The organism is Virgibacillus chiguensis (assembly GCF_900129865.1).
In the GTDB taxonomy this organism is placed as follows: Bacteria; Bacillota; Bacilli; order Bacillales; family Amphibacillaceae; genus Virgibacillus; species Virgibacillus chiguensis.
Genome location: NZ_FQXD01000011.1, coordinates 57,672 through 143,641, shown reverse-complemented (window position 1 = coordinate 143,641; position 85,970 = coordinate 57,672). Strand labels below are relative to the sequence as shown.

At 36.0% G+C, this 85,970-nt stretch carries 80 protein-coding genes and 1 other annotated feature; of the genes, 17 read left to right on the top strand and 63 right to left on the bottom strand.

Annotated features, from left to right (window positions below):
- On the bottom strand, positions 1-262 hold a 262-nt coding region (gene tnpA, locus BUB45_RS13180; RefSeq protein WP_139300120.1), incomplete at its 3' end, for an IS200/IS605 family transposase.
- A 338-nt stretch (positions 263-600) separates the two neighbouring features.
- Here tnpA and BUB45_RS13175 point away from each other — a divergent pair.
- Positions 601-1,035 (top strand): ImmA/IrrE family metallo-endopeptidase, encoded by a 435-nt coding sequence (locus BUB45_RS13175; protein ID WP_425303969.1) that lies wholly within the window; start codon positions 601-603, stop codon positions 1,033-1,035.
- Positions 1,036-1,177: 142 nt separating this feature from the next.
- Here the strand turns inward: BUB45_RS13175 and BUB45_RS13170 are convergent, their stop codons facing one another.
- The 3 genes from BUB45_RS13170 to BUB45_RS13160 are packed head-to-tail and all read right to left on the bottom strand — an operon-like array spanning position 1,178 to position 3,262.
- The gene (locus BUB45_RS13170) at positions 1,178-1,627 is read right to left on the bottom strand and encodes a hypothetical protein (protein ID WP_073010277.1); all 450 of its coding nucleotides are present in this window, start codon (positions 1,625-1,627) and stop codon (positions 1,178-1,180) included.
- 1 nt (position 1,628) lies between these two features.
- Positions 1,629-2,417, bottom strand: coding sequence for an SAR2788 family putative toxin (locus BUB45_RS13165; RefSeq protein WP_073010274.1), 789 nt, complete (start codon positions 2,415-2,417; stop codon positions 1,629-1,631).
- An 8-nt stretch (positions 2,418-2,425) separates the two neighbouring features.
- Positions 2,426-3,262, bottom strand: a complete 837-nt coding sequence (locus BUB45_RS13160) for a S8 family serine peptidase (RefSeq protein ID WP_139300161.1) — start codon at positions 3,260-3,262, stop codon at positions 2,426-2,428.
- 475 nt (positions 3,263-3,737) lie between these two features.
- On the opposite strand from BUB45_RS13160, the gene BUB45_RS13155 reads away from it, so the two are divergent.
- Positions 3,738-3,917, top strand: coding sequence for a hypothetical protein (locus BUB45_RS13155; protein WP_212590773.1), 180 nt, complete (start codon positions 3,738-3,740; stop codon positions 3,915-3,917).
- Between the two features lie 71 nt (positions 3,918-3,988).
- Here the strand turns inward: BUB45_RS13155 and BUB45_RS13150 are convergent, their stop codons facing one another.
- The 5 genes from BUB45_RS13150 to BUB45_RS13125 all read right to left on the bottom strand — a co-directional run bounded on the left by BUB45_RS13150 (position 3,989) and on the right by BUB45_RS13125 (position 8,629).
- Positions 3,989-4,159 carry a helix-turn-helix domain-containing protein gene (locus BUB45_RS13150; protein WP_073010265.1) on the bottom strand — a complete coding sequence of 57 codons (171 nt, stop codon included), beginning with the start codon at positions 4,157-4,159 and terminating at the stop codon, positions 3,989-3,991.
- Positions 4,160-4,595: 436 nt separating this feature from the next.
- Positions 4,596-5,036, bottom strand: coding sequence for an acyl-CoA thioesterase (locus tag BUB45_RS13140; RefSeq protein WP_073010239.1), 441 nt, complete (start codon positions 5,034-5,036; stop codon positions 4,596-4,598).
- Between the two features lie 417 nt (positions 5,037-5,453).
- Positions 5,454-6,218, bottom strand: coding sequence for a succinate dehydrogenase iron-sulfur subunit (gene sdhB / locus BUB45_RS13135; protein ID WP_073010236.1), 765 nt, complete (start codon positions 6,216-6,218; stop codon positions 5,454-5,456).
- Positions 6,219-6,220: 2 nt separating this feature from the next.
- The gene (gene sdhA, locus BUB45_RS13130; RefSeq protein WP_073010233.1) at positions 6,221-7,984 is read right to left on the bottom strand and encodes a succinate dehydrogenase flavoprotein subunit; all 1,764 of its coding nucleotides are present in this window, start codon (positions 7,982-7,984) and stop codon (positions 6,221-6,223) included.
- Between the two features lie 30 nt (positions 7,985-8,014).
- Positions 8,015-8,629 (bottom strand): succinate dehydrogenase cytochrome b558 subunit, encoded by a 615-nt coding sequence (locus tag BUB45_RS13125; RefSeq protein WP_258871584.1) that lies wholly within the window; start codon positions 8,627-8,629, stop codon positions 8,015-8,017.
- Between the two features lie 691 nt (positions 8,630-9,320).
- Between BUB45_RS13125 and BUB45_RS13120 the strand changes: the two genes are divergently transcribed.
- Positions 9,321-9,764, top strand: a complete 444-nt coding sequence (locus BUB45_RS13120) for a YslB family protein (RefSeq protein ID WP_073010228.1) — start codon at positions 9,321-9,323, stop codon at positions 9,762-9,764.
- 387 nt (positions 9,765-10,151) lie between these two features.
- On the opposite strand, the gene uvrC is transcribed toward BUB45_RS13120, so the two are convergent.
- The 12 genes from uvrC to zapA all read right to left on the bottom strand — a co-directional run bounded on the left by uvrC (position 10,152) and on the right by zapA (position 23,543).
- Complete coding sequence (gene uvrC, locus BUB45_RS13115; protein ID WP_073010225.1) at positions 10,152-11,942, bottom strand: excinuclease ABC subunit UvrC; 1,791 nt, start codon at positions 11,940-11,942, stop codon at positions 10,152-10,154.
- Positions 11,943-12,059: 117 nt separating this feature from the next.
- Positions 12,060-12,374: a thioredoxin gene (gene trxA / locus BUB45_RS13110; RefSeq protein WP_073010223.1), complete on the bottom strand. Its 315-nt coding sequence runs from the start codon at positions 12,372-12,374 to the stop codon at positions 12,060-12,062.
- 362 nt (positions 12,375-12,736) lie between these two features.
- Positions 12,737-13,723 carry an electron transfer flavoprotein subunit alpha/FixB family protein gene (locus BUB45_RS13105; RefSeq protein ID WP_073010220.1) on the bottom strand — a complete coding sequence of 329 codons (987 nt, stop codon included), beginning with the start codon at positions 13,721-13,723 and terminating at the stop codon, positions 12,737-12,739.
- Positions 13,724-13,749: 26 nt separating this feature from the next.
- Positions 13,750-14,523 carry an electron transfer flavoprotein subunit beta/FixA family protein gene (locus BUB45_RS13100; protein ID WP_073010217.1) on the bottom strand — a complete coding sequence of 258 codons (774 nt, stop codon included), beginning with the start codon at positions 14,521-14,523 and terminating at the stop codon, positions 13,750-13,752.
- A gap of 19 nt (positions 14,524-14,542) precedes the next feature.
- A complete protein-coding gene (locus BUB45_RS13095) occupies positions 14,543-15,319 on the bottom strand; it encodes an enoyl-CoA hydratase (protein ID WP_073010214.1) in 777 nt (258 codons plus the stop codon).
- A 29-nt stretch (positions 15,320-15,348) separates the two neighbouring features.
- Positions 15,349-15,933, bottom strand: a complete 585-nt coding sequence (locus BUB45_RS13090; protein ID WP_073010211.1) for a fatty acid metabolism transcriptional regulator FadR — start codon at positions 15,931-15,933, stop codon at positions 15,349-15,351.
- A 119-nt stretch (positions 15,934-16,052) separates the two neighbouring features.
- Positions 16,053-17,738 (bottom strand): long-chain-fatty-acid--CoA ligase, encoded by a 1,686-nt coding sequence (locus BUB45_RS13085; protein ID WP_073010208.1) that lies wholly within the window; start codon positions 17,736-17,738, stop codon positions 16,053-16,055.
- A gap of 320 nt (positions 17,739-18,058) precedes the next feature.
- The gene (locus BUB45_RS13080) at positions 18,059-18,469 is read right to left on the bottom strand and encodes a DUF350 domain-containing protein (RefSeq protein ID WP_371413732.1); all 411 of its coding nucleotides are present in this window, start codon (positions 18,467-18,469) and stop codon (positions 18,059-18,061) included.
- Positions 18,470-18,499: 30 nt separating this feature from the next.
- The gene (locus BUB45_RS13075) at positions 18,500-20,842 is read right to left on the bottom strand and encodes an endonuclease MutS2 (protein ID WP_073010311.1); all 2,343 of its coding nucleotides are present in this window, start codon (positions 20,840-20,842) and stop codon (positions 18,500-18,502) included.
- A gap of 121 nt (positions 20,843-20,963) precedes the next feature.
- The gene (gene polX, locus BUB45_RS13070) at positions 20,964-22,682 is read right to left on the bottom strand and encodes a DNA polymerase/3'-5' exonuclease PolX (protein WP_073010308.1); all 1,719 of its coding nucleotides are present in this window, start codon (positions 22,680-22,682) and stop codon (positions 20,964-20,966) included.
- A gap of 32 nt (positions 22,683-22,714) precedes the next feature.
- Positions 22,715-23,260, bottom strand: a complete 546-nt coding sequence (locus BUB45_RS13065; protein ID WP_073010202.1) for a CvpA family protein — start codon at positions 23,258-23,260, stop codon at positions 22,715-22,717.
- Between the two features lie 22 nt (positions 23,261-23,282).
- The gene (gene zapA / locus BUB45_RS13060) at positions 23,283-23,543 is read right to left on the bottom strand and encodes a cell division protein ZapA (protein WP_073010200.1); all 261 of its coding nucleotides are present in this window, start codon (positions 23,541-23,543) and stop codon (positions 23,283-23,285) included.
- Positions 23,544-23,808: 265 nt separating this feature from the next.
- Between zapA and rnhC the strand changes: the two genes are divergently transcribed.
- Positions 23,809-24,747, top strand: coding sequence for a ribonuclease HIII (rnhC, locus tag BUB45_RS13055; RefSeq protein WP_073010198.1), 939 nt, complete (start codon positions 23,809-23,811; stop codon positions 24,745-24,747).
- Positions 24,748-25,033: 286 nt separating this feature from the next.
- Here rnhC and pheT read toward each other — a convergent pair whose 3' ends face one another.
- The 3 genes from pheT to BUB45_RS13040 form a co-directional block, all read right to left on the bottom strand.
- Positions 25,034-27,463 (bottom strand): phenylalanine--tRNA ligase subunit beta, encoded by a 2,430-nt coding sequence (gene pheT / locus BUB45_RS13050; protein WP_073010195.1) that lies wholly within the window; start codon positions 27,461-27,463, stop codon positions 25,034-25,036.
- Positions 27,464-27,477: 14 nt separating this feature from the next.
- On the bottom strand, positions 27,478-28,512 hold the full coding sequence (pheS, locus tag BUB45_RS13045; RefSeq protein WP_073010193.1) for a phenylalanine--tRNA ligase subunit alpha: 1,035 nt from the start codon (positions 28,510-28,512) through the stop codon (positions 27,478-27,480).
- Between the two features lie 348 nt (positions 28,513-28,860).
- Positions 28,861-29,607, bottom strand: a complete 747-nt coding sequence (locus tag BUB45_RS13040) for a TrmH family RNA methyltransferase (protein ID WP_342068356.1) — start codon at positions 29,605-29,607, stop codon at positions 28,861-28,863.
- A 236-nt stretch (positions 29,608-29,843) separates the two neighbouring features.
- Here BUB45_RS13040 and sspI point away from each other — a divergent pair, with 236 nt between their 5' ends.
- From sspI to BUB45_RS13010, 6 genes are all read left to right on the top strand, one after another.
- Entirely contained in the window at positions 29,844-30,068 is a 225-nt protein-coding gene (sspI, locus tag BUB45_RS13035) for a small acid-soluble spore protein SspI (protein WP_073010190.1), read from the top strand.
- 514 nt (positions 30,069-30,582) lie between these two features.
- Complete coding sequence (locus BUB45_RS13030; RefSeq protein WP_073010187.1) at positions 30,583-32,157, top strand: DUF6583 family protein; 1,575 nt, start codon at positions 30,583-30,585, stop codon at positions 32,155-32,157.
- A 42-nt stretch (positions 32,158-32,199) separates the two neighbouring features.
- Positions 32,200-33,414 carry an ABC transporter permease gene (locus tag BUB45_RS13025; protein WP_212590772.1) on the top strand — a complete coding sequence of 405 codons (1,215 nt, stop codon included), beginning with the start codon at positions 32,200-32,202 and terminating at the stop codon, positions 33,412-33,414.
- The gene (locus BUB45_RS13020; RefSeq protein ID WP_073010182.1) at positions 33,411-34,541 is read left to right on the top strand and encodes an ABC transporter permease; all 1,131 of its coding nucleotides are present in this window, start codon (positions 33,411-33,413) and stop codon (positions 34,539-34,541) included. Before BUB45_RS13025 ends, BUB45_RS13020 begins: the two co-directional genes overlap by 4 nt.
- Complete coding sequence (locus BUB45_RS13015; RefSeq protein WP_073010178.1) at positions 34,534-35,220, top strand: ABC transporter ATP-binding protein; 687 nt, start codon at positions 34,534-34,536, stop codon at positions 35,218-35,220. Before BUB45_RS13020 ends, BUB45_RS13015 begins: the two co-directional genes overlap by 8 nt.
- Before the next feature lie 51 nt (positions 35,221-35,271).
- Positions 35,272-35,904, top strand: a complete 633-nt coding sequence (locus tag BUB45_RS13010) for a lytic transglycosylase domain-containing protein (protein ID WP_073010176.1) — start codon at positions 35,272-35,274, stop codon at positions 35,902-35,904.
- A gap of 156 nt (positions 35,905-36,060) precedes the next feature.
- Here the strand turns inward: BUB45_RS13010 and BUB45_RS13005 are convergent, their stop codons facing one another.
- Both BUB45_RS13005 and BUB45_RS13000 read right to left on the bottom strand, forming a co-directional pair.
- Positions 36,061-37,146, bottom strand: a complete 1,086-nt coding sequence (locus tag BUB45_RS13005; RefSeq protein WP_073010173.1) for a M42 family metallopeptidase — start codon at positions 37,144-37,146, stop codon at positions 36,061-36,063.
- Between the two features lie 196 nt (positions 37,147-37,342).
- Positions 37,343-37,828 carry a dUTP diphosphatase gene (locus tag BUB45_RS13000; RefSeq protein WP_073010170.1) on the bottom strand — a complete coding sequence of 162 codons (486 nt, stop codon included), beginning with the start codon at positions 37,826-37,828 and terminating at the stop codon, positions 37,343-37,345.
- Between the two features lie 120 nt (positions 37,829-37,948).
- Here BUB45_RS13000 and BUB45_RS12995 point away from each other — a divergent pair, with 120 nt between their 5' ends.
- On the top strand, positions 37,949-38,341 hold the full coding sequence (locus tag BUB45_RS12995) for a sigma-w pathway protein ysdB (protein WP_073010167.1): 393 nt from the start codon (positions 37,949-37,951) through the stop codon (positions 38,339-38,341).
- Between the two features lie 489 nt (positions 38,342-38,830).
- Here BUB45_RS12995 and BUB45_RS12990 read toward each other — a convergent pair whose 3' ends face one another.
- The 23 genes from BUB45_RS12990 to citZ all read right to left on the bottom strand — a co-directional run bounded on the left by BUB45_RS12990 (position 38,831) and on the right by citZ (position 63,354).
- On the bottom strand, positions 38,831-39,415 hold the full coding sequence (locus tag BUB45_RS12990) for a TVP38/TMEM64 family protein (protein WP_073010164.1): 585 nt from the start codon (positions 39,413-39,415) through the stop codon (positions 38,831-38,833).
- A gap of 120 nt (positions 39,416-39,535) precedes the next feature.
- Positions 39,536-39,817 carry a DUF1294 domain-containing protein gene (locus BUB45_RS12985; RefSeq protein WP_073010161.1) on the bottom strand — a complete coding sequence of 94 codons (282 nt, stop codon included), beginning with the start codon at positions 39,815-39,817 and terminating at the stop codon, positions 39,536-39,538.
- Between the two features lie 431 nt (positions 39,818-40,248).
- Positions 40,249-40,605 carry a 50S ribosomal protein L20 gene (gene rplT / locus BUB45_RS12980; RefSeq protein WP_073010158.1) on the bottom strand — a complete coding sequence of 119 codons (357 nt, stop codon included), beginning with the start codon at positions 40,603-40,605 and terminating at the stop codon, positions 40,249-40,251.
- Between the two features lie 61 nt (positions 40,606-40,666).
- On the bottom strand, positions 40,667-40,864 hold the full coding sequence (gene rpmI, locus BUB45_RS12975) for a 50S ribosomal protein L35 (RefSeq protein WP_073010155.1): 198 nt from the start codon (positions 40,862-40,864) through the stop codon (positions 40,667-40,669).
- Positions 40,865-40,898: 34 nt separating this feature from the next.
- Positions 40,899-41,402: a translation initiation factor IF-3 gene (infC, locus tag BUB45_RS12970; protein WP_116278245.1), complete on the bottom strand. Its 504-nt coding sequence runs from the start codon at positions 41,400-41,402 to the stop codon at positions 40,899-40,901.
- 132 nt (positions 41,403-41,534) lie between these two features.
- Positions 41,535-41,659: a sequence feature (ribosomal protein L20 leader region), on the bottom strand.
- A 93-nt stretch (positions 41,660-41,752) separates the two neighbouring features.
- Positions 41,753-42,511: an aminoglycoside phosphotransferase family protein gene (locus BUB45_RS12965; protein ID WP_139300160.1), complete on the bottom strand. Its 759-nt coding sequence runs from the start codon at positions 42,509-42,511 to the stop codon at positions 41,753-41,755.
- Positions 42,512-42,791: 280 nt separating this feature from the next.
- Entirely contained in the window at positions 42,792-44,738 is a 1,947-nt protein-coding gene (gene thrS, locus BUB45_RS12960) for a threonine--tRNA ligase (RefSeq protein WP_073010146.1), read from the bottom strand.
- Between the two features lie 321 nt (positions 44,739-45,059).
- Positions 45,060-45,914 carry a putative sporulation protein YtxC gene (ytxC, locus tag BUB45_RS12955; RefSeq protein ID WP_244527732.1) on the bottom strand — a complete coding sequence of 285 codons (855 nt, stop codon included), beginning with the start codon at positions 45,912-45,914 and terminating at the stop codon, positions 45,060-45,062.
- 384 nt (positions 45,915-46,298) lie between these two features.
- Entirely contained in the window at positions 46,299-47,225 is a 927-nt protein-coding gene (dnaI, locus tag BUB45_RS12950) for a primosomal protein DnaI (protein WP_073010141.1), read from the bottom strand.
- Positions 47,226-47,248: 23 nt separating this feature from the next.
- Positions 47,249-48,583 (bottom strand): replication initiation and membrane attachment family protein, encoded by a 1,335-nt coding sequence (locus BUB45_RS12945; RefSeq protein ID WP_073010302.1) that lies wholly within the window; start codon positions 48,581-48,583, stop codon positions 47,249-47,251.
- A 6-nt stretch (positions 48,584-48,589) separates the two neighbouring features.
- Positions 48,590-49,072, bottom strand: coding sequence for a transcriptional regulator NrdR (nrdR, locus tag BUB45_RS12940; protein WP_073010139.1), 483 nt, complete (start codon positions 49,070-49,072; stop codon positions 48,590-48,592).
- A 27-nt stretch (positions 49,073-49,099) separates the two neighbouring features.
- On the bottom strand, positions 49,100-49,492 hold the full coding sequence (locus BUB45_RS12935; protein WP_073010137.1) for a cytosolic protein: 393 nt from the start codon (positions 49,490-49,492) through the stop codon (positions 49,100-49,102).
- A gap of 382 nt (positions 49,493-49,874) precedes the next feature.
- Positions 49,875-50,246 carry an adenosylmethionine decarboxylase gene (gene speD, locus BUB45_RS12930; protein WP_073010135.1) on the bottom strand — a complete coding sequence of 124 codons (372 nt, stop codon included), beginning with the start codon at positions 50,244-50,246 and terminating at the stop codon, positions 49,875-49,877.
- A gap of 331 nt (positions 50,247-50,577) precedes the next feature.
- Positions 50,578-51,609, bottom strand: a complete 1,032-nt coding sequence (locus tag BUB45_RS12925) for a glyceraldehyde-3-phosphate dehydrogenase (protein ID WP_073010133.1) — start codon at positions 51,607-51,609, stop codon at positions 50,578-50,580.
- 484 nt (positions 51,610-52,093) lie between these two features.
- The gene (gene coaE / locus BUB45_RS12920) at positions 52,094-52,699 is read right to left on the bottom strand and encodes a dephospho-CoA kinase (protein WP_073010131.1); all 606 of its coding nucleotides are present in this window, start codon (positions 52,697-52,699) and stop codon (positions 52,094-52,096) included.
- Positions 52,700-52,703: 4 nt separating this feature from the next.
- Positions 52,704-53,537, bottom strand: a complete 834-nt coding sequence (gene mutM / locus BUB45_RS12915; protein ID WP_073010128.1) for a DNA-formamidopyrimidine glycosylase — start codon at positions 53,535-53,537, stop codon at positions 52,704-52,706.
- A 12-nt stretch (positions 53,538-53,549) separates the two neighbouring features.
- A complete protein-coding gene (gene polA, locus BUB45_RS12910) occupies positions 53,550-56,192 on the bottom strand; it encodes a DNA polymerase I (RefSeq protein WP_073010125.1) in 2,643 nt (880 codons plus the stop codon).
- A 255-nt stretch (positions 56,193-56,447) separates the two neighbouring features.
- Positions 56,448-57,833, bottom strand: a complete 1,386-nt coding sequence (gene pnpS / locus BUB45_RS12905) for a two-component system histidine kinase PnpS (RefSeq protein ID WP_073010122.1) — start codon at positions 57,831-57,833, stop codon at positions 56,448-56,450.
- Positions 57,833-58,525, bottom strand: coding sequence for a response regulator transcription factor (locus tag BUB45_RS12900; RefSeq protein WP_073010119.1), 693 nt, complete (start codon positions 58,523-58,525; stop codon positions 57,833-57,835). The genes pnpS and BUB45_RS12900 overlap by 1 nt, the downstream gene beginning before the upstream one ends.
- Before the next feature lie 193 nt (positions 58,526-58,718).
- Positions 58,719-59,204: a MaoC/PaaZ C-terminal domain-containing protein gene (locus tag BUB45_RS12895; protein ID WP_073010299.1), complete on the bottom strand. Its 486-nt coding sequence runs from the start codon at positions 59,202-59,204 to the stop codon at positions 58,719-58,721.
- 538 nt (positions 59,205-59,742) lie between these two features.
- Positions 59,743-60,681, bottom strand: a complete 939-nt coding sequence (gene mdh, locus BUB45_RS12890; RefSeq protein ID WP_073010117.1) for a malate dehydrogenase — start codon at positions 60,679-60,681, stop codon at positions 59,743-59,745.
- A gap of 130 nt (positions 60,682-60,811) precedes the next feature.
- Positions 60,812-62,083, bottom strand: a complete 1,272-nt coding sequence (gene icd / locus BUB45_RS12885) for an NADP-dependent isocitrate dehydrogenase (protein ID WP_073010113.1) — start codon at positions 62,081-62,083, stop codon at positions 60,812-60,814.
- A gap of 152 nt (positions 62,084-62,235) precedes the next feature.
- Entirely contained in the window at positions 62,236-63,354 is a 1,119-nt protein-coding gene (gene citZ, locus BUB45_RS12880; protein WP_073010110.1) for a citrate synthase, read from the bottom strand.
- Positions 63,355-63,928: 574 nt separating this feature from the next.
- Here citZ and ytvI point away from each other — a divergent pair.
- Positions 63,929-65,035: a sporulation integral membrane protein YtvI gene (gene ytvI / locus BUB45_RS12875; RefSeq protein WP_073010107.1), complete on the top strand. Its 1,107-nt coding sequence runs from the start codon at positions 63,929-63,931 to the stop codon at positions 65,033-65,035.
- A gap of 2 nt (positions 65,036-65,037) precedes the next feature.
- Here the strand turns inward: ytvI and BUB45_RS12870 are convergent, their stop codons facing one another.
- The 8 genes from BUB45_RS12870 to dnaE form a co-directional block, all read right to left on the bottom strand.
- On the bottom strand, positions 65,038-65,427 hold the full coding sequence (locus tag BUB45_RS12870) for an FxsA family protein (RefSeq protein WP_073010104.1): 390 nt from the start codon (positions 65,425-65,427) through the stop codon (positions 65,038-65,040).
- A 108-nt stretch (positions 65,428-65,535) separates the two neighbouring features.
- Entirely contained in the window at positions 65,536-67,296 is a 1,761-nt protein-coding gene (gene pyk, locus BUB45_RS12865; RefSeq protein ID WP_073010101.1) for a pyruvate kinase, read from the bottom strand.
- A gap of 37 nt (positions 67,297-67,333) precedes the next feature.
- The gene (gene pfkA / locus BUB45_RS12860; protein ID WP_073010098.1) at positions 67,334-68,293 is read right to left on the bottom strand and encodes a 6-phosphofructokinase; all 960 of its coding nucleotides are present in this window, start codon (positions 68,291-68,293) and stop codon (positions 67,334-67,336) included.
- Between the two features lie 634 nt (positions 68,294-68,927).
- Positions 68,928-69,884 (bottom strand): acetyl-CoA carboxylase carboxyl transferase subunit alpha, encoded by a 957-nt coding sequence (accA, locus tag BUB45_RS12855; RefSeq protein ID WP_073010095.1) that lies wholly within the window; start codon positions 69,882-69,884, stop codon positions 68,928-68,930.
- Entirely contained in the window at positions 69,881-70,741 is an 861-nt protein-coding gene (accD, locus tag BUB45_RS12850; RefSeq protein ID WP_073010093.1) for an acetyl-CoA carboxylase, carboxyltransferase subunit beta, read from the bottom strand. Before accD ends, accA begins: the two co-directional genes overlap by 4 nt.
- A 282-nt stretch (positions 70,742-71,023) precedes the next feature.
- Entirely contained in the window at positions 71,024-71,647 is a 624-nt protein-coding gene (locus BUB45_RS12845; RefSeq protein ID WP_084723669.1) for a FadR/GntR family transcriptional regulator, read from the bottom strand.
- 20 nt (positions 71,648-71,667) lie between these two features.
- Positions 71,668-72,906 (bottom strand): NADP-dependent malic enzyme, encoded by a 1,239-nt coding sequence (gene ystJ / locus BUB45_RS12840; protein ID WP_073010293.1) that lies wholly within the window; start codon positions 72,904-72,906, stop codon positions 71,668-71,670.
- 318 nt (positions 72,907-73,224) lie between these two features.
- Positions 73,225-76,581, bottom strand: coding sequence for a DNA polymerase III subunit alpha (gene dnaE, locus BUB45_RS12835; RefSeq protein WP_073010090.1), 3,357 nt, complete (start codon positions 76,579-76,581; stop codon positions 73,225-73,227).
- Positions 76,582-76,941: 360 nt separating this feature from the next.
- Between dnaE and ytrH the strand changes: the two genes are divergently transcribed.
- Both ytrH and ytrI read left to right on the top strand, forming a co-directional pair.
- Complete coding sequence (gene ytrH / locus BUB45_RS12830; protein ID WP_073010088.1) at positions 76,942-77,274, top strand: sporulation membrane protein YtrH; 333 nt, start codon at positions 76,942-76,944, stop codon at positions 77,272-77,274.
- The gene (gene ytrI / locus BUB45_RS12825; RefSeq protein ID WP_073010085.1) at positions 77,274-77,777 is read left to right on the top strand and encodes a sporulation membrane protein YtrI; all 504 of its coding nucleotides are present in this window, start codon (positions 77,274-77,276) and stop codon (positions 77,775-77,777) included. The genes ytrH and ytrI overlap by 1 nt, the downstream gene beginning before the upstream one ends.
- A gap of 123 nt (positions 77,778-77,900) precedes the next feature.
- Here ytrI and BUB45_RS12820 read toward each other — a convergent pair whose 3' ends face one another.
- The gene (locus BUB45_RS12820; RefSeq protein WP_073010082.1) at positions 77,901-78,080 is read right to left on the bottom strand and encodes a hypothetical protein; all 180 of its coding nucleotides are present in this window, start codon (positions 78,078-78,080) and stop codon (positions 77,901-77,903) included.
- A gap of 626 nt (positions 78,081-78,706) precedes the next feature.
- Between BUB45_RS12820 and BUB45_RS12815 the strand changes: the two genes are divergently transcribed.
- Entirely contained in the window at positions 78,707-78,904 is a 198-nt protein-coding gene (locus BUB45_RS12815; RefSeq protein WP_073010079.1) for a YtzJ family protein, read from the top strand.
- A gap of 160 nt (positions 78,905-79,064) precedes the next feature.
- Here the strand turns inward: BUB45_RS12815 and BUB45_RS12810 are convergent, their stop codons facing one another.
- Positions 79,065-80,012: a DHH family phosphoesterase gene (locus tag BUB45_RS12810; RefSeq protein WP_073010290.1), complete on the bottom strand. Its 948-nt coding sequence runs from the start codon at positions 80,010-80,012 to the stop codon at positions 79,065-79,067.
- A 149-nt stretch (positions 80,013-80,161) separates the two neighbouring features.
- Between BUB45_RS12810 and BUB45_RS12805 the strand changes: the two genes are divergently transcribed.
- Positions 80,162-80,458: a YtpI family protein gene (locus BUB45_RS12805; RefSeq protein ID WP_073010077.1), complete on the top strand. Its 297-nt coding sequence runs from the start codon at positions 80,162-80,164 to the stop codon at positions 80,456-80,458.
- Positions 80,459-80,726: 268 nt separating this feature from the next.
- On the opposite strand, the gene BUB45_RS12800 is transcribed toward BUB45_RS12805, so the two are convergent.
- The 4 genes from BUB45_RS12800 to BUB45_RS12785 all read right to left on the bottom strand — a co-directional run bounded on the left by BUB45_RS12800 (position 80,727) and on the right by BUB45_RS12785 (position 84,314).
- Positions 80,727-82,034, bottom strand: a complete 1,308-nt coding sequence (locus BUB45_RS12800; protein WP_073010074.1) for a DRTGG domain-containing protein — start codon at positions 82,032-82,034, stop codon at positions 80,727-80,729.
- 72 nt (positions 82,035-82,106) lie between these two features.
- A complete protein-coding gene (locus BUB45_RS12795; protein ID WP_073010071.1) occupies positions 82,107-82,337 on the bottom strand; it encodes a hypothetical protein in 231 nt (76 codons plus the stop codon).
- A 43-nt stretch (positions 82,338-82,380) separates the two neighbouring features.
- Positions 82,381-83,145 carry a prepilin peptidase gene (locus tag BUB45_RS12790; RefSeq protein WP_073010068.1) on the bottom strand — a complete coding sequence of 255 codons (765 nt, stop codon included), beginning with the start codon at positions 83,143-83,145 and terminating at the stop codon, positions 82,381-82,383.
- Between the two features lie 488 nt (positions 83,146-83,633).
- Positions 83,634-84,314, bottom strand: coding sequence for a metal-dependent hydrolase (locus tag BUB45_RS12785; RefSeq protein WP_073010065.1), 681 nt, complete (start codon positions 84,312-84,314; stop codon positions 83,634-83,636).
- Positions 84,315-84,666: 352 nt separating this feature from the next.
- On the opposite strand from BUB45_RS12785, the gene BUB45_RS12780 reads away from it, so the two are divergent.
- Complete coding sequence (locus BUB45_RS12780; RefSeq protein ID WP_073010062.1) at positions 84,667-85,764, top strand: M24 family metallopeptidase; 1,098 nt, start codon at positions 84,667-84,669, stop codon at positions 85,762-85,764.
- Positions 85,765-85,970: the final 206 nt, after the last annotated feature.

Here is an 85,970-nt window from a genome sequence, read left to right as displayed (position 1 = left end):
ATCTCGATGATCTTCCTTTTAGATACTGCAATATTTTACTTGGGGCAATACTTGGAGGACAAGATAATAATAAATGAATGTGGTCTTTCCCAACACTTCCTTGCAATATGGTAATTCCTCTGGCTTCACAACCTTGTCTTATCAAATCACGCACTCTCACCGCTATATGCCCGCCCAAAACCTTATATCTATACTTTGTCACCCATATGACATGATACTTAATATCATACACAGCATGACTATTTTTTCTATATCCTTCCATACTTTCACCTCTTCACTTAGTATGGACAAAAAAGATAAGGCTAAAAGCGGATACCGTCTAAAGACGGTGGAGTTAGACCACGCATTTGTAAATTAAATGCATTATACCAAATTTCCAGTTGCAGGAATATAGATAGGTATATTTATCTATTAAAACCTCCATCTTAGCAAAACTGGTCACCTCTTACCTTGATGCAAATAATAGAAATGCACTTAACCCATTTCTTTTAAATCTTCATGATGACCAAAAACGTAGCATCAGGCCTTTACTTTAAGAAACTGCCGCTATGTCGATATTATAAAAAAGGATGGCTACACTATGATGGGAGGATGGATCGATTGAGTTGGATAAAGGATATAGTAAATCAATTAATAAAAAAGTATCGTTCTAATAATCCATTTGAACTAGCAAACTTTAAAAATGTCCATGTTATCGAGTGGAATTTGCATGACGAAATCAAGGGGTTTTACAAATATGATAGAAAGAATCAATATATTTTTATTAATTCTAATTTAGATGACATAACTAAAAGATTTGTATGTGCTCATGAGCTCGGTCACTCTCAATTACATACAAGAGTAAATACCCCTTTCTTACGGAGTACCACTTACCTTCCAGTAAGTAAGATTGAAGTAGAAGCAAACACCTTTGCTGTAGAGCTTCTTCTGCCAGATGAGTGTCTCTATGAATATGTAAGCACAAACATTACCATTAAAGAAGTAACTGCAACTTACGGTATCCCTGAACAAATTTGTCATCTAAAAAATTTTTAAAGTTTGTATAGGTACTTAGAACTAAGTCTAAAGTATGAAATTAGTCAAAATAAGGTTTAACGTATACCCTGTACAGATATACAAAGAGATGGCACGTTGAATATATCATTTAAAAATGATGGCCATCTCTTCTTTATTACACTTATTTGTTATTCCTATTTTCACTCATAAATTCATTTGCTATTTCGTTGTTAGGATCTAATGTAAGGATCTTTTTAGCAACGTTGAATGCTTCCTTTTCGGATACTACAGTTTCAGGAACATCATGTAAAAACAGAAGGTTAGTTAAATAACCTACATCTTGTTGATTAGTTAATTCAACACAACGTTTTGCGTGATATAAAGCAGTGTAGTAAGCTCCATCAATATGACATAGTGGGTTAACTAGCATATCAAAAGCTATTCCATGAAGTTCCACTTTTTCATCTTCAATTATTAAACTCATAACAAAGGCATAATTGGTAATACTGGAGTTATGAAAAGCAATATCTGTTAATGTTGCATCAAGTTCTTCATAAGAAAGATTGCTAGAAATTTTTTTAGCCTCTTCCAGATTACCACTTAAAATAAGATCCTTTAACTTGTTAGTCAATTTATTTCACCCATCCATTACTAATATATATTTTTCCGTTAGCCCTTTTAAAAGTTACTGTCACAGTTCTTCCACTCATCTTCAATGTTTTTTTACGAACACTTTTATACGCACTCTCTTTACCATAACGCATTACATGCGACATTACTTTAGAGACATCGCTCCAATTGTTTCCTGTAACTTTACTCCAATTGTGTTTACTTGCGAGAATATGTTTTCTTTTATTTGCGCTTAGTTTACTTACAGAGCTGAGTACTTTACCATAACTTCTTGATGAAACAGCGTATTTTGCGGCTTTTTTACCATATTTTTTAATTGCATATTTAATTCCATATCTGGCTACTGCTGCGACAATAACTATAGGAAGAGCAGAAGCAGACATTTCAGTAGTGTCTATATCAATAATATCTTCAGTTTCAATATCAATAAAAGTAGCAACAAAATTATCTCCTTCTACATCATGTACAACTACATCATAATTTTGACTAACCAACTGCCCTTCTTCATTAATAACCTCACCTGACACATTGATATTCTCTGTCTCCCTATCCATATCAATTTCTACAAAAACTTCCGTTTCCCCCGCAATATGTTCAGTTTCAACTACCACTGTATCCTCTGTCTTTTCTACTACCTCTAACTCTAATCCGTTGTCTAGAGTTTCAGTTTCTATTGAATCTCCATTTATATATTCAGAATTTTCTTCAGCCTTAGCAATTTGAATACCAGAAAACAATTGCAAAAATAAAGTAGCTATTATTATTGTAATAAATCCTTTTTTCAATCGCATAGGTCACCTCATTTTATATTTTTTAATATGTTTATTTGGTTTTTATACTCGATTCCATCACTATCTTTTATAAATTTTAACAATTCCGTTTTTCCAACCTTTTTTTTGTTATTAATTGTATTCCTATATTCTATCAACCAACTAGAAAGTGCTCCAGTAACATACGCAGAAGAAAAAGAAGTTCCAGAGTATAATGAATAACCTCCCTGTGAATCTGTTGATAAAATATCCTTCCCAGGTGCAACGAAATCCGTACTACCCAAAGCAGAAGCATCTATGAGGTTTAAATCAGAGTCTATTGCATTTACTGATATCACATTTTCGTACTGAGCTGGGTAATCCATGTCAAGCCCATAGGTATTTCCAGCAGCTGCTACAACAATAATGCCTGCATCAGTCGCTGCTTTTATTATTGATTTAAGTTGCATGCTGTCTGATTGAAATCCTATACTTAAATTTATCATATCTACCCCTTGAGCAATTGACCATTGAATTCCTTTAGTAAGCTCTTCTATACTTCCGTTACCATTTTCGTCAAGAACTTTTACATCGTAAATATCAATACTTTGATTTAAACCGATAATTCCCTTATTGTTGTTATTTGCTGTGATAATACCCGCAATTGCTGTACCATGATTAAATACGTCATGAGTAATACTTTCATCAGTTACATTAAATTCTTTCACTATCTTACCCTCTAAATCTTCATGGCTTTTATTAATACCGCTATCTAATACTGCTATTTTAATATTTTGATCTTCTGTTTTTGTGACCACCCCCATTAGATCCTGTCCCCAAGGTGAAACTTGTCTATTTGACCATTGAAGTTTTTTTAGATCATCCATGTTATTGTAATAGTATAGAATTGACAAAATAGCGAGAACAATTATCAATACTATACCTGAGACAAGATATTTATACTTAATCTATTACTCCTCCTTTAACATTTTATGGTAACAATAGATATTATATAGTATATCTATGAAAAGTCCACATAATTTCAAATAATCATTATCCTCCTTTGAATGAAAGTATGTGAATCAGAAAAATGTTTGTTGCAGCAGAAGAAAAACAATCGATATAGAGTAAATTATTTAAGGAACGGTAATCAATGTTTGAAAGGACTTTCGATTAAGAAACGAATTATAGAGAAGGAGAAACTACCCTTTCTTTATGCTATTTTTTATTTATAATTGGCCTCTCAAAACCAAGGAGGTAAATTATAGTAAAACATTTCGTAAGCCCGAAATAAATACAGTAATGATAAAGAGTAGATGCATTATGTAAGTACAATTTGTGGGAAAGCTAAACATAGAAAAGATGACGAGGGAATTAATTGAACTTGATAATCACACAGTTCCTAAAATGATGGCTGAGCATAAAGAGTTAAAATTTGTAGAGTTAGAGCAGACTGATTTTACTGTTAAGCATTATGAGGATAAGGCAACAGAGTACAAGCTTCAAGAGATGGTATGTCAACACTTAACTAGACAAGTGTAACCTATCCACATTTATTTTATAACATCGAATGGATAATCGCACCTATAACACCATTATCCATTCGATTTCTTCTATTTGCAATTGGTATGCATAGCATTTGAAATATGGTTTCGGACAGTTTTTTCTGATATGAATAATTCCTGGGCAATTTCTTTTGTGGTTTTATCCTGAACTAATAGTTCAAATACTTCTTTTTCCCGTTTAGTTAATAATTGCTTCGGTTTATACTCGTTGTCCTTCAAATGGTAACCCCTCCTTGCTGTCAATAGAGCTGCAAAATGAAGGGAAATTATTTAGTCAATAATAGCTTATGTAAAAGCAATTAAACGGTGCGTACATTTATCAGGGGGGCCACAGAAATCTTGTAAACTAACCCCTTCACTTACCACCTTGCTCGTTGCTTGAAGTGGAAGTTTTTTAGGTAATCGCCACTTTTAGTAACTGACGAAAAGGAAAAGGCAAATGAAATAGCATCTAGGCTACCCTTGACACGCTGTGAGAAAAAGACTACTTCCCAAAACACGTTTAACTGTATATTTAGTAAAATATGGTTTTTTATTAACATGATTATTGCCACCACTTTATTCTCTAAATGTTTTGATTTGTAAAAAAAGAGCGGTTAAACGTTCTGCACAACTTGCAAGATCGTCTTCCTAATATAACGTATCCTATTTCTGTTTACTTTTGCGCCAAAGCTATTCTCATTGATTCTCCTAATGATATTGGCTTGCCTGTTTTTGCATGAATGTATACAAGTCGTCCTCTTCCAGTCAAAGCAATTTCTTGTTTATCATCTAAAACCATATAATGTATATCAACAGAAGATCTACCAACATGATGTGCTTTCACATACACTTGGATAGTTTGATCAAAGTACAGTTGCTTTAAAAAATCGCATTGTAAATCAGATACAACTGGTATTCCCTCTGTATTCGTATTCCCATCAAAAACACCTGCAGCTTTCAAAAATTCGATTCTTGCCTGCTCAAAATAAATAAACACAGTAGTATTGTTCATATGACCAAATAAATCTGTCTCAGAAAAACGAATCGTAACTGGTATAGAAAAAGAAAAAGTTTTACTCCACTCATTTAGATTGTCAATATAAGATATTCGCACATTTTCACCTCTTTAACAAATAATGTATGGGATCGGACAAATAAAAGCTTGTCACAGTCAATTCATTTAATCTACTACCTTGGCCGCAACATGCCGCTAGTTTGATTGCTGAAAATTAAACGTAACACGCATACAAACATTTAACTATAAAAAATAACTTCACGTAGTCTTAGAGATTATTCGTTGCGATAAACGCTGTCATTTTCCTTATACTAAAAACCTTCAAAATTACTACTTTCTACAGTTTATAATGTGAACAAAAACTTTTGTTGTACAAATTTAAATTTTAAAGCGTAGCTCTTAATCCACTTCTATTCAAAGGAAAATAATCATCATTCTAAAATTTCTCATAATTAATATTGAAAAACAGCCCTCAGCCTTCTTAGAGGCAGAGGGTCGTTAGTATAGCTAATTAAATTAATGTGCGTTGTCACTTCCAAAAAAGTTTTTAAACGCTTGGATATTTGTTGCTCGGTTCATGGCAGCAATAGAAGTAGTCAGTGGAATACCTTTAGGGCAAACTTGTACACAGTTTTGCGAGTTTCCACAACCATCTATACCTCCATCTTCCATCAACCCATTTAAACGTTCACTTGCATTCATTTCTCCAGTTGGATGTGCATTAAACAAACGAGCCTGCGAAATAGCTGCTGGACCAATGAAATTGGATTTATCATTAACATTTGGGCAAGCTTCTAGACAAACACCGCAAGTCATACATTTCGATAATTCATATGCCCATTGCCGTTTCTTTTCAGGCATACGTGGACCGGCTCCTAAATCATGCGTACCATCAATTGGAATCCATGCTTTCACCTGTTTTAACGCATCGAACATGCGGTTACGATCGATAATTAAATCGCGAACAACTGGAAATGTTGACATTGGTTCTAGTCGGATCGGCTGTTCAAGCTGATCTACAAGTGCTGCACAAGACTGTCTTGCTACCCCATTAATCACCATGGAACATGCACCACATACTTCCTCAAGACAGTTCATATCCCACTGAACTGGTGTTGTTTTCTCTCCATTTGCATTAACCGGATTTTGTCTAATTTCCATCAATGCAGAAATAACGTTCATATTTGGCTTATAAGGTATTTTAAACGTTTCTGTATAGGAGTTAGAATCAGGGCTGTCTTGTCGAGTTATAATAAAAGTAACTGTTTTATTATCAGCCATTCTTACTTACTCCCTTCACTTTTTTTCGTGTAGTCACGCTTACGAGGTTTAATTAATGAAATATCTACATCCTCATAAGAAAATTTAGGTGCTTTTTCTTCTGCGTCAAATTCTGCAATCGTTGTTTTCAACCACTCTTCATCATTTCGATCTGGGAATTCAGGTTTATAATGAGCACCACGGCTCTCATTCCGATTATAAGCGCCTTGTGTAATAACACGCGCTAAATGAAGCATGTTTTCCAACTGACGTGTAAACATAACACCTTGGTTGCTCCAACGAGAGGTATCATTAATATTAATGTTTTCAAAACGTTGCAGTAGTTCTTGAATCTTTTCATCTGTTTGCAATAATTTTTTATTATCACGCACTACGGTTACGTTATCAGTCATCCACTGACCAAGTTCCTTATGAAGCTGATAAGCATTTTCTTCGCCATCCATGTTCATTAATTTTTCAAAGTGGTCTTGTTCCACTTTTACATTCTCTTCAAATAAATGAGATGGCAAATCATCGACATGCTTCTCTAAACCTTCTATATATTCCATTGCCTTTGGACCAGCAACAGCTCCTCCATAAATAGCAGACAATAATGAATTAGCACCAAGACGGTTGGCACCATGCTGCGAATAATCACATTCTCCTGCAGCAAAAATACCAGGGATATTAGTCATTTGATTAATATCTACCCACAGTCCGCCCATGGAATAATGGACAGCAGGGAAGATTTTCATCGGCACTTTTCGAGGATCTTCGCCAACAAATTTCTCATATATCTCAATAATTCCGCCTAGTTTTATATCAAGCTCTTTTGGATCTTTATGTGATAGATCCAAATACACCATATTCTCGCCATTTATACCAAGTTTTTGGTTCACACATACGTCAAAAATTTCACGTGTGGCGATATCTCTTGGTACGAGGTTACCATAAGCTGGATATTTTTCCTCTAAGAAATACCAAGGTTCTCCATCTTTATATGTCCAAATTCTGCCCCCTTCACCACGGGCAGACTCACTCATTAATCGTAATTTATCATCACCAGGAATAGCTGTAGGATGAATTTGAATAAATTCTCCATTGGCATATTTTGCACCTTGCTGGTACAACTTACTTGCAGCAGATCCAGTATTAATCATAGAATTAGTAGATTTACCAAAGATAATTCCAGGACCACCAGTAGCAAAAATGGTTGCATCAGATGGAAATGCTTTTATCTCATGCGTTTTCACATTTTGAGCTACAATCCCTCTACCAACACCTTCTTCATCAATCACTGCCCGCGCAAATTCCCAGTTTTCATATTTTGTCACAAGACCTTCTACCTCATAACGACGAACTTGCTCATCCACCGCATAAAGTAATTGTTGTCCTGTTGTTGCTCCAGCATAAGCTGTTCTATGCATTTGCGTTCCACCAAAACGACGAAAATCTAGCAATCCTTCAGGTGTGCGGTTAAACATAACACCCATTCGATCAAACATATGAATAATTCCAGGCGCTGCATCACACATCGCTTTTACTTGCGGTTGGTTTGCTAAGAAATCTCCACCGTACACTGTATCATCAAAGTGAAGCCAAGGAGAATCCCCTTCTCCCTTAGTATTAACTGCACCATTTATTCCACCTTGAGCACATACAGAGTGAGAGCGCTTTACAGGAACAATGGAAAATAAATCAACACTTACTCCTGCTTCTGCTGCTTTTATTGTTGCCATTAAGCCAGCTAAACCTCCGCCAACTATGGCAATTTTCCGTTTACTCATAACTTGTCACCCACTCCCTGTTCCTTTGAATTAAATACCGTAAGCAAATGTAAGAATTGTTCTAACACCGACATAACTTAGTGCTAAGAAAACAATTACAGTTGCATATGTAACTACTTTTTGTGATTTAGGTGTTTGTGTAATACCCCAAGTCACACAGAAGCTCCATAATCCATTGGCAAAATGGAAAATAGTAGATAGGACACCAATCATATAGAACCAGAACATAAATGGATTGGAAAGAATCCCTTCCATTAGGCTATAGTCAGCTCCTTGTGATCCTAACTGTATTCTTGTCTCCCACACATGCCAAACAACAAAGACAAACGTAATAATACCCGTTATTCGCTGTAATAAGAACATCCAATTACGGAAAAAATTATATCTTTTCGTGTTGCTTCGTGCTACAAATACAATATATACCCCTAAAATAGCATGAAACAAAATTGGAATAAAAATAACCCCGAATTCCAATACGAGTCTAAATGGTAGACTGTGCATAAAATCGGCTGCTTTATTAAAATTCTCTTCTCCATAAACAGCAAAATGATTCACCACTAAATGTTGAACCAAAAAAAGACCTATTGGAATTACACCTAATAACGAGTGCACTCTTCTTGTTAGAAACTCACGATGCTCTGTCAATGTGTTCCCCCCCTTTAATTTGATCATTAATTAGTTTCATAGTGTTGTACATATTTAAAAGTTCAACTCTTAAAGGAAGTACGGCGAGTTGACATTGTACAATTGCGACATGTTTATTGTACTTCTAACTATTGCAAGCGTCAAGAAAACGGTACCTTTATTTCTATTTTTGCATGCGTTAAAAGTATTCCCATTACTTGTACTTTTTCAAAAAAATTATTTTAATGCATACACCTTGCCCATTTATATATTTTCTAGCATTTAGGAAGCATCTTAAGTATGATAAACTAGTAGAAGCTCAAAGATTTGTGACTTGCACGTACTAAAATTATTTAAGATAATATAACAAGCTACATACATATAGTAGTGAAATCAACGTAAATGATGGTCTTTAAAATTTGGAATGTAATTTATAAAGTACTACTACAAAAGGAAAATGTATTAGAAAAACTTGGCTTGTCGCCAATTTTTATGACGAAAGCTGTAGTTTTTCTTATTCTATAAACCTTACAAATTTTTATACTTTTTTATAGTATAAACTAAAAGTACGCTCTATAGCACTCGTCGTTCACTATTAAGAGCGAGTTGCAAACTTTAACTTTTAAAGTATTCATTATAAAGAAAAAATGTTCATTGTAGGAAGATGTTTATTTACCCTTACTTTAAGAGTATTCAGAGAGGATGACATGGAATGACAAACCAACAAACAACGGTTATATCCGTTCACGATTTAGAAGCATTACATACAGAAGGTGTCGGCTTTGATATTTTACGATATGTTAGTTTACCAGAATTACTAGGTGAAGAATCTCCAACCCTGTTATATTTCATGGGGAGAAAACTTGCCAGAAAGTTTGATATACAAACCGTAGATGATGTCATACATATTTTTACACTTTTAGGCTTCGGGCGATTAGAAGTTGTAAAAGATAAACGCAAATCAATGACCTTTCAATTGATGTCTGATGCAGTTGCGTCACGATTACAAGCTTCATTTTCTACCGATTTTCGTCTAGAAGCTGGTTTTTTAGCAGAAGCTCTACATATAATTGAAAACAGAGATTGCGAGTGCGTAGAAACGATTAATAAAAGAATTCATCAAGTTGAGTTTAAAGCCATGTTTTCGGTGGATTAATAGAAATAATTAAAACAAGTGTGCTCTTAACCCCCGATACTACAAATTTTTTACTAAACATTGTTATAGAAACATTTCGTTGGTGCAAAAGATCAAGAACCGACCGAGATTATTGATCTTTTAACCCCCTTTGGACAAGTGCCTTAAATATCCGCCAAGAACAAAGGCTCGGGGCGCCCGGTTAGCAACGTAGAGAGTAGAACGAATCAACGAAAGTTTTAGGAATTATGATGAGAAACGAACCGATGATGACTTAGCTTAAGGCAATGGAGTGAAGTCGCCTAGTTGCTGGGCGCTGGAGCCGGACGTGGCTAAAAACTTAGTTAGTTTATCAAGTTTTATAATTTCCTAGACCATAAAAAAGCAGTAGATTGCCAGATCATGGCGCTACTGCTTTTCTATGTTAGCTGCTTGAAAATGGGTAATAATATTTTCAGCGACATCACGTGGAATACCTAATCTTATCAGGTCGTCCATACTAGCTTGTTTTATTTCCGTGATTGTTTTAAAATGTGTTAGCAACAATCTTCTTCTTTTTTGACCAATACCTGAAATATTATCTAATTCAGATTGTACAACGTTTTTCCCACGTAATTGACGATGAAACGTAATGGCAAAACGATGCACTTCTTCCTGCACCCTTTGGACAAGATAAAATTCATTCGATTTGCGATCTAAATCTATAATTTGAGGTGGAAATCCATATAAAAGTTCACTTGTTTTATGACGATCATCTTTTGCTAAACCACATAAAGGAATGTCTAGCCCTAACTCATTTTCTAGCACATCCAATGCGGCACTCATTTGACCTTTTCCACCATCTACAATAATTAAACCTGGTAATGGAAGTTTATCTCTTAAAACTCTCGTGTAACGCCTTCTAATAACTTCTCTCATTGTTTCATAATCATCCGGTCGATCAACATTGCGGATTTTGTATTTACGATACTCATTCTTAGCTGGCTTACCGTCTATAAAAACAACCATCGCAGAAACTGGATCAGTCCCTTGAATGTTGGAATTATCAAATGCTTCTATTCGATGCGGTGTTTCAATATTTAGAATTTCTCCTAAGCGTTCTACAGCTACAATAGTTCTTTCTTCGTCTCGCTCCATAATAGAGAATTTCTCATTTAACGAAATTCGTGCATTTTCTTCCGCTAGCTTCACCAATTCTTTTTTTCTTCCACGGTATGGCGTATGCACATCTACCTCAAGTAAATCTTTCAATAGTTCTGTATTGGTACCAAGAGGAACAAGAATTTGTTTTGGCTTCGGATGGTTTTGATGGAGGTAAAAACGGCCAACATAACTAATAAATGTTTCTTCAGCTTCATCGAAAAAAGGAAAAACAGCTATATCTCGTTCAATCAACTTCCCTTGACGAATAAAAAATACTTGGATGCACATCCATCCTTTATCATAACTATATGCAAAAATATCCCTATCTGCCTGGTCGTTTAACGTCATTTTCTGTTGTTCCATGACAGATTCAATGTGATAAATTTGATCTCTTAATTCCTTCGCTCTTTCAAAATTCAACGCTTCACTCGCTTGCTGCATTTTCTTCGTTAAGTCTTTTTTTATTGCTTTATATCCACCATGTAAAAAAGATGATACATTTTGGACAATTGCTGCATATTCTTCTTTTGTCGGCGGATTGTTACTACAGGCGTAACATTGACCCATATGATAGTACAAGCAAGGGCGCCCAGGAAGGTTATTACATTTTCTAAGAGGGTAAAGTCGATCCAATAATTTTTTTGTTTCTCTCGCCGCGATAACATTGGGATAAGGACCAAAGTATTTGCCTTTGTCTTTCTTTATTTTCCTCGTAATTAGCAACCTTGGATGGCGTTCAGAAGTAATTTTTAAGTAAGGGTAAGACTTATCGTCTTTGAGCATAACATTATATTTAGGATCATATTTTTTAATTAAATTCATTTCTAAAATAAGTGCTTCTATCTCGGAAGAAGTTACAATATACTCAAAACTTTCAATCTCTTGCACTAAACGTTGCGTTTTTCGGTCATGTGCTCCAGTAAAGTAAGAACGCACCCGATTCTTTAATACTTTTGACTTTCCAACATAAATGACGCTTTCATATTTATCCTTCATCAAATAACAGCCTGGCTTTGCTGGTAAAACCGCTAGTTTATCTTTTATACTTTGGTTCATCTACATTCATTCCTTTAATAGACATGTTCTACCATGTAAGACTCTAGAAAATCCCTTGTCACTATTTAGCAACAAGGGATTCTTCATCTTCTATTCTAAAGAATAGTATACCATTTGTTAAGCATGTTTGTTAATTAAATCAACTAATGCTTCTTTTGGCTGAAAACCGATTACTTGGTCAACGACTTGACCATCTTTAAATAACAACAATGTTGGAATACTCATCACACCAAATTTACCTGCTGTTTCTTGGTTTTCGTCAACATCTAATTTTACAATCTGAACTTTTTCAGACATTTCACCATCAATTTCTTCCAATACTGGTGCAATCATTTTACATGGTCCACACCATGGCGCCCAAAAGTCTGCTAGCACTAAACCTTCTGCAGTCTCTTTGGCAAACGTCTGATCAGTAGCATTGATAATTGCCATTCTTTCATTCCTCCTTGACTTAGATAAAGCTTTCCCGCTTATTACGTTGAGTATATCATCGTTTAAATAAGCATCCTAATTATTTGCTTATGCATTGTTTATATCATTTCTAAAGCCTAAAAATCAATTCATATGTTTCCTTTCTATGTACACATACCTAATGATTGCTCCGAAAATCTCTCCCCCTCTTAAAAGTTGGACCCAACGGCAAGGCCCTACGGAGAAAAATGAACTATATTTTCAGAAAAAGATGTGTTTGCTTTGCCACAGCATGTGGAAAGCGATCAGTTCTTTGACTTCTATAGAGAGAGTTTCCGGAGCATTGGCTATCCTTATTTTAGTATCGTTAACACCTTTTTCTTCTAAGCCCCTGTTCCTACTTTTGCTTTCTTCACTTCCTCAATCAAAAGTGGAATAATGTCAAACAAATCTCCAACAATACCGTAGTCTGCTATATTAAAGATGGTCGCTTCTGGGTCTTTATTAATAGCTACAATTACTTTGGAATTTGACATACCTGCCAAATGTTGAATGGCACCAGAGATACCAACTGCAATGTATAAATCTGGCGTGACAACCTTCCCTGTTTGCCCAATTTGCAAGGAGTAATCACAATATTCCGCATCACAAGCACCTCGTGAAGCTCCTACTGCACCACCTAATACTTCGGCTAATTCATAAAGAGGTTTGAATCCTTCTTCACTTTTCACACCGCGACCACCAGCTACAATTACATTTGCTTCAGATAAATCAACACCCTCAGAAGCTTTTCTTATTACATCTTTAATAACCGTGCGAATATCAGCAATTTCAACTGCTTTATCAGTTACATCTCCCGATCTGGATGTATCTTTATCTAAGGCTGCAATATTATTAGGACGGATAGTAAAAAATGTTAAACCATCCGTAATAACTTTCTTCTCAAATGCTTTCCCAGAATAGATAGGACGGACAAATTGAACTTGATCATCAGCTATTTCAATGTCTACTGCATCTGAAATGAGCCCAGTATTTAGCTTACTTGCTAACTTTGGCGTAAGGTCCTTTCCTACGGATGTATGCCCCATCACAATTACTTGTGGGGCTTCTTCCTCAACAACAGCCATTACTGCTTGACAATAGCCTTCAGAGGTGTAATTTTGTAAGTTTTCGTGTGTAACTGTTATTACGCGGTCTGCTCCATAATGAATCATTTCTTCTCCTAATGAGGACAGTTCACCATTACCGCATACTACACCAACTACTTCACCATCAGCGTGAACCTTTTTTGCTGCTGCTATCGCTTCAAAAGAAACATTTCGTAATACACCATCTTTCACTTCTCCAATTACTACTATTTTTTCACTCAAGTTCATTACTCCTCTCTGTCTTAAAATTACAGTACTTTCGCTTCCGTTTTCAATAATGTAACAAGTTCTTTTACTTGCTCTTGCGGTTCACCTTTTAGTACCTTGCCAGCTTCCTTCTCCGGCGGTAAGAAGATATCTACTGTTTTCGTTTTCGCTTCTACGTCATCTTCATCTAAGTCTAAATCGTCTATTTCCAGTTCTTCTAATGGTTTCTTTTTTGCTTTCATTATTCCTGGAAGTGAAGGATATCTTGGTTCGTTTAGCCCTTGTTGGCAGGTCACCAATAGTGGCAAAGTTGTTTCTACTATTTCCACATCTCCTTCCACATCTTTTTCCACGGTAGCTGTATCTCCACTAACCTTTAAGTCTGTAATCGTTGTCACATATGGGATACCTAGTGCATCTGCAAGCCGCGGACCTACTTGCCCACTTGCTTCATCAATCGCTACATTCCCAGCAAGGATTAAGTCCGGTTCTTTATCCTCAAAAAACGCTTCCAAAATTTTTGCTGTTGTATATTGATCACCATCTTCTACATCATCTTCTGTATTTATTAACACTGCTTTATCTGCCCCCATTGCTAAAGCAGTGCGTAATTGTTTTTCTGAACCTTCATCTCCAATTGTTATAACGGTGACTTCACCTCCATGCTCATCCCGTTGTTTAATGGCTTCCTCGACGGCATACTCGTCGTATGGATTAATAATAAATTCAGCACCTTCATCTTCAATTTGCCCGTTTGATACGTTAATTTTTTCTTCTGTATCAAATGTTTTCTTGAGTAACACATAAATTTCCATCATTGCTCCTCCTTTTTGTTTAGTTATCCTGGAAGTTCGGTTTCCGTTTTTCAATGAAAGCTTGCACGCCTTCTTTCGCATCCTCAGATCCAAAAATTTCGCCAAATGCTTTTGCTTCTTCTGATACTCCTTCTGCAAATAAACTAGTCTTTGCATAAGGTATTAAACGCATGATTTGCTGAATAGTTAACTTGCTCTTAGAAACTATTTTTCCAGCTAACTGCTTTACTTCTTCGTCCAAAGCGTCTGCTTCCACTACTTTATTTGCCAAGCCATAAGAATATGCTTCTTCCCCATTGATTGGCTCTCCAGTCAATATCATTTCATACGCTTTAGCCGAACCAACAAAGTGCGGCAAACGTTGTGTACCAGCAAAACCTGGTATAATACCTAATGTTATTTCAGGTAAACCAAGTTTTGCCTCCTTCGTTACAATTCTCATATGGCAAGCCATAGCAAGCTCCAGTCCTCCGCCTAGAGCAGCGCCATGAATAGATGCAATAATCGGAATGTGGAACGTTTCCATGCGAGCAAACAAATCTTGCCCTCTTTTCGCCATAGATTCATAGTCAGATGCTTGCTGCAAAGCTGTAAATTCTTTTATGTCTGCTCCTGCTGAAAAGAACTTCCCTTCTCCTTTTAAAACAATCGCCTTTATACTTGGGTCTCCCTCTATCTTATTCAACACTGCTTCCAAATCCTTTAATAGAATACTAGATAGAGCGTTTGCTGGCGGACTTTGGATCGTTACATAAGCAATAGAATGATTCGCTTCCAAAAATAGTGTGTTCGTCAAACTTCATCCCCCTTTGTTTTATTGATCTACTACTTTGATTGAAGTCCTTCTGTTAATAATGTATGAACTTCCGTTGCTAAATCAACAAGATTGTACTTTCTATCTTTCATTACCCAATTTGTAACCGTTTCATCTAGTGTACCAAAAATCATCTGACGAACAAGTCGTAAATTCAAATTTTTTCGAAAAACTTTTTCTTCCATCCCTTCTGTAATAACGGTATCGATGACATTTAAATAAGGTTTTAACACATTATTGATTTGTAAACGCAAGGAAGGATTCGATTGCCTCAACTCCAACTGCGTAACAATAGCTAAATGGTGATCTTCACTTAACTGGCGAAAATGTAGCTTAATTAGTTCGTAAAGCTTTTCATTTGCGTTTTCCTTCTTCTGAATGGCATCTGTAATATGCGTAATAAATTGCCCCATTTTTTCTTCAAATACAGAGATTAATATATCTTCTTTGTTTTTAAAGTACAGATAAATCGTTCCATCTGCTACTCCTGCCTGTTTGGCAATTTTAGATACTTGAGAGGCATGGTAACCATTCTCTGCGATAACCTTTACTGCCGCCTCGATAATTTGATTGTATTTCGGTTTATTTTTCTTCATGATTCTCTCCTAAATTCGATACAATAATGAATGATTGTTCATTCATTATTGTATCTCTTTCTAAGAGAACTGTCAATGCCATTGCTTGTACAAAGCTAGATAAAAAAGAGCCAGAGAGCTCAATTTACTTGTAAATTTTCTTTTTCTTCATCAATAAGTTGTCTCCTTAGAATTTTACCAACCGCTGTTTTAGGAAGTTCTTCACGAAATTCATAAATGCGTGGTACTTTAAATGCTGCTAAGTGTTTTCGGCAATACGTATTAAGATCGTCTTCTGTTATTGTATAACCTGGCTTTAAAACTACATAAGCTTTTACTGTTTCCCCTCGATACGGGTCGGGAATACCAGCCACAACAGCTTCTTGAATCGCTTCATGCTCATATAACACTTCTTCTACTTCACGAGGATATATATTGTATCCACCAGCAATAATCATATCTTTTTTTCGATCTACAACATAAAAGTAGCCATCTTCTGTTTGGTATCCTAAATCACCCGTAAATAACCATCCGTCTTTTAGTACTTGGGCTGTTTCTTCAGGGTTGTTCCAATATCCTTTCATAATTTGCGGACCTTTAACAGCAATCTCTCCAATCTCTCCGAACGGCGCTTCTTCCATCGTTTCTTCATCAATTATTTTAGCATCTGTATCTGGCCACGGCACCCCAATACTACCATTTCTCCGTTCGTGCCAAACAAAATTTGCATGGGTAACAGGGGATGTTTCTGTTAAGCCATAACCTTCTACAAGTTTGCCACCTGTCACCTTTTCAAATTGTTCTTGAACCTCTGTAGGTAATGGTGCAGAACCACTTATACAAGCTTCAATCGATGATAAATTATACTGCTCTAATTTAGGATGATTTAATAAAGCCACATAAATTGTAGGTGCTCCTGGGAAAAGTGTTGGTTTATGCTTATCAATCGTTTTCAATACTTCTGTTGCATCAAATTTAGGTAACAAGATCATTTTAGCACCCATCATAATCGCATTATTCATAACTGCTGTCATTCCATAAACATGAAAAAACGGTAATACTCCTAATACGATTTCCTCACCAGGATTCGTTTTATAAATCCAGGCTTGGCACATTTGGACATTAGAAACTAAATTATGGTGAGTAAGCATCACTCCTTTTGGATTTCCAGTTGTTCCACCGGTATACTGCAATAAAGCCAAATCTTCTTTTGGATTAACGGCAACCTTTTCATAAGCAGACTGGGCGACATCCATCATATAATCCCATACATGTATATTGTCGGATTGTTCTACTTTGACAACCATATTGTACTGTTTCTTTTGTATATAAGGATAAATTAAGTTTTTAGGAAATGGCAAATAATCTTTGATGCTTGCTACAATAGTATGTTGGATATCTGTATTATTTTTTACATTTGTAACACGGGGGAGTAAGATATCTAGACATACAATAAAAGTCGCTCCAGAATCCTTCAGCTGATATTCCAACTCCCTTTCTTTATACAGTGGATTTGTTTGTACAACGATACCACCTGCCATTAAAGCCCCATAATACGTAATAACAGATTGTGGACAGTTTGGCAGCATGATAGCAATTCGATCTCCTTTTTCCATACCTAGTTGTTGTAAGTAGTTGGCCATTTTGGTTGCTTGATTATAAAGTTCTTCATACGTCAAATCCTTCCCCATAAAATGAAGCGCTTTCTTTTTAGGGAATGTTTCAGCACTTTCGAGTAAAAATCGATGGAGCGGCTTTTCATCATAGTGGAGTGATGTTTTTATTTCAGGTGGATAGTGCTGAAACCAAGTTTTCGTTTCTCCCATGTTTTTTCCTCCCTTTGCTTTATGCTTATTTACATTATACCGATTAATCGTTATTTTTTGAAATGTTATTTAATTATTTTTTAGAAAAACTTGATTACCGCCAAATCTTTATGGTGAAAACCTTGTTTGGCTAATACGATAAAACCTTTTCCTATTGAAAAAACTTGGCAAATATGCCAAGTTTAATGATACATTCATTATAAGCAAACAAATACTCAACGTTAGAGCAATAACCATATAATCCCTACAACAATAAATAAAATAGCTACAACAATTAATATCTTTGCTAAACGATCTAACACCATAGGTTTCTCCCCCTCTTACCCTATGCTAGCACCAATAACAAAAGCCAAACCTACTGAAATAATCATTGAAATAAATCCGACTGCTTTGTTGCCATTCCCTATCTCTTCATCGACTTTCAGTACTGGTGTCAAAAACTCAAACACAAAATAACTTAGTAATAACAAGATAAAACCGTATACACCCCAACCAATACTTTGAACCAATGTATCATTATGTTCAATAGAGTAACGAAAAATAATCGCAATACCAAATATCTTCCCGCCTGTTGCCATGGCTACTGCAAAATTTCCTTTTTTAATTTCTTCCCAATTTTTATATGACGTAACCATTTCTAAAATCGCTAAGAACACTAGCGTGCATAAGATCACCACACTGTATCTGGCTGCAGTTTGTACGACTACATTTTCCCAAAAGGCTACTCCCATTTCCATCCTATTCACCTCGAATACTCACTCTTATTTCAAATTAATGACCGTTATTCCACTACCGCCTTCTCCAGCTTCACCTGGCCTGGAGTCAACTATTCTCGGATGTTGTTGTACAAACTGCTGAACACCTTTTCGAAGCGCTCCAGTTCCCTTTCCATGTATAATGGAAACCCTTGGATAACCAGCAAGTAGCGCATCATCCACATACTTTTCTAATTTTAACAGCGCATCTTCTAACCTCTCTCCTCGAAGATCCAACTCTGTTTTCACATGGTAATTGCTTCCTTTAATAGTTGTAATTGGCTGCTCATACTTCTCTTTTGTTTTACTCATATAGTGTAAATCTTTTCGATTCACTTTCACTTTCATAATGCCAACTTGAACCAAATACTCATGATTGCTTATTCTTTCTAACACTGTCCCCTTCTGATTAATCGTAAGTAGTTTAATGTCATCACCAGGTTCTAGTACTTTTTCTTCTCGTTTTTTGGAGGGAGTAGAGGTGTCTTGTTTTGCCGATAGCTCCGGTTTAGCATCATCAAGCATTTTCTTAGCTTCAATCCATTCATGCTCTTTCCACTCGGCTTCACTGCGCATGTTGCGAATTTCTTGAACAATAAGCTCTGCCTCTTCCCGTGCTTTTTGAATGGCTTTATCAGCTTTCTCTTCAGCTTTCCGGTACAGTTTGTCTTTCTTCTCTTGCCATTCATGCCACATATTCTTTACATCTTCATAGAAGTTTTCTGCTTGTTGTAGCAAGTCATGAGCTTGCTCGTAATCTTTTTCTGCCTTTAATTGCGATTGTTCTAAAGAAGCAATCATATTTTCAACATTTTTGGAATCCATGCCAACGTAGGACTTTGCATGATTAATAATTGCTGCGGAAAGCCCTAAGCGCCGAGATATATCAAAGGCATTACTTCGTCCAGGTATGCCTAATAACAAACGATACGTAGGACGTAACGTCTCAATATCAAATTCTACAGAAGCATTTAAAACTTGACGTCGATTAAATCCGTAAGCTTTTAATTCTGGATAGTGCGTGGTTGCTATTACTCTAGCTTGTCTTTCAATCACTTCATCGAGGATTGCCATTGCTAAAGCTGCGCCTTCTTGAGGATCAGTACCAGCACCAAGCTCGTCAAACAATACAAGTGTTTTTTCATCAATATACTTTAAAATGTCTACAATTGTAGTCATATGTGATGAAAACGTACTTAAATTTTGCTCTATTGACTGCTCGTCACCAATATCTGCAAAAACATGAGAGAACACAGCAAGCTCGCATCCATCCAATGCCGGAATTTGCAAACCAGATTGAGCCATTAAACAACAGAGTCCGACCATTTTTAAGGTGACCGTTTTCCCCCCTGTATTCGGCCCTGTAATTACAATAGCTGTATAATCATTGCCTAACTCAATATCATTCGCAACAACGTCTTGTGAATCAATTAATGGATGTCTAGCTTGGTTCATTTTAATAAAACCGCGGTCATTCATTATTGGTTTCGTACCTTTTATTGCCTGACCGTATTTTGCACGGGCGAATATAACATCCATCTTTCCAAGTATATGAACATTATGCTCTAAAGCATTTACTTCTTCTGCAATCAAGTTGCTAAGTGAAACTAATATCCTGTCCATTTCTCTCTTTTCATTAACAAATGCTTCTTGTAATTGATTATTTATATCAACAACAGCTTTTGGCTCCATAAATAGCGTTTGACCTGAAGCGGATTGATCGTGAACAATTCCTCCGATAGCACTACGATATTCTTGCTTAACCGGGAGAACATAACGATCGTTTCGTATTGTGATGATGGCATCTGACAATTTGTTGCTATGTGTTTTCGTAAAGTTGCTTAATTTCTCTCTGACCCTACTTTCTAACGTACGAATGGAAGAACGTATTCCTCGTAACTTTTCAGAAGCACTATCTAGCATATGACCGTCATCATTAATACAACGATTGATCGCTTGTTCTAATTGTCTTAACGGACTAACTTCCTTTGCCATTCCACTAAGAATAGGAACATCCTCCTCTAATCGATCGACAAAGTCTTTTGCCATCCTTGCACCATATATAGTGCTAGAAACCTCAATACACTCGCCTGCAGATAGCACTCCTCCAATGGAAACGCGTTTTAAACTTGGACGTATATCAAAAATTCCTCCCAAAGGTAGCGTTTTATTTAATCTCTCTATATGCGTTGCCTCATCCGTTTCATCTTGCAAGCGAACCACTGTTTTCATATCTGTAGAAGGGTGCGCTTGCTGCAATGCTTGTTTTCCAATAGATGTTGCTGCATAGTTGGTTACTTGTTCAATAATTTTATCAAACTCGAGTACGCGTAACATGCGCTCGTTCATGTCAATAACTCCTTTTACAGGTTGTTCAAGATAAATAGGAGCTTCTTGATAACCTCTATTTTTGCTTTTCCGATCTTCGGGTTGTACACCATACACCGAAATATATCTATAAGAACGATCATTATTTATTTCGGTTAAAATAAGCAATCAGTTCTTGCGTAGACCACGTGTTCATAACCGTTTCTGGTTTAATCCATCCTTTTCTAGCGACGCCAACTCCATATGTCATATGCTCTAACATTTGGTAATTATGAGCATCCGTATTGATTGCTAATGTAACGCCTTTTTCTTGAGCTTCTCGAGCCCACTGATAAGATAAATCTAGACGATTTGGGTTTGCATTTATTTCTAATGCTGTATTTGTTTGTTTCGCTCTGTCAATTAAAGCACTAACATTAACTTGATAACCATCTCGCCTACCAATTAATCTACCTGTAGGGTGAGCAATAAGTGAAACGTAAGGATTTTCTAATGCTGCTTCTAATCGATACATCATTTTATCTTCGGGTTGGTTAAAACTCGAATGTATGGACGCAATAACAAAGTCAAGTTCACGCAGAAATTCATTGGAAAAATCAAGATTTCCATCAGGTAGTATATCCATTTCTACACCTGAAAAAATATGAATATCAGGATATTTTTCATTTAAACGTACTATTTCTTCATGCTGTTGACGTAATCGTTTTTCAGTTAATCCGTTAGCAACTTTTAAGAATTTAGAGTGATCTGTAATCGCGATAAATTGATACGACTTTTCCATCGCTCGTAAGACCATTTCTTCCAACGATTGTGCTCCATCACTCCACGTCGTATGCATGTGTAAGTCACCATTAATATCCGACAGCTCTAAAAGTGGATAAGGCGATTGAAATACCTCTGTTTCTCCAGTATTTTCCCTTAATTCAGGAGGAATATAGTGCAGCCCAAAATGATTAAAAAAAGCTTTTTCTGAATGAAAGATAAGAATTTCTCCCGTGTCTTCGACTTCTACACCATACTCGTTAATCTTTTCACCACGTGACTTTGCTATTTGACGCATAGCAACATTATGTTCTTTTGAGCCAGTAAAATGGTGTAGCGTAGAAGCAAATGCATCCTGCCGAACCATACGAAAATCCACATTTACATCATATACATCTTCCATGACAATAGATACTTTCGTTTCCCCTTTAGCAATTACGTTTTTCACCCCATCCATGGCTAATAAATGGTCTCTCACGATAGCTGGTTGTTCTGTTGCGATGATAAAGTCGATATCTTTGACAGTTTCTCTCATCCGCCGCAAGCTTCCTGCTCTTGAAAAACGATCGACTTCTTTTATTTGGTTCAAGTAGTCTTCCAATTTTTCAGCTAAAGGTAGCATTATCGCAATTGGTAAACGTTCTGGGCGTTTATTTGCATCTTCTAGTGCTATTAATATTTTTTCAACTGTTTTTTTTCCAAATCCCGCTAATCTTTCTACCCGCCCAGTTTCACAGGCTTCCTTTAATCCTTCAGCATCTGTAACACCTAATTCATGATAAAGTTTAGCAATTTTCTTACCACCAAGCCCTGGAAGCTGTAATAATGAGAGCAAACCTTTTGGAACTTGCTCTTCTAAATCTTGCAAGGTCTTAGATTGTCCTGTTTGTATGTACGCTTGAATAACAGCACTTGTTCCTTTGCCAATCCCGTTGATTTTAGAAAAATCATCGATTTCTTCTAAAGATCGATCATCTCTTTCCAACGCTTGTGCAGCTTTACGATAGGCGCTAATTTTAAAAGGGTTCTCTGCTTGTAATTCTAAATACGTCGCTATCGTTTCCATTAATTTTATAACATCTTTTTTGTTAATTTCCATCCTATTCACCAATCTCCCCCCAATAAAAACCATTATTTATTGGCTACATATGTGATCCAAAGCTCTTTAATTTCATTTGAGAAATAAGGAGTACGTTCAATAATAAATAACGCAACTGAAGAATCGTTTATCCATGTTTGTATTTGAGCAATTGGTATCAAAGCTGCAATATATAGGAAAATAAAAAGTAACAAATATGTTTCTACAAAGCCCAGAATGGCTCCTAATAATTTGTTTACAGAATGTAAAATCGGTAAAGAAGCAACAAAATCAAGCATAGAAGCTATAATTTGTAGAATGATTTTTACCGCTAGAAAAATAACCAAAAATGCAATAGCATTATAAAAACCCGCTTCAAGAGGCAAGTCTTGTAAAAACGTTGCCCACTTACCTTCTTCCTCTAAACCAGGATAAGGGATCCATAATTCCAGTTTAGGTCCTAACTCATCGTAATACAAAGCTGCTACAACAAAAGATGCTATAAACCCAATGAGATGGAATAGCTGTAAAATGAATCCTCTCTTTAACCCAATAAAAAAACCCATCACTAATAACAACAATAATAAAATAGTAACCATATGTTCTTGTTCCTCTTTCTAGTTAGTCTTCCTTTTTCTTCATAGAACCTAATAAAGAAGCATATTCTTCTTTTAATTTTAAATAATCATTCATCGTATTTACAGCAGTTAGTACAGCTAATCTTGTCGTATCGAGCTGCCTATTTGCTTCTTGGATTTCATTCATTTTTTGATCCACTAAACTGGCAACCAATTTAATATGATTTTGTGGCTCTGTTCCTATAATTGTATAGGTACGATTATGTATCTCTACCGTTGTTCGAGTTTTTTCCTCATTGGCCACGTTTAAATCCTCCCTGATAAAGAAAATTGTCCATCTTATCTTAACATGAAGTAGGTGATTAAGGAAACGATCAACTCCTTCACAACTGATTTTATCAATGGTTTGCGGAAATAGAAATTATCCTTTAGTATAAAAGAAAACTTCTATACAATAGTAGGTACTGTTATCTTTTACTTCGGCATATTTTGTATACACCCAACCCTTGAAGTGAGAGCTTACAGCATCTTATAAGCGAAATAATTTAAGATGAACTGGAGAGAATCAAATGTCACAACAAGTATATCAATTTTCTAATACAGTGATAGACAAAATGAAAGCTTATTATGCAAATTTTTTAATTACGCCACCCCAAGGCGCTTTGTTTCGAGCAAAAACAAACGAAGCGGTTATTACGGCATATAAATCAGGAAAAGTATTATTTCAGGGCGCTTCTCCAGAAAAAGCAGCTAGTCTATGGACAAAAGATGCTAAAACTGCCTCCACACAAGCTACTTATTCCAACAAAGCGAAAATAAATTCCTATACGCCGAGTCCCCAACTGTTTTCTAGTAATCATATCGGTAGTGATGAAGCAGGGACAGGGGACTATTTTGGCCCTATTACTGTGGCAGCAGTCTATTTGACGAAAGCCCAAATTAGTGAATTAAAAAGGTTGGGCGTAACGGACTCCAAAGCTTTGACAGATTTAAAGATCCGTCATCTAGCAAGGGATATCATCCAATTAAACATCCCATATGCCCTAATTGCTTTACGTAATGAAAAATATAATCAATTACAGAAAAAAGGATGGACACAAGGTAAAATGAAGACGATGCTCCATCATCATGCCATTCAACGCTTAATCAAAAAAATTGATCAAAGCCCATTAGATGGAATTCTTATTGACCAATTTTGTGAACCTGTTGTGTATAAAAAACATTTAGCCTCTGAAAAAGAAGTGCTATCACCGTCTACTTTTTTCATGACAAAAGCAGAGAGTTACTCTACCTCCGTTGCTGCAGCTTCTATCCTTGCAAGAACTAGTTTTCTAAAGCAAATGGATATATTATCAGAGCAAACAGGTATTACATTGCCAAAGGGAGCTTCTCAAAAAGTGGATCAAACGGCAGCTGTAATTATGAAAAAGTACGGAGAAAATCGCTTAACTCAAATCGCAAAGGTTCATTTTGCAAACACAAAAAAAGCACACGCTTACCTAAATTAGAAATCACGCTTTTCTCTGTAGCAAACTTAACGCTTTACACCAACAGTTGCCAAGAGTTAGCCCTTTTCTTAGACAATAAAGTTTAAGGTTTCATATTCTTGTATAACTTTGCTAAAAAATTTTTTATACATTTTGCTTGCTCTTTGGATTATAAGGGGTGCCTTGAATGTAAAAAGTTCCCACCTGTTTAGCAATTCATGCTTGAACAAGTGGGAATTCAAGTTATTAACAAAAGTATATTTCAGCTAACGAATTTTCTCACTATCCAGTAAGCTTTCCCTATTGCTTAAGATCGAATATATGCGTTAAACTTCTTCTTGACTGCTTCTATGATTTGTTCGTAAGACGCTTGAACCTCATCATCTGTTAATGTTTTCTCAGGATGCTGATATACTAAATGAAACGCTACAGACTTCTTGCCTGCTTCTAAATGCTCTCCTTCATAAACATCAAATATAGATACATGCTTCACAAGCGGTGCGCCAACATCCATAATGACTTGTTTTACTTCAGCTGCAAGCACAGTGTGATCAAGAACAAAAGCAATATCGCGTCCAATAGATGGATATTTAGGTATTTCCTCATAAGTAGGTTCGTTTTTATACGCCTCTAATAACCCTTCGACATCGACATCAAATACATATGTTTCTTTTAGATCAAATTGCTTTTGTAGGCGTGGGTGTAGTTGACCGATAAATCCAATTGTCTCGCCTTTTAAATGAAGAGATGCTGTTCTTCCAGGGTGCATGTCTTTATGCTTACAAGGCTTGAAAACAACTGCTACATTTAAGTAATTAAACAGTTTCTCTAAAATTCCTTTTACAACATAAAAATCAACTAGTTTATTTTCTTGTTGCCACGGATGATGAACCCAATTTCCTGTTACAGCGCCAGCTAATCGAAGTCTTTCTTCTGGTTGTTTTGTTAACGTGCTTTCTGCTGTCAAAAATGTTTTGCCAATTTCATAATAACCTAGATCAAATTCATTACGTGCTCTGTTGTGAGTTAAGATACGCAAAATCTCAGGTAAAAAACTTAGGCGCAAATATTTATGTTCTTCACTCATCGGTAAAGCTAATTCAATTGGAACATAATTTGCTTCTGTTAACTCAGGGCTAATTAACGTATTAGCGGCATTTTCACTAATTAACGTATATGTGCGACTCTCCATCAACCCTGATGCTTCCATAATGCCTTTTATTTTGCGAATTAATATTTGTCTTTCTGTAAGGCCTCCAGCTTGCCCAGCTCCAACTGGCAATGTGTATGGCAATTTATCATAGCCGTAAATACGCGCTATCTCTTCCAACATATCTTCAAAAATGCTAATGTCGCCTCTACGTGTTGGAATGTATACAAGATATTCTTGGCTTCTTTTTTCAAATTTAAATTGCAAGCGTTGCAAAGCATCTTCTACATCAGCAGGCTGTAATAATGTACCTAGACGTTTGTTAATTTCAGTTACATTCACTTTAACCTGTTTTTGCTCACGGTTTAATGCATCATATGCTACTACTCCTTTTGCAATAGTCGCATTGGCGTATTTTCCCATTAATTCGCACGCTCGAAGCCCTGCTTCTTTTACTCGATTTGGATCAACGCCTTTCGTAAATCGTGTACTTGAATCGCTATATAGACCCGTTGACTTCACTGCCTTCATTACCGTGCTAGAATCAAAATATGCTGCTTCAAGTAAAACATTTTTCGTTGTATCTGTGACTTCAGTCGATAAACCTCCCATTACTCCTGCTAGAGCAATCGGATCTTTCCCATCCGTGATAACTAAATGATCTTGTGATAATACGCGTTCTTGCTCATCCAATGTAACGAGTTTTTCATTGGTTTTAGCGTGGCGAACAACGATTTTTTTCTCCCCTAATTTATCATAATCAAACGCATGTAGGGGCTGGCCGTATTCCAGCAACACATAATTCGTTATATCCACCACGTTATTAATTGGGCGAATCCCAGCTGCTATTAAATAATTCCGCATCCATAATGGTGATTGTTCGATCTCTACATCACGAATAACAAAAGCACCATAATACGGATTAGCTTCTTTTGCTTCTACTTCAACAGCAATATAGTCTTTTGCCTCTTCCGTCCCCTCTTTTGGGTTTGGACTCGGCAGTTTTACCTCTCTGTTTAAAATAGCTCCTACTTCATACGCAACTCCTAACATAGATAGGCAGTCAGCGCGATTTGGAGTTAAATCAAATTCTAAAACAGCATCATTCAAGTTTAATAATGGCTCCACTGACTCACCAACTGTTACATCCTTAGGGAACACATAGATGCCATCAGCTACATCTTTTGGTACATATTTTTCTTCTATACCGAGTTCTTGTAGAGAACAAATCATTCCATTTGATTCAACCCCACGTAGTTTAACACGTTTAATTTTGAAATTATTTGGTAGGACAGCCCCTGGTTTGGCAACAGCCACTTTTTGCCCTTGTGCTACATTAGGAGCTCCACAAATAATTTGTAACGGCTCTTCCTCCCCAACATCTACTTGGCATAAGTTAAGCTTATCAGCGTTTGGGTGTTTCTCACAGGATACAACGTAGCCTACGACGACATGTTCGCTTTTCTCAGCTACATATTCAATGCCATCGACTTCAATTCCTGATTTTGTAATTTTACTAGCTAACTCTTCTGGACTTATATCTGTTATATCTACGTAATTTTTTAACCAATTTAATGATACTAACATGCAAACTTTCCTCCCTAAGCATTATGGTATTGCGTTAAAAACCGAATGTCATTCGTGTAAAACTGCCTTATATCCTTAATTCCATATTTCAACATCGCAATTCGTTCAGGTCCCATACCGAAGGCAAATCCGCTGTAAACCTTTGGATCATAACCAGCCATTGATAATACATTTGGATGTACCATACCCGCGCCTAAGATTTCAATCCATCCGGATCCTTTACAAATAGAGCAGCCTTTTCCTTCACATGCTTTACAAGAAATATCAATTTCCACAGATGGTTCTGTAAACGGAAAAAAACTTGGGCGAAAACGAATTTTTCGATCACTGCCATACATTTTTTTGGTGAAAACATCTAGTACACCTTTTAAATCACTCATTTTCACATCTTTATCTACATATAAACCTTCAATTTGTGTAAACTGATGGGAATGAGTGGCATCATCTGTATCACGGCGATAAACTTTTCCAGGAGATATCATTTTCACTGGCTTGTTACCACCATATTCAAGCATCGTACGTGCCTGTACAGGAGATGTTTGTGTACGCATTAATAACTCTTTTGTAATAAAAAAGGTGTCCTGCATTTCCCTTGCTGGATGATTTTTCGGTAAGTTTAATGCTTCAAAATTAAAATAATCCGTTTCTACCTCAGGCCCTTCTCTGATTTCAAAACCCATTCCAATAAATAAATCTTCAATTTCTTCAATTACTTTAGTTAATAAGTGCTGGCCACCGAGTCTCACTGGTCTGCCAGGAAGTGTTACATCTATCGTTTCTTTTTCTAATTGCTCTTCTAAAGCCATTTCTTCTAATTTCTCCAATTGCTCCTCAAGGCTTAAGGTTAATCGTTCACGCACTTTGTTAGCAAGTTCTCCAATAACCGGGCGCTCTTCTTTAGAAAGTTTCCCCATCCCTCGCAACACACTTGTGAGTGAACCTTTCTTACCTAAGTAGGTTACTTTAATATCTTGCAGTTCTTTCGTAGTCTTAGCTTGTAAGATCTTTTCCAAAGCTTCTTGTTCAATCATTTTTAACTGCTCTTTCATCTTCTTATTTCCTCCTTTATTCATTCTTACATAGCTTAAAAAGCAATATAAAAAGCCTCCTCCCAGCAAGGGACGAGGCATATTTTCGCGGTACCACCCTAGTTCATACAATGTTTCCAAAGTATCCACTTCATTCCGATAACGGGAATAACCCGGAATACCTTTACTCATTAAGAATGAGGTCCAAGTATCTGCTCCAGAGTGAAAGGATGAACTTTGCTACGATGAAATGTTTTCAGTCTATGACATTTCTCCCTGTATACGTAATAGAGGCAAATTCTCCGCTCCTTCAACGCTTTTGCTATTATGTTATATATATTATAGATAAACACAAGAAGGTTTGCAACATTATGAGCGTAAATAGTACATTAAAATTCCAGAAGCTACACTGACATTTAACGATTCAGCTTTCCCATAAATTGGTATAGTCACCCGTTTATCTGCTAACTCCATTATTTGTGTTCTTACACCGCTTCCTTCATTTCCTACAATAAGTCCTGTCTTCAGCTTTGGTTTTACTTCTGTATAATGGAACGCATCCTCTAAAGCCGTTACCCATATTTCAAAACCTGCTTTTTTAAGCGAAGCAATTTCCTCTTCTAACCTGGCTATCCTAATAGGAATATGGAACAAAGAACCTTGCGTAGCACGAATAACTTTATGATTAAAAGCATCTACTGTTCCTTCTCCTAGAATTACTTCTGAAAAACCTGCTGCATCTGCCGTACGAATTATCGTTCCAAGATTACCAGGATCTTGCACTGCATCGACGATAAGTACAGGGCTTTGCTTTATGGCAAATAATTCTCTCATAGACACTACAGCTGCAATTCCTTGTGGTGCATCCGTTTGAGATATGGTTGTAAAAATAGTATCTTTCACCACAGTAACTGGGATGTCGTTTACCCACGTAGGTAGAGATACACCTTCTTGAATAATTAACTCCTTCATCGTCCATCCACTTAGAAAGGCTTCTTCAACTATGTGAAAACCTTCAATGAGAAACGTATTTGTATTTTCTCGCCCTTTTCGAGTGTGTAACTTTTTCCAATTTTTCACTTTTGTATTTTTAACAGATGTAATTATTGATTCCATACGTATCACCCTCATTCACCTTACATAGTATACATATTTTATCCTTATTCGGTCAAACTAATTTTAGCGTGCAAAGGCTAAATTATTGTTGCCGATAATTTACCTATATGGTAGGAAATGCATTAGCACATCCTGTAGTCCTTCATTTATATTATATAATCTGCCCTAATCTACAGAAAACTTTAGCCGTGCAACGTAATTTCTTAAGCTTTTTAATTTGCAAAGGAGGAATTGTCTTGGATTTAAATTTACGCGAAGCAATACTTAGCAATATTGCTTCTAATGACCAATCCCAATTGGAAGCAACTATTGTTGATGCCGTCCAGAGTGGAGAAGAAAAAATGCTTCCTGGACTAGGTGTCTTATTCGAATTAATCTGGGAGAATGCAGAAGAACAAGATAAAGACCATATGTTAGAAGCTTTAGAACAAGGTGTAAAGCAAGCTACAACACAGTCCTAAACCTTAAGAGAGTAGCACTTGAAAAATTAGTCAAGTGCTACTCTTTTGCTTGCACTATAATAAGAAAAATTTGTTTATTGATAAGTCTGTTTTGTACTATAAACCAAAAAAATTTATACGGTTCTTATAGCGGCTCTGTATTAGAATTTTTTCTGTCATTTGTACTTCTTGTGCTATTATACATATTGTCTCGTATGCGCTCACGAGACAGAAACAATGACTACTAAATATCAGTCGAATTTGCCTAAATTTTTAAACACTAGGACTCAAATGGCATGAATAGTACAGTGAATTTACCATTTGCTCCACTAAATACATAGGTATTATTACCCTTTTTCACTTTAATTTTTGAATCACACACCTTATTTTAATTTTTCCCTACGTGGACAAGTATTGGCACAATTTGACTATATTTTTACAAAGTGATATAAACATAAACAGATACTTCATTGTCATTATTACAGGATTATGTAATACAATTAAATCGGAAGTATTTACAGAGAGGGGAAAAGTAATGGAGGAAACAAAGAAACGTAAGCTGTCACCCAAAACATTAATTGGTATTACTATAGGGGCAGTAATACTAATTGGCGGAACTGTTGCGGCTTATATTTTCGCAAATTTATCAGATAAGCAGAAATACTTTTTAGCAGAAAAAGAATCAATAGCGTTTATGAATGAGCAAATTGAACAACGATATGAATCAGAATTTGATTGGTTAGAAACTACTAGAGAAGAACCGACGGAAACAAATTATGAATTGTCAGCGGAATCCGATATTCCTATTATTCAAGGTGGTATGGGGGTAGATCCTGCTCAACTCATCAATAATTCTACTATTTCTTACACACATGCTGCTGATATAAAAAATAAAAAAATATCTGGAAATCTATCAGCGAATATTGGCGAAATGAAAGTGGATAACATTACTTTTCATTTAAATTCCAAACAATTTATGGTAGGTTTACCGTTTCTGGAACAATTCATCTCGTTAAAAGGTGAAAATGTTGGCAAACTATTGCAAGAAATCGACCCAGCTACTTTTACAGGCGAAGAAAAGGTTGATTTTAATACGTTATTTGAAGAAGCACTATCTGAAGATGATAAAGAATATATTCAAGAAGAATATGGCAAGTTTATTTATGACCAATTACCAGACGAAGCTTTTAAAACAGAAAGCGAAACGATTAAAGTCCATGATAAATCATTAGAAACAGACAAAATCACGATGCAATTAAGTGAAGAAAAAGTAAAAGAAATTTTAAGTAAAACCATAGAAAAATTACGAAAAGACGATAAAATGAAAGAGCTTTTCCGTCAATTTTTAGAAGAACAATTGATGGGGATGGCAGCCATGCCTGAAATAAAAAAAGAGATAGACCAAACAATGGAAGATTATGATACTTCTTTAGAAAAAGCAAAAGAAGATATAGATGGATTTCAAATTCCAAAAGGTTTAACATCTACCATTTGGGTGCACGATGATTTAATTGCCCAACGCGATTTTAATATTCAACTCGGTCAAAACAAAGAACGACTTACTACAATCGAGTTTAAAGGGACACAACTTCTCCAAGAAGAAAGGCAGCAATTTAATCTCGCTTTAAACGTTGATGACGCTATGGAAGGTGGTAAAGTAAGCCTCTCCGGTGATTTATCATGGAAAGATAAAAAAGCGGAGGATTCTCTGAAACTAGCGTTTGACGAACAAGCATTTACTTATGACGGCAAAGAAACGTTAAAAGATGGAAAACGCGATTTTGAACGTACGATTAATCTTCAAGATCCATATACAGGTGATACACAACTCATTTGGAACGGTACATCTAATTATGAAAAAGATCAAATGAACGAGGAACACAGCTTTGCTTTTACTGATCCAAATGTTGATCAAAATTTATTCTCACTTCATGCTAATGTTGAAGGAAAAACAGTAGACAGTGTAGATATTCCGAGTAAAGATAAAACTACAGAAATTGGAACAATGAATAAACAAGAACTTATGGAATTTTTCGAAACGGAAGTTACACCTAAATTCCAAGGTTGGATGGTAGAAATGCTATCAGCTACCGGAAACATGGAATTCTAACGATAAATACAAGAACGAACGGAAGTGCCCATTATGCATTTCATGAAAATAACATTATTGTTTATAACATATAATGCACTGCAATTAAAGAGGAAGTGGTATGCACTTCCTCTTGTTTTACTTCTCCCCATTTTTATCGTCGGCTTACTAGCGTATATTACCATAACATTTGTTACTCCAGATGAACAAAATCCTATACAAGTTGGACTAGTTGATTTAGATCAATCAAAGGAAACAAAGCTATTCATTAATATGTTGGATGAAACATCTGAACTTGGCAGCTTTATACATGTACATAAAATGAGTGAAACAGCAGCGAAACAAAAAATGGAGAATGATGAGATCAGCTCCTACATACTATTCCCAGAAAAATTCACGCATAATTTATATCAAGGAAATCCAGTTACTTTATCAATGATAGGCAACCCAAATCAACCTATTCAAAGCCAAATGGTTTATACAATAATGGAAAGTGTGACAACACATATAAGGGCGTCTCAAGCAAATGTGCTCACGTTAAATCGTTACGCCAAAAAACTCCCCTTAGATGAGCAAGAACGCAATGAGTTTGTCTTTGAACAATTTAAGAAGTTTGTGTTCTACACTTTAGGAAGAAAGCAGCTTATTCAAGAGGAGCAATTAATTAATCAGGCTACCGCCACCCCCGCTTCTTACTATAGTCTTGGTGGCTGGTTTATCATATTCACATCATGGTTACTACTTATATACACAGGATTACACCGTGACGTAACAGCAAAAATGGAACAAAGAATGATGCTCTACAATGTACGACCAATTCAACCGATATTTGCTAAACTAGCTGTAACTATGGGCTTCGTTTGTATGCTTGGTTTAGGTCTATTATTTGTACTTCATATATTATTAGGTTGGGATATTCAACTCGTAGACGCAGTGAGGATTATGCCTGTTATTATTTTATATAGCTTTTGCTTCTTATTAGCCATTTCTATCGTAGAAGCTTTCATTCGTTCTCATCGGATGCGACTCGTCGTACAAATTAGCCTTACTTTGGCAATTCTTTTATTAAGTGGCTCTATCATTCCAACGTTTTATTTGCCACTTTCATTTCAGCAAATGCTTCCCTTTACTTTTTCTTCGGAAGCATTCTACTGGCTACAAGAATTATTACTACATAAACGCTTGTATGTAGACTACATTCCATTGTTACTAATGACTGCCGTTGGTTTTTTTGTTCTTTCTAGTATTACCATTGGAAAGGAGCGCCTACATCGATGAAATCTATTATCCAAACCCGCTTCTTGCATTGGAAACATCATTTCTATTCCTTTGTTTTTTGGCTGTTTTTCCCTCTTGCTAGTGTGATTTTTCTTCATTATTTGCTAATAGACGTTCAGACAGAAAGCAAAGTCCCGGTAGGTCTTGTTGTAGAAGATCAAACAAACACCGCTTTTGAATTGGTAAAAGAATTGAAACAATCCTCTCTTCTTCGTATCTACGAGTTAGATGAAGACAAAGCGCTTCAACAATTGAAAAAACATGAATTGGATAGTGTATTTATTATTAAAGATGGGTATGAAGAAAAGATGCATAGAGGTAGTCGAAATCGGCTAATTACTAGTTATCAATCAGATTTATCGTTCGCTTATACTTCTGTTTCGGAAATGGTAGCCTCTTTCGTTCAAAAAAATACAGGACGAATTAAAACCGCTCATACTGTATTACAATTGGAGAAACAGTTGACCAACAGTCAGGAATGGACAAAAGATGAAATTATTACTACAAGTAAAGAGATCGAGACAAATCAGAATTTATTATCAACTCAATTTCAATATCGAGACCAAGTAAACAAAAGAGAAAAACAAGTATCATTATGGAACCCCTGGGGGATATGGATATTATTCGCAAGTTTGGCCACTTTCTTTCTTTTTGATTGGGTGATTAAAGAAAACAATGCGACCGTTAAACCACGATTTGTATTTATTCGGTTTTCTTTTAAGAAATATGCGTTACTCAATCTCACATTATATACATGTTTATTACTTTTCATAGATGTTATTACAATTTTTGTTTTTCACTATATTCTTGAGATACTAACCCATTTCTCACAAATTATTGCCATCGTCACCATAAGAATGATATTGAATGGTTTTGCTTTTTTATTCGCTTTTAAAATGAAACGTTTAGTTACGTATTATAGCCTATCTTTCATTATTACATTATTACTTGCTTTAACTAGCGGAGCAATTATCCCTATTGATCATCTAGTTAAGAACCTGCCAACTATATCTGTAATTCACCCGTTTATTCCATTTCTCGAAGGGGCATTACATAATATTTGGCTTTATATTGTAGGCTTACTAATTATTATTTGGTATGCAAGAAGGGAAGATACATATGCTTAACGTAGAACGTATATCTAAAACTTATAATAAACAGCCTATTTTCACTGATGTCTCCTTTTCCATACATCCTGGTGAAATTATCGGTTTGGTCGGTGAAAATGGGGCAGGGAAATCGACTTTATTACATGTATTAGCAACTTTACAGATGCCTACAACAGGGTCCATTCAATTATACGACTGGTACTACCAAAAACATCGTAAGCATGTACGACGCCATATCGGATTTGTACCGCAAGATATCGCTATATGGGATAATTTTACCGTTCGTGAAAATATGGTTTTTTTTGAAAAACTAGCATGGAAAAACAAATCCGAAAAAGGATTGAAAGAATTATGTCTTGATATGAATTTAGATCGTTGGCACGATAAAGTTCATACGCTGTCTGGAGGCATGAAACGAAAACTCAATCTAGCCATTAGCCTTATTCACGACCCGGCTCTGATTTTATTAGACGAACCGACAGTCGGAATAGATTTAAAATCAAAAAAGGAAATTGCTACTTACTTGCAAAAGTTAGCGCGTAATCAACAAAAAATGGTCCTTTACACTTCTCATGATATGGATGAAATCAAAGCTTTATGCTCCAAAGTTATTTGTATTGGTGAAGATCCTTTTTATAGGAATTTATTACAACATGCTGGCAAAAAAATTGTCCCGCTTAATAACTCATTCCCTTAATTATAAACTTATAGTAAAATAGTATATGACCGTTAGGAAGGAGAACACAGTATGGAAATAAGAGAGTTGCAAAAAATGATGCAGTATGAAGCGATGTCTATCCTTACATCTGGCTCAAATGGGTTTTCCAGTCATTCACCAATGATGGAACTTGCCTTTAAGCAGTTGTTGCAAGAACAGTTATCCAAAGCAAACACACTACAAGCTACTCATTCTTTACCACCTAAGAACCATAACCATACATATCCATTAAATAATACGTTAGCAACTTCGTATTCAAAGATGACAGCGACAAGTGATACAACTACTAAAGAGATAGATACGCTCATTCAGGATGCCGCAAAGAAGTACCAAGTAGACGAGCGTCTCATTCGCTCTGTTATCCAGACAGAATCCAATTTTAATCCGCTAGCTAAAAGTAGCGCCGGAGCTCAAGGTTTAATGCAATTAATGCCTGCCACCGCAAGAGGCTTAGGTGTAACAAATCCATATGACCCGCAGCAAAACATACAAGGCGGTGTCAAATATTTAAAGCAAATGATGGACAGATATAACGGTCATACAGAATTAGCTTTGGCTGCTTATAATGCCGGGCCTGGAAATGTAGATAAACATCAAGGAGTTCCACCTTTTAAAGAAACTCAAAATTATGTACAAAAAGTAATGCATCAATATTTAGCTTAAAGATTAAATTTACTTGAACGCCTGTTTGTAGCCTTCATACTTCATGGTTTTCTTTTAAAAAAAGACTAAAATCCGAACTCATTTAAATTCTTAATCGAATTTTAAATATGAGTTCGGATTTTTTCACCAATAAACTTGTATACAAGTAAATCTTTTTTAAGCAAGAATTAGTTCATTTACAGTATCACGATCCAGCTTTTTAATCGTCTCCACAATTAATTTTACCGCATGTTCAAAATCATCTCGATGTAAAATACCAGCATGCGTATGGATATAGCGTGTTGCAATTGTAATAGATAAAGACGGCACACCGTTTGCTGTTAAATGAATAGAACCAGAATCGGTACCCCCGCCAGCCATCGTCGCAAATTGATACGGAATGTCATTTTCTTCAGCGGTTTTAACAACAAGGTCACGTACTCCTTTATGAGATATCATAGAGGCATCGTATAACACGATTTGTGGCCCTTTACCAATTTTGCTATCTGCTTCATGATCTGAAACTCCTGGCATGTCACCAGCTATACCTACATCAACACCAAAACCAATATCTGGTTTTATCGTGTTGGCAGCAGTTTTAGCACCACGAAGTCCAACTTCTTCTTGTACAGTTCCAACACCATAAACGATGTTAGGATGCTTTTGTCCTTTTAGTTGTTTTAAAACCTCAATAGCAATTGCACAGCCAATACGGTTGTCCCAAGCCTTAGCCAACAGTAGCTTTTCATTTTTTAAAGGTGTAAACTCAAAATATGGAACGACGGAATCTCCAGGTTTTACACCAAATTCTTCCGCTTCTTCTTTGCTAGAAGCACCTATATCAATGAACATATCTTTAATTTCTACTGGCTTTTTCCTTGCTTCAGCAGAAAGAATATGAGGCGGTTTCGATCCAATAACACCTGTTACATCTCCATGACTTCCCATAATCGTAACACGCTGGGCAAGCATTACTTGGCTCCACCAACCACCAGCCGTTTGAAAGTAAAGAAAACCTTTATCATCAATTCTTGTAACCATAAAACCAATTTCATCCAAATGCCCAGCAACCATTATTTTAGGGCCATTCTCGTCGCCGATTTTTTTAGCGATTAGACTACCTAAATTATCATACATGACTTCATCTGCATATGGAGTAATGTAATTGTTCATGACGTCACGGGCTTCTTTTTCATTGCCTGGTATCCCTTTTGCATCTGTCAAATCTTTAAACATAGTTAATGTTTCATCCATCTTCGTCATATGTATTCACCTCTTCAATAAACTCTTATCTATTATACCTCTTTTAATCAAATTTTAATATTTTTAAAGCATGCGCGTGATTTTAAAAAAACTGTTGTTTCCATATAGAATTGTATAAAACTTTTGGTTAGCATAAGCGAAACAACTTTTTTGCCCTAACAATTTGACAATAAGCTATTCTTTACATTCTTCTCTTCTAATACCCTTCGTCTTGACGTACGAAATTCACTTCATTCTTTTCTAGATAAGCTCTATGAACATCTACTTCCGAAAATCCTAAAGCTTGACCTAGATGCAAGTATGTTTCCCATAAATGACTATAATTAACCGACGTTGGATGTTGAAAAAATTGCTGACAGGCTGTGTACACGTTTAGAAATAACGTTGTTTCATCCTCCACGTTATTTCTAGAAACGTTCCCGCTAAAATAATGACCCTTTGTAATTCCTAATGAGAGTAAAAAGTGAACGCCATCCACATATTCTTCTAATATTGTCTCTCTTTCACTTCTCGGCTTATTACTCCAAAATTTAAAGCACCTTGTCTCATTGGCTAATTCTCCCAACTCCACAAGTAATGCCAAATACTTCTTTTCGAATACATCTTGTTTCTTTATATTTTGGTTCGTTTCAATAAATGTATCTAGCTCGTTCTGTAATCGATATAATTTTTCCCAATTCATAATAAGACCTTCCTCACTTCATCTTTTTCTACGATTGTAACATATAAAAATAAAAAATAGTGAAACCTTTATATATGTCATTCCGTACTACAAAGGAATAATGATCAGGGAGACGATAGTATGATAGTCATTTTATTTCGCGTACTAATTGTGCTGGCTTTGGCATTGCTTATATATACTTGGATTCAATATTATCGTAATCCCCAACGAAAATTGCAAATAGCTAAAGCAGAAGGAACATATTATTTTTTAGACGAACCTGGAAATAGTAAAAAAAATCTTCAATTTGTTTATAAAGGATGCTTGTTTGAAGGTGAGAAATATGTTGGAACTACAGAAGATTCTTTTGAAGTAGTTAATATACATATTACAGCCAAAGATCCTCTTGAGCTTAGTGGTTTACGAAGGGACGACTTATATTTTCTTGAGGAAGAGATCCTTATCCGTTATCCCCATGCAAAAATTGAATGGAAACATCCGATTAATCAATTGTTATTAAGCTCTTTGAATTAAATTATGATAGAGAGATGGCGCTACGATTAGTTGAAAATTTTGGCCTCTCAACAAGAGATGAATGATTGAAGTGTTACTTTTGCACGCACTTTTTGAACATCCCTTTTATAGTGAAGAGCCGATTATATTTTTCATCTGCTATAGCATGTGTAATTTAATGTGGAGCAACGTATTTAAGAGAAGCTCTAAGTTATTTGCAGTGCTATAGAACGCGTTCGATTCATCGATGAGAGTGCAAGCTTAATCAAGATAGATGTAAGGTACTATTAAAAACATTGAAAAATAAGAAGCGGGAGATAACAGCTCTATTCACAGAAGATTTTAAGTCATTGTGTAAAAACTTGTTTTATCACCCTTAAGCATTGCGATTTAGCCTTTTTTTTTAATTGAATGAACAATAATCACAGATATGAATAAATGCTTTTGTTCGTATATATGTACCTCTCCGCTCTCATTTCATTTTCTGCATCTCGTTTGCTATCCTCTCTCCTATGTACCTTCCCTTGTTTGAACATGAAAAAAATCTTGCCATTTGATATAAATTTCTTTTCTACGCAACAAATAAACAAATGGCAAAAGTATCAGTAAGCTTAAACCAATGTAGAGTGGCGTCAAATTTGAAATCCATTGACCAATAGATGTATAAATAAATGCTATCGGAATGTTAGTCAAAAAAGATGATTTTGTATAATCTTTTAAGCCCGATGATATCTCTAACAAACATAACGAAAGTAAGTGGAAATGGATAAATGGTATCAATCGAAGCAACGCTATTTGCGATGTTGTTAAAGCTGTTTGCTTACCAATTATCTTTCCTTTTACCTTTTGAAATCGTTGCATAGACTTCGGCATCTTATATACAAAAAAGTAAAATATAATACTTGATAATGTAATACCTATAAGGGAATATACTGTCCCTGCAATAGCTCCAAATAATATACCACCTGATATACAAATAAATATAACCGGTAAAAAAAGCAAAGGCCTTAATAAATGAAAACTGATAAATAATATAGGGGCAAATAAGCCTCCTCCTTCAATGAAAGCGAGTAAATAATTCCCCATTAATTCCATCTTGAGCCTCCTTCTTGTTGAACTATTACAGACACAAAAGTACCTACTAGTACATGTATATGACAGGAGACGAGCCTTTATGACAAGAAAATAATAAACACAGGTTCCAGAAATAGTATGTTACACCAAGCCATTAAACATGTAGTATATCAAAAATAAGCAATGACCAAAAAATAATACAGGGATACCAAAAATAAAACGCCTATGTCTCGTTTTGTGGCGATATAATTTCATTCCTAACCAAATTCCCAATGCGCCTCCTAAAATCGCCAACATCCATAGCGTCCTTTCTGGAATTCGATATTGTTTCTGTTCTGCTTTGCGCTTATCCATTCCCATCAATACAAAAGCTATACTATTAACACCTAGCAAATAAAATAAGATAGTATTCCACTGATTCACCTGATCATTCCTCCCCGCTTCTATTTCTACTTAAGTTTTCTCTGCGATTAGAAAGACTTGGCTTATCGCCAAGTCTTTCCTGCGAATTCTCTAGCTTTGCGTACATTAGCACAAAGGCGCAAGCGCCCGTTCAGCAGCGTAGCGAGTGGAACGAATCAACGAAAGTTTTAGGAATCATGCCACTAAAACAGGGGTATGCCGACGGTGGGCGGTAAGCCCGTTTTTAGTCGGCCTTCCTTTTTAACACGAACCGATGATGACTTATCGTAGGGCGATGGAGTGAAGTCGCCTAGTTGCTGGGCGCTGGAGCCGGACGTGGCTAAATAACTTAGTAAGTTTATCCACAGCTGCTAGATTTTTTATTTTCCTATACAATAAATAAAAAGGACCAAATAACTTTGCAATCGCAAATATTTGGTCCTTACTTTCTTTTATTTCAATGCTTCTTTTGCTTTCGTAACTAATTGCGTAAAAGCTTTTTCATCGTTAATTGCTAAGTCGGATAGCATTTTACGATTAATATCGATTCCAGCTACTTTTAAACCATGCATTAATTTATTATAGGACATGTCATTTAAACGTGCTGCTGCATTAATACGAGAAATCCAAAGTTTACGGAAATCACGTTTTTTCTGTTTACGATCACGATAAGCATACTGACCCGATTTCATTACTTGTTGCTTTGCTGTTTTAAATAACGTTCTTTTTGAACCATAATAACCTTTAGCTAATTTAAGGACGCGTTTACGACGTTGACGCGTTACTGTTCCACCTTTAACACGTGGCATAATAATTCCCTCCTAGTACAAATAAAAAATATATTTTACCGTTCTATTTCAATATGCTTGCTTATTTATAAGGAAGCATTGTTTTAATTCTTCTGTAATCACCAGCTGATACTGTGGTTGTTTTACGAAGTTTACGCTTTTGCTTTTGCGATTTATTTGCAAACATGTGGCTAGTGTATGCATGGCCACGTTTTAATTTTCCAGTACCTGTTTTTTGAAAACGTTTCTGAGAACCTTTATGGGTCTTCATTTTTGGCATAGTATTTTTCCTCCTTATAACTAACGATCTAAATCTACTTCTCATTTACTGGAGCAAGCATCATAAACATATTACGACCTTCCATTTTAGGCTTTGTCTCAACAGTCGCAATATCTTTTACTTCCTCAGCAAATCGATCAAGTACTTCTCGTCCTAATTCTTTATGCGTAATAGCACGTCCGCGGAAACGAACAGCGGCTTTTACTTTGTCGCCTTTTTCTAAGAATTTACGAGCATTTTTTAGCTTCGTTTCAAAATCGTGGTCCCCAATTCCAGGGGTAAATCGAACCTCTTTTACGTTAATAACTTTTTGTTTTTTACGTGCTTCTTTCTCTTTTTTCTGCTGTTCAAAACGATATTTCCCGTAATCCATAATTCGACATACAGGCGGTTTTGCGTTGGGAGCAACAAGCACTAAATCAAGATTGCGTTTTCGAGCAATTTCTAGAGCTTCTTGACGAGGTTTAACACCTAACTGATCGCCATTGGCATCAATTAAACGCACTTCACGAGCACGAATTTTCTCATTAACATTCATTTCCTTGCTAATTATCATCCACCTCCAAATATTTTCACTGCGATCTTTTTGACAAGTTACATTCGTTTCAAACAACTAACTTAGCAAAAGCTAAATTTTAGACGCTAGCTTATAAACGATATATTTATTCCAACGTCTAAAAAAGCGTGGGCAACACGGGCACCCACACTTCTCCAATCGTCTATATGAATCGGTAGAACCAGTCAACTGCCACCAGGCGTCGAGCAGGTGAGAAGCGGGTGCTTCTTCTTGTCTTCAGATCATTTAATTATCAACTACATTATAATAGCATATGTATCGTAACATGTCAAAGAGTTTTTATAAAAAGCACCAAACCGTATTGGTTCTCGTTACCCTTTCTTACCATCATGAATTATTTCCATAAGTCGCTGTTCGTTTTCTGTAGTTACACCTTCTGATAGTCTTGCAGCTGCGATGATTGGAGCCCACTGAAATATCTCTTTTCGCTTTAAATCACTCGTCTTGCAGTAATTAAAAAGATATTTTTCCGCTATTTCTAACGAGAATTGAGAGTACAACAAATACGTACGATATACATCGGCGCCAATATTACCGATACTAGCATCTACCCAATCAATAATTGTCACACGATTATTAGATGCAATTAGGTTAAAAAAATGGTAATCTCCATGGCATAAGCTAGCGTCCTCAGGTAACATGTCCAACAACTGCATAAGGTGTACTTTTTCCGATCTTTCCAACTGATTAACAGCAGCAATTTGACGCTCTAGCTTTTGTTTCATCCGCTCCATAGCGCTCGAATGAACTGTCTTTTTATAATGTAATTGTTGCTGCACAGCTACAGATAAGGTAAGAATGTCATCTAAGGAACAGATTTCCTCTTGATACATTTGCCCTAACGTTTTTCCTTGGATATATTCCATTATAATCGCTTGCCGATTATCAATTTTTCTTACAACCCAAACTTTCGGGACATTGATACCACATGAATAAACAAAAGCTTGTTTTCTTGCTTCTCGTAACGCCTCATTAGGAGCGGATTTTTCATGGAATAGCTTCACAATGATATCGTTGCATATATAAATATCAGCGGTATTTCCTCTTGCGATTGGGCTTCCAAACGTCAATAAGCTCCCTCCCTTTTTTATTATATATTTCTCTATTTGCCACATAAATCCTTTTTTGCACTATAGGAAAGTATAAGAAAAATAAAGGCTTTCGTCAGGATTGGCAACAAGCCACGTTTTTATAGTATAAAGAAATCAAAAACAGCCTCCCTTGAGCAAGGAAAGGCTGTTTTAGTCTGTTTTATGGTATGGAATGCATACCATATAAAGGTTAATATTATGAGGCAATGAACGAGAGTTTTCTCCATAAAATACTAGCGATAAGCGAAATTAGCTACTATTATTTAGCTTTGTGCAAAACTTTATTGTCAATTTCTTGCTTAATCCTAGCGATAAACGCATCAAGCAAAACCGTCTCTGTTTCTTTTTCTCCGTAACGGCGAATATTTACAGCATGTTCGTTCACTTCATGATCACCTAGAACAAGCGCAAATGGTATCTTTTGCGTTTGGGCCTCTCGAATTTTATAACCAATCTTTTCATCACGCTCATCTACTGCAACCCTTACTCCTTCTAACCTTAATTTATCAGCAACCTGTTTTGCATAATCCAAATGCGCCTTTGGAGATACTGGAATCACCTTCACCTGAACAGGAGCAAGCCATACAGGGAACGCACCTTTATATTCTTCAATGAGGAATGCAACGAAACGTTCCATTGTAGAAACGACACCGCGATGAATAACTACCGGGCGGTGATGTTGACCATCTTCACCAATATATGTTAAATCAAATCGTTCCGGAAGATGAAAATCAAGTTGAACGGTAGATAATGTTTCGTCTTTTCCTAACGCTGTTTTCACTTGGACATCCAGCTTTGGACCATAGAACGCCGCTTCACCTTCAGCTTCTACATATTCTACTTGAAGTTCTTCCATCGTTTCTTTAAGCATCGCTTGTGCTTTTTCCCACATCGCATCGTTATCTACATATTTTTCTTTATCTTCTGGATCACGATAGGATAAACGGAAATAATAATCGTTAATACCGAAATCCTCATATACTCTTTGCACAAGCTCAACAACACGAATAAATTCATCTTTCAATTGATCTGGACGAGCGAAAATATGCGCATCATTTAAAGTCATGGCTCTCACACGCTGTAATCCAGCTAATGCACCAGACATCTCATAACGATGCATCGTTCCAAGCTCAGCAATACGCACAGGTAGATTCCGGTAGCTGTACAGCTGATTTTTGTATACCATCATATGATGTGGACAATTCATTGGTCTTAGTACTAATTCTTCGTTGTCCATCGTCATCTCTGGAAACATGTCTTCATGATAGTGATCCCAATGCCCGCTCGTTTTATATAACTCGACACTTCCCAATACAGGTGTATAGACATGATCATAGCCAAGACGTTCCTCTAGGTCAACAATGTAGCGTTCTATAGTTCTACGGATTGTTGCCCCTTTTGGCAGCCAAAGCGGTAAACCTTGTCCTACTTTTTGTGAGATCGTAAAAATATCTAATTCTTTACCTAGTTTCCGATGGTCACGTTCTTTACGTTCTTCCAACAATTTCAAATACGTGTCCACTTGACTTTGTTTTGCAAACGCCGTTCCATAAATACGTTGCAATTGTTTGTTATTACTATCCCCACGCCAATAAGCACCTGAAATACTTAACAGCTTAAAAGCCTTAATTTTATTTGTAGAAGGCACGTGAACTCCGCCACATAAATCAAAAAACTCCCCTTGTTTATAAATCGTCACTTGTTCATCTTCTGGGATGGCATCAATTAACTCTAGCTTCAAGGGATCGTCTTGAAACATTTCTATAGCATTTTCTCTTGATACTTCTAAACGTTCTATTTCTAGAGCTTCGTCTATTATTTTTTTCATTTCTTTTTCTATTTTCGGAAGATCTTCAGGTGTAATCGAATGCGCCATGTCCATATCATAATAAAAACCTTCTTCAATTACTGGACCGACACCAAAGTTCACATCTTTATACAACCGCTTAATCGCTTGAGCCATTAAATGAGCTGTCGAATGACGCATAATTTCTATACCCGCATCATCTTTGTTCGTAATAATTTCTATGGATCCACCACGATCTAATTTACGTCTTAAATCAAACGGTATACCATCTATCTTAATAGCTAATGCCTGTTTTTTTAATCCAGAGGAAATGGAACCGGCAATCTCCTCGCCAGTTACGCCTTTTGGAAAAGCTTTTTCTGCTCCGTCTGGAAATACAAAAGTTAATTCTTCTGCCATTATCATCACTCCTTGTCAAATTAAAAAACGCCCATCCCTTTGCTTAGTTGCAAAGGGACGAGCGTTGGTCACGTCGTGGTTCCACCCTAATTCCCGTAAATCAATACGGCTTCATTCATCTATAACGCAGATAGTACGCTGTTGCTTTGCTATCGCAACAGGGCTCGAAGGTGGTAAACCATTCCTAGTAAGCGGGAACTTCCAGCCAATGATTCCCTTCTCTATCCTACCTCGCAAATGATTCTTATCCTTTTCATCGCCGATTGTAATTTAATAATAATATAATTTGTATTATAGCGCTTGATTATAGAAAAAGCAAGCCTATTGTTGTTCTTTCTGCAAATAGTGAGAGAATGGAAACTTGCGAAGTGGTTCAAAAGTCACTCTTTCCTGAAATACATTAATCACGGTTAACGTTTTCGGTTCTGACGGGTCATCTCCATAAATATAAATATGCTCAGGTGCCATCGCAATAAGTGGAGCTAAATTAAACTCATTATCATCCAAACCTACTAAATACAATGGTTCTTTTTGCATCATCATTCGTAATTCTAGCCGTGAAAGAGGTTTACCGTTGCCATTGTAAAAAGAAAATGTTTCACCTTGTACCATATAAATATGAGGTACAGAAGATTTACGATTTAAAACGAAACCTCTTAGCATATTAATGAATTCTTGGTGCTCTTCTTCTCTTTTATACTCATCAATTGCAAGACCGACATAATGAACAACATTATCCTGAAATACTTTTAGTCGAAATTTCACTAATGAGTCATAGTGAATGGTCGATGTATCTTTTATGTTTGCAATGAAGAGTGATTCAAGTAGTTGTTGTGGGTTTTCATTTTTTCTTACAAATAGGCTGTCTTTATCCGTACCAGTCATTACCCAATTCGTTAACTCTAAGATCTTTTCCTTTTCATTTGTATCTGTATAAAAATAGTAATCTTCTATAACCGACGTTATCCATTTTCCCATACGGTGTGTAATAAATACATTCGTTAAAGATTTCGCAATCGCTGGGATAAGTACTTGATTTGGAATATTTGCATCAAATTGTAAATGATTCCCCCATTCTTTATGTGTTTTCCAATACAGGTTAATCTGTTTATTATGCTGGCGCATCTTTTCACAGAAACGAATGACTTCTTTATCTGACTCGATAAATAATTCCACCAATACATATCACCCTCATCCAACCAAACTGTTACATTATATGGACAAAGGATGAAAATAATGAGTAATCCGTAAAAACTAGTATAGATCCATAAAAATAGAAATGATTGTAATGCTTTTTATTATAATAGAGGTGTTTAAATTCTATCTCTTATTAGAAAAACTTGGCTTGTCGTCATTTATAGTGGGAGCTGTTGTTTTTCTTATACTAAAAATTTTCATGCTTTCTTATAGTGTAATTGGAAAAGCCAAGTGAAATTTTCACTTGGCTTCATGTTCTCTCTCGGGTTAGAGATTTGTTTCCATGATAGAGGAATGATCCATATCAATCACGATTATTCCCAAAAAGAAAGAAACAAGTTTACTAGAAATATCAATGGGTTATTACGTTCTCCTGTTTTCAGCAAAGATGGCTACTGGTCGGCTAACTTGTTTCATTCGCTCAATGATACGGCCTGCTTTCACTTCTTCCACACCATTTCTAGTAGAAGCTAAGTGTGTTTCAAGTTCTTCCATGCTGTAATTGGAAGTGAAAAATACGGGTAACCCTTCCATCATACGATACTGCAATAAAGAACCTAGAATTTCATCGCGAAACCACGGGGATTGCATCTCCGCTCCTATATCATCAAGCATAAGAACATCCGTCTTCTTAAAATACGCTAATTTTTTATTCAACGAGTCATCTTTCATCGAAGCCTTCATTTCTCTTACAAATTCAGGCATATAAATTAATGCTGAAGAGATATACATTTCTTTTAATTTATTAGCAAGCGCTCCGAGAAAATAAGTTTTCCCTACACCGAAAGGACCGTATAAATACAATCCTTTAGAAGGAATTTCTTGTTCACAATCACTTATAAACTTCACAATTTCTCGAACAGCTTGACTACGTTTTGGATCAGCATCAATATGATCAATTTTAGCTCCCAATATTTGTTTAGGCATATATAAGCTTTGAACTAATTGCTGTTGTTCTCGCTGCTTTTCATAATCAATTCGCCGGTAACACTTTTCATAGGACAAATGGATCTCTCCACCTTCGACGTTTAACACGGGGGAGTACCCTTGAATCATATTCATGCAATCATTAAAACATGTACAGTGACTACATTGTTTAGACTGTGTCTTAAACTCATGTAGTTTAATTAAATTTTTATCTATTTCTTTCTTAGTTAACTCTGGATGCTCAGCTATAAGCGCTTTTATTTCCGGGTCACTTAATATTTCTTGGCGAATTTTAGCATAGTGCTCCTGAAAATTCCGGTTTTGTCTCATCCATTTTTGCAACGTCGATTGTACGGGTTTCATATCCATCATCCTTGATAATGCGTTTATTTGTTATAGCTTGAATACTGCTTTAACAGCATTTCAATTTCTTTCTGCTCTTGCACTTCATCCACTTTGTTTTCCTTCGTAGCAGCAACTTCCTGTTTTTGGTGTTTTTTTTGTTGTTTAAACCAATCGGGAACGACTTCTTTCGATTGCGTTTTTCTAGTTGACTTTTTCGAATTTTTATAGTTAGTTACTTCTTTTTTCGCAAAAGCCATTGCTTCTTTTGCAGTTTTTAAATTAGCCCTAGACCAATGACTAGCAATCTTAGATAAATAATTTTTAGATAGCTTCATATTTGTTTGCAATAGTACATAATGTATTAAAACATTCATGACAGGTGCTGGCAATCCTTGTGATGTCATAATGTCGCCGATTAATCTTAGGTCTTGTTCAGAAGCATGATGGCCACTTGACAAATCTTCTAGCAATTGTTTTGGCGAAATATGCTCCAAATGATAAATGAGCTGTTCTTCTTTCGTACTTCCTACTGGTTCTTCTTCCTTATGCACTTCTTTAGTCGCTTTTTCTACGAGACGCACAGACTTTTCCTGATTTTTCGACTGAAATAAATCAAAGCACGCTGCTTTAAATTCATTTATATGCAATCTATTTTCTTCTGTTAAAGCCCACAAAATTGCTTTTTCTATTTCATATGTTTCCAGCTCATAGAGTAACATCATCTGGGTTATTACTTTACGATTGTAAGCTGTAAGCACCTTTTTAGTTGGAATCATACGTTGCTTCAAGCTATGTTCAACAGAAGTAAAATCTACATTGTCTAGATTTACACCTTGCTGTATTTGCTTCTGCTCCTCCTTTGGCAAGGAATCAGGCGTAATCGTTTGAAATACATCTTGGAAGGAAGCAGTTATATTATTACCATCTACTGGCTGTTTGTTTACAGCATAATGTTGCTCTAAATGGGCATATTTTTCTCTACCAATATGATGGTATAAAAGCTGAGAAAGCATTGGATCTTTTAAAAATTGCGCAGGCGAAAAAGCAGGCTTTAACACATACGTAAACACTCGATTATCACTGCTATTCAATTCATAAGTTTTAAGTAAACCAATGCCTTCTAATTTGCGTCTGGCAACGTAAATCTCGTCTAAAGGAAGATTTAAATAATTCATTAAAGTGTGATGCGTCTGAGGAATTTGCTTATCAGCTTGTAATTCCCGTTCATGGAGTAATGTTTGATACAGGATAATAGCAGCCATTCCAATTAAAGGTTGGTATAAATGAGTTAATGATTTTGCATAATCCGTTGGCAGATTTCCTTGAAATTCCACCCAGTATCCTTCAATGGGTAAAATTTTGCCTATCCTGTTCATTCCCATCTAACCCTTTCCATCCGTGTTATATTCTTTATTATTATTCATAATATCCTTTAGCTCGTCTAGGAAAACATTTATATCCTTAAATTGTCTATATACTGAAGCAAAACGTACATATGCAACTTCATCGACATCAGAAAGGCGGTCCATAATTTGTTCCCCTACATCTTTACTATGAACTTCTGAAATACCTTCATTTCGTAATTCTTTTTCTACATTTAAAGCAATATCTTCAATGGTTTCTAACGGTACAGGGCGTTTTTCACAAGCTTTAATTAAGCCACGAACTAACTTATCCCGACTAAATTCTTGCCTCGCGCCGTCTTTTTTCACTACGATTAACGGTACATCTTCAATCCGTTCGAATGTTGTAAACCGGAAGCCACAACGTTCACACTCTCTTCTTCGCCGAATTGCTTGTCCTTCTTCTATTGGTCTGGAATCGAGTACTTTTGTGCTTTTATTTTGGCAATTTGAACATCTCATCGTTCTGCCCACTCCTCATTTCAACCGTTACCTGTCTTGTTTCGTGATGAAAGGTAATGCTTTATTTATTTCTCTATATAATTGTTGAATGACTTTTGTACTATAACCAAAATCTATTGGTAGTTGAGATTCTGTTGTAACAGAAAAATCAATAGCGGTTTGATATGGTCGTACCATAATTACTGTTGCAATAATAAATGCTTTTTTCCCTTTTTTAACGTGTATACTTAATTCTCCATGCTCTTTGGACATAGCATGAATGCGGTATTTGGATGACTGTTGAAATAAATTTTCAAGTGCTTGCATTGCTTTGTCTTTCGTTGTTTTATAATAATGTGTTTGTAAACTGTCATCCCAATGATTATCTTGTGTTTCAGCATGATTACTAAAATATTTGGAAATGGTATTCCGAAAACCCATTCTAAAAAGCCACCTTCATAACATAGATATTCTATTGTATAGTAGTTTCATTTTAACATGTTTTTCGTAAAACCTCTATATCATAACAACAGCAAATAGCGCAAGCCTTTGACTAACAGACCTTACGTACATAAAGCATACATTACTTCAGAATCTATTTCTTCTAATAAACTATACACATAGACAACAATGGGTTGATAGACTATGTTGTGTCTATCAACCCATTATTGTCATTATGTTATGCTTTCGATGATGTCAGTTTCCCTCAGCTTAGAAAACTTGGCTTAACACCAATCCCGTATAGACTCTGATTCAGCACATTCAGTACCACACGCTCTATTTTTTCTACTTACATAATAACTGTAGAAAGGATATGAATTACTTATTTTTCATTGCTGAAACGTAATGTTCCCATTCCTCTTGTGATTTCCATTTTTTCTACTTTGCTTGCCTGCAAGTGTTGGGATATAAATTCTACCGCTATGTAAGGATCAATACTGTATCCACACGTATATACATCAACACTAGCATACCCATGTTCTGGGAAACTATGTACCGTAAGATGAGATTCAGAAATAATAATGACACCACTTATTCCAATTGGTGCAAACTTATGAAACGTAACTTCTCTAATTTCTGCTCCAGCCTTTAAAGCAGCTTCAACGAAAAAACGTTCCATTTCTATTATGTTATTTAATACATCTTTATTGCATTTCCAAAGTTCAACAATGATATGCCTTCCCTTTGTATCCATTCACTACTTCATCCTTATAGTGTTCTTCATTTAATTGAAAAGCTCATAACTATAATTATAGTATGATTGTTCCATTTGAATACAACGAAAAGTATAAACGTTTTCTGTATGGATTGCAATATTTTCATTTCGTTCAGAGTGAACTTTACATAAGTACGTTCTTGAAATATAATTTTTCCCATAAAGTGAATCTTCAATCAGTAGGGCAATTCATTATCCCCACTGATTGTCAGCGCCATCATTTTTACTTACAAGACCGACTGGATACGGAACATTATAATATTGTAGAAGTGTCAAACGTAAAACTTGCTGCTTGTTCATTTGATGTTACTTAGCTCATTTGCATATGCTTTTCAGCAAGATAATAACCTACATGTTTCGTTAAATCCAATACACGCTTAGAGTAGCCCCATTCATTATCATACCATGCTAATACTTTTATTTTGCGCCCCTCCATGACTATCGTTGACAGACCATCTATAATGGCGGAAAATTCAGTAGTTGTATAATCAATAGACACTAGTGGCTCATCACTATACTGAATAATGCCGCTATAGTCAGCTTCGGCAGCTTTTTTAAATACTTCATTAACTTGTCTAGCTGTAACTTCATTTTTTACATCCACTACAAGATCTACTAATGAAACGTTAGGTGTTGGTACACGTAGAGCCATGCCATGAAGTTTGCCATTTAAATGAGGGAGCACTTCTCCCAAAGCTTTAGCTGCACCAGTAGAAGTTGGGATAATAGATTGGGTGCAACCTCTAGCTCTTCTTAAGTCTTTATGTGGATTATCAATGTTTTTTTGGTCATTTGTAAAAGCATGTACAGTCGTCATTAACCCATTTTCGATACCGAAATAATCGTCAATAATTTTTACAACAGGTGCAAGGCAGTTTGTAGTACAAGAAGCATTGGAAACAACATCATGCTTTTGTGGATCATAAGCATCTTCATTAACTCCCATTACTATCGTTTGATCTACTTCTTTACCTGGTGCAGTAATGACAACTTTTTTAGCTCCTGCACGAAGATGCCCACCAGCGCTTTCTTTTGTTTTGAATTTCCCAGTAGCTTCAATTACGACATCAATTGCTAGTTCCTCCCACGGTAATTGTTCGGGAACTCGAGAATTAACTAATTCAACATGGCTTTCTCCTACCATAATCCCTTTTTGAAGCGGTTTCACTTCCTCGTCTAAAATTCCATGTACGCTGTCATATTTAATTAAATGCGCTAACGTTTCAGCTGGATAACTAGCATTAATGGCTACCACATTTAGATTTTTATCTTTTATCGCTTGTCGAAAAACCATTCGCCCAATACGGCCAAATCCATTTATTGCAATTCTCGTTTTTCTCATACGACTTCCTCCTATTATGAGTTATACTTTTTTTAGTTTATTTATTAATTAGTATAACACATTTAAATATATATGTGACTACAAAACTCAAATTCAAATATATTTCAGTTTTCTTATGATTTCGAACTAACGTGGTTTGAGGTATGCCCTTCATTTTTAATGATTGAGGAGCTTTTTCATGTTTTTGGTTTTTATAAGAACAAAGCGTAGGTCGTCTGTTTAACAACGTAGCGAATGAAACAAATCAACGAAGATAAAGGCATCACAGTAAGTGGCCGAAACGATGGCGGCTTATCCTAAGGCTACTTCATGATGTCGCCTAGCTGTTGGGTGATTCCTTATCTACAAACACCTCACTTTATAAATTAATATCTTTTTAGAAAAACTTGCTCAGGGCTTTCTTTTTTCTTATGCGGGAAACCCGTAGTTCTATGCTTTCTTAAAAAAACATTCACACCGAGAATGGATGCGAATGTTTTTTGATTTAATCAGGGAGTATATTCCATGATAATAGCAACTTTTCCAATTGCTCAAAAGATGCAAATTTTGATCCAGTATTATCAATAACCCCGTCAGCTTTTTTGACTTTTTCTGTTATAGGCATTTGCGCTTTTATTCGTTGCTTGGCTTCTGCTTCAGAATAGTCGTCCCTCTCCATTAAACGCTGTAATTGCGTAGCTTCATCAACATAAACAACAATCGTTTTATCAACGAGCGAACTCAAATTATTCTCAAACAATAAAGGAATATCAAGCACAACACTTGTATATCCTGATTGAAGATAAGCGTCTCTTTTTTCAACCATTTTTTTTCTTACAGCAGGATGAACAATATGATTTAATTGCTCTCGCTTCTGTTCATCTGCAAATATAATTTCACCTAGCAATTCTCGATTTAATGTCTTATCCTCACGTAAGATTTCCGAACCGAAATGTCGAATAATTTCTTCATATGCTTGCTCCCCAGGTTTTACAACTTCCCTAGCAAGTTTATCCGCATCAATAACAGGAATACGAAAATCATCAAACATTAAAGAAATGGTACTTTTTCCCGTTGCAATACTACCAGTTAGACCAATAATTACACTCATTATATCACCTCTTTATCGGCTGACAGCTTGTACAAATATGTGTGCCACGTCCACCAACCTTTAATTTAGCGATTGTATTACCACATGTTTTACAAGCTTGATTTTCTTGACCGTATACATAAAGTTTTTGTTGAAACATCCCCATTTCACCTTGACTATTGACATAAGAGCGTATCGTTGTACCGCCCTGCAATACAGCTTCTTCTAAAGTAGCAATGGCTTGCTTGCGAACTTCTTTTATTTCTTTCTGTGTTAATTTGTTTGCTGGTATTAAAGGATGAATACGCGCCTTGAACAACGTTTCATCTACATAGATGTTTCCTAATCCAGCTACAATCGTTTGATCTAATAAAGCGGATTTAATAACGCGCTTTGTTTTTTTCAGCTTCTCAATAAAATATTCTACCGTAAATGCATCATCGAATGGGTCAGGACCTAACAAACATAACGGCTTTTGATTCATTTCCTCTCCGCGATGAAACAAATGCATCGTGCCAAATTTTCGGACGTCATTATAACGTAATTCTTCTCCGGTAGAAAATCGAAAGATAATATGTGTATGTTTCTTTACCGGTTCTCCTTCTTGATGAACGCTATATTTCCCTTCCATTCGAAGATGTGAAACGAGAATATAATCATTTAATTCAAACAATAAAAATTTCCCTTTTCGGTGAATGTCTAATATTTTTTGCCCTATAATCTCTGACTGAAATTGCATCATATCATCAGGTTGCTTAATTATTTTTGGCCAATAAATATCTATTTGATCAATCGTTCTGTTGATTACAAATCGTTTTAACGTTTTGCGAATAGTTTCTACTTCTGGTAATTCCGGCATCTCCTTAACTCCTTACTTAGCATCAAACCAACTATCTCCATAAGCATAATCAACCTTTAAAGGTACATTTAAATCCACTGTATGTTCCATAATAGCTGGCACTATTTCTTTTAATGTTTCTACCTCAGACTGTGGTGCTTCTAAAATCAACTCATCGTGTACTTGCAATAAAATTCGTGCTTGCAACTGTTCTTCCTCTAGCTTACCATGCAAATCAATCATTGCTTTTTTAATAATGTCCGCTGCACTTCCTTGAATTGGCGTATTCATAGCAGTTCGTTCAGCAAAGCTTCTTTGATTAAAGTTACGACTGGTAATATCCGGTAAATATCTTCTGCGATTCATAATTGTGCTAACGTACCCCTTATGTTTTGCTTCTTGAACGATCTCGTCCATGTATATCTTTACACCAGGATAACTTTCAAAATATCGATTAATAAACTGTTTTGCTTCTTTTCGCGTAATACCTAGGTTCTGCGATAATCCGTAATCACTAATGCCGTATACTATACCGAAATTAACTGCTTTTGCTTGTCTACGCATATTTGCGGAAACTTCTTCTTTGTTCACATGAAAGACGTCCATCGCTGTCTGCGTATGAATATCTTTTTCCTGTTTAAATGCGGTCATCAATTTTTCATCACGCGCAATATGTGCTAATACTCTCAACTCAATTTGAGAGTAATCAGCAGCAAACATAACCCAATCCTTTTGAGCAGGAATAAAGGCTTGACGTATTTTTCTACCTTCTTCCAAACGTATAGGGATATTTTGTAAGTTTGGTTCGATGGAGCTTAAACGACCTGTTTGCGTTAGTGCTTGATTAAAACGAGTGTGAATTTTATCTGTTTTTTCATCTACTACTTTTAATAATCCTTCAATATAAGTAGACTGCAATTTACCTAATTGGCGATATAATAATAGCTTCGGAATAATTTCATGCTCATCCTGAAGTTGTTCTAACACATCAGCAGCAGTGGAATAACCCGTTTTAGTCTTCTTAATAACTGGGAGACCTAGTTTTTCAAACAGAATCGGACCCAGCTGTTTTGGAGAGTTTAAATTAAACTCCTCACCAGCCAATTCATGAACCTCTTTCTCTAATTCTGCTAAACGATTTTTCAAGTCGTTGCGCATTTCTTCTAAACGTTTTGTATCAACAAGCACGCCTGTATGCTCCATCTCTCCAAGAATAAGCGCCAATGGCATTTCTAACTCCTTAAATAATTCGTACTGTTCATTTTCTTCAAGTTGTTTTTCCATCTGTGGCTTTAGTTCATAAAGCATGGTTGCTTTTCTTACCACATGTTCTCTAAAAACTGGCTGTTCGGGAATTTTCCGCTTCGCTCCCTTCCCATACACTTCATCATCTAGATACACATCCGTTCTACCTAATCTGTGGCTAATAGCTGGTATATCATGATTATTTTCCGATGGGTTAATTAAATAAGAGGCTAATAGCATATCAAACGCAATACCTTCAATGTGCATATTAGCTCGTGATAACGAAACGAATGTTTTTTTGGCATCAAATACAAATTTTTTCATGGAAGAATTCCTTAACCATGATTGAAATTGACTTGATTGGATGGCAATATCTTTTGGTAAAAAGTAAGCCGCTTCTTCATTAACGATGGAAAAGCCTTGAATGGATGCTTGATGATAATTTTCTTCTAACATTTCAACAATAAGTGCTTCTTCTCCCGTAAACAAGTCATCGTTTACTTCCTCTAATATTGAAAATTCAATTGGTGGGTGTTGTTCCGGGTTTTCCATTGGCTTATCTTCTTCAGACCCTTGTATTCGAGTTAATAATGATTGAAAGCCAAGTTCGGTAAAAATCGCTCTGACTTTATCTTGCGCATACCCGTTATAGATAACATCGTCGGGTTTAATTGTAATGGGTGAAGATCGATTAATGGTTACAAGTTCTTTACTCATAAAGGCTTCTTCTTTATGAGTTGCTAGCTTCTCTTTCAGCTTTTTCCCACTAACATCTTCCAAATGGTCATACACATTTTCTAAAGTATGAAATTGTTTTAGTAATTTGACTGCCGTTTTCTCCCCCACCCCAGGGACACCTGGTATATTATCTGAATTATCTCCCATTAATGCTTTCAAATCAATAATTTGTTCTTGCGTAATTTCCATTTTTTCCTTTAAAAAAGCAGGTGTATAACGCTCAACATCGCTAATTCCTTTTTTAGTCAAACTTACAGTCACGTGATCAGAAACTAATTGAAGCAAGTCTTTATCACCAGATATAACGGTTACTTCCCATCCATTTTCTTCTACTTGCTTAGATAGTGTACCGATTATATCATCTGCCTCATAATTATCCAGTTCATAATGTGGGATAGAAAATGCATCTAATACTTCTTTTAATAAAGGAAATTGTTCCGATAGTTCTGGAGGTGTTTTTTGTCTTCCTCCTTTATATTCCTTATATGTATCATGTCTAAAAGTTGTTTTACCGGCATCAAATGCGACCAACATATGTGTAGGCTTTTCTTCCTCTATCATTCTTAATAGCATGGTTGTAAAGCCATAAACAGCATTTGTATATACGCCTTTATCGTTATTTAAAAGCGGTAACGCGAAGAATGCACGGTAAATAATACTGTTACCATCAATTAATACCAATTTATTGCTCATAGTTTCGCCTCCGATTATTTCATCATTAAGCATATTTTATCATTCTATCCCTATAAAGTGAAACGCCGTATGCGCCACGTCTATTTTCTTTATACTACAATATTCTAAATGTATAGTAAGAAAATAAGCCAAGCTCGCTGTTTTTATTAAAACTTAGCTGTAGCTCGTCTTATCTACTACTCACCCCTAATTTTCTATCAATTAAGAAAAAAGGGATAGGAGACACTTAAGTTTCTCTCCTATCCCTTTTATTCGTTATTGTGCCTTATCGTCCTTATTCATTGGCAAACTAACCATTATCTTTGTCCCTTTATTAATTTCACTTTCTATATCAATCGTACCATCGTGTACTTCTACAATATGTTTGACAATCGCTAAGCCGAGCCCAGTGCCTCCGGTATTACGGCTTCTAGCTTTATCTACTCTGTAAAAACGTTCAAATATACGAGGCAGAGCTTTCTTTTCAATACCTATCCCTGTATCCTCTACTTCAATAAGTGCTTTATTGCCCTGCTCCATAATTCGTAAATAAATATGGCCTTGTTCTGGTGTATAGTTTATAGCGTTATCGATAAGATTAATAATAATTTGCTTCACTTTCTCTTTATCCGCTGTAAGTTGTAAACTTTCTTCAACAGATTTATCAAATGTCAATCCCTTATCAGCAAACTTTTGATGTATAACTGGAATTACTTCATCTACCAATTCATGCATAGTAAAAGTGGAAAGAACCAGTTGATGATTTTCCTTTTCTAGTCGAGAAAGAATCAACAAATCCTGAATTAATAATTGTAACCGATGACTCTCGTTATATATTATTTCTAAAAATTCCTTATTTCTCTCTAAATCTTTCATCGGATTATCTAATAATGTCTCAGCAAACCCTTTAATAGACGTAATCGGCGTTTTTAACTCATGCGAAACATTCGCCACAAAGTCTTTTCGCATTAATTCTAGTTTTTTCAACTCCGTTATATCATAAAGTACGAGCACCGCCCCTTTTAATAAATTACGTTCATCAAAAATAGGAGCGCCAACTATCTCAATATAGTATTTATCCAAGCCTTTATAATGCGTAAACTCTTCTTTAATATTTCGTTCGTATAAAAAGGTTTTTTGAACCGTTTCATGAATAACTTCATTGTGCAGCACATCATAATAAAGATGACCTTGAAAATCATTCGTTGTTTGCCCAAACATAACAAGAAATTTACGGTTAACAAAGTGGATATACCCTTTGGCATCTATTAAAACAAGTCCACTCTGTGTATTTTCTATAATCGTTGATAATTGTTCTGCCTGCATTTGCTCTTGAATAGTTAATTCATTTAAATTTCGCGCTAAAGCATTAATCTTCGTACTTAACTGTCCAATACTATCTGTACTTGGATGATGAAATCTAGCTCGATAATTACCTTTTACAATCTCATCCACTGTCTTGGTTGCTTTTTTAATAGGCTTTAAGACTGATTCATATAAATGAATGATAAATAACAATAAAACGATAAATTGAATTACTAGTACTGCAGCTAATACTAGATAATCTCCAATTAAAACGCTTAACAGAATACCGGTTACTAAAACAACTAAAAAAACACCTACTGTGTAACCGAATATAGGTTTTTCAAACAAAAATCGCATTAACTAGGGTCCTCCAATTTATAACCAAGACCTCGTACCGTTTTAATATAAACAGGTTTTTTAGAATCTGGTTCTATTTTATCCCGTAAATGAGAAACATGAACATCCACAATACGGGTATCACCAACAAAATCATAATCCCATACACCGCTAAGAAGTTGGTCACGTGAAATAACCTTTCCTTTATTCTTTGCTAGATAATATAACAGTTCAAATTCTTTTCTCGTAAAGGTAATCACTTTCCCCGCCATTTCTGCTTCATATCTTTCAGGGAACACTGTTAAATCACCAACTTGTATAAATGAAAAATTAGATTTTTCTACTCTCTTTGCTCTTCGTAAAATAGCTTTAATTCTAGCCACCACTTCTTTTGGGCTAAAAGGCTTCGTTAAATAATCATCTGCACCTAATTCCAATCCAAGTACTTTATCAAATTCCTCATCTTTAGCAGTAAGCATAAGAATCGGTGTATTTATCTGGTTATTTCTTAAATACCTACAAACATCCATGCCATCCATCTCAGGGAGCATAAGATCTAAAACAATCAAATCATAATTGTTGCTTTGTGCTTTTTGTACTGCTTCATAACCGTCATAAGCAACATCTGTCACAAAGCCCGCTTTCTCGATATTAAAGTTAAGCAATGTTACAATAGATTTCTCGTCATCTACAATTAAAATTTTCTCGTTCATATCCAGTCCCCGTTTCTACATACTTTAATAGGTTCCATCTCCATCTTACACTGAATTGTTTAGAATGTGAATACGATAAGAATTTGTAAATTTATTTTTACACAGTATCAATGTATGAAAAGGAATGTTGATTGAACGATAATACAGTTTATGCTAATAAGGGATAAGTTATGAACAAAGTTTTAGAGTAGTTTTAAAAGAAGTTTTCTAAAGATTGCGCAGTTAACGTATTTGGTTTATGAGCTGGTGTCACATACAATTTACCGTTTAAAACGACTTCTCCTTCCTCATCCTTTGCAACTACATTCATAGCGAGGCGTTGATTGCTCTCGTCAATGGCAATTACTTCTAGAGAAATATCTACTTCGGAATTATGATAGACTGCTCTAGGGAAAACCATTTCGTGATGAACAATATGGCTTCCTGGCCCTGGCAATTCCATAGATACTAAAGAAGATACCATGCCATACAGCATGACAGATGGCACGATTGGTTGTTTATAAGGTGTTAATGAAGCATAGTCATGTTGTAAATATAACGGGTTGGCATCATCCGTTAACCCTAAGTACAACAATAAATCTCGATCATTCATTCGAGTCGTTCGACTGCACGTATCACCTATTTTAATATCATATAAGGATTTGCCTAACGGTCGTCTTTTTCCAATCAATCCTTTCATCCCCCAATCCATGTAAGCGATTTCTATTATAGCAAAAATTCAGTCATTTGCCAATCCCTATGATGTAATCTACTAAACTAGGCTTTTGTAGTACTTCAAACGAAATACCGGGATAGTAGAACAAAGGTGCAAGCGCCCGGTTAGCAACGTAGCGAGTGGAACGAATCAACTGAAATAAAGGAATCACGGTGAGGAACGAACCGATGATGACTTATCGTAGGGCGATTTCGTGAAGTCGCCTAGTTGCTGGGCGCTGGAGCCGGACGTGGTTAAATAACTTAGTAAGTTTATCCACAGCTGCAAAATTTTATAACTTCGTAGACCTGAACAAAGGTGCAAGCGCCCATTTAGCGACGTAGCGATTTAAGTGCTGTTATCTCCGACTTACTTGATCAACTTCACTCTCCAATTCTTGAAGCAGGAGTCTTACAGCACCTTATGTTGGGGATAAACCATAAAAGTGTATGCTTTCCTATAGTACAAAAAAACACATGAAACGACAATTTGTTTCATGTGTTTTTCGTTATGCTATAAGCCTTTAATTTAAGACATCTAACACTTTTTTAACCGAATCTGCCGATTTATCAAGTGCAGCTTTCTCCTCTTCCGTTAATTCAAGCTCGATGACCTTTTCTATACCATTTCCACCTAATACAGTTGGCACTCCAAGATAAATGTTTGAATAGCCATATTCTCCTTCAAGGTAAGCAATAGCAGGTAGAACACGACGCTGATCCTTCAAAATTGCTTCGGCCATTACTGTAAGCGAAGCAGCAGGAGCATAATAAGCACTTCCATTACCAAGTAACCCTACTATTTCTCCACCGCCTTTTCTTGTTCTTTCTACAATAGCATCTAAACGTTCTTTAGATATTAGTGTTTCGAGTGGAATTCCACCAGCATAAGAGTAGCGAATTAAAGGCACCATATCATCCCCGTGTCCGCCTAGTACAAATCCTGTGACATCTTTAACAGAAACATTTAATTCTTGGGCAACAAAAGTTCGAAAACGAGCTGTATCTAGTACACCTGACTGCCCAATTACCCGCTCTTTTGGCAAACCAGATTCTTTAAATACTGTGTATGTCATAGCATCAACTGGATTTGTTAATACGACGATATACGTTTCCGGAGAATATTTCATAATTTCTTGTGTTACAGACTTCATAATCTTAGCATTTGTATTCACTAAGTCGTCACGACTCATTCCTGGCTTACGAGCAATCCCCGCTGTAATAATTACCAAGTCTGAGTCTTTTGTATCTTCGTAATTCGAGGTACCAATAATAGACGCATCAAAACCCTGAACAGGACTAGCCTCTAGCATGTCTAAAGCTTTACCTTTGGTTGGATCTTCCATATTAGGTATATCAACAAGTACCACATCACCTAGTTCTTTTTGCGCAAGCATTAATGCAGTCGTCGCACCAGTGAATCCGGAACCGATTACAGAAATTTTACTTCTCTTTATTGCCATCATAAAAACCCCTTTGTTCTATTTGGTATAAAGTTAGTCGATTAGTTCGGCAAAAACTTCACAATATCTATGTGTGCATTCATCACACAATAGACGTAAAATTTACGTCTATTGTGCAGCAAATTTGTTATTAGTCCATGTTTTTAATTAATTCTTTTCCAAACTCTGAACATTTCACTTCTTTAGCACCGTCCATTAAACGTGCAAAATCATACGTGACGACCTTAGAAGCGATTGTTTTATCCATCGCTTTCGTGATCAAGTTAGCTGCCTCTCTCCACTCCAAATGTTCAAGCATTAAAACAGCAGATAGGATAACGGATGAAGGATTTACTTTATCCATGCCTGCATATTTAGGAGCTGTCCCATGTGTCGCTTCGAAAATAGCATGCCCTGTATCATAGTTAATGTTTGCCCCTGGAGCTATGCCAATTCCTCCTACCTGTGCAGCAAGAGCATCAGAAATATAATCTCCATTTAAATTCATCGTTGCTACTACATCAAACTCTTTTGGACGCGTGAGAATTTGTTGCAAGAAAATATCTGCAATCGCATCTTTAACAATAATTTTTCCTGCAGCAACTGCTTCATCTTGCGCTTTGTTAGCAGCATCTTTGCCTTCTCTTTCAACAATGCGGTCGTATTCTGCCCAAGTGAATACTTGATTAGCAAATTCTTGTTCTGCTACTTCATATCCCCAATTTTTAAAAGCGCCTTCTGTGAACTTCATGATGTTACCTTTATGTACTAAAGTAACACTTTTGCGTCCTTCATTGAGTGCATATTGGATACTTGCACGCACCAAACGTTTCGTTCCTTCTTCAGATACTGGTTTAACACCAATCCCAGAAGTTTCAGGGAAACGAATATTAGAAACATTCATTTCTTTTTGTAAAAATTTAATAACTTTATTTACTTCTTCTGAACCTTTTTGCCATTCAATTCCTGCATAAATATCTTCTGTGTTCTCACGGAAAATGACCATGTCCACATCTTCAGGACGTTTAACTGGAGATGGAACACCGTCGAAATATCGTACCGGACGTAAGCAAGTAAATAAATCAAGTTCTTGACGAAGTGCCACGTTTAGTGAACGGAATCCGCCGCCAACAGGGGTCGTTAATGGTCCTTTAATCGCAATTTTATATTGGTTAATTTTATCTAATGTATCTTGAGGTAGCCATTCGCCTGTTTTATCGTAAGCTTTTTTTCCAGCATATACTTCCAGCCAATCAATTGCTTTCTCCCCATTATACGCTTTCTCCACAGCAGCTTCGATTACTTCACGCGCAGCTGACCAAATATCTGGACCTGTACCGTCACCTTCAATAAATGGAATAATCGGGTGGTTTGGTACATCCATTTTTCCATTTTCTACAACAATTTTTTCTCCCTTTGTCATAACAATGATTACCTCCTAAATTCATTCTGTATATAGTTTAGCAAAAATAAGTTCCAATGAACATCTTTTGCACACTGTCCTTATTTATAAGAATCATTTTCTCTTCGTTGCTGTAGTAGAAAATAATCGGTTAATCTAAAATTAGCTACATACTATCGTTTATCAATTGTACTGTATTCTGGCGAGATAGGCCCTGTATATTCTGCACGTGGACGGATTAAACGATTATCAGCGTATTGCTCAAGAATATGAGCCAGCCATCCCGATGTTCTACTTACTGCAAAAATCGGTGTGAACAAATCATGATCAATTCCTAAGCTGTGATATACAGAAGCAGAATAAAAATCAACATTTGCCGGCAAACCTTTGTGATCCTTTATATAATCTTCAATTTTTACTGACATTTTATACCATTTTGGTTCGCCAATTAATTCTGTTAACTGTTTCGACATTTCTTTTAAAAATTTCGCTCTTGGATCCCCACTTTTATAGACACGATGGCCCATTCCCATGATTTTCTCTTTATTGTCTAACTTTTCTTGAATGTAAGGGATCGCATTTTCTTCTTCGCCAATTTCTGTAAGCATTTTCATAACAGCCTCATTAGCTCCACCATGCAACGGACCTTTTAATGCACCTATTGCAGCTGTCATACCTGAATAAATATCAGACAGTGTTGCAACACACACTCTTGCTGTAAAAGTGGAAGCATTAAGTTCATGGTCTGCGTGAAGAACAAGTGCTTTGTTCATAGCTTCTACTTCAATTTCTTTCGGTTCTTTACCATTTAACATGAATAGTAGATTTTCAGCATAATTATAACTTAGCTTAGGCTGAACAGGATCCTTTCCTTTACGAATCCGTGCAAAAGCGGTTACGATAGAAGCTATTTTTGCTTGAATACGAATAGCTTTTCGCTTGTTTGCTTGCGCTTCCATTACTTCTGCTTCTTCATCGTACAAACCTAACATAGAAACTGCGGTGCGTAGAGCAGTCATTGGATGTACAGTTGACAAATCATAAGAATGTAAATGTTTAATAATTGCTTCTGGTACTACCATATTTGAAGCAAGCTCTTTTTTTAATTCGTCTAGCTCATCTTGTTTCGGAAGTCTTTGATTCCATAGTAAAAAAATCACTTCTTCAAAACTGGAATTTTTAGCCAAATCATCAATCTTATAGCCTACATATGTAAGCTGATCATCTATTATGGAACTAATTGACGATTGAGTTGCTACAACTCCCTCAAGCCCTTTCGTTGTTGTTGTCATAACAAACCCTCTCCTTTGTAAATTATTCAGTGTACTATCTTTCGACATACAATCTAAGAACTAAATAATATCCCCCAATGATAATTATAAAGTATTATGAATCTAATGTGAATTGAAACCGATTCACTTACTATTAAATTTTACTAGAAGCTTTCATAATTTGCAAAAAAGAGTTTCCCTAGCTTCAACTTTGGTGAATAAGGAAGGCTAATTTACAGCAAAAACATAGTAGTATTTACCCAATAAATTAAGACTATAAACTAGAAAACTAAAAAAATAAAAGATTGTAATACTAATTTTATTTGGACTTGCATAAATATATAGTAAGTTTTTAATGCGTAGGGAAGTTATCCTTTCTTTTTTACACTTAAGGAAAGCATCAAAATTTAGGTTTTATCATATAAGTAAAACGCCGGTGTTTTATCCCCATAAAGACTTGATCGTAGCCAAGTTTTTCTCCTATTTTAAAAGAGTTTTTTTCTATGCTACATGTTTAGATTGTTTTAAGCGAGGAGTACTTCTCTGTTTAACTAACAGAAGGAAAATTATAAGAAAAGGAATTGAGGTTTTAAAGATGTACAAGCCAAGATTATACCAATTATTGCGTTTTATAATTGTAATAGCACTTACTGTTTTAGGCTATGTGTTACTAACTGTAGGTTTCTCCTATTTGTATCCATTACTTATAGCTAGTATTTTAGCGATGACAATCAACCCAGTCGCTAATTTTTTTGAGGAAAAATGGAAACTTCCTAGGATGATGGCAGTAAGTGGAACCATGTTATTTACGTTTGCTTTTCTAAGTAGCATCATATTTATTCTATTTTCTGAATTTATGCAAGGAACTACTTTTTTAGCAACACACCTACCAGACTATGTGCAAACGTTTAGCAATTATGTAACAAGTATTTTTGATGAAAAAATCATGCCACTATATGAGAAAATGACGACGTACTTACAAGCATTGGACACTTCCCAACAAGAAGCAATAAACAATTCCGTCAAACATATTACAGAAAATATTAGCGTGAAACTTTCCGAATCTCTCCAATCCATTTTATTACAAATTCCTTCTTTGTTTACTGCGCTTCCAAGCTCCTTTACTGTAACGGTTTTTATCTTATTAGCAGCTTTTCTAATAGCAAATGATTACCAACAAATTTCCTTGTTTAGTCAAAAAATAATCCCTCATGCACTGCAAACTAAAATACATGGTGTACAAACGCAATTTAAGAAAACTGTCATCGCTTATGTAAAGGCTCAGCTTATTTTAGTAATCATTTCTGCTTTTTTAGTATATATAGGTTTAAAACTTTTGCATGTTAATCATGCGTTTACCATTTCGCTATATGTTGCTTTCGTTGACCTTATTCCATATGTCGGATCCGGTATTATTTTCTTTCCGTGGATGATTTATTTATTTATAGTTGGGGATTATGCTTTAACGATTCAGTTAGCGATTCTATACGGTTCTATTGTCATTGTTAGACAGGTAATTGAACCAAAAATTTTATCTTCTAGTATGGGGACACACCCACTAGTAGCGCTTATTATACTGTTTATCGGACTACAAATTTGGGGAATCATTGGATTTATTATTGCTCCCCTTATACTTATTTCCATACAAGCTTTTTATCAAGCCGGTATATTTCAAGATGTATGGAAATTTATTAAAGGGTAGTGCTACCATCTTCGATATATAATGGTTCGTTTATTGAATAAATATTTTATAAATTTTTCTATTCTTTGGTTGAACAGCTTTCGAGTCATTGGAATAACTAGTAAAAAACCAACTATATCTGAAATAAAGCCTGGAGTTACTAGCAATACAGCACCTATTAGAATACAAATTCCATCAATAATATAGCTTGTTGGGGCTTCGCCACGTTGCATCGAAACCTGCGCGCGGTTCCAAGTTTCTATCCCTTGTTGTTTTGCTAAATAAAAGCCCACCCCTCCAGTAAGAAGAACAAGGCCTACAACCCACCATGGACCTATCCAACCGCCTATCCAAATAAAAACACCTATCTCTAGAGCAGATAAGATAAATGCAATAAGTAAAAATATTTTCATACTGCACACCTCCTGAACAAACTATAACATACGCTATCCGTATAAAACAGCTTAAGCTTTCATAGCCTATAACATAAAAAAAGGGAGCGAAACGCCCCTTTTTTTATGTTATAGGACTTTTGTATGCCCTTGATAAATATCACCATTTGCTCCATCAATTGTAATAATTTCCCCATCTTTAATGTCTTCAAACACGTTTTTAACACCAACAATAACAGGGATACCTAGACTTAATCCTACCACAGCAGCATGGGAAGTTAAGCCACCTTCTTCTGTAACGATCCCAGCAGCTTTTTCAATCGCAGGCATCATTTCTCGATCCGAGCCATAAGTTACTACAATGTCTCCTTCACTTACTTTGCTAACTGCTTCTTCTGCTGATTTAACAACAACTGCTTTGCCAAAAGCACTTTTTCGACCGATACCTTGTCCACTAGCAATCACATTACCAATTACGTGTACTTTTAATAAATTTGTAGTTCCACTTTGACCGACTGGTACTCCAGCTGTGATGATAACGCGATTACCATGTTCGACCATGCCAGAACGCAATCCACGTTCTACTGCAATATCGAGCATTTCATCTGTCGATTTAGCCCGTCTACACATGACGGCATGAACTCCCCACACTAAGGAAAGCCTTCGATTTATTCTTTCAGAAAAAGTAACAGCAAGGATTGGTGAATGCGGACGATATTTAGATATCATTCTTGCAGTATGTCCACTTTCTGTCGGAGTTATAATAGCACTTACCGCTAAATTCATAGCTGTATGCGTAACAGATTGACTAATTGCGTCAGTAATTGTCATATCAACATTTCTAGATCGATCTTTCAATATGGAAGAATGATCGATTGCCGTCTCCGCTTTAATTGCAATATTGCTCATCGTTTGCACCGATTCAACTGGATAATCACCTGCTGCTGTTTCGCCTGAGAGCATAATTGCATCTGTACCATCAAAAATAGCGTTAGCTACATCGGAAGCTTCTGCTCTTGTTGGGCGAGGGTTACGTTGCATGGAATCAAGCATTTGTGTTGCCGTAATAACAGGTTTACCAACTGTATTGCACTTTCTAATTAATTGTTTCTGCACTAAAGGTACATCTTCAGCAGGTATTTCAACTCCTAAATCACCACGTGCGACCATTAACCCATCGCTTACTTCTAAGATACTATCAATATTATCGACACCCTCTTGATTTTCAATCTTCGGGATGATTTGTATATGTGTTGCATTATGGTTTTCCAAAAGTTCTTTTATTTCTAATACGTCTGATGCGCGTCTTACAAAAGAAGCTGCAATAAAATCGATATCCTGCTCTATACCAAAAAGAATATCATTAGCATCTTTTTCTGTAATACCTGGTAAATTCACAGATACATTAGGGACGTTAACACCTTTTTTGTTCTTAATTACCCCACTATTCAATGCAACTGTCTTTAATTCTTGATTAGCCTTATTTACTTCTCTTACTTCTAATTCAATTAACCCATCATCTAACAAAATCTTCGAGCCTTCATGGACATCATCAATTAATCCAGGATAAGTGACAGAAAAACGTTCTGCAGTACCTTCCACTTCTTTCATAGATACGTAAACAGTTTTACCTTGTATGAGTTCTGCTTGTCCATTAACGAAATTATGTGTTCTGATTTCAGGACCTTTTGTATCCAAAAGAACAGCTACCGTTTTACCCGTTTTCTCTGCCGCAGCACGGATGTTTTTGATGCGTTCTGCGTGCTCCTCATAGTTTCCATGTGAAAAATTAAGTCGAGCAACATTCATGCCACATTCCATCAATTTTTCTAATTTCTCAATTGACTCTGACGCTGGGCCAATCGTACATACAATTTTAGTATTTCTCATTATAGTTCCTCCTTACATAATCCGTACAGCTGCATTTTTAAATCGATAACTCTTGAGAAAGTTTATACATATCATCGTTTATCATGTGCTTATCATGAAGGACTTTTGAAATATCATGATCAACTAATACATTTTTTTCAATTCCTACCATTCTGCCTGCTTTACCCTCTAATATTAAGTCAACAGCTTGTGCGCCAAGTCTACTTGCGAGCACTCGATCAGAAGCACTTGGAGATCCACCTCTTTGTATATGTCCTAAAACAGTAACTCTCGTTTCTAAATCCGTAGATTCTTCAATTTGTTTTCCATAATCAAATCCACTGCCTACTCCCTCAGCTAAAACGATAATACTATGTTTTTTACCACGCTTACGACCGCGTTTCAATTTATTTACCACTGTTGCAAAATCTTCTTCTTTTTCTGGAATGAGGATACTCTCTGCACCATCGGCTAACCCTGCCCATAATGCTAAATCGCCAGCATTTCTCCCCATAACTTCAATGATGTATGTTCTTTCATGAGAAGTTGCTGTATCGCGAACTTTATCAATTGCTTCAATTACTGTATTTAATGCTGTATCAAATCCAATTGTAAAATCTGTACCTGCAATATCATTGTCAATCGTTCCTGGCACACCAATGCAAGGATAGCCTTTTTCTGTTAGCTTTTGCGCTCCACGAAAGCTACCATCGCCTCCGATTACAATCAAGCCTTCAATGCCAAATTTATTGAGCTGTTCAATGGCTTTTTCTTGGCCGGCATCTGTTTTAAATTCTTCACTTCTTGCAGAATATAGAATTGTACCTCCACGATGAATGATATCACCAACAGAACCAATCTCCATTCGTTCTATATTACCTTCCATTAAACCTTGATAGCCGTATTTAATGCCATAGACTTCAATGTTATGGTAAATAGCTTTTCTAACTACCGCTCGAATAGCAGCGTTCATGCCAGGTGCGTCTCCACCACTTGTTAATACACCTATTTTTTTCATAGTTACATTCCACCTCTGGTCTTACAAGTTTAATTTGGAAAAACTCAGCTTATCACCAGGCCTTAGCGAATGCTTCCGTTTTTCTTATGCTACAACTTCTAAAATTTATACTTTACTATAGTATAAAAAAGTCCTCTCTTAAAAGATAATGGGAAATGCTTAAAATAGCAATCGAAAGCTTGTAAAATAATGCACATTTTAAAATGTAAGCCCTTTTTTTGAACGTTTTTTTACAAACGTTGTTACTTACCCAATAGAAAAGTAAAATTTTGGCTTCATCGTATAAGAAAAACAAAGGCTTTTGCCATAAAACTTGGTGATAAGCCAAGTTTTATGGCAATCAATTTCATGTTAATTTTAAATGCACAAACGTTCTTTCACGCCAAGAATGCTGGACAAGTCAGAATAAAAAATAGCATCCTTTTCCATTCACTTTATACTTCCCTATAATGTAAAAAATAATGCAACACCTTGTACGCAAGACAATGAGAATAGAGGGAGACAGAAATTCTGCCTACCCCCTTCATCATCACAAACATATTTCTCCCGTAAGCCTTCTTAAACAGCATAGTTAGACAAAATTGCTGATCTTCTGAAAATCATTCCTTAAATTTATTTATCAAATGGTTCGTAATTAAAGGATCTGATAGGAACCCATTTTCTTATACTTTTCCCATCTTTTTTCAAGTAATTCTTCTATAGAATACTTTTCTAATGTGCGTAACGAATGATCAATTACTTCGTTTAAATAACTTGCTTGTTGGTTTAAATCACGGTGCGCTCCGCCCTTAGGCTCCGGTATAATTTGATCGATTAACCCAAGTTTTTTCAAATCATAAGCAGTTATTTGCATAGATTCTGCTGCCTGTTGCGCATAACTAGCGTCTTTCCATAATATAGAAGCTGCCCCTTCTGGAGAAATAACGGAGTAAGTGCTATTTTCTAACATAAGAATTTCATCACCAACCCCAAGTCCTAATGCACCACCGCTGCCACCTTCACCTATAACAACACAAATAATAGGAACGGTTAGCCCCGCCATTTCTATTAAATTTCTTGCAATAGCTTCACTTTGACCCCTTTCTTCTGCTGCTTTTCCTGGATAAGCTCCTTTTGTATCGATAAAGCAGATAATTGGTCTTGAAAATTTTTCCGCTTGTTTCATATGACGTAATGCTTTCCGATAACCTTCCGGGTGCGGCATCCCAAAATTACGGCGAATATTTTCTTTTGTATCCTTACCACGTTGATGACCGATCACGGTTACAGGTTTTTCTTTATAAAAAGCCAGCCCTGTAACAATAGCAGCATCATCTCCAAATGAACGATCCCCATGAAATTCGATAAAATCAGTAAATAATTGCTCAATATAATCTAAAGTAGTTGGTCGTTCAGGGTGTCTGGCTAATTGAACTCGATCCCACGGCTGTAAATTGCCATAAATATCTTCTTCCAATACAGCAAGACGCTTTTCTAATGTTCTAATTTCCTCTGTTAAATCTATATCACTATCAGAGGTGAATCGTTTTAATTCTGCAATTTTTTCTTTTAAGTTTACAATGGGCTTCTCAAAATCCAACACTTGCTTCATGATTCTTTCCCACCTTTTTGATGAAACGATAACAATAGCGCTAAGGTACTCTTCATATCTGATCGATGAACAACTTTATCCAATTGACCATGCTTTAACTGGAACTCAGCCGTTTGAAAGTCATCCGGCAGTTTCTCCCTAATCGTTTGTTCTATAATTCTTCTACCAGCAAAACCAATTAACGCGCCCGGTTCTGCAAGATGATAATCTCCAATAGAAGCAAAGCTCGCCGAAACGCCGCCTGTAGTAGGGTGAGTCATAACTGATATCATTAGCCCGCCTGCATCACTAAAACGTTTTACAGCTACCGAAGTTTTAGCCATTTGCATTAAACTTAGCAATCCTTCTTGCATTCTCGCGCCTCCTGAAGCCGTAAAAATAATAAATGGAATCTTTTCTTCTTTTGCTTGTTCAATGGCACGAGCTATTTTCTCACCAATTACCGACCCCATACTTCCCATACGAAATGAAGAGTCCATCACGGCAAAAGCAGTTTCTTTACCATCAATAGTACCTTTCCCTGTAACTACGCCTTCACGAAGACCTGTTTTTTCCTGATCTTTTTTTATTTTTTCTTCATATCCAGGAAAATTTAAAGGGTTGCCAGTTGATAATTGCTTGTCCCACTCCTCGAAGCTTGCTTCATCAAATAATGTTTCAATTCGTTGCCAGGCCTGTAACGGATGATGATAATCACAATGAGGACATACTTGTAAATTTTTATTCATCTCTTTGCGATAATAAATCTTATGACACCCACTACATTTTTGCATTAAACCTTCAGGCACATCCGTTTTTGCTTGTTCACTTGGAATAGATGCGTATCTTTTTCGCTTGCCAAAAAGATCTTTAAGCAAGACAATTCCTCCTTTTTTTCAAAACGACCCCTAATACGTATGATGAAGCTATGGCTTATATACGCTCAGAAATGTATTATGTTCGTTTAGAGAAACAACCAAAGAAAATTCTCATCAAAAAAACTCTACTTATAAGTCTTCTGTTGTCTCAGAAAAGTTAAAAGTGCTTGTAAAGATGATTTACACAGTACACTAAATATGGCATCTTTTTGAACACGCACTTTTAGTCATTATACAAAAAAATCATGAAGAATACTGTCAAAAAACGTCAAATGTTATAATTTATTTTAAAATCATTTTTTCAAACAACGTTTCAATCCCTTGGTAATCCTTTGTTTCATACATATGAATTAAGTCTTTATAAAAAAATTTATGATTGCTGATTTCTTGCTCAACTGCCAAAAAATCATACATTAAGCTCCATATCTTTGCTAATAGTTTATTGTTGGATTTCTTAAAAATACATTGAAAAAAAATAGCATGCATATCTTTTAGCGAGTCTGCTTCTTGATAAATAATAGCTTGTAGGTGAGCTATATCTTGCTTTGTCATATTCCAAAAAGCTAGTTTCGCAGCTTCTTTTTCTAAAATTATAATGACGTCTGCTAGATCCAGCCTTGTTTGTTTCTCTTGTAAGATAAAGGAAGCAAGTAATTCCACAGTTTGAAAAGACTGATATGTACTTAAAAACGTTCCTTCACCACGTCTGGTTTCTATTAATCCTAAAAATTCCATCGCGCGTAACGCTTCTCGAATAGAAGACCGACCTGCACCAAGTGTATATGCAAGCTCCCTTTCGGAGGGGAGCTTGTCACCAGGTTGTAAATGTTGCGCATCCATATATTGACGAATTTTTTGGAGTATTCCTTGGTATGCTTTCTGTTTATGAGACATGGACACAGCCATGATTCACTCCTTTTAACAGATTACTTATTTTCAATTTGCGAGAGCTTTCTTGTTTTTTCAGCTATCTCTTCTGGATCTACTTCCATTCTAGCCACTCCGGATTCCATAGCAGCTTTAGCTACGCTTTTGGCTACAATAGGTGCTACTCTTGGATCAAATGGGGCTGGAATAACATAATTTTCTTCTAATTCATTCTCGGTAATTAGTGATGCAATTGCTTCGGCAGCGGCAACTTTCATTTTTTCATTAATTCTTGTTGCCCGAACATCAAGCGCTCCTCGAAAAATACCTGGAAAGGCAAGCACATTATTTACTTGGTTTGGAAAATCAGATCTGCCTGTTCCAATAACCTTCGCACCAGCCTCTTTTGCATCTTCAGGCATTATCTCAGGTTCAGGGTTAGCCATTGCGAAAATTATTGAATCCTCGTTCATTTTCGCAACCATATCCTTGGATAACGCCCCTCCAACAGATACACCAATAAACACATCTGCTCCCTCAAGCATTTCTTCTAAGCTGCCTGATTTCTTACCTTGATTCGTAAACGTTGCTACGCGCTCCTTCACATCATTCATACCTTCTGCACGCCCCTCATAAATAGCTCCCCTTGAATCACACATTATCATGTCTCGAACACCGAAGAAATAGAGCAATTTAATAATAGCGATTCCAGCTGCCCCTGCTCCGTTAGCCACTACTTTAATATCCGAAAATGATTTCCCAACTAACTTTAATGCATTAATTAATCCGGCAACAGTAACAATAGCTGTTCCATGCTGATCATCATGGAAAATAGGAATGTTTGTCTCTTTTTTTAATCGTTCTTCAATAGTAAAACATTTTGGTGCCGCGATATCTTCTAAATTCACGCCGCCAAATGTCGGTTCCATTACTTTAACTGCTTGTACAATTTCTTCCACGTCTTGGGTGCCTAGACAAATAGGAAAGGAGTCTACACCGGCAAAGCTTTTAAATAACACAGACTTTCCTTCCATTACAGGAAGTGCAGCTTCTGCCCCGATATTACCAAGCCCTAACACTGCTGACCCGTCACTAACAACGGCAACCATATTTCCTTTCATGGTATAGTCATAAACGGTGTCTACACGATCGTGAATTTCTTTACATGGTTCAGCTACTCCTGGAGAGTATGCCAGACTTAACTCATCCGCATTCGTAACAGGCATTTTGGAATGCGTCGTTAATTTCCCTTTGTTAACTTTATGAACATGTAGCGCTTTATCTCGTAAGCTTGCCATTTTCATCTTCGCTCCCTTTATAGAAAAAATAATATATTCCATCCAACAGTGGTCTGACCACCAGTAACTACTACATTATAACAGATGCTCCGTTTCTGTAAAACAATGCTGTTTTCTAATTAGGATACTTAGTACACTATATCTATATTTGAAATAACAAACAAATGTCTTTCCCTCCTAAAGTTATTTTTCATCTCCAGCATCCTTCAAAAAATCCCATCCGACACTATAGCAATAATAGCGCGGTGAACGAAAGATTTCCTTATAGTTAAAATTAGATACCTATATGCCCAATAACTTTTAGAGCAGGTTAAATAGTCACTTGTCATATACAACTTGATGAGTACCGAAGTAGTCTTGTAAACGCTGGATGCAAAGTAAATTCGGTGCAAGGTTGTATTCCTTGGATAATTGGTACGTTTGTTGTAGACTTTCTTGAAAAACAATTACTGGAGTATTTCCAGGGAAATAACGAGCTACCTCGCTAATTTTAGCTAAGTCTGCTTTAATATCTTTTCCTGTTAATTTTATAAACAGCCGATCTGTGCTTGTTTTATCTTCTAAAGCAGACTCTTCCAAACTTTGGATAGCAGATAATAATGTTTGTAATCCATTGTTTCTAGCCTCCAGCTTACCTTTTGCTACCACGAGCATCCCTTCTTCCCACCAACGATGGACTTGTCGATATAATTCAGGAAAGACAACTGCCTCCATTTCATCTGTTTCATCACTAATGGTAATAAAGGCCATTGGGTCGCCACGTTTTGTACGGATAGTTTTGATAGATTGAATAACACATGCACTTCTATGTTTAAAACCACTCCCTCTTTTTCTAGCTGCATCTATGGTAATATAACCTGCGCGCTGTAGTTGTTTTCGATAAACTGTAACAGGATGACTAGATATATATATACCGAGTAATTCTTTTTCATCAGATAGTTTTTTAATTACCGAGAAATCCTCTATTTCTACATAATCGCCTTCCAATTCAAGGTTGTTCGTTAGTATGCTTACCTGCTCTTGAAACTCACCAAACAACTCCCCTTGCTCGATTGCTTGGTCAATAGTTGCTAATAAGCTAGCACGATTTTTATGGAGCTCATCAAAAGCTCCTGATAGAACTAATAGCTCAATGATTGTTCGATTAATTAATTTTAGGGAAGTACGTAAGCAGAAGTCGAATAAATTTTGAAAAGGTCGCTCTTTACGTGCTCGAATAATTTCGGAAACTGCCTGATTTCCTACCCCTTTAATTTGTAACAAACCCATTCGGATGTGTTCTCCTTCGACAGTATATTTTCCAAAACTATTATTGATGGATGGACCAAGTAATTTTATATGCAGTTCCTTTATTTCTCTCCGATACAAGGTAATTTTCTGGTGTTGTTGCATCGAAGCACTTAATAATTCAGCAAAAAAAACTTGCGGATAATGGCATTTTAAGTATGCTAACTGATAAGAAATACGACTATAAGCCACAGCATGACTTCGATTAAAACCGTAATTCGAAAATCGAACAATCCAAGCAAATAATTCATTTGCTACCGATTGACTATACCCTCGCTGTATGCATCCATGGATAAACGCGGATTTTTGTTCTTCCATGACCTCTTCTTGTTTTTTACTTACCGCTCTTCGAAGTAAGTCAGCCTGTCCAAGAGAGAAACCAGCAATGTGATGAGCAATTTGCATAATTTGTTCCTGGTAAATTAACACACCATAGGTTTTTTCTAAAATAGGTGCGAGGTCTGGATGTGGATAAGTAATCTTTTCTATACCATGCTTCCGGTTTATATAAGTTTTAATGAAATCCATTGGTCCAGGACGATATAAAGCGTTAACTGCAACTATATCTTCAAAATGAGTTGGCTTTAAATCTTGTAATACTTGTTTCATTCCCTGTGATTCCAATTGAAATACACCGTTTGTTTTTCCTTGTTGCAACAATAAATAGGTTTTCCAATCTTCTTGAGGAATTGCTTCTAACAGGACAGCCTTGTTGTATTTGTAACGTATGTTTTGCAGTATTTGTTCTATGAGAGTTAAATTTCGTAAACCTAGTAAGTCAATTTTTAATAAACCTATCGCTTCAACATCATTCATTGCATATTGTGTTAAATACATTGTACCAGTACCAGAAGTTAAAGGTGCATATTCCATAAGGGGTTCCTTAGAGATAACAATTCCAGCTGCATGGGTAGATATATGTCTAGGGATACCTTCTAGCACCGTAGCTACCTTAAACAAACGGCGTAGCACTTCCGAACGCTTTATATAATCTTTTAATGCACTTGACTCTTGAACAATTTGTACAAGATTTTTTTTCGACTGCACTGGAATATGCCGTAACACAAAAGCAGCATCTTGTTTATTAATATCCATTGTTTTTATAAGCTCCCGCATTAAAGAGCGGGCAGCAAACGTTCCAAATGTAATGATTTGCGCTACGTGCTCTGAGCCATATTTCCTTTGTACATAATCCACTACTTCCTCTCTACGTGTATCCGAGAAGTCGATATCAATATCAGGCATTGTCATTCGATTTGGGTTAAGGAAACGTTCAAACAACAACTCATATTCGATAGGATCAATATCTGTAATTCCTAATAAATAAGCTACCAAAGAACCAGCCGCTGATCCCCTCCCAGGCCCAACGACAATATGATTTGTTTTTGCAAAATCAACCATATCTGCAACAATTAAGAAATAATCACTAAACCCCATTTGCTCAATAATGTTAAGTTCATGATGTAAACGTTCTCGAATCTCATCCGTTACTCTTGTATACTTTTGTGATAAGACTGTAAAACATTTCTCTGTTAAATAACGATGAGGTTGTTGGTTTTCTGGAAGCGGAAATGAGGGCAGATGTTGTTGTTCAAGATTAATATTTAAATTACATTTTTCTACAATGCTTGCCGTTTCTTCAACCACCTCAGGCCACTCAGAAAAGTACTGTTGCATTTCCTTTTCTGAGCACAAATGATGATTACGCCATTTATCATCAACATAAGCGCCGTTCCAAATTTGCTGTACTTTCATCGCTCGTAAACAATCAAACGCAATCGCATCTTTTTTATTTAAATATCGAACATCGTGCATAGCCACAACGGAATCATGATACATTTCTTGAAACTGCTTTACCTCTGCAAAAAAAGATGAATGATTACTCCCATCACCATAAGCCTCTAATGCTATGTAAAAATCGTTCTCGCCAAAAGCTTGTCTATAAACGGATATATATTCATTTAGTTCAACAAAGGATTTATTTCGCAATTGTTCAATTATATTGCCATGATTGAAAGAGAGAATGCCAATACAATCTGTTGTATATGTTAAGAGCTGTTCCGCCTGTATGCAGGGCAGTTCTTCAGTTCTTAGCCAAGTACTTAATCGAATTAGCTCTTGAAAACCTTGATTTGATTTGGCTAAAACAACCATTTCGTGCGCTTTTTCTTGACTATCGCCTACTAAAATCGTCAAACCAATAATTGGCTTCAAGCCGTTATTCTTTGCAGCTTTATAAAACTTAATTGCTCCATGAAGCACTTGTTCATCTGTTAGTGCTAAAGCAGTATAACCAAGTTTTGCCGCTCGTTGCACCAATTTTTCAATAGTGATTGTACTGTTTAACAAGCTATAGCTACTGCGTATTTGTAAATGTGTAAAAGCCATTGTATCCCACCTTCACGTGCTCTATTCCATATTATATCAATCAATGAAGAACGTGCATAAGGAAAAGCAGCGGTTAGCATAACTCGTTCTATTGTTTCATAAATATATAGTAGCAAATATACCATTCCTATAAGTAGAAAACAACAGACATTAGCGTTTTGTTTACAAGCAATAACTTAGCTCATTGACAAGCCACAAGCGATAAACGACTATATTATATACTATAAACTAATAAACGTTTATACATTCCAATAGTGAAAAAAAGTACAACCTTTTACAATTTTCAATATGTATTCATTTTTTATAACATAATTGCGTTACGTTATATCAAGGAGAAACAAAGAGGGGGAAATGATAAACATGGAAGAACGCTTTTTTGAAACATTTATTCATTGTTATTTTATAGCTTTTGGCGTAGTTATTGGCGGATCCATCCTCGGAAGTGTAGGTGCATTCATTACAGGAAACGCGCCGTTAACAGAGATCGGACGAATCGCAGTGCAATTAAGAATATGGGCTATCGTTGCAGCTATTGGAGGAACATTTGATGCAATAGCAAATTTTGAAAGAGGCATTTATGACGGGTCTACCATGGACTTATTTAAACAAGCATTATTTATCCTATCTGCAATGGGAGGAGTAAAAACAGCTATATTACTTCTGAATTGGTTAACACAGGAGGATATAGCATAATGCACATTCCTCCATATCATAAAAAAGTGACATGGCAACGTTTTTTTGTAGGAGTGATGGTTGGAGGAGTAATAGCCTATTGTATCTTGCTTTATATGTACGGAACAATGTATGAAGATCTAATTATCCGAACGAATCATATGCAAAGTGAAATAAGTCAATTAAGGAATCAAAATGAATCACTTCTTGCCGATAATGACGAACTTAATGAAAAATCAGTAAAACAAGTTACTATTGAATCCATCTCATTTACGGTAGAAAACACAGAAGAATTACGAATAGATCGCTTAATTGCAGGTAAATTAGAAGAACTGGTACAAGAGGAATTAAAACATATTATAGGGAAAGATTTATCTATAATCGCTGAAAGTGATAGCTTAATTGTAGCTTCATTAGAAAATAAAACATTCACTGTTGAAGAATTTGATTACACTTTTTCCGTTAACAAACTCATTATCTCTAATAATATCAAAATAATGGCCGATGCCAAACGTTCAGCATAGCTAGACTAATAGTAGCTTTTATAAAATATGTGAAATTGATGGGATTTTACTCTTTACAAGAAATTTCTTAAAAGTACATGGACGATATGATCAAGAGAATCCCTTTCAAAAAGGAAATTGCTTTTATTTATTCAACTTCTGCACAATGTATAAACTCATTGTAAATAAACAAAAAGCAACGATGCCAGATAATATGACCTGTATCCAATTTACTTTATCATAAAATAAGCAAGAAACTAAACTGTAAATAATGATAATTGCAAAAGCAAAAACAGACGCTCCACCATACACTTTAAAATTCACAATCATCCTCCTTCCAGTTTTTTGGAAAATGGCTATTTTTAGAACGCAATAAAAGGCTTGGGGCATTCTCTTATCCTCGCGCGCTTGTTCCGTATCTTTTGAAAACTTGACTATTTGTTTATGGAACAAAGGCTCAGGCCGCCCGTTTAGCAATATAGCGAGTGGAACGAATCAACGAAAGTTTTAGGAATCATGCTCCTGCAACAGGAGTATGCCGGCGCCCTCCGGCAAGCCCGTCTTTAATCGGCCTTCCTATTTAAAACGAACCGATGATGACTTAGCTTAAGGCATGGCGTGAAATCGACTAGTTGCTGGTGCTGGAGCCGGACGTGGCTAAATAACTTAGTTAGTTTATCCACAGTTGCTAAATTAGACAAATTCCTTAATTTCCCAGACCACAAAAAACACGTCAACCTTTTATGAAGTATGTAGTAATCCGCTAGCATTACATCATATGAATTTTTTCAACACCCATTTTTCGAACGTTTTATGAAATATCCGAAAATTGTTCATGTTTAACATAATAATCGTTTATACTAATAGTAAATCAACATTTTTATTCCCGTTAATATAGAAAGATTATATATTACAGAGCAAAACGATTACAGAAAGGAGTTGATGAAAACATGTGGGTAATCAGCCGCAGACAACAAAGAGATGAAAAAATAGCACGTTTGAAACAAGGTGATTCTGCATTTGCAGAATCTCTAGAATTAATTCGATTAATAAAGCGTGATATTGAAAAAGAGCATTTAGAAGTAATCTGTGAAGAAACTGCTTCTGGCTGCTGGTTTATACCAAAGAACAGAAGTAAAACTTCCTAAATTAGAATGTATAACTCTCTCAAAGCTTGGTATTCATAAAAGACCCACACTAATATCGCATTCCATGCGCTTTACAAGCGGGATATTTGAGAAGGGGATGGACTCCCCCTTCTGTTTCTTTATTTCCAGTGCCTTACTAACACGTCTCTTCCTAATAATGCTACGCTTCGTAAGCTTCCACTATCATCTGTAAATCAGCAATTACTTGATCTGCCTCTTCCCACGTTATTACAGTAGCACCAGAAGCCATTGGATGACCGCCACCATTGTACTTGGTTGCCAATTCATTAATGCTTGGGCCTTTAGACCTTAATCGAACGCGAATGCTTTTTTCTTCTTCAACAAAAACAACCCATGCCACAATCCCCTTCACATCTCCCAAAGTACTAACCAACTGACTCGTTTCATTTGGATCAATACCGTATTGTTGCAATAAATCTTTGGTTAATTTTACATAAGCCATTCCAATGTCATCTATATAAAATTGTTGGTATATGTATCCTTTCAATTTGACTAAATTGTGTTGCATGCTATACAAATTTTCATATATAACAGAACGGTCAAAGTGATACGTAATCAGCTCCGAAGCAGCTTTAAATGTCTTCTCCGTAGTACTTGGATATAAAAATCTTCCTGTATCTCCTACAATGCCAGCATACAACAGACGGGCAACATCATCCGTAAGTGTAAATTTGTTGTTGTCAGAAGATGTATACAATTCGTAAATCATTTCACTTGTAGAGCTTGCTTTTGTATCCACCCATTGTATGTCTCCATATTCATCGACATTCGGGTGGTGATCAATTTTAATAATCTTGTCTCCTAAAGTAAATCGCTGATCAGAAATCCGTTCCCTATTTGCTGTATCACATACAATAACAAGCGCACCTTCATATTGTTCATCAGAGATTATATCCATTTTTGCCAAAAAGGACAAAGAAGCTTCTTCTTCTCCAACTGCATAAACTTCTTTACCAGGAAAAGAATGCTTAACTAATTCCTTTAATCCCACTTGAGAGCCAATTGCATCAGGGTCTGGTCGCACATGTCGATGAATGATAACGGTAGAATATTGTTGAATTAACGCTAATATATTCTTCAAAAAGATCACCTACTAGAAAATGATTTTGTCTATCTGTAGCAAATTTTTTTTATAAAAGGTAAAATGGACAAAGAATCTATCTAAGATTCAGCTGGACTACATATACATACAAGCCGCAATAAGATTTATTGAACATGGATGGAGGGAGAAGTTATATGTTTATTTTTGCAGTTATTACTGTCACGGCATTTGTGCTTTGGATTTATTACAAAGTAGCTATTTTAAACACAAAAGACGGCTTAAAGCAAGCTTATTTTAACGCAAAATCACGTATTTGTTTAGGTAGCTTCCTCGTAGCCTTTACGATTAATCAATACATTTATTACGAAACACGTATTTCACTATTTGTTGGAATTGTATTTCTTGTTTTTGCTATCCCCCTTATTAGTCGAGGAATCAAAGAAGTTAAACATTACAAAAGTGAATGGAAACGATTAAACATGTCTGAATGATACGTTAACCATCGTTAGCTACTGTTCCCTACCTACACTAGTCTATGTAAATTTTGGATGAGGCAAAAAGTTTTCATTACCTCATCCATTTTTATTATAGCTTAAAGTGAGAATTTCTTCCTCTTTTTTAACCACTGATTGTTCGTAACCCAATACTATGACCGATAAGCTTGTTCCAAAAAGGGCGTTTGGTGCTGGTACACAGTTTAAACTTGTCCAATATACATATTATTGTTTGGATCAGAAAAACTTACAGTATGTCATAAAGTTAACGATTCATTAATTGAGCCATTAATAAACCTTTACTGGCAAGTTGCTGTTCCTCATATACCTCGATATCAATCTTAGCATACACTCTACCAATTTCTAATAATTTAGGCTTGATACGTAACGTGCTATCAATTTGCACTGGCTTAATGAAATAAATCGTTAAATTTTCGGCTACTAAGTCGCCTTTTTTATCCTGTAGCAATAATCTCCTGCTCGCTTCTGTCATTAAAGCTGTACAAACACCACTTGACAATGTTCCGAGTTGATTAGTCATTTGCGGGGCAACTTTCGTTTCAAAAACACCGGGTTCACTCTCTGATTCTACTATGTTTCGCGACACAATATCATCAATCGTCTCACCAATCTGGGGTTGACGTTGATTTTGTTGAAGCGCTTTTAATACGTCTTGCCTAGATATTATTCCCTGTAAATGATTCTGCTCATCTGTTACAGGGATCACTTCAATTCCTTCCCATACCATAAGGTGAGCCACAGAAGCTAAAGAAATATTCGTTTGGACGGTTTTAGGCTGCTTACTCATCACCTTGCTAATGGAAGTATCATTCGATTTCCCAACCACATCCTTTGACGTGACGATACCTAAAACCCTCCTCCGATCGTCTACAACCGGGAAACGCGTATGCTTTGAATAATTATTTAAGGCATACCAATCCTCTACCTTGTTACCTTCTTTTAGGTAAAAAGCTTTTTCATAAGGTGTATAAATATCCTCTACCAACACAATTTCCTTTTTTATTAATTGGTCATAGATCGCTCTATTTATCATTGCTGCTACCGTAAATGTATCATAACTGGTTGAAATAATAGGCAATTTTCTTTCATCGGCCAACCTTTTTATGTCTTCTGTCGTATCAAAGCCTCCCGTAATTAAAACTGCGGCTCCTTCTTTAATAGCTAATTCATGTGCTTTTGTACGGTTACCTACAATTAACAAGGCATCTGCCTCTGTATATCGCATCATGTCTTCTAGCTGCATGGCTCCGATAACAAATTTATTTAACGTTTTGTGTAACCCTTCTCTTCCACCTAGAACATGCCCTTCTACAATATTGATCAATTCAGCAAAAGTCAATTGTTCAAAATTATCTTTTTTCTTTTGTTCAATTCGGATGGTGCCTACACGTTCTATCGTACTAACGAGTCCTTTATTTTCTGCATCTTTAATGGCACGATAAGCTGTTCCATCACTCACGTGCAAATCTTTAGCAATTTGTCTAACTGAAATTTTATGACCTACGTCTAAAGAATGAATATGCTCGATAATTTGTTCATGTTTACTTTTCATGGCACATACACCATCTTTCAACTGTACTAATAAATTATTTACCATTTATTATACAGTTGATCTTATAGAAACTCAATGATTATAGGTTTTTCGTTGTTTTTCTCTTTTCTGTTCCATTATTGGAGGCTGAATCATTTGTAATAAAGAAGCAATATTTGCACCAATTACAAGCAAAAATAAGAATAACCAACTCCCCCAAAACAATTGCTCAATAGAAGTGACACTTTTTGGTATAAATGGCCAAGCTACGTATAACAAAAATCCAGCAATCAAGATTCTTAATACTGCATACTGTCCTTTCATTTATTTTCCTCCTTTTATTCGTTTTAGATCTTTAGATACCAATCTAATGTAGCGTAAAAAAATGTGTCATATACCAATGAATCATCGCATCTCCATAGAAATAAGCAATCCATGTCCCAATTATTATATAAGGGGCAAATGGTGTTGGCTTACCTAGGCTTATTTGATTATATGCTAGTAACACTAAACCAATGATTGCTCCAATCATACTTGCAACGACGAAACTGAGAACAAGGTTGGTAGTACCTAACACAATGCCAAGTAATCCAAATAATTTCACATCCCCCATTCCCATTCCGCCGCGACTTACAATAACCACCAGTAACGGGATAAGCAAACCTACTAGTCCACCTTGAAATGTATCCCACCAAGGATCAAGCGGCACCATGACACGCAACAACATAAATACTGGTAGAAAAAATAAGAGTAATTGATTGGGAATAACCATGTAGAAAATATCAGATACGAGGCAAATGATAAGTAAGGAGCTAACTAATAATGCAACAATTAATTCCAAATTCCAACCAATGATAGAATAGCTTATCGTAAACATGGCTGCAGTCAATATCTCAATGATAGGATATATGGAGGAAATTTTATTCTTACAATGCCTACAACTACGTTTTAAAAAAGCATACGATAAAACAGGAATTAACTCAAACCAGCTTAGCCTTATACAACAATTAGGACAGCATGATCGTTCTGTTGTAAACGGCTGCTGCTTCGGCAAACGAAGACCAACAACAACAAAGAAAGATCCAAATATAAAGCCACTTAATGAGAAAAATAACAGTCGAACTATTTCCACTACATCATCTCCTTGAATAGTAGACCAATTTTTTCGTTCATACTTTTCGTGTTTTTCATGTGATAATGGTATTTTTTTCTTGAGAAGAAATTACGCAGTCTATACGAAACACTCTAAACATAACGTACAATTGGCATGATTTTTGTTGAGATTCATAGTTGAGATAAAAGTTTTTTACAAGAACGGAGGAGCTTTTAGAAAAACTTTCATGATTGTCAAAGCGTTAGATTCCAAAAAAAGCTAAAAAAGCAATACACAGCAAAATAGGATTGTTTTTTCAAAGGGGTTACAACCAATAAACTAAGCGAGGGATTTTTATTTCATGTTGACGATACATATGATGATTATCGTGGGTTTTGAAGAATTGAAAGAAATCTTGTATTGAAAGAAATCTTGTGTTGGGTGTAAGGAGGTTTAAAACGAAGCCTTGACCATAGGAAGTTATATAAACCGCGGGTAGAGACCCACGGTTTATTGAATGGTAATGATTACAGATGTACAGCTTCACCAATCTTCATTACCTTTCCAATACCAGGCTCGACTTGCTTTGCAAAAGCAGCTGCATCTTGCTCAATAACGGGGAAAGTATTGTAATGAATGGGCACAACTGTTTTAGCCCCCACCCATTTCGCAGCAATGAGAGCGTCTTCTGGTCCCATCGTAAAATTATCCCCAATTGGAATAAATGCTAGCTCTATATCATTCATTTCACCAATCAATTTTAAATCAGAGAAAAGTCCTGTATCTCCAGCATGGTAAATGGTTTTTCCGTTAATAGTAAGTAATATACCAGCAGGCATTCCAGTATAAACAATGGAGCCATCTTCTTCTGTATAGGCTGATCCGTGGAAGGCTTGTGTAAACTTTACCGTACCGAAATCAAAGCTATTTTTCCCACCAATATGCATTGGATGCACTTGCAAACCTTTTGTTCCTAAAAATTCAGCTAATTCATTTGGCGCAATAACCATTGCATTTGTTCGCTTAGCAATCGAAATCGTATCACCCACATGATCGTTATGACCGTGTGTTAATAAAATGTAATCTGGAGAAACGATTTCAGCATCTAAATCACATGCCTCATTTCCTGAAATGAATGGGTCAATCAATATGTTGTGCTCATCGGTTTCAACCTGTACAACGGAATGACCATGATAAGATATTTTCACAACAACCTCTCCTTTCAAGTATTTTGATTCATTATAGCAAACCTGTCTATATGTTTTATACCCTAAGGGACTATTTTTTACACATTTGAACTGGAGCTTTTGTTAGGTAACCAAGTGTGACCTAAAGTAAATTTAAAACAGCTTCCTATCCGATAAATTTTCTTTCAGCAATATTTTTCAGTGAAACTTGCCTTGTCGCCAAGCTTTTATTTTTCCTAGACGATAAAACAAAAGATCTTATTCGATCTAAAGAAAAAATTTTGTGACACGTTACATTCTCCATTCATTTCACACCTTTCTTAAAACCATCTTTGTTATAATAGTACATAAACATTAAAGGAGTGTTATAATCATGAAACAAAGAATCGAAACACTTTTACGCCATATGGATCAGCAGCATATGGAAAGTATTTTAATTACGTCACCGGCAAATGTATATTACATAACGAACTACTTTACCGACCCACATGAACGTCTAGTTGCTGTATATATACGTAAGCATGAAGATCCTATTCTCGTTCTTCCTGCAATGGAGAAAGCAGATGCTAAAAACGCAGGTTGGAAACACTCTATTATTTCGTATCAAGATCACGAAAACCCTTGGGAAATGCTATCTAAAGTAATAAAGCAAAACGAAACTATTCCAAAAACAATTGGCGTGGAGTTTAATCATTTTACATTAGACCGCCAAACCATACTGCAACAGATTTTACCGCAAACAGAAATTAGACAAGCTGAAGCGTTATTAGCTCAATTAAGGCTTATTAAAAACGAATATGAATACAAAAGGCTTAAAACAGCAGCAGAACTTGCTGATTTTGGTATAAAAACAGGGTTTGAAGCAATAAAAGAAGGGATAACGGAGTTAGAAATTGTCGCTAAAATTGAATTTGAACTAAAAAAACAAGGTGTGCAAGCGATGTCGTTTTCCACGATCGTTTTATCCGGTACAAAAACAGCCTCTCCTCACGGAAACCCATCGTTGAAAAAAATAGCTAAAGGTGATTTGGTTTTATTTGACTTAGGCGTTGTATATGAAGGTTATTGTTCTGATATCACAAGAACAGTTGCTTTTAAATCCATTACCAAGGAACAAGATCGTATCTATAACAATGTGTTACATGCACAACAAAAAACGATAGAATCAGCTAAAGCAGGTGTTGCTGTAGGGAAATTAGATCAAGTTGCGCGAAACGCAATAAACTCAAATGGATATGGGGACTATTTCACGCATCGAATTGGGCACGGTTTAGGTATTCAAACTCACGAATACCCATCTATGCATAGTGATAACACATTACCATTGCAGGAAAATATGTGCTTTACTGTTGAGCCAGGCATCTACGTGCCTAATATTGGGGGTGTAAGGATAGAAGATATGCTATTTATCAAAGAAAGTGGTCCAGAAGTTTTAACGCAATTTCCAAAGGAATTAAGGATTGTTGATTAGACCATTAAAAATGAACAAAGCGTGGCAATGAATGTAACAAGAAGCAGCGGTGGGTAGTCACGCTGCTTTTTCATTGACTAGGAAATTAAGGAAATTATAAAATTTAGCAGCTGTGGATAAACTTACTAAGTTATTTAGCCACGTCCGGCTCCAGCGCCAGCAACTGGGCGCCTTCACTCCATTGCCCTAAGCTAAGTCATCATCGG

Coding starts and splice junctions, on each gene's coding strand:
- BUB45_RS13165 (WP_073010274.1), bottom strand. CDS start 2,417: ATGCGATTGAAAAAAGGATTTATTACAATAATAATAGCTACTTTATTT.
- BUB45_RS13160 (WP_139300161.1), bottom strand. CDS start 3,262: ATGGATGATCTAAAAAAACTTCAATGGTCAAATAGACAAGTTTCACCT.
- BUB45_RS13155 (WP_212590773.1), top strand. CDS start 3,738: ATGACGAGGGAATTAATTGAACTTGATAATCACACAGTTCCTAAAATG.
- sdhB (WP_073010236.1), bottom strand. CDS start 6,218: ATGGCTGATAATAAAACAGTTACTTTTATTATAACTCGACAAGACAGC.
- sdhA (WP_073010233.1), bottom strand. CDS start 7,984: ATGAGTAAACGGAAAATTGCCATAGTTGGCGGAGGTTTAGCTGGCTTA.
- BUB45_RS13120 (WP_073010228.1), top strand. CDS start 9,321: ATGACAAACCAACAAACAACGGTTATATCCGTTCACGATTTAGAAGCA.
- uvrC (WP_073010225.1), bottom strand. CDS start 11,942: ATGAACCAAAGTATAAAAGATAAACTAGCGGTTTTACCAGCAAAGCCA.
- trxA (WP_073010223.1), bottom strand. CDS start 12,374: ATGGCAATTATCAATGCTACTGATCAGACGTTTGCCAAAGAGACTGCA.
- BUB45_RS13100 (WP_073010217.1), bottom strand. CDS start 14,523: ATGGAAATTTATGTGTTACTCAAGAAAACATTTGATACAGAAGAAAAA.
- BUB45_RS13090 (WP_073010211.1), bottom strand. CDS start 15,933: ATGAAGAAAAATAAACCGAAATACAATCAAATTATCGAGGCGGCAGTA.
- BUB45_RS13085 (WP_073010208.1), bottom strand. CDS start 17,738: ATGGGAGAAACGAAAACTTGGTTTCAGCACTATCCACCTGAAATAAAA.
- BUB45_RS13080 (WP_371413732.1), bottom strand. CDS start 18,469: ATGGGAGTAGCCTTTTGGGAAAATGTAGTCGTACAAACTGCAGCCAGA.
- BUB45_RS13075 (WP_073010311.1), bottom strand. CDS start 20,842: ATGAACGAGCGCATGTTACGCGTACTCGAGTTTGATAAAATTATTGAA.
- polX (WP_073010308.1), bottom strand. CDS start 22,682: ATGGAAATTAACAAAAAAGATGTTATAAAATTAATGGAAACGATAGCG.
- BUB45_RS13065 (WP_073010202.1), bottom strand. CDS start 23,260: ATGGTTACTATTTTATTATTGTTGTTATTAGTGATGGGTTTTTTTATT.
- rnhC (WP_073010198.1), top strand. CDS start 23,809: ATGTCACAACAAGTATATCAATTTTCTAATACAGTGATAGACAAAATG.
- pheT (WP_073010195.1), bottom strand. CDS start 27,463: ATGTTAGTATCATTAAATTGGTTAAAAAATTACGTAGATATAACAGAT.
- pheS (WP_073010193.1), bottom strand. CDS start 28,512: ATGAAAGAGCAGTTAAAAATGATTGAACAAGAAGCTTTGGAAAAGATC.
- BUB45_RS13040 (WP_342068356.1), bottom strand. CDS start 29,607: ATGGAATCAATAATTACATCTGTTAAAAATACAAAAGTGAAAAATTGG.
- BUB45_RS13030 (WP_073010187.1), top strand. CDS start 30,583: ATGGAGGAAACAAAGAAACGTAAGCTGTCACCCAAAACATTAATTGGT.
- BUB45_RS13025 (WP_212590772.1), top strand. CDS start 32,200: ATGAAAATAACATTATTGTTTATAACATATAATGCACTGCAATTAAAG.
- BUB45_RS13020 (WP_073010182.1), top strand. CDS start 33,411: ATGAAATCTATTATCCAAACCCGCTTCTTGCATTGGAAACATCATTTC.
- BUB45_RS13015 (WP_073010178.1), top strand. CDS start 34,534: ATGCTTAACGTAGAACGTATATCTAAAACTTATAATAAACAGCCTATT.
- BUB45_RS13010 (WP_073010176.1), top strand. CDS start 35,272: ATGGAAATAAGAGAGTTGCAAAAAATGATGCAGTATGAAGCGATGTCT.
- BUB45_RS13005 (WP_073010173.1), bottom strand. CDS start 37,146: ATGACGAAGATGGATGAAACATTAACTATGTTTAAAGATTTGACAGAT.
- BUB45_RS13000 (WP_073010170.1), bottom strand. CDS start 37,828: ATGAATTGGGAAAAATTATATCGATTACAGAACGAGCTAGATACATTT.
- BUB45_RS12995 (WP_073010167.1), top strand. CDS start 37,949: ATGATAGTCATTTTATTTCGCGTACTAATTGTGCTGGCTTTGGCATTG.
- BUB45_RS12990 (WP_073010164.1), bottom strand. CDS start 39,415: ATGGAATTAATGGGGAATTATTTACTCGCTTTCATTGAAGGAGGAGGC.
- rplT (WP_073010158.1), bottom strand. CDS start 40,605: ATGCCACGTGTTAAAGGTGGAACAGTAACGCGTCAACGTCGTAAACGC.
- rpmI (WP_073010155.1), bottom strand. CDS start 40,864: ATGCCAAAAATGAAGACCCATAAAGGTTCTCAGAAACGTTTTCAAAAA.
- infC (WP_116278245.1), bottom strand. CDS start 41,402: ATGAATGTTAATGAGAAAATTCGTGCTCGTGAAGTGCGTTTAATTGAT.
- thrS (WP_073010146.1), bottom strand. CDS start 44,738: ATGGCAGAAGAATTAACTTTTGTATTTCCAGACGGAGCAGAAAAAGCT.
- dnaI (WP_073010141.1), bottom strand. CDS start 47,225: ATGAAACCCGTACAATCGACGTTGCAAAAATGGATGAGACAAAACCGG.
- BUB45_RS12945 (WP_073010302.1), bottom strand. CDS start 48,583: ATGAACAGGATAGGCAAAATTTTACCCATTGAAGGATACTGGGTGGAA.
- nrdR (WP_073010139.1), bottom strand. CDS start 49,072: ATGAGATGTTCAAATTGCCAAAATAAAAGCACAAAAGTACTCGATTCC.
- BUB45_RS12935 (WP_073010137.1), bottom strand. CDS start 49,492: ATGGGTTTTCGGAATACCATTTCCAAATATTTTAGTAATCATGCTGAA.
- speD (WP_073010135.1), bottom strand. CDS start 50,246: ATGGATACAAAGGGAAGGCATATCATTGTTGAACTTTGGAAATGCAAT.
- BUB45_RS12925 (WP_073010133.1), bottom strand. CDS start 51,609: ATGAGAAAAACGAGAATTGCAATAAATGGATTTGGCCGTATTGGGCGA.
- coaE (WP_073010131.1), bottom strand. CDS start 52,699: ATGAGTGTAATTATTGGTCTAACTGGTAGTATTGCAACGGGAAAAAGT.
- mutM (WP_073010128.1), bottom strand. CDS start 53,537: ATGCCGGAATTACCAGAAGTAGAAACTATTCGCAAAACGTTAAAACGA.
- polA (WP_073010125.1), bottom strand. CDS start 56,192: ATGAGCAATAAATTGGTATTAATTGATGGTAACAGTATTATTTACCGT.
- pnpS (WP_073010122.1), bottom strand. CDS start 57,833: ATGCGATTTTTGTTTGAAAAACCTATATTCGGTTACACAGTAGGTGTT.
- BUB45_RS12900 (WP_073010119.1), bottom strand. CDS start 58,525: ATGAACGAGAAAATTTTAATTGTAGATGACGAGAAATCTATTGTAACA.
- BUB45_RS12895 (WP_073010299.1), bottom strand. CDS start 59,204: ATGAAAGGATTGATTGGAAAAAGACGACCGTTAGGCAAATCCTTATAT.
- mdh (WP_073010117.1), bottom strand. CDS start 60,681: ATGGCAATAAAGAGAAGTAAAATTTCTGTAATCGGTTCCGGATTCACT.
- icd (WP_073010113.1), bottom strand. CDS start 62,083: ATGACAAAGGGAGAAAAAATTGTTGTAGAAAATGGAAAAATGGATGTA.
- citZ (WP_073010110.1), bottom strand. CDS start 63,354: ATGACAACAACAACGAAAGGGCTTGAGGGAGTTGTAGCAACTCAATCG.
- ytvI (WP_073010107.1), top strand. CDS start 63,929: ATGTACAAGCCAAGATTATACCAATTATTGCGTTTTATAATTGTAATA.
- BUB45_RS12870 (WP_073010104.1), bottom strand. CDS start 65,427: ATGAAAATATTTTTACTTATTGCATTTATCTTATCTGCTCTAGAGATA.
- pyk (WP_073010101.1), bottom strand. CDS start 67,296: ATGAGAAATACTAAAATTGTATGTACGATTGGCCCAGCGTCAGAGTCA.
- pfkA (WP_073010098.1), bottom strand. CDS start 68,293: ATGAAAAAAATAGGTGTATTAACAAGTGGTGGAGACGCACCTGGCATG.
- accA (WP_073010095.1), bottom strand. CDS start 69,884: ATGAAGCAAGTGTTGGATTTTGAGAAGCCCATTGTAAACTTAAAAGAA.
- BUB45_RS12845 (WP_084723669.1), bottom strand. CDS start 71,647: ATGGCTGTGTCCATGTCTCATAAACAGAAAGCATACCAAGGAATACTC.
- ystJ (WP_073010293.1), bottom strand. CDS start 72,906: ATGGCAAGCTTACGAGATAAAGCGCTACATGTTCATAAAGTTAACAAA.
- dnaE (WP_073010090.1), bottom strand. CDS start 76,581: ATGGCTTTTACACATTTACAAATACGCAGTAGCTATAGCTTGTTAAAC.
- ytrH (WP_073010088.1), top strand. CDS start 76,942: ATGGAAGAACGCTTTTTTGAAACATTTATTCATTGTTATTTTATAGCT.
- ytrI (WP_073010085.1), top strand. CDS start 77,274: ATGCACATTCCTCCATATCATAAAAAAGTGACATGGCAACGTTTTTTT.
- BUB45_RS12815 (WP_073010079.1), top strand. CDS start 78,707: ATGTGGGTAATCAGCCGCAGACAACAAAGAGATGAAAAAATAGCACGT.
- BUB45_RS12805 (WP_073010077.1), top strand. CDS start 80,162: ATGTTTATTTTTGCAGTTATTACTGTCACGGCATTTGTGCTTTGGATT.
- BUB45_RS12800 (WP_073010074.1), bottom strand. CDS start 82,034: ATGAAAAGTAAACATGAACAAATTATCGAGCATATTCATTCTTTAGAC.
- BUB45_RS12795 (WP_073010071.1), bottom strand. CDS start 82,337: ATGAAAGGACAGTATGCAGTATTAAGAATCTTGATTGCTGGATTTTTG.
- BUB45_RS12780 (WP_073010062.1), top strand. CDS start 84,667: ATGAAACAAAGAATCGAAACACTTTTACGCCATATGGATCAGCAGCAT.